The following is a 113,642-nucleotide window of genomic DNA, read 5'->3' on the forward strand; positions in this document are numbered from 1 at the left end:
CCCCGCCGGCAATGTCGAAATCTACACGCGCGAGGTCGAAGCGGGCTATCGCCAGTTCTGGCGCGACTACTGTGCTGTGGCCTCCGAAGGCGGCGAGGGCGCCTGACCGTGCCGGGTGGGGCGAGCCTCGAATTGCGCCGGCCACCTTAGTCCTCCGGAAACCATGCGGCGCTCCGCGACCGTGCCGGTTCATGGCTCCGAAAGCTATCTCTGGGCATGTGGCGCCAAAAGGGTGCGCCAATGCTCGGTTTCGTCTTCGGCTTGAACGCCCGGCTCGGGCGATTGCATTTCTTCCTCGCGACGGTCGCGCTTGCGATCGTGATGACGGCGATCTGCTTTGCAATCGCAATGGCCGTGCTGAACAACACCTCGCCCGGCGCGATCCGACCCGAAGACCTCACCAAGAGCTGGGCGATGATCGCCGCGATCGTGTTCTTCGGAGTTGCGACCCTCACGCTGCAATCGATGCGCATCCGCGACATCGGCTGGGATCCGGTCTGCGTGGTGCCTGCCTGGTTCGCGCTCATGATCGTCGACCATGTCGTCGCGGGCCGGTTTCCGGCCTGGGCGATCGGGGAGGAGCACCAGGCAACGGCGGTCGGCGCGCTCGTCAACCTCGCGCTGATGCTCGCGCTCATGTTCTGGCCGAGCGGCGACAGCGAGGGCTCCTACGGCGCTCCCCTCCCGCCGCGCACACGCGCGAACAAGCCTTCGCTATCGAACGAGCGCCTCGCGCGGGTGTCGCAGGGATCGTCTCGCTCGAACTGGAGCTAGACGGCCGGCTTCCGGAACGTTCTAGACGAACGGCAGCTTGATGTTGCTGCGCTTCTCCAGCCATTCAGGCACAGGAAGGCTCTTGGCGCGCATGAAGTCCGCATTGAACAGCTTCGACTGGTAACGGCTGCCGGAATCGCAAAGCACGGTGACGATCGTCTTGCCGGGCCCGAGCTGTTTTGCGAGACGCATCGCGCCGGCAACGTTGATGCCGGTCGAGCCGCCGAGGCACAGGCCTTCGTGCTGGAGCAGTTCGTAGATCACCGTGACTGCTTCCGCATCGGGAATGAGATAGGCGTCATCGACCTTTGCGCTCTCGACGATTGCGGTCGCCCGGTTGAGGCCGATGCCCTCGGTGATCGAGCCGCCCGGCGTCGCCTTGGCATCGCCCGTTCTGAAATATTCATACATGCCGGCGCCGTGCGGGTCGGCGCAGGCGATCCTGACGTCCTTGCTCTTCTCTTTCAGGAAGCGGCTGGTGCCGGCCAGCGTGCCGCCGCTGCCGACGGAGCAGACGAAGCCGTCGATCTTGCCGCCGGTCTGCTCCCAGATCTCGGGACCTGTGGACTCGTAATGCGCCTTCGCATTGTCGAGGTTGTTCCACTGGTCGGCGAACAGCACGCCGTTCGGCTCCGTCTTGCGCAACTCGTCGGCGAGGCGGCGGCCGACATGCTGGTAGTTGTTCGGATTGGAATAGGGCAGTGCCGGTGATTCCAGCAGCTCGGCGCCGCACAGCTTCAGAAAATCCTTCTTCTCCTGGCTCTGCGTTTCCGGGATCACGATCAGCGTGCGGTAGCCGCGGGCGCTGGCCACGACCGCAAGGCCGATGCCGGTATTGCCGGCGGTCGATTCCACGACGAGACCGCCGGGCTTGAGCTCGCCGCGCTTCTCGGCCTCGAGGATCATCCATTTGCCGGCGCGATCCTTCACCGACTGGCCGGGATTCATGAATTCGGCCTTGCCCAGGATGGTGCAGCCGGTCAGTTCGGAAGCGCGCTTGAGCTTGATCAGCGGGGTGTTGCCGATGGCTTCGACAACGTCGTTTTTGATGGTCATGTCAGGGGAAATCACTGGCAAGGGGTTGATTAGGTTGGCAAGAACCTAGTGCTTGAAATGCCAAAGGGGAAGGCTTTTGCGCTGCGGCGAAACCCGCGAAAATCCCCGTAAGCAGTGAAAATTTGGAAGGAGAGATCGCCGCTGCTGCTGCTGTGCTACGCCGCGGGATATCGGTAGGAGGATGTGGCCGGCTTCTGCCAAAACATGGAAGATAAGGGTCGTCGCCAGCGCACCCTCCATTGGATGTCAGCCGTCGCCGTCGAAGAGTGCGGATAGTACGCGGGAGGCGGTCAAGATATCGGCACGACGAACGCTTATTCGTTTTCCGATAATGGACAACCTCGCGAAAGTGGCCAGGCCCGGTTTCGCGGCCGGACTGAAGCCGCATCGCGAGCGGTGCAGGCGGATTGGAGGGGGGTGGCGTCGGTGTGGCGGCAGTATCACATGAAATCTTGGTAAGCTCGAACGCACTCAGGAACGGCCCTGAAATTCAAGAAACACCTGCAGGACAGCACCCTTTTGTATTTTCTCAGCTCTAAGATCGTCGCGCTTTGGGGGGCACATCGCAACTGCGGGACTGTCCCGCGGTTCCGCGTCCGGCTAGTATGAGGCGCACAATTTCGCTGAAAGCATCACTTGTGAACGAGTTGTCCAAAGCCCCCCGACGACCGCGCTGCGAATCGGCTAATCCGGCCGCGCGGCGGCGGTTCGATCTGCCCGGCGGGGGGTGGATGTGACACAACGTGTTCCGGCGATCGCCGTGCGGCGGTCACCAGGCGCGACGTCCCGGACGCGACGTGCGGCGCGCTGGCTTGCGGTCGCTTGCCTCGCCGCCGGTTCGGGCGCCTGCGTGCTGACGCAGGATCTTCCTGATCCCGCGCTCGACGTTCCCACGCGATACAAATCTGCCGGGAAGGCCGATGCGCCGCCGTCGCTGGATTGGTGGCGCAGCTTCCGCTCCGCGGAGCTGACACAGCTGATGGAAGAGGCGCACACCGTCAACCTCGACATCGCCGCCGCCGTTTCGCGCATCGTCGAGGCCGACGCTCAGGCGCGGCAGGCGGGTGCGGCGCTGCTGCCGAGCCTGTCCGGCACCGGGCAGGAGGCCTATTCGCGCACCTCCGGTTCCTCCGCCTCGGGGCTAACCAATGGCGGCCGTGAGGTCGTCAACTACCAGGCTTCGCTGAGCGCGAGCTACCAGCTCGATTTCTGGGGCCAAAATCGCGACGCCCTGCAAACGGCGGAAGAGACGGCAAATGCCAACCGCTTCGATCGCGACGTCGTTGCGCTGACCACGCTTGCAGGCGTCGCTAACGCCTATTTCCAGGTGCTGGCCTCGCAGGATCGCATCAGGACCTCACAGCGCAACATCGCGAGCGCGCAACGCATCCTCGATGCCGTCAGGGAACGGCGCAGGGCCGGCACCGGCACCGACCTCGACGTCGCCCAGCAGGAGAGCGTGCTCGCAAACCAGAAGGCACTGGTGCCGCCGCTGCGCCAGACGCTCGACCAGAACGTCAATGCGCTTGCAGTCCTGGTGTCGCGGCCGCCGGAGAGCGTGCGCGTGCTCGGCGGCTCGCTGAACCGGATCGCGATTCCGCGCGTGACGCCGGGACTGCCGTCGGAGCTCCTGACGCAGCGGCCCGACATTCGCCGGCAGGAGGCCCAGCTCGCCTCCGCGACAGCGAACGTCGGCAATGCCCGCGCGCAATTCTTTCCGACCATCCAGCTCACCGGCAATGGCGGCTATCAGAGCTCGGCCCTGGTCTCGCTGTTCCAGCCGCATGCGGCATTCTTCCAGCTCGTCGGCAGCGCGACGCAGCCGATCTTCGACGGCGGCAAGATCCTCGGCAATTTCGAGTTTGCCAAGGCGCGGCAGGACGAATTGCTCCAGACCTACCGCAAGACCATCATCCAGTCCTTTGCCGACGTCGACAACGCGCTGTTCTCGATCAAGCAGACCACGATCAGGCTGCAATTGCAGCGTGACGTCCTCAACGCCTCCCGCCGCGCATTCGATCTCTCCGAGCAGCAATTGCGCGCCGGTACCGCCGATATCGTCACCGTGCTCAATACGCAACTGACCCTGTTCCAGGCGGAAGACGCGCTGTCACAGGCGCAACTTGCCCGCCTTCTTGCTATCGTCAGCCTGTATCAGGCGCTCGGCGGCGGCTGGGAGCCGAGGATGGAGAAACCGGTCAATGCTCTTTAAGCCGGATACGAAGCAAGGCGCGAAGGAGGGAACGGCAAAGAAGTCGCGCGGGCGCGGCTTCGTCATGACCCTGATCACGCTGGCGATCCTCGGCGGGCTCGGCTACTACGGCTGGACCATCTGGCACCAGCAGCCGCAGCAGGCGAACGGCCGCAATCAGCGGCCGGATCTGCCGGTGCCGGTGCTCGCGGCGACGCCCCGCATCCAGGACGTTCCCGTCTACCTCGACGGCGTCGGCGCGATCCGCGCACTCAACACCGTGACCGTCCGCTCGCAGGTCGACGGCAAGCTGATCGCGGTCAATTTCACCGAGGGACAGGACGTCAAGAAAGGCGACGTGGTCGGCGAGATCGACCCGGCGCTCTACCAGGCGACGTACGATCAGGCCGTCGCCAAGAAGGCGCAGGACCAGGCCCAGCTCGCCAACCAGCGTATCGACCTTACGCGCTACGAGCAGTTAGCTGCCTCCAATGCCGGATCCAAGCAGCAGGCCGACACCCAACGCGCGCTGGTCGCGCAGACCGAGGCGTTGGTCAAGGCCGACCAGGCCGCGATCGACAATGCAGCGGCGACGCTGAGCTACACCAAGATCGTGGCGCCGATCTCGGGCCGCGCCGGCCTGCGCCAGGTCGATCAAGGCAACATCATCCATGCCTCGGACACCACGGGTCTCGTGGTGATCACGCAATTGCAGCCGATGGCGGTGTGGTTCAGCCTGCCGCAGCAGCAGATCATGCGCGTCAACGCCGCGGCATCGAAGGGCACGCTCGCGGTCGACGTGTTCGGCAATGACGGCCTCACCGTGATCGACACCGGCAAGCTCACCGGCATCGACAACCAGGTCGACCAGACCACGGGAACGCTCAGGCTCAAGGCCGAATTTCCCAACGCCAATTACCAGCTCTGGCCCGGCCAGTTCGTCAATGTCCGCCTCAAGGTCGAGACCTTGACGCAGGCGCTGGTGGTACCGACCTCTGCCGTGCAGCGCGGACCGATCGGCACCTTCAGCTATGTCATCGGCGAGGATAACATCGTCTCGGCCAAGCCGGTGACAGTGACGCAGCAGAACGAGCATGACGCCGTGATCGCCAGCGGCCTGTCGCCGACCGACAAGGTCGTCACGACGGGCTTTGCCAATCTGTCCGATGGCTCCAAGGTGGTCATCGGCCGCGACGACCAGACGCCGTCGGCCGATCTCGCCCCGCGGAAGCGCTCGCGCGGGCCGGATGGGCAGAAGAAGGATGGCACCAAAGACGGCCAGAAGGACGGACAAGGCAAGGACGACGAGTTCCGCGCCAAGCGCAAGAGCAGCGAGGGCGACCAGAAGGGCCAGACCGGACCGGCACCAGGGCCTCCGTCAAGTCCGGGTGCATCGGAAAGTGGAGCTAAGCAGCCATGATCCCGACAACAGCCGCCTGAGCGGCAGGCGCATCCCATGGGCGTCTCCGAACCCTTCATCCGCCGTCCGATCGCGACTTCGTTGCTCGGCATTGCGCTTCTGATCGGCGGGTTGCTCGGTTATTTCGCGCTGCCGGTCTCTGCGCTGCCGCAGGTCGATTTCCCGACCGTGCAGGTGACGACGCAATTGCCCGGCGCGAGCCCCGACGTGATCGCCTCGCTGATCACCGCGCCCTTGGAGCGGCAGCTCGGCCAGATCCCGTCGCTGTCGGCGATGAACTCGACGAGTTCGTTCGGCGTCAGCCAGATCTCGCTGCAGTTCGATCTCAACCGCGACATCGACGGTGCCACCCAGGACGTCCAGGCTGCGATCAACGCGGCGGCCGGCGTGCTGCCCAAGACGCTGCCTTATCCGCCGACCTACGCCAAGGTGAACCCGGCCGATGCGCCGGTGATGACGTTGGCGCTGCGCTCCGACACAATCTCGTTGCGGGCGATGAGCGACATCGCCGATACGCTTCTGGCGCAGCGGCTGAGCCAGATTTCCGGCGTCGGGCGCGTCTCGGTCCTGGGCGGTTTGAAGCCGGCCGTCCGCATCCAGGCTGATCTGGCGCGGCTAGCTGCCTATGGCATCGCCATGGAAGACCTGCGCACCGCGATCGCCAGTGCCAACGTCTCCGGGCCGAAAGGCTCGCTCGACGGCGCGCAGCAATCCTACATCATCGCCGCCAACGACCAGATCGCCGCCGCCGACGCCTACAAGCCTGTCATCATCGCCTACCGCAACGGCTCGCCGGTCACGATCGCCGACGTCGCCCAGATCGTCGATGGGCTCGAGAACGACCGCACCGGCGGCTGGTACCAGGGCTCGCCCGCCGTCATCATCGACATCCAGCGTCAGCCCGGCGCCAATGTGATCGACGTCGTCAGCCAGATCCGGGCGGAAATCCCAAAGGTCCAGCGCGCTATTCCGGCCGGCGTGAACCTCACCATCGTCTCCGACCGCACCGTCACCATCCGTGCCTCGGTGCGCGACGTGCAGTTCACGCTGATCCTCAGCGTCGTGCTGGTGACGCTGGTGGTGCTGCTGTTCCTGCGTTCGCTACGCGCCACGCTGATCGCCGGCGTGGCGCTGCCGCTGTCGCTGATCACGAGCTTCGGCATCATGTATTTTGCCGGCTTCAGCCTCGACAATCTGTCGCTGATGGCGCTCACCATCGGCACCGGTTTCGTCGTGGACGACGCCATCGTGATGATCGAGAACATCGTCCGCCACATGGAAAACGGCGACAGCGCGATGGAGGCTTCGCTGAAGGGCGCCAGCGAGATCGGCTTCACCGTGATTTCGCTGACGGTATCGCTGATTGCGGTGTTCATCCCGCTGTTGTTCATGTCGGGCCTTGTGGGCCGCATGTTCCGCGAATTCGCGCTGACCCTGACGATCGCGGTCGTGACCTCCGCCGTGGTGTCGCTGACGCTGACGCCGATGATGTGCTCGCGCCTGCTGAAGCATGCCCATGAAGAGCTGGCAGTGCCGGGTCTTGCCGCGGTCAGCCGCTTCATCGACCGCACCGTCGGGTTCTATCACCGCACGCTGCTCTGGGTGCTGGAGCGCCAGCGCGCGACACTGGTCGTGACTTTCGCCACGCTGATCGCGACCCTGGCGCTCTATGTCGTCGCGCCAAAGGGCTTCCTGCCGCTGCAGGACACCGCCTCGATCACGGCGGTGACCGAAGCCGGTCCCGACGTCTCGTTTGCGGAGATGCAGAAGCGGCAGGCCGAGGCGGCCGACGCCATCAAGGCCGACCCCGATGTGACCGGCGTGGTCTCGGTGATCGGTGCAGGCTCGGTCAATCCGACCACCAATGTCGGCCGTCTTGTCATGACGCTGAAACCTCGCGGCGAGCGGCGCGACGATGTCAGCGTCGTCATCACCCGCCTGAAGGAGCGGGTGGCCGCCATCCCCGGCATGACCGTCTATTTCCAGCCGGTGCAGGACGTGCAGATCTCGACCCAGTCGAGCCGTTCGCAATACCAGTACACGCTGACCGGCACCGACGCCGCTTTGGTGTCGGAATGGGCGCGCAAGCTGGTTGCCGAAATGCGGCGCGATCCGCTGTTCCGCGATGTCTCCTCGGAAGCGCAGGAAGGCGGTCTGCGGGCGCAGCTCACGGTCGACCGCACCCGCGCCGGCCAGCTCGGCGTCAGCCTCCAGGGCATCACCGACACGCTCAACGACGCCTTCGCGCAGCGCCAGATCTCGACCATCTACGGCCAGGCCAACCAGTACCGCGTGGTGCTGGAAGCGCTGCCGATGTACCAGCGCGATCCCTCGATCCTGTCGAAGCTTTATCTGCCGGGCGCGGCGAGCGCGACGGCCGGTGCGCCCAACGCGCAGGTGCCGCTCTCCGCCGTGGCGACGCTGACGCGCACCACCGCGCCGCTCGCGATTTCGCACCAGGCGCAATTCCCGTCGATCTCGCTCAGCTTCAACCTCGCGCCGGGCGCGGCGCTTGGCGATGCCGTCGAGTCCGTGAAGACCATCGAGACCCGGATCGAGATGCCCAACAGCATCGTCGGCGTCTATGCCGGCGACGCCGCCGAATTCGCCAAGGCGCTCGCCGGTCAACCCTGGCTGCTGCTGGCCGCGGTGATCACGATCTATATCGTGCTCGGCGTGCTCTACGAGAGCTACATCCATCCGATCACGATCCTCTCGACCCTGCCGTCGGCCGGCGTAGGCGCGATTCTGGCGCTGATCCTGTGCGGGCAGGACCTCTCGGTGATCGGGCTGATCGGCATCATCCTGTTGATGGGCATCGTCAAGAAGAACGCGATCATGATGATCGACTTCGCGCTCGAGGCCGAGCGCAGGCAGGGGATGTCGCCGAACGAGGCGATCGTACAGGCTTGTCTGCTGCGCTTCCGTCCGATCATGATGACGACGCTGGCCGCCCTGTTCGGGGCGCTGCCGCTGGCGATCGAGAGCGGCACCGGCGCCGAGCTGCGCTTCCCACTCGGCATCTCCATCATCGGCGGCCTGCTGCTCAGCCAATTGCTCACACTCTACACCACCCCGGTGATCTATCTCGCCCTCGACCGCATCAACCGCCGCCTCGAGCAGGCGCTGCCGCCGGCCGAATCCGGCGGTCCGCCCGTCGCGGGCGCGACCGAGGGGATGCAGTGATGGCATCGATCTCGGAGCCCTTCATCCGCCGCCCGGTCGCGACCACGCTGCTGTCGATCGGGTTGTTCCTGCTGGGTATCGTGGCTTACGAGTTCCTCCCCGTTGCCTCGGTTCCGAACATCGATTTCCCCGCCATCTTCGTCTCGGCCAGCCGTCCTGGCGCCGACCCGTCCGTCATGGCCGCGACGGTTGCCTCGCCGCTGGAGCGGCGGCTCGGCGAGATCGCGGGCATCAACCAGATCACCTCGACTTCGTCACTCGGCACGACCAGCATCCAGCTCCAGTTCGACATCGGCCGCAACGTCGACAAAGCCGCCCGCGACGTGCAGGCGGCAATCAATGCGTCGCTGGTCGACCTGCCGAGCGATTTGCCGACGCTGCCGCGCTTCCGCAAAGCGAACACCGCAGGCGCGCCGGTCTTCGTGCTGGCGCTGACCTCGAAGACGCTGTCCGCCAGCGCGGTCTACGACGTCGCCGACACCGTGCTGGCGCAGCGCATCTCGCAGGTGCCGGGGGTGGGCAATGTGACGATCTCGGGTGCCGACCAGCCGGCGGTCAGGATTCAGCTCAATCCCGTCGCGCTGTCCAATGCCGGCATCGCCACCGACGACGTGCGAACTGCGATTATCAACGCCAACCCGCTCGGTCCGGTCGGCATCTTCAACGGCGAGCGCCAGAGCGAGACGCTGTCGCTCAACAAGCAGATGCGGACGGCGAAAGAGTTCCGCGACATCGTCATCAAGAGCGCGACGGGCAATTTCGTCCGGCTCTCCGATGTTGCCGACATCGAGGACTCCGTCCGTAACGCCCGTTCCATCGCCTGGTTCAACAAGCAGCCGGCTGTGCTGATCCAGATCACCAAGCAGGGCGATGCCAACGTCATCGATACCGTCGACCGGGTGAAGGCGCTGATCCCCGCGCTGAAGCAGTGGATCCCGGCCGGGGTCGATATCTCCACCTTGGTCGACCGCACCAGTACGATCCGCGCCAGCGTGCTCGACATGCAGTGGACCTTGCTCGCGACTGCCATTCTCGTGATGGTCGTCGTGTTCGTATTCCTGCGACGGCTCACGCCGACGATCGCAGCCGGAATCTCGGTGCCGCTGGCGCTGGCCGGAACCTGCGCCGGCATGTGGGTCGCGGGCTTCTCGATCGACAATCTTTCGCTGATGGCGCTGGCGATCTCCGTCGGCTTCGTGGTCGACGACGCCATCGTCATGATCGAGAACATGTACCGCAATCTCGAGCACGGCATGCGGCCGCTTCAGGCGGCATTGGACGGCGCCCGGCAGATCGGCTTCACCGTCGTGTCGATCAGCCTGTCGCTGATCGCGGCCTTCACGCCGCTGATCTTCATGGATGGCGTCGTCGGCCGGCTGCTGCGCGAGTTCTCCCTGACATTGACCTTCGCCATCCTGGTCTCGACCCTGGTGTCGCTGACGGTGACGCCGATGATCTGCGCCCATTACATCCGCCAGACCACGTCCGGCACGGCGACCCTGTTCGACCGGATCATCGAGGGCTCGCTGTCGCGCATCGTCGCGTTCTACACCCGCACCTTGCGCACCGTGCTGGAATATCCGCTGCTGACGCTGCTGGTGTTCTTCGCCACCATCGGCCTAACAATTACGCTCTACATCAAGATCCCCAAGGGCTATTTCCCGACCGACGATTCCGGCTTCGTCATCGGGGCGACGCGCGCCTCGGCCGACATCTCGTTCCAGTCGATGCTGAGCCTGCAGCAGCGGCTCGCCGACATCGTGATGCAGGATCCGGCAGTGGCCGGCATCGGCTCCACCGTCGGCAGCGGCGGCGGACCGGGCGGCGCGACCTCCAATCGCGGCACCATGTTCATCAGCCTGAAGCCGCCGGAGGAGCGCGACCACGTCTCGACCCAGGTGGTGATCGACCGTCTCAGGCGGGCGTTATACCCGGTGCCCGGCATCCGCCTGTTCATGTTCGCCGCCCAGGACGTGCGCGCCGGCGGACGGCAGAGCGATTCCGACTACCAGTACACGCTGACCAGCACCGACCTCGGCCTGTTGCAAAAGTGGGCGCCGATCGTGGCCAAGCGCATGGAGAGCGTCGAAGGCATCACCGACATCTCCAGCGACCGCGATCCCGGCGGGCTTCAATTGACCTTGTCGATCGACCGCCAGAAGGCCTCGGCGCTCGGCGTTCGCGTCCAGGATATCGACAACGCGCTCAACAACGCGTTCTCGCAGCGGCAGATCGGGATCATCTACACCCAGCGCAACCAGTACATGACCGTTCTGGAGATCGACCCGAAATTCCAGGTCGACCCGTCCAACCTCGATCGCATCTATGTCGCCGGCGCGGGTGACGCGCAGGTGCCGCTGTCGGCCGTGGTGCATGCGACGCGCGGGCTCGCCGCGCTCGCGGTCTATCATTCGCAGTCGTTCCCATCGACCACGGTGTCGTTCAACCTGTTGCCGGACGTGCAGATCCAGGCCGCAACGCAGAACATCCAGCGCGCGGTCGAGGAGCTGCATATGCCGGAGGGCATTCGCGGCAGTTTTGATGGCAATGCTGGCGATTTCGCCAAGACCAGCGGCCGCCAGCCGCTCCTGATCCTCGGCGCGCTGGTGGCGATGTATATCGTGCTCGGCGTGCTCTATGAGAGCCTCGCCCATCCGCTCACGATCATCTCGACGCTACCCTCGGCGGGACTTGGCGCGCTGCTGGCCTTGCAGCTCACCAACACGCCACTGACCGTGATCGCCTTCGTTGGCATCATCCTGTTGATCGGCATCGTCAAGAAGAATGGCATCATGATGGTTGATTTCGCGCTCGATGCCGAGCGCCAGCGCGGCCTGTCGTCGGCGGAGGCGATCTTCGAGGCCTGCCAGGCGCGCTTCCGGCCGATCCTAATGACGACGATGGCGGCGCTGTTCGCCGGCATTCCGCTGGTGGTCGCGACCGGGCCCGGCACGGAACTCCGCCGTCCGCTCGGCATCACCATCATCGGCGGGCTGTTCGTCTCGCAGATCCTGACGCTCTACACCACGCCCGTGATCTACCTGCTGGTCGACCGCCTGCGCCGCCGCTCCGAACCGCGCCCGCTGGCCGCGCCGGCGGAATAGGCGGGTTGTTGAACCGCCGTGCAGAGCGTATAGCGGCGACTATGTCGAACCCCACCGCCGCCGCGCCGGCCGATCCGATCCCCGAATGCCCGCACTGCCAGAAGCCGATGCCGTTGTGCATCTGCGACAGCGTCACGCCCATCAAGAACCGGCTCTCGCTCCTGATCCTTCAGCATCCGCAGGAGCAGGACAGGGCGCTCGGCACTGCGCGGCTGCTTGCGAAGCATTTCGCCGGTGCCACGCTGCGGGTCGGCCTGTCCTGGCCGAGCCTGTCGAAAGCGCTGGGGCAACCCATCGAGAACGCCTCGCACTGGGCCGTGCTCTATCTCGGCTCGGCGCACGCCACCGATCTCGAGGCCGAGGGCGAAATCCTGGCTCTCAATCGCAAGAGCGAGGTCGCGGACAACCAGCGCGCGCGCCTCGCCAAGCTCGAAGGTGTGGTGCTGCTCGACGGCACCTGGAGCCAGGCCAAGGCCCTGTGGTGGCGCAACCCCTGGATGCTGAAATGCCAGCGCGTCATCCTGAACCCGACCACCCCATCGCGGTACGGGCGCCTGCGCAAGGAGCCTCGGAAGGACGGACTGTCGACCATCGAGGCTGCGGCGACGATCCTCTCCGCTCTGGAGAAGCGCCCGGACATCGCCGAGACGCTGAATGCCAGCTTTGAACGGATGTTAACCCGCTACCGCGAGGTCCAGACCGAGATGCCCGAATTGGCGCCAAAGCCGCCGGTGAAGGACCGCCGGCGCGGTGTCCGGCGGGTCAAGCGAGCCTGACTCCGGTCCGGATCATCCGTACGGCCGATTGTCCCGCGAGAGGCGGGCGGATAGAGACCGTCGGCCAATAGGCCGCTATCTGCTATCCTCTCGCACGATCGGAACGCCGGAAACGAAGGGGCCGTCGCATTCAGCTTGCAGCCAAGGAGATCCTTGCCCAGGCGGCGCGGTTCGATCGTTGGGGCACGCTTGCCCTGATGGACGTTTCGCTGCGCTATCGGCGTACCGTCATCGGCCCGCTCTGGATCACACTGACGCTCGCGGCGACCATTGCCAGCGTCGGCACGGTCTATGCGGCACTGTTCAGACAGGACATCACGAGCTTTCTGCCGCACTTTGCCGTCGGCCTGATCGTCTGGACGCTGATCGCGACGACGCTCCAGGAAGGTTCCCACATCTTCGTGGCATCAGGCCATTTGATCAAGGCGGTGCCGGCGCCGCTGATCGTGCACGTGCTCCAGATGATGGCGCGCAACGTCCTCATCTTCGCGCATCATCTGGTGATCGTCGTCCTGCTCTATCTCCTGATGCCGTGGCCGCTGCATGGGAGCATGCTGCTCGCGGTACCGGGCTTCGCGATCCTGCTCACTGTGCTGCTGGGTGGCTCGGTCGCGCTCGGTATCCTCTGCGCGCGGTTTCGTGACATCGGCTCGGCGATCGTCAGCGGCCTGCAATTCGTCTTCTTCCTGACGCCGATCATCTGGACCGAAGACAGCGCGCGCGGCACCGCGTTTTATTGGCTGATCCGCGCCAATCCGTTCGCGACGCTGCTCGATCTGGTGCGCAGGCCGCTACTGTCGCAGTCGACCGATGCGGAGCAATGGCTCCTCGGGGTCATCTATGCGACCGTCGTGGCCGTCATCGGCCTCGGCTGCTACGCGAAATACCGCCATCGTGTGGCGTATTGGCTGTGAGGCACGAGATATGATCCCCGCAGCTCATATCGCGCTTCGCAACGTCTCGGTGAGGTTTCCGGTGCTGTCGTTCCGCGACCGCTCGCTGCGCAGCCGGTTCGTCAACGCGATGACACTGCGGCGGACCACGGCGACCCCGCACATCGTCTCCGCGTTGAGTGACGTCAACCTCGACATCCGTGCCGGCGATCGCGTCGCCATCATCGGCGCCAATGGCGCCGGCAAGACCACGCTGCTGCGGGTGCTCGCCGGCATCTACCATCCGACGTCGGGCAGCGTGGACGTGCTGGGCCGCTGTCTGCCGCTGTTCGATCTCTCGGCCGGATTCGACGAGGAAGCGACCGGCTACGAGAACATCATGCGGCGTGGCCTCGTGATCGGCGCACGGCGCTCCGAGATCGACGCCAAGCGGGGGGAGATCGCCGCATTCACCGAACTGGGCGACCGGCTCGACCTGCCGCTGCGCACCTATTCCAGCGGCATGATGCTGCGCCTGATCTTTGCAGTCGCAACCGCCGTCGAGGGCGAGATCGTGCTGCTCGACGAATGGATCGGCGTCGGCGACCAGCAGTTCCGCAAGAAGGCGCGGCAGCGGCTCGACGAGATCGTTGTACGCGCCGGCATTCTGGTGCTCGCCTCGCACGACATCGAGTTGATCAAGAGCACCTGCAACCGCGCGATCCTGCTGGAGGAGGGGCGCATCGTGGCGGCCGGCGCGACCGATGAAATTCTCGGCCAATATCTCGGCGGCGCGAAGGCGTAGCTGGTCCGGTCGGGGTTGCCTAAACCTGTGATCCCCTATATTGCTCCGCCCTCGTTGGGGCCACGTGGCGGAGTGGTTACGCGCCGGTCTGCAAAACCGTTTACTCGGGTTCGAGTCCCGACGTGGCCTCCATCACAACCTCCTGATATTTCAGCAATATTCGATCGTATCGCGGCTGCCATCGGCCCGCGCGGGCGATGCGTGCTGGCCGCGCACACCGGGTTTGCCCGGGGTCCGGCGGAAACCCGCCATTCAGCCCGCTGGCATAGTCTTCGCATCTGCGAAGTGATTGCATCCCAACGATCGAGCGCTGGAGAGCACGTGAGCGAAACCGTCCGATTTGTCCCGAAATCCGAGCTGGAGCGGGCCCGCCTCATCCGCGAGGCCCGTGCGATCTATGACAGCATCTTTCCGCCGGCCGCACCCGACCAGGCGCCGCAGGACGGCGGAGAGCGGGTCACGACCTGATCGCGATCACGCGGGATTTTCACCGCGTAGCTGCCATAGCAAAACGCCCGCGGAGCGCGGGCGCGTCGGCTCACGGTGAAATTGGCTTCAGCAGGCCGCGTACCAGCCGTCCGGGAAAGGCACCAAGGGCCAGGCGCCCTCATTGTCATTGGCGGCCTTGGGCTTCGCGGAGGCGTTGGGCTTCGCGTAATACGTCCACGAGCGCGGCACGAAATCCTCCCCCGGCACGAACGCCAGATCTTCATGGACCATGGCGTCCTGGACGGCATCCAGCAGCAAGTTGAATTCGGCTTCGCTCATCACACCCTCCGGACCGCGGATGGCGCAATATCGCAAAGCCGGTTTGTTTCCCGGTTGAGCCGATCGATCGCATTTTAACGATCCGCCAATCGGGTCCCGATTGGTTAGCGATTGATGAAATCGCGTTGGGAAACTTAGGTTCCTGCCGGGGTGCCCGCAGTGTGAAGGATGTCACATCTTTCGCTGTTTATTTCTCCTACCCCTTTGCACACCGGCCAATACAGGCCGGTCGGGCAAAGCAGACGGGAGACTGGTCATGAAGGCGCGGTTCTTGCGATTTGCGGGCGTGAAAAGCCGGGCGCGCCGGGCCTCGACGGTCGGGCTGTTCCTGACGCTGTTTGCCTCCGCCGCCCATGCGCAGCAGGGAACACCCGAGCAGCGCCGGGCCTGTACCCCCGACGTCTACCGGCTCTGCGCCGGCGAAATCCCCAACGTCCGCGCCATCACGGCCTGCCTGCGCCGTAACAGGCCAAGCTTGAGTGAGGCTTGCCGCATCGTGTTCGATCAGGCCGGCGGCTGACATACCGGCCCTGTGGGTTTGTGCGCAGCAAGTGGCTCGCGCGGAAAGGCGAATCCGGCATAGTCGTCCTGTGGATACACCTGTGGGTATGCTGCGGACAGGCTGGGGACGGCGGGGGATGTGCTTCGGATGTCGGCCGCAGATGCGTCCTTTGATTGTCATATCTCTGTCAAATGACCTCACCGCATGATTCGCTGATCGTGCAGATCGCGGCGTCACGCAAGATCATGTGGTTTCCCCGAATTCGGAATTGCGCGTTACAGCGTCCCGCATTCACGAACAGTTTTTGAGCAGCTGCCTGCCCAAATGGCGGGCTCCCTCCATCCAATTTTTTGTACGCCCGCGGACAAGCTTTCCGGTCCGCTCTCCTCCTAGGCTCGCTTCCGCGATCTGGAACATGGCCATTGCCATGACAATTCGAAGGAGCTGGAGATGGAGAGACCCGTATTGCCCCAGGCGCGGGGGAACGCACGTGCATCGCTGTCTTGGCACAAGGCCGCGCTCGGCGCCGCGGTCACTTTCGGCGCGCTGGCAGCCGCGCCCCTGAGCGCGCAGGCTGCGGCGCCTGCGGCCTGCGCCGCGCTCCAGGACAAGTATCCGGACTGGAAGGGCAAGACCCTCGTCAACGCCATCAACCCGCACACGCCGGGCTATGAGACCATCGATCCGAAGGATCCGAGCAAGTATATCGGCTTCGACATCGATCTCGGCGAAGCCATCGGCGAATGCCTCGGCTTCAAGTTGACCTACAAGCCGGTGACGTTCGCGGCGCTCCTGACGACGCTGGCCGCGGGACAAGCCGACATCGTGATTTCCGACATCTACGCCACCAAGGAGCGCGCCAAGGCCGCCGACTTCATCACCTATTCGAAAGTGTTCGACGGCGTGCTGGTCGCCAAGGGCAATCCGAAGGGCATCAACGGCATCAACATGTCGATGTGCGGCGCGGCTGCCGCCGAAAACACCGGCTATGTCGAGGTGCCGCTGATCCAGGCGCTGATGCCCGAGTGCAAGAAGGCCGGCAAGGCCGAGCCGACCATCCAGCTCTACGACAACAACGCCAACTGCATCCAGGCGATTCTTGCCGGTCGTGCCGACACCTATGTCAACGACGTCAACACCGTCGACAGCGCGGTGAAGGCCTATCCGGACAAGCTGGAGAAGGCGACCGCGGTGACGATCCCGTATTCCGTCGGCATCGCCGTTCCGAAGGACAAGCCGAAATTCCGCGACGCCGTGCTCGCAGCCCTGATCGAGGTGCAGAAGGCCGGCACGCATATGGAGCTTCTGAAGAAGCATGGGCTCGATGTGAACAACTTCAAGGAGCCTGACATTCTGACGGCCGATTGATGTCGCTGTTCCTCCATTACCTGAGCATGCCGTATCTGCTCGAGGGCATCGAGCTCACCCTCGAGGTGACTGCCCTCGGGCTCGGCGGCGGATTGATCCTTGGATTGATCCTCGCCGGCATGCAGCTCTCCCGCTTCTGGCTGCTGGCGGCGATCGCCAGGGCCTACACCGTGATCTTCCGCGGCACGCCGCTGATCCTGCAAATGGTGTTCGCCTACGACGCGTTGCCGCATATCGGCATCAAGCTGCCGGCGGTGCTGGCCGCCGGCCTTGCGCTGGCCTGCAATGAGGCGCCGTTCATCGCCGAGATGCTGCGCGCCGGCGTGCTCGGCGTCGATCGCGGGCAGGTGACGGCCGGCCAGGCGCTCGGCATGACGCCGCGGATCCTGATGTGGCGGGTGATCGCGCCGCAGGCGATCCGGACCATGATCCCGGCCTTCGGGAACGAGGCCGTGAGTGCGCTGAAGAATTCGTCGCTCGCCTCCGTGGTCGCGGTCCAGGAGCTGACCCTGCGCTCGACCCAGCTTGCGTCCTCGACCTTTGACTTCTTCTCGATCTTCTTCGCCTCGGGCCTGCTGTACCTGGTGCTGACCTTTGCCATCAGCATCATCCAGCTTTTCGTCGAATGGTTGCTCGATCTCGATCGCACCAAAGGTCGCCAGCGCAAGCTCGCCGATTATCTACCCTGGCGCCGCGTCGATCTCGCCACCAAGCTCGAACTTGCCGCAGCGACCGTCGACGTCCAAGTGCCTGGACAGGCTGATCTCACCGACACGCCGCCGCCGGCCTTGACCCGCGAGGAACGCACCCGGCGCGCGGCGACGATTTCACGCAACAACATCGCGGTCGAGACCAAGGACCTCACCAAGAGCTACGGCGCGCAAAAGGTGCTTGGCGGCCTCGATCTTACGGTGCGCGTCGGCGAGGTCGTCGCGCTGCTCGGGCCCAGCGGCTCCGGCAAGAGCACGCTGCTCCGCTGCATCAATCATCTCGAAAGCTGGGACGGAGGCACGGTGCGTGTCGGCGGCCGCCGCCTCGGTTTTGGCGACGACGGCAAGCTGCTGCCGCCCCGCGCGATCGCCAATGAGCGGGCAAGCGTGGGCGTCGGCATGGTGTTCCAGCAATTCAATTTGTTCGCCCATCTCTCGGCCAAGGAGAACATCGCCGGGCCCTTGCGCTGGGTGCACGGCATGACCCGCATCGATGCCGATCGCCGCGCCGCCGAGCTGCTCGACCGGGTCGGGCTGTCGCACCGAGCCGACGCGCTGCCGCGGCATCTCTCCGGCGGCCAGCAGCAGCGCGTCGCGATCGCCCGAGCGCTCGCACCGAACCCCAGCGTGCTACTCTTGGACGAGCCGACCTCGGCGCTGGATCCCGAGCTCGTGAGCGAGGTGCTGGAAGTGATCCGGCGTCTCGCCGTCGATGACGGCCTCACCATGATCATCTCGACGCACCAGATCCGCTTCGCGGACGAGGTCGCCGACCGCGTCGCGTTCCTGAGCGGCGGCACGATCATCGAGGAGGGGCCGGCTCACGAGGTGCTCTCCAACCCGCGCAATCCGCTGACCGCGCGTTTCCTCAGCGTGATGGAAGCCGACAAGACTCCGGAGGTGGTGCGATGAGAGCCGCACCCACACCGTTCAAGACCGCGTTTCCAGAAGAGGCCACCTCATGAAGCATGTCACGCTGCCGGTTTCGCCGAAGACCGTCCACTGGGGCTATTTCTCCAAGAAGGTCGCGCCGGCCCTGACCCTGCGCTCGGGCGATCGCGCCACCATCGAGACGCTGACCCATCACGCCAATGATGACTACGAGCGCATGATCCAGGGTGATCCCGGCGCCGAGAGCGTGTTCCAATGGACGCGCGAGCACAAGGCCGTCGGGCGGCGCGGTTCGGGCCCGACCGAAGGCCCGTTCATCCGCGGAGCAGGCGAGGGGATCGGCGTGCATCTCCTCACCGGTCCGGTCGCGATCGAAGGCGCCGAACCCGGCGACATCCTCGAAGTGCGCATCCTCGATATCCGGCCGCGGCCGAGCTGCAGCGCCTGTCATGCCGGGCGCTGCTTCGGCTCCAACATCGCCGCCAACTGGGGCTTTCACTATCACGATCTGATCGAGGAGCCGAAGCCGCGCGAGGTCGTCACCATCTTCGAGCTCGACACGTCAGGCGAGCCCTGCGCCAAAGCGGTCTACAACTACGTCTGGACGCCCCAGACCGACCCTGACGGCATCGTGCATCCGACCATCGATTATCCCGGCGTGCGCGTCGATCACGCCACCATCAAGAAGCGCGAGAACATCCTCACAAGCGTCAGGGTGCCGGCACGGCTGCATTTTGGCACCATGGGGCTCGCGCCGTCGGAGGCCGATTTCGTCAGCTCGATCCCGCCGAGCTATACCGGCGGCAACATCGACGACTGGCGCATCGGCAAGGGGGCGCGGATGTTCTATCCGGTCGCGATCCCCGGCGCCTATTTCTCGGTCGGCGATCCCCACGCCGCGCAAGGCGACAGCGAGCTTGGCGGCACCGCGATCGAAACCTCGCTGACCGGCGATTTCGAGTTCGTCCTGCACAAGAAGGCCGATCTCGCCGGCACCAGCCTCGAAGGTCTCGATCATCCGATGCTGGAGACCGATCAGGCGTGGTCGTTCTACGGCTTCACCTATCCGAACTACCTCGCCGCGCTCGGCGCCGACGCACAGACCGAGATTGCCAACCACTCGAGTCTCGACCGTGCGATGCGCGATGCGTTCCGCAAGCTCAGGAGGTTCCTGATGACCGTGCACGGTTTGAGCGAGGACGAGGCGATTTCGCTGCTATCGGTCGGCGCCGATTTCGGCGTCACCCAGGTGGTCGATGCCAATTGGGGAGTTCACGGCACGATCCGCAAAAACATCTTTCGGTGCGACTGATGGGCCGTAGCCCGGATGGAGCGCAACGCAATCCGGGTTTGTCACGCCGGACTCAAAAGGCCCCCGGATTACGCTTCGCTCCATCCAGGCTACACATCGTGCTCGACGTTGACATCGCGCTCCAACACTTTGAAGAACAGCTCATTTCCAGGATGAGGACGTGACAAAAGACCGTCATTTGCGGCCCCTCGCTGCGACGGATGACCACGTTCGTCTGGCACAGAGGTTGCTTCGATCCACTGCAATCTGGGTCGATCCGATGAGCTTCCGTCCTTTCACGAGCGAGTCCTACGCTCAAGACGACCGCCCCGAAGCCTGGCGGGACGTGCTCGCCGCGGTCGGCCTGCAGCCGGCGGCAGGCCATTGCTTCCTGGATGGGCACGCAACGGCGTCACATCGCCACGCCGCAGGCGTTGCGCTGACGCGCATGGCGGCCGGCGCCCAGACCATCGGTCCGCGTCCGCAGGCCAACGAAGACCTGCCGATTGCGCTGATGCCGGTCGAGGACGGCATGGTGCTCAAGAGCGCCGCCGGCCATCGCATCGTTCCGGTGGGCCATCTCGTGCTGCTGCCGCGGAGCGGGGACTGGAGCATCGTATTCCAGCGCGACATGCGCGCCGTCGTGCTGTCGGTGACCTCGGAGGCGCTGCACGGCCGCCTCTCGGGCAGGCCGCGGCTCGGCGAACCCAGGGTCGTTCCGCCCAGCGGCTTTGCCGATGTCTTCGCGCGCTTGATGGACGCGACCGCGCGCACGCTCGACACGCTGAGCGATGCCGAATGGAATGCGGTCACGCAGTCGCTCGTCGATCTGCTGCTGACACTCGCCCATCAATTGGCGGCTTCGACGTCCGACGCCGGATCGAGCGCGACGCAGTCGGCACTCCTGCACCGGATCTGCCAGACCATCGAACGCCGCCTCGACGATCCCGGACTGGTGCCGGCGCGCGTCGCGCAGGCCGAAGGGATTTCCGAGCGCTATCTGCAAAAGCTGTTCGAGACGGTCGGCGACAACTTTACTCATTACGTTCGCGAGCGGCGGCTGCAGCGCGCCTGGGCCGATCTGTCCAATCCGTCCGAGGCGCATCGCTCAATCTCGGAGATCGCCTACGCCTATGGGTTTGGCGATTCCGCGCATTTCAGCCGCGCCTTCCGCCATCGCTTCGGGCTGCCGCCGCGCGAGTTTCGCCAGCAGGAAGCGGAGCGGGCGACGACCCAGCAGGGGATAGCCGGTCAGCGCGGCTGGCCGCAGGATGCGCTGGCGCAGCTTCGCGTGCACCCGGCGAGCGCCGAGGCGCGCGGCAATCTCGCCCGAACCGACATCGACGAGCCGAGAACGGCCGAACGCAAGCATCATCATCTTCCGATCGAAGCCCACCGTGTTCATTGGGGATATTTCAGTCGCGCGTTACAGCCGCAGCTCGAGATCAATTCGGGTGATACGATCACGATCGAAACGCTAACGCAGCATGCCTCCGATGATCCTGAGCTGATGATCGCGGGCGATACCGCCGCCGAAAGTGTATTCGGTTGGACCAAGGCGAGGAAGAACGTGGATCGCCGCGGCGCGGGTCCGATGGATGCCAGCATATTCGGGCGCGGCGCCGGCGAAGGCTTTGGCGTGCACATCTGCACGGGGCCCGTGTCGGTGAAGGACGCCCAGCCCGGCGACGTGCTGGAAGTCCGGATCCTCGACATCGTACCGCGCACAAGTCGTCATCCGAAACATTCAGGGCGCGTGTTCGGCTCCTCGGTCGCGGCCTGGTGGGGCTATCATTACGACGAATTTCTTTCAGGACCGAAGCCGCGCGAGGTCGTGACGATCTACGAAATCCTGGACGATACCGATGCGCCGCATGCCCGCGCGCTGTATTCCTACCGCTGGGAGCCGCAGACCGACCCGTTTGGCGTGGTGCACGCCACCTACGACTATCCCGGCGTTCCGGTCTTGCCCGGCACCGTGAAGCGCCGCCACGCCGTGCTCGACGGCATCCGCATTCCCTTGCGCCCGCATTTCGGCGTGATCGCGGTGGCGCCGCGCGAGGTCGATTTCATCGACTCCGTGCCGCCTTCCTATTTCGGCGGCAATCTCGACAACTGGCGCTTGGGGAAGGGGGCGACCGTCTATCTTCCGGTCTCCGTTCCCGGCGCATTGTTATCGGTTGGCGATCCCCATGCCACGCAAGGCGACGGCGAATTGAGCGGCACCGCGATTGAATGCTCGATGACCGGAACCTTCGAGGTGATCCTGCACAAGAAGGCCGACCTCTCCGGCCAACCCTTCGCCGATCTCTCTTATCCCCTGATCGAGACCGAATCTGATTGGGTCCTGACCGGATTCAGCCATCCCAACTACCTCGCCGAGTTCGGCGCTCAGGGCCAGAGCGAGGTTTACGCAAAGTCCTCGCTCGATCTCGCCATGAAAGATGCGTTTCGCAAGATGCGACGCTTCCTGATGAACGTGAAGGGGTTGAGCGAGGACGAGGCGATCGCGCTGATGTCGGCCGCCGTCGACTTCGGCGTCACGCAGGTGGTCGACGGCAATTGGGGCGTGCACGCGATCATCAGCAAGCGCCTGTTTCTGGACGCGCCTTAAACCGAAGGATACTCCAGTGAAATTCCACATGATCAGCGGCGGACCCAAGCCGGTCGCGCCCTTCAGCCACGCGGTGGAGACCGACGGTTTTGTCTTTGTCACCGGCCAGATGCCGGACACGCCGCAAATCCCGGGCGTGCTGCCGGAGGGCATCGTGGCGCAGACGAGGGCGGTGATGGAGAATTTGAAGGCGGTGTTGGCGGGCCTCGATCTCGGTTTCGAGCACGTCGTGATGACACGCATCTATCTCACGCGTTTCAAGGAAGACTACACCGCGATGAACGAGACTTATCGCGCGTTCTTTCCGCCCGACCGCCTGCCGGCCCGCACCTGCGTCGGTGTCACCGGGCTTGCCTACGACGCGCTGATCGAGATCGACCTGGTCTGCCGCCGGCCGTGAGGAGATGATCCGTAGCCCGGATGGAGCGAAGCGCAATCCGGGGTTCGTTTAACGGATACAGGGCCCCGGATTACGCTTCGCTTCATCCGGGCTACAAGCCCTTGCGTTGCCCGACGGGCAAAACACCCAAACGACGGTCAATCCGCTCGCGCGAAAATATTCTACTTTACCGAAATTCGACTTTGGCGTATTCAGTCGCCACCTCATCCCTGTCAGCGGGGCGTATCGCGATCGTCACGAACGCGGGGTGAGCTGCGGTGGACGCTAGTCACATCGGCGCGAAGGGCTTTGCAGGGCGGGCAACCGTGAGCGAAGGCGTCGCGCACACGACCGGTGCTATTAGCGTACGGCAAAACCGTGTCGTCCTGACGCCCGGGGTCTGTGCGTCAAGCCTTGTGGTGATGTCGCTGCCCGACCGGGCGCGCAGCATCAGCCATCCGCAAGGCGACGGGGGCAATAGTGCATCGCTCCCCGAGGAGAACTCGGCATAAGCCGTAAAACCACTGCGCAGGGAAGGCCGTGTGTTGGGCTTCACCTGTATGCCGCTGTGCAGAATCTTGTAGTTCAACCTTCGCACAGTGGACCGTGGGTGCCAGCCGGCACCCGGTCTTCCCTGCGCCCTCTGACGAGGAGGGTGTACGAAACAAAGCAAAGCTCGGGCGAGCCAAGCCGCGAGGGCGCGAAGCTGTGTCTGCGACAAGAATCATATTCGCGCGGTGCCGGGCGCCCGCGCCGGAGACAACAAACCCCGCGATCTATGAATGCCGGTTCATTGCTGCGGAGAATTCGAATCGATAAGAATTGGCTCGCTGCGCGTCTCGCGTCGTGCAGAGAGCCGGAGGCGGATCGATCGCGTCTTGCACCTTTCGATTGCGCCTCCGACGAATCCTTCGAGGCAACGCCATTGGTTGCCGCGGCGCCTGCGCCGATCGACGTCAGGCACCGAAAGCCCGTTTCGATCGGGGGAATTTCATATGAAGTATTTTCTGTCTGCACTGATCGCGGTCGGTCTATCGATTGCCGCCGCGCCGTCGTACGCGACTGACGCCCGCAACGTCACTGTCGTCAACGAGACCGGCTATGCCATCAAATTCCTGGGCTTCAACGCCCCGGACGATGGCATGGACGAATGGGACAACGAGCTGGACAAGGTTTTGCAGAACCAGGCGAGCACCTATGTCGAGTTCGACGATGACGACGAAGGATGCGTCTGGAACGTCCGCGTCGACTGGCAGAACTATGACGAGACCGTGCTCTGGAAGAACGTCAACCTCTGCAAGTTCACGGCACTCCGGCTGCGCTACGATTCCGGCACCAAGACCACTTCGTTCGTCGCCGAGTAACTTGACCTGAGGCCAGGCGGAGGAGGGGCCGCGTGCCCTTCCTCGCCGCAATGTGCCAGATAGCGAATTCGTCCTTTGCAAGCGCAAGCGGCTTTGTTATACGCAGCCGCGCGCGAACGACAGGTTCGCCCTTTTCCTCGGTAGCTCAGCGGTAGAGCATCCGACTGTTAATCGGATGGTCGCTGGTTCGAATCCAGCCCGGGGAGCCAAATTCCGCTTCATTTTCAGCAACTTGCGCCCAGACTCTGATCTGGCGTGCGATCTCGTTGCAGCAGATCCTCAACTAGATGTGTACCGCGGCGAGCCCGCATCCTCCGCGGTGACGCCAAAACGACTCAATTGAAATCGAGCTTCCAGAGGCCGGTCCTTTACGGAGCTGATTCCCATGCGAGACATCCAGGTCGACCGTTTCCCGTTGGCCCCCTCCATTCTGCCGGCGGACATCCCCGAACTCAGCGACGACGAATGCCTCGCCTGTCTGGCGCGGGCGGTCGAGACCCACGATTCGGCACGGCTGGACGAAGTCGCCGCATTGATCGGCCGCCTCGCGGTCACGATCGAATAGGCGGCTCACCCTCGACGTTGCGAGTTGCGGAAGGGCCCGGTTTGCGGGCCAAAGCCATGTTGCGTTTTCGCAGGGCCTGTTCCAAAGATGCCGCCAACTTTCGTCCGCGGCATCGTCCGCCTTGCAGGGTCCGCAAATGTCCGTTTTCTCGACGGCGCGCCTAAAAATGGTCGATGGCCAGGTGCGCACCAGTGACGTCACCGACCGTCGTGTTCTCGACGCCATGCTCACGGTTCCGCGCGAGGCTTTCGTGCCCGCCAGCCGGCAGGCGTTGGCGTATCTCGACCTCGATCTCGACGTCAGCGAGGGAGGCGCCAAGCGGTTCCTGATCAAGCCGCAGCTGACCGGCAAGCTGCTCCAGGCCGCCGAGATCGGCGAGGATGACGACGTGCTGGTCGTCGGCTGCGCCACGGGCTATCTCGCTGCGCTGACCGCCAAGCTCGCGCGCAAAGTCATCGCGACGGAATGCGATTCGGGCCTGGCGGCAAAGGCCAACGACGCCTTCGCCGCCCTCGGGTTGGCCAACGTGGCCTGCAAGGCCGCGGCCTGCACCGAGGGTGATGCCGCCGCAGGTCCCTATGATGTGATCGTCCTCAACGGCGCCACCGAGGTGACCCCGGCAGGGCTGCTCGGGCAGCTCAAGGAGGGGGGGCGCCTGGTGGGGGTCTCGGCCGAATCCAGGCCGCCGCGAGCCATGATCGTGACCCATACCCACGGCGAATTCGGCCATCGGGCGCTGTTCGATGCCGCAGCCCCGGTCCTTCCGGGGCTGGAACGGGCCGCCGCCTTCGTCTTCTGACGGCTTTGGCCCGTTAAAATCCCGTTCTGAATCAGAAGTGTGGCCGGGATGCTGCACGTGAAGAGTTTCCACCGAGAACACCCCTCAGGTAGTTCCGTCGCGCTTGACCGCGTCCTATGTTGCGGCGGGGCAACGACTCCACTCGTAGACGGTAACCCAGCTCGCGGGCACGAGCCGGGCGTTAGAATGAACGGAATTTTTGGATGCATGGGGTGAAGCTCTTCACCGGAGCAGCGGTTTCGGTCCTGCTGCTGGCGCTTGCCGCGCCGACGCCTGCCTTGGCGGATACGATCGAGGCTGCGCTGGTGCGCGCTTATCAGAACAATCCGCAGCTCAACGCGCAGCGCGCCCAGGTGCGCTCGACTGACGAGAACGTGCCGCAAGCGCTGTCGGGCTATCGCCCCAAGGTCGGGATCAACCTCAGCACCGGCTATCAATATCAGGATATTCAGCAGACGCAGAAGGCTGTGCCGATCCATAGCGACCCGCCCCTTCAGCCCAATAGCGCCAGCCTGACCATCAACCAGACGCTCTATAACGGCAATCAGACCGCCAACAGGACGCGCGTGGCGGAAAGCCAGGTCTCGGGATCCCGCGAGGCGTTGCGTGTGCTCGAGCAGACGGTCCTGCTGCAGGCTGCGACCAGCTACATGGATTATCTTCGTGACTCCGCCACACTCGAAGTTCAGCGCAGCAATGTGCGCGTCCTCGAACAGACGCTCAAGCAAACGCGCGATCGCTTCAATGTCGGCGAGGTGACGCGCACGGACGTGGCGCAATCCGAAGCGCAGCTCGCGGCAGGCAGGACCCAGGCCCTGACGGCCGAATCGAATCTCACGACGACGCGTGCCAATTTCCGCCGGATCATCGGCAACGAGCCGACGAACCTTGCGCCGGGCTCGCCGGTCGATCGTTTCCTGCCCGGGACGCTCGCCTCCGCCGTCGGTCTCAGCCTGGTGGAGAACCCCAACGTCACGGCATCGATGTTCGGCATCGACGTCAATTATCTCCAGGTCAAGATCAACGAAGGCGCGCTGCTGCCGACCCTCACGGTTCAGGCTGGCATCACCCAGTCGTACCAGCAGACCCTGACGGTCTTCCGAACGACGACCGCTTCCGCCATCGCGACCGCCTCGGTGCCGATCTATCAGGGCGGCGCTGAATATGCGCTGATCCGCCAATCGAAAGAGAACTTGGCGCAGCAGCGCCTGAATCTTGAAACCACGCGCGATCAGACCCGCGCCAACGTCGTGCAGGCCTGGGGCCAGTTGGAAGCCGGCAAGGCGCAGGTGCAGTCTGCGCAGGCGCAGGTTACGGCCTCCGAGATCGCGCTGAACGGTGTGCGCGAGGAAGCCAAGGCCGGCCAGCGCACCACGCTGGACGTGCTCAACGCGCAGCAGGCGCTGGTCAACGCGCGCGTGGCGCTCGTCACTGCCCAGCATGACCGCGTGGTGGCGTCCTATTCGGTGCTCAACGCGGTCGGTCGTCTCGCGCCGCAAGTCCTCGGCCTCAACACCACTGTCTACGATCCCAGCGTGCACTACCATCAGGTCCGCGACAGCTGGGCCGGCGTACGCACGCCAGACGGACGCTAGAGTCCCGTAATCATCCGGTCGGCCTCGCAAATAGCCGAAGCCGACCGGTGCTTTGCTTGCAATCAGCAAAATCCCTGACATAGCCTTGCCAAGAAGATGCGGGTCGATTCGCTCTGCATCCGATGCCGTGTGCGTAAAGCATGAGTGCCGAGGGCAGGGGCGCACCGCTGCACGTTGAGCTGTCATCTGGGGACAAGTCGGGCTGCCGTGACGAAAATGTCGGGCCACCCATCCGGAACCGGCCAATCCTGTCGTGCTTGGTGTAAAACAACGCATGCGAGGGCGTTGATGATGTGGAGTCGGAGATGACGCAGCCTGCAAAGGTCACAGAACCCTCGATGGAGGAGATTCTGGCCTCGATCCGGCGCATCATTGCCGACGATGAGGCCAAGCCGCCGCCGGCGGATGCCGCTAAGCCCGAGAAAGCTGCCGCCCCCGCCGCGTCACCGAAGCCGCAGGTGATCAACGATATTCCGCCATCCAAGGTAGCGCCGCCCAAACCGGCCGCCGAAAAGCCGGCACCGGCTCCGGCCGCAAAGCCGGCAGCGCCGCCGGCCGCCGCACCCGAGGTGGATGCATCCAACAATCAGGACGATATCGACGCGCTGCTGGCGGGGCTCGACGCAGCCACGCCCGCGCCGGAAATCCGTGCTCCCGAGCCGGAGCCCGAACCTGAGCCCGACGTGCTGGAATTGACCGACGATATGGCGCTGGCGATGGAGCCGACGCCGCCTCCGCCGCCGCCGAGCTTCCGCAAGGTCGAGCCGCGCGACGATCTCGAATTCGCCGAATCGCCGCCGCCGCGTCCGACGCCGGCATCCTATGCGCCCGTGGACTTCGATGCGCCGCCGCTGCCGCCCCAACAGCCGATGCTGGCGCAATCGACGGTCTCCGCGGTCGAATCCGCCTTCAATTCCCTGGCCCACACGGTGCTCAGCAGCAATGCGCGAACGCTGGAGGATCTGGTCAAGGAGATGCTGCGTCCGATGCTGAAATCCTGGCTGGACGACAATTTGCCGGGCCTGGTCGAACGCATCGTGAAGGCCGAAATCGAGCGGGTATCGCGCGGCGGCAGGTAGATCGGGCCGCAGAGCCCTCATAAAGCCCTGCTTGTGGGTCATATTCTGTCTCCCGACCGGACCGGAAAGCCCTGTTGCCGCCTGGCTTTCCTTTGACCTTTCCGTTGACTTGGACCCCGTGCGCGGCTTTCTAACAGCGCCATGATCGAGAAAAATTACCAGCCCGCCGATATCGAAGCCCGCATGTCCGTCGTGTGGGAGGACAGCCTTGCCTTCAAGGCCGGCCGCCCAGACCGCCGCGACGCTGTGCCCTTTACCATCGTGATCCCGCCGCCGAACGTGACGGGCTCGCTGCACATGGGCCACGCCCTCAACAACACGCTCCAGGACATCCTGTGCCGGTTCGAGCGCATGCGCGGTCGCGACGTGCTGTGGCAGCCCGGCACCGACCATGCCGGCATCGCCACCCAGATGGTGGTGGAGCGGCAGCTGATGGAGCGCCAGCAGCCCAGCCGTCGCGAGATGGGCCGCGAGAAGTTTCTGGAGCGGGTCTGGCAGTGGAAGGCCGAGAGCGGCGACACCATCATCAACCAACTCAAACGGCTCGGCGCCTCCTGCGACTGGTCGCGCGAACGCTTCACCATGGACGAGGGCCTGTCCAAGGCCGTGGTCAAGGTGTTCGTCGAGCTGCACCGCGACGGCCTGATCTACAAGGACAAGCGGCTGGTGAACTGGGACACCAAGCTGCTCACCGCGATCTCCGATCTCGAAGTGCAGCAGACCGAGGTCAAGGGTAGCCTCTGGTACCTGCGCTATCCGATCGAGGGCAAGATCTTCAGCCCCGAGGATCCCTCGAGCTTCATCGTCGTTGCCACCACGCGCCCGGAGACCATGCTCGGCGATACCGGGGTGGCCGTGCATCCCGACGACGAGCGCTATCAGAAGCTGGTCGGCAAGAACGTGATCCTGCCGCTGGTCGGCCGCAAGATCCAGATCGTCGCCGACGATTATTCCGATCCGGAGAAGGGCTCGGGCGCGGTCAAGGTGACGCCGGCGCACGACTTCAACGATTTCGAGGTCGGCAATCGCCACGGCCTCGCCCGAATCAGCGTCATCGACAAGGAAGGTTGCCTCGATCTCCTCGACAACGAGGATTATCTGCGCGACCTGCCGGAAGGTGCCTCGCAGTTCGCCGAGGAGTTCAACAAGCTCGATCGCTTTGCAGCGCGCAAGCGCATCGTCGAGCGACTGGAATCGTTCGGTTTCGTCGAGCGGATCGAACCTCACACCCACATGGTGCCGCATGGCGACCGCTCCGGCACGGTGATCGAGCCCTATCTGACCGACCAATGGTATGTCGACGCCAAGACGCTGGCGAAGCCCGCGATGGCCGCCGTGCGTTCGGGCGAAACCACCTTCGTGCCAAAGAACTGGGAAAAAACCTATTTCGAGTGGATGGAGAACATCCAGCCCTGGTGCATCTCGCGCCAGCTCTGGTGGGGCCACCAGATCCCGGCCTGGTACGGTCCTGATGGCAAGGTGTTCGTCGCCGAGACCGAGGAGGAGGCCGTCAGCCACGCCCTCGGCTATTACGTCGAGCAGGAAGTCATCACGGTCGAGCAGGGCCGCGAGATGGCGCTCGACCGCAACAAGCGGGACGGCTTCATCACGCGCGACGAGGACGTGCTCGACACCTGGTTCTCCTCGGCGCTGTGGCCATTCTCGACCCTCGGCTGGCCCGCAGACGCGCCGGAAGTGCAGCGCTACTACCCGACCAACGCACTGGTGACGGGCTTCGACATCATCTTCTTCTGGGTCGCCCGCATGATGATGATGGGGCTGCACTTCATGAAGGAGGTGCCGTTCTCGACGATCTACATCCACGCCCTCGTCCGCGACGAGAAGGGCGCCAAGATGTCGAAGTCGAAGGGCAACGTCATCGATCCGCTCAGCCTGATCGACCAATATGGTGCGGACGCGCTGCGCTTCACGCTGGCCGCGATGGCCGCGCAGGGGCGCGACATCAAGCTCGCCACCAGCCGCGTCGAGGGCTATCGCAATTTCGCGACCAAGCTCTGGAATGCGTCGCGCTTTGCGGAGATGAACCATTGCGCCGTGCCCGAAGGCTTCGAGCCGGCGAAGGTCAAAGAGACGCTGAACCGCTGGATCGCACATGAGAGTGCGCACACCACGCGCGAGGTGACCGAGGCGATCGAGGCCTATCGCTTCAATGACGCCGCCGGCAGCATCTACCGCTTCGTGTGGAACGTCTATTGCGACTGGTATCTCGAGCTCGCAAAACCCGTGCTACTCGGCCCCGACAGCCCTGCCAAGGCCGAGACCCGCGCCATGGTGGCATGGGCGCGCGACGAGATCCTGAAACTGCTGCACCCCTTCATGCCCTTCATCACCGAGGAGCTGTGGGAGGTGACGGCCAAGCGCGACGGTCTGCTCGCGCTGGCACCGTGGCCGCTGAAGCCGGCCGGGCCGACGCCGGAGCAGCTTGCGATGCTCGCGGCGACGACGGGGCCGACCGACGCGCTCGTCTCGCCGGTTTGGGTGCTGCCGATCTTCGACCATGCCGACTTCACCGATCCCGCGGCCGAGGCCGAGATCGGCTGGGTCATTGACCTTGTCACGCAGATCCGTTCGGTGCGCGCCGAGATGAACATCCCGCCGGCGACCCTCACGGCGCTGGTGCTCGCAGGCGCCTCGGCCGAGACGAAGGAGCGCGCGCCGCGCTGGAGCGACGTCATCAAGCGCATGGCGCGGCTGTCGGACATCTCCTTCGCCGACCGTGCGCCCGACGGCGCGGTCCAGCTCCTGGTGCGCGGCGAGGTGGCCGCGCTGCCGCTGAAGGGCGTGATTGACGTCGTCGCCGAGCGCACGCGTCTGGACAAGGAGATCGGGAAGGCCGACGCCGACATCAAGCGTGCCGAGTCCAAACTGGCCAACGAGAAATTCGTGGCCAACGCGGCCGAGGAGGTCGTCGAGGAGGAGCGCGAGAAGCGCGAGGCCGCGCTCGCCCGCAAGGCCAAGCTGCTCGAGGCGCTGGAGCGGCTCAAGCAGGCGTCGTAAGCTTATTTCGGAAACGGCTTGCTGAGGAATTTCGAGCCCCTGACACCATAGCGCCAGGGCAGCTCGACCGCCTTGGTGATGCCGATCCGGATGCCGGCCGCCACCTCGACGTCCTCCGTCCGCGCATGCAGCGCGATCGGCGGACGGTCGAGCGGCAAGGCATTGTGCGCGATGGTGATGCCGAGCGCTTCGGTCAGCTTGCCCGGGCCCGAGCACAACGTGTGCAAATCCTGGAGATGGCGGCGCCGCCGCATCGCGGCGATTCCGTGGGTCGGCTCCAGCGCGCGGATCAGCACGGCGCTGGCCGAGCCTTCTTCCTCGCAGACGAAGTTCACACACCAGTGGATGCCGTAGGAGCGGTAGACATAGGCAAAGCCGGGCGGGCCGAACATCACCTGGTTCCGCGGCGTCGGGCCATTGTAGGAGTGCGCCGCCGGCTCGGTATGATGATAGGCCTCGACCTCGACGATGATCCCGCCAACGCCGTTGACCAGCATGGTCGCACCGATCAGATCGGGCGCGACCTCGTGGACGCTGCGCGCGAAAAAGGTACGCTTCAGGGCTTTGCCGAGCCGAGGAGTAGAGGTCTTCGAGACTGGAGCCATTCGAGGGGAGAATCGCCAGAGAACAGAGCAGGATATTGCCCATATCTGCCATGTTCCCTGAAGCGGTGCGAGCCGGGTTGCGATGCCCGGCCAGACCGACTAGGTAGGACTTGGTCAGACCGGACACCCCATGGTCGTTATCGTCGATACCATCTCGAACCCGCTGCGCCCACGTCACCCCGAAAAGGTGAACCGGCCCGATTCCGCTTCGCCGCCGAAGCCGGACTGGATCCGCGTACGCGCGCCCAACACCCGCGGCTATGCCGACACGCGCAACATCGTGCGCGCCAACGGCCTGCATACGGTGTGCGAGGAGGCGGGCTGCCCGAATATCGGCGAGTGCTGGGACAAGAAGCACGCGACCTTCATGATCATGGGCGACACCTGCACCCGCGCCTGTGCCTTCTGCAACGTCAAGACCGGCATGCCGAATGCACTTGACGCGGCCGAGCCGCAGAACGTCGGCGAGGCTGTGGCCAAGCTCGGCCTTGCCCATGTCGTCATCACCTCCGTGGACCGCGACGATCTCACTGACGGCGGCGCCGAGCATTTCGCCCAGACCATCCGCGCGATCCGCGCCGCGTGCCCCTCGACCACGATCGAGATCCTGACGCCCGACTTCCTGCGCAAGGAGGGGGCGCTGGAGGTCGTCGTCGCGGCGAAGCCCGACGTGTTCAACCACAATCTCGAGACCGTGCCGTCGTGCTATCTCACGGTGCGGCCGGGCGCGCGCTATTTCCATTCGATCCGGCTGTTGCAGCGGGTCAAGGAGCTCGATCCCACCATCTTCACCAAGTCCGGCATCATGGTCGGCCTCGGCGAGGAGCGCCACGAGGTGCAGCAGGTGATGGACGATCTGCGTTCCGCCGACGTCGATTTCCTGACCATCGGGCAATATCTCCAGCCGACCCGCAAGCATCACGCCGTGATGCGCTACGTGCCGCCGGACGAGTTTTCGTCCTACGAGAAGGTCGCCTACACCAAGGGTTTCCTGATGGTGTCTGCGACCCCGCTCACCCGTTCGTCGCATCATGCCGGCGAGGATTTTGCGAAACTGAAGGCCGCGCGGGCAGCAAGCGCCCGCTGAATCGCCATGCCCAATTTTTCGAGCAAGCGTCGTGTCGATCACAGCGCGTCCGAGATGTTTGATCTGGTCGCTGACGTCGAGCGCTACCCGGAATTCGTGCCGCTGTGCAGTGCGCTGAAGGTCCGTCAGCGCATGGCGAAACCCGACGGCACCGAGGTGCTGGTCGCGGACATGACGGTGTCGTTCAAGCTGGTCAGGGAATCCTTCACCAGCCGCGTGACGCTCGACCGCGCCAATTTGAAGATCCTGGTCGAATATCTGCAAGGTCCCTTCAGCAATCTGGAAAACCGTTGGACGTTCGAGCCCAAAGGCGAGAGCGTTTGCGATGTCGGCTTCTTCCTTGCCTACGAGTTCAAGAGCCGCATGCTGGCGCTCCTGATGGGCTCGATGTTCGACGCCGCGTTCGCGCGATTTTCCATCGCCTTCGAGAAGCGGGCGGATGCGATCTACGGACGGCGGAAGCTGGTGTCGTCGTAGTGGTTGCGGACGGGCACGCTCTCTCCTCCTTCATTGCGAAGAGCCCTTGCGACGAAGCAATCCAGAATCCCTCTGCGGAGAGACTCTGGATTGCTTCGCTGCGCTCGCAATGACGATGGGGAAGGCAGGCGTGCCAAAATTTCAATCCACCGCCTTCACGACATCCGGCGGCTGCGAGGCATAATACGCAGCGGCCTGCTCGATCTCCAGCGGCGTCATCGCACGGGCAATGTTGCGCATCTCTCGCCGTTGGTCTGGCATTACAGGCCCACTCTCCAACATCGCCGCCGGCGTCATGCTGCTGCTGTTTCGACCCTTCCACATCGGCAATGACGTCGAGGTCACCTGCATGGCGGGAAAGGTCAAGTCGCTACGGGCTGGTGTGGGGCGCAGCCATCGTCAATCACAGCGCGATCAAGCAGTGCGTGCTCGATCACGTGAGTGCTTAACTCGCGGCTGCGTGAGGGATCTCACCCCCGCGGTCAGCGCGGCGGCCTGCGCTTCACCGCGTGCCGGCGCGGTGATCGTGTCACGCGCGGGCGCAGGCGGGTTACTGCGGCGGCACGTTTCGGCTTGGCCGTAACTTGCGGGCCGCGGGCGAGATCCATCAGCATGCGCAGCGCCTCGACCACGGAGCGCTGACGCACGGCGGTGCGGCCGATGCCGCCAAAGCGATGCTCGCGATGGACGATGCGTCCGTCGCGCGCGGCGGCGGCGAAGTGCACGAGGCCAACCGGCTTGCCAGGCGTTGCACCCCCGGGGCCGGCGATGCCAGTGATGGCGACCGCAAGATCGACGCCGGCACGCTCCAGCGCACCGACCGCCATAGCTGTTGCGGTCTCTTTGCTGACGGCGCCGAAATTGGTGAGCGTGCTTGCCTCGACCCCGAGCATCGCGCGCTTGGCGTCGTTGGAATAGGTGACGAAGCCGCGATCGATGACGTCGGAGGAGCCGGGGATGTCGGTCAGCGCGCCCGCGACGAGACCGCCGGTGCAGGACTCCGCGGTCGCGATCGTCAGCTTGCGCATCCGGCACAAATCGAGCAGCGAGCGGGAGAGTGCGCGTGCGTCGCTGCCGCCCATGGCCTAGACACTCCAGGGCAGGCGGATGGTGGCGCTCGCGGTGGCCGCGATGCCTTCCTCGCGGCCCGTGAAGCCGAGCCGCTCGCTGGTGGTCGCCTTGACCGCGACGCGGGAGATGTCGACGCCGGAAATCTCGGCGATGCGCGCGCGCATGGTCTCGCGCAAAGGGCCGATCTTCGGCCGCTCGCAGATCATGGTCACCTCGAGATTGGCGATGCGGCCGCCGCGCTGGGTGACGCGCTCGATGGCGTATTGCAAAAACTGGTCGGAGGAGGCGCCTTTCCACTTCGCGTCGCTGGGCGGAAAGTGCGATCCGATGTCGCCGTCAGCGAGCGCGCCCAGGATGGCGTCGACCAGCGCATGCAGGCCGACATCGCCGTCGGAATGGGCCAGGAAGCCTTTGGTGTGCGGCACGCGCACGCCGCATATCATGAGATGGTCGCCCTCGCCGAAGGCGTGGACGTCGTAGCCCGTGCCGGTCCTGATGTCGCCGAGCAGGCTTGCCAGCCGCGCTTCCTCGCGCACGAAATCCTCGGGAGTGGTGAGCTTCATATTGGCAACATCGCCTTCAAAGGTTGCAACCGTCAATCCCGCCCATTCGGCAATCGCGGCATCGTCGGTGAAATCGCTGCGCCTGTCCTTGGCCGCGCGACGATGCGCTTCGAGGATGACGTCGAAACGAAAGGATTGCGGCGTCTGCGCAATTCGCAACCGCGCCCGGTCCGGCGTGTCCTCGACATTGTCATTCTCGCCGGTGATCTTGATGGTGTCGGTGACGGGAACGACGGGGATCGCCGCGCCGGTGCGGCTGGCCGCATCGATCGCGCGGGTGATCACGCCTTCCGAAACGAAGGGTCGCGCGGCGTCGTGGATCAGGACGATGTCGGGCTTGTGCCTGGCGAGCGCTTCGAGACCGGCGAGCACCGAGGCCTGCCGGGTCGCGCCGCCATTGACCGGCGCCTCGTGGCCGAGCCCTGCGACCGCCGCCGTGAACATGGCGCTGTCGTCCGGGTTCACGACTGGCTGAACTGCGAACACGTCCGCATGACGGCTGAAGGCCTCCATGGCGCGATAGATCACCGGCACGCCGCCGATCTCGCGATATTGCTTGGGGCCACCGGCGCCTGCGCGCAGGCCGCGTCCGGCAGCGACGAGGACGACTGCGGTGCGCTGTGATTTCGCCATAGGACTCAAATACTCATTTGGTGATGAAGAGAGTCGGGGGTGGGGTGATCGCCGCATGCCTCTAGCACGGCAGGCCCGCAATAAAAGGGGGTTTCCCCGGATTGTGGGAAACAGCATTTTGCTGCACTGCACTTGAAAGATTTGCAGAACTGTCTAAACTGTAGGCATGACGCTTGACTGCACAAGAATTGTGCGCAAGATAGGTCATGGCAGGCGCGATGAGGCGCTGCCAACGCAACGAGACCCCTGTGACCGGCTCGGTAGTATCAGACTCTAAGCCATTGAAGATAGGCGATATTGATGTCGCCACCCCGGTCTTCCTGGCACCGATGTCGGGGGTGACTGACTCGCCCGTCCGCCGGCTTGCCGCGGAGTTGGGGGCCGGTCTGGTGGTGTCCGAAATGACGGCCAGCGACGAACTCGCCAATGGCCATCATATGTCCCGGTTGCGCTGCGAAGCCACGGGGATCGGTCCCCACGTGGTCCAGCTCGCCGGGTGCGAGACGCATTGGATGGCGGAGGGCGCCCGGATCGCTGAAGCCGAAGGCGCCGATATCATCGACATCAACATGGGCTGTCCGGCTCGTCACGTCACCGGCGGCCAGTCCGGTTCCGCCTTGATGCGCGACCTCGACCACGCCGTCAGCCTGATCGAAGCGACGATCGCGGCGGTGAAGGTGCCAGTGACGTTGAAGATGCGGCTCGGCTGGGACGACCGCACCCGCAACGCACCGGAACTGGCGCGGCGCGCACAGGCATCAGGCATCAAGCTCGTCACCGTGCACGGCCGCACCCGCTGCCAGTTCTACAAGGGCGAGGCCGATTGGGATGCGATCCGCGCCGTACGCGAGGCCATCTCCATTCCGCTCGTCGTCAATGGCGACATCACCACTTACGAGAAGGCCCTCGCGGCGTTAAAGGCCTCCGGCGCCGATGCCGTGATGATCGGCCGCGGCGCGCAGGGCCAGCCCTGGCTGCCCGGCCAGATCGGCCGCCGCCTCAAGGGTGGGGCGGTGGAAGCCACGCCGCCGCTCGAGACGCAGCTGCATTATGTGCGCACGCTTTATGAAGGCGTCTGCGCGCTCTACGGCCTGCGCATCGGGCTGCGGCACGCGCGAAAACATCTGGGCTGGGCGCTCGACGTCGCGGCCGATGTGAGCCGTGCGCCGGCCGAGAAGCTGAAATCCTGGCGCCAGAAAATCCTCACCTCGGAGGATCCGCACCTCGTTCACCGGTCACTGCAAGATGCCTTCGACGACTTCGCATGGAGCGCCGCTGCATGAGCTCAGTTGCTGAACATCGTCGGCCGTTTCCGTCCGACAGCGATGCCATCCTGGACGCACTTCCCAATCCCGTGCTGATGATCGGGCCGGACGGCAAAATCGTCGCCGCCAACATCGCAACCGAAGCCTTCTTCGATATCTCGACGCAGTTCTTGAAGCGGCAGTCGCTGAAAGAGCTGGTGCCGTTTGGCAGCCCCTTGCTGGCGCTGATCGACCAGGTGCGTTCGTCGAATGCACCTGTCAACGAGTACAAGGTCGATCTGGGCACGCCGCGCATGGGCGGGGACCGCCAGGTCGATCTGCACGTTGCCCCCGTCACGGAACGGCCCGGCCATATCGTGGTGATGCTCCAGGAGCGCTCCATCGCCGACAAGATGGACCGCCAGCTCACCCATCGCAGCGCCGCGCGCTCGGTGATCGCGCTCGCCGCGATGCTGGCGCACGAGATCAAGAACCCGCTCTCGGGCATCCGCGGCGCGGCGCAGCTCCTGGAGCAGCAGGCCTCCTCGGAAGACCGCATGCTGACGCGGCTGATCTGCGACGAGGCCGACCGCATCGTGACGCTGGTCGACCGCATGGAGGTGTTCGGCGACGAGCGCCCCGTGGTGCGCGGCCCCGTCAACATCCATTCGGTGCTCGATCACGTCAAACGGCTGGCGCAGTCCGGCTTTGCCCGCAACATCCGCTTCGTCGAGGATTACGATCCCTCGCTGCCCCCGGTGCTGGCGAACCAGGACCAGCTCATCCAGGTGTTCCTCAACCTGGTGAAGAACGCCGCCGAAGCGCTGATCGACGTTCCCGACGGTGAAATCCAGCTCACCACCGCGTTTCGCCCCGGCGTCCGCCTGTCAGTCCCCGGTCAAAAATCCCGTGTATCCCTGCCGCTCGAATTCTGCGTGAAGGACAACGGACCAGGCGTGCCGGACGATCTTCTGCCAAACCTGTTCGATCCCTTCGTCACCACCAAACAGACCGGCTCGGGTCTGGGCCTCGCTCTGGTCGCAAAGATTATCGGGGATCACGGGGGCATCATCGAATGCGAATCTCAGCCGCGCAAGACAACCTTCCGCGTGCTGATGCCGATGTATTCCACATCGGTGAAACATGCCGATCAAAGCAGTCACGACGGCTCTGCCGGAAAGTCGTCGTCTGCGTCACAGGGGGCGAAATGAGGATTAACGATGCCCGCAGGTAGCATTCTCGTTGCTGATGACGACACCGCCATCCGCACGGTTCTCAATCAGGCACTATCGCGCGCCGGCTACGAAGTGCGGCTGACCGGCAATGCCGCAACGCTGTGGCGCTGGGTCAGCCAGGGGGAGGGCGATCTCGTCATCACCGACGTGGTGATGCCCGACGAGAACGCGTTCGACCTGTTGCCGCGGATCAAGAAGATGCGGCCGAATTTGCCTGTTATCGTCATGAGCGCGCAAAACACCTTCATGACGGCGATCCGGGCCTCCGAGCGCGGCGCCTATGAATATCTGCCGAAGCCCTTCGATCTGAAGGAGCTGATCGCCATCGTCGGCCGCGCGCTGGCCGAGCCGAAGGAGCGGGTCTCGACGCCGAACGAGGACGCCGAGATGGAGGCGATCCCGCTGGTCGGCCGCTCGCCGGCGATGCAGGAAATCTATCGCGTGCTGGCGCGCCTGATGCAGACCGACCTCACCGTGATGATCACGGGCGAGTCCGGTACCGGCAAGGAGCTGGTGGCGCGCGCGTTGCACGACTACGGCAAGCGCCGCAATGGCCCGTTCGTCGCGGTCAACATGGCGGCGATCCCGCGCGACCTGATCGAGTCGGAGCTGTTCGGCCATGAGCGCGGCGCCTTCACCGGCGCCAACACCCGCGCCTCCGGCCGGTTCGAGCAGGCCGAGGGCGGCACGCTGTTCCTGGACGAGATCGGCGACATGCCGATGGAGGCGCAGACCCGTCTGCTGCGCGTGCTTCAGCAGGGCGAATACACCACGGTCGGCGGTCGCACCCCGATCAAGACCGACGTGCGCATCGTCGCGGCCTCCAACAAGGATCTGCGCGTCCTGATCCAGCAAGGCCTGTTCCGCGAGGATCTGTTCTTCCGCCTCAACGTCGTGCCGTTGCGCCTGCCGCCGTTGCGCGAGCGCATCGAGGATCTGCCCGATCTCATCCGTCATTTCTTCGCGCTGGCGGAGAAGGACGGCCTGCCGCCGAAGAAGCTCGACACGCTGGCGCTGGAGCGGATGAAGCAGCACCGCTGGCCGGGCAATGTGCGCGAGCTCGAGAACCTCGCCCGTCGCCTCGCCGCGCTCTATCCGCAGGACGTGATCACCGGCTCCGTCATCGACGGCGAACTGGCGCCACCCACGGTCAGCCCGGGTGCCGCCGTCCAGCATGGCGTCGACAATCTCGGCGGCGCCGTGGAGGCGTATCTCTCTTCGCACTTCCAGGGCTTCCCGAACGGCGTGCCGCCGCCGGGCCTCTATCACCGCATCCTGAAGGAGATCGAGGTGCCACTGCTCACGGCCGCGCTCGCGGCCACCCGCGGCAACCAGATCCGCGCCGCCGATCTGCTCGGCCTCAACCGCAACACGCTGCGGAAGAAGATCCGGGATCTCGATATCCAGGTGTATCGGAGCGGCGGCTAGCCCCCCGCAACGGCCGGTGGCTCAGCTCCCCCTACCAAGCGGAGCTGAGCCTGTCCGATCGCGTTGGCCGTCGTGGCTGACGCGGTGAGCAGAAGTCCCGATCGGACTGAAATGTTCCGCAGGAACATTCAAAAGGTCATTTCAGCCGCGGGACGCGGCCTCACACCTATCTGACAAACCGGCCTGAGACCTGTATTGCGCTGGCGACGTTCGCATTGGGCTCCTGCACCCCGAGACCATTGACCAGCAGGTCCGCCGCCACGATCAGCAGCAGCACGGCCGATACCATCATTGCGAGAAAGAACCTGTGCATGCTGGTCAAGCCGCCGGGGCTGGAATCCGTTCCCGCCCTCCGGCATGTCGCTGTGGATGCGCGGGTCGGTCGCGGCGGTGACGCCGCGGAATTGTCGCAATTCGGCAACAATGTGGTACGAATACATCAGTAGCCGCCCGCCGCGGCCCCCCCGTTTTCAGCACCCATTGCCGGAATGACCAGCGCAGACACCTCGGCCGGATCCTTTGACACGGCCCCAGCAGAAGAGCCCCGGCGTTGGTCGGCGCGACGCTGGCTGGCGCCGTTCGCCGTGGCGCTGGCGCTGCTGTCGGCCTTGCTCACCTTCCTGGTCCTGACCGGCCTCACCAGCATCGAACTGACGCCGCAAGTTGTCCGTTCGTTCTATCTGAGCAACGCAGCCACCATCCTGCTGCTGGTCGGCATCATCATCCGCGAGCTCTGGCAGCTGATCCTGGCGCGACGGCGGGGCAGGGCGGCGGCGCGCCTCCATGTCCAGATCGTCAGCCTGTTCTCGATCGTGGCGGTGCTGCCGGCGGTGCTGGTCGCCGTCGTCGCCAACGTCACCATCGAGCGCGGCCTCGACCGCCTGTTCTCCGGCCCGACCAAGGAGGTGATCCAGAATTCACTGACGATCGCGCGGGCTTACATGCAGGACCATGCGCAGCTGATCCGGGGCGACATTCTCGGCATGGCCAACGACATCGCCCACGCGCGGCCGCTCTACGACCAGGATCGCCGCTCGTTTCGCGAATTGCTGACGTCCAGCGCCGCCTCGCGCAATTTGCCGGGCGCGATGATCATCGACAAGAACACCAACATTCTCGAATCCGCCGACACCGGCATGCGGCTGGCCTATTCGCCGCCGGCACCGGACTTCCTCAGCAACGTCAACGAATCCGAACCCGAGATCGCGGTGCTGCCCGATGCGAGCTTCGTCGCCGCGGTGGTCCGCTTGCGCGCCTTCAGTGACACATTCCTCTACGTCGCACGGCCGCTCGATCCGAATGTCGTCAACCAGCTCAAGCAGACCGAGGTCAGCGTCGCCGAATACGCCCAGATCGAGTCGCGCCGGCTCGGCATCCAGGTCGCGTTCGCGCTGATGTTCGCTGTGATCGCGCTGACCATCCTGATGGCCTCGGTGCTGATCGGCCTCAACTTCGCCAACTCGCTGGTCTCGCCGATCCGGCGGCTGATGAACGCGGCCCAGACGGTCTCGACGGGCGATCTCCATGTGAAAGTGCCGGTGCACCAGTCGGAAGGCGACCTCGCCCAGCTGGGTGAGACCTTCAACAAGATGACGGAGGAGTTGCGTAGCCAGCGCGACGAGCTCGTCAACGCCAGCGAGCTCATCGACAGCCGCCGCCGCTTCATCGAGGCGGTGCTGTCGTCCGCCAGCGCCGGCATCATCGGCGTGGATACCTCAGGCAGCGTCGGCATTCTCAACCGTTCCGCCGAAAAGCTGATCGGTCACTCCGAAGCCGAGACGCTCGGCCATCCGCTCTCCGACGTGCTGCCCGAGCTCGAAGAGATGATGAAGACGGCGCGGGAAGGGACCCAGCGCCTGGTGCAGGGGCAGATCACGATCACGCGCGACGGGCAGGAACGCAATCTGTCGGTCCGCGTCAGCGCCGAGAAGACCAGCCAGCCGCACGACAGCTACATCATCACGCTCGACGACATCACCGAACTGGTCTCGGCGCAACGCACCTCGGCCTGGGGCGACGTCGCGCGCCGCATCGCGCATGAGATCAAGAATCCGCTGACCCCGATCCAGCTCTCCGCCGAACGCATTCGCCGCAAATTCGGCAAGGACATCACCGAGGGCAAGGACAAGCAGATCTTCGAACAGTGCACCGACACCATCGTGCGTCAGGTCGACGACATCCGCCGCATGGTCGACGAGTTCTCGCGCTTTGCGCGGATGCCTAAGCCGGTCATGGAGGGTGAGGACGTCGCCGACACAGTGCGGCAGGCGGTGTTCCTGATGAAGGTCGCCCACCCCGAGATCGATATCGAGGCCGAGTTCAAGGAAGACCCGCTGCGCGCCCAGTTCGACCGGCGGCTGATCTCGCAGGCCGTCACCAACATCGTCAAGAACGCCACCGAGGCGATCGAGCAGGTCCCCCTGGAGGAGCTCGGCAAAGGCCGGATCGACGTCGTGGTCTCGCGCGAGGGCGAGGACGTGCTGATCGACGTCGTCGACAACGGCATCGGCCTGCCCAAGGTGGCGCGCTCGCGCCTGCTCGAGCCCTATGTGACGACACGCGCCAAAGGCACCGGCCTTGGGCTCGCGATCGTCGGTCGCGTGCTGGAAGACCATGGCGGGCGCATCGAGCTGAAGGATGCCTCGGACTTCCGCGAGGGCCAGCGCGGCGCCTGGATGCGGATGCGTTTTGCGATCGCCGGCGCTCCCGCGAAAAGCGAGGGGGCCGAACCGGCAGCCGCGGCAACGACCAAGCCGGAAAGCGGCGAAACGGCCACGCAATCCCTCAAGGATCCGGAAACAAAAGAGGCGGCCGTCGAAACCAAAGAGCCGGCTGAAAAGACCAATGATTCAACGAAGATCAAAGCCTAAACAGGCAGCTGAGAAAACAGGCGATCCATGGCAAGTGAAATTCTGATTGTCGATGATGAGGCCGATATTCGGGATCTCGTTGCGGGCATCCTCGAAGACGAGGGCTTCGTGACCCGGACCGCGCGCGACAGCGATACGGCGCTCGCCGAGATCGCCAACCGCAGGCCGCATCTGGTGTTCCTCGACATCTGGCTGCAGGGCTCCAAGCTCGACGGCTTGCAGCTCTTGGAGCAGGTCAAGAAGGACAACCCCGATCTGCCGGTCGTGATGATCTCCGGCCACGGCAACATCGAGACCGCGGTCGCCGCGATCAAGCGTGGCGCCTACGACTTCATCGAGAAGCCGTTCAAGACCGACCGGCTGATCCTGGTCGCCAACCGTGCACTGGAGAACTCGCGGCTCAAGCGCGAGGTCAAGGAGCTGAAGCAGCTCGCGCCGAGCGCAAGCTCGCTGGTCGGCCGCTCGCCCAGCATGAACCAGCTGCGCCAGACCATCGAGCGTGCGGCCAAGGCCAACAGCCGCATCCTGATCGTCGGCCCCGCGGGCGCCGGCAAGGAACTGACCGCCCGCACGTTGCACACGGCCTCGGGCCGCGCCGACGGCCCCTTCGTCGTCATCAACGCCGCTGCGATCACGCCCGAGCGGATGGAGCACGAGCTGTTCGGCATCGAGCAGTCCAACGGCGAGCACGCGCGCAAGCCCGGCGCACTCGAAGAAGCTCATGGCGGCACGCTGTTCATCGACGAGATCGCGGACATGCCGCGCGAGACCCAGAACAAGATCTTGCGCGTGCTGGTCGAGCAGTCGTTCCAGCGCGTCGGCGGCAACGGCAAGGTGCAGGTCGACGTCCGCATCATCTCCTCCACCGCGCGCAACCTCGAAGAGGAAATCGCGGCCGGTCATTTCCGCGAGGACCTCTATCACCGGCTCTCGGTGGTGCCGATCCGCGTGCCCGCATTGTCGGAGCGGCGTGAAGACATTCCGGAATTGATCGACTATTTCATGGAGCAGATCTCCGCGGGCAGCGGCCTGCCCAAGCGGCAGATCGGCCAGGACGCGATGGCGGTACTGCAGTCGCATGTCTGGCCGGGCAATGTGCGCCAGCTCCGCAACAACGTTGAGAGAGTCATGATTCTCGCCGCTGGCGGGCCGGAAGTCATCATCACTGCCGACATGCTGCCGCAGGATGTCGGCTCCATGGTGCCCGCGATGCCGACCAGCAACAATGGCGAGCACATCATGGGCCTGCCGCTGCGCGAAGCCCGCGAAGTGTTCGAGCGCGACTATTTGATTGCACAGATCAGCCGTTTTTCAGGAAATATTTCTCGCACGGCCGAGTTTGTTGGCATGGAACGCTCGGCGCTGCACCGGAAGTTGAAGGCGCTCGGCGTCGGCTAACGCTGCGACGTCGTTGGAATAGGCGAGGAAAATCATCGATTTCCGTAGTTTTTCGGGGCAATACGGCATGGGCTGCCGCGTGAAGCGGCTTGCCTAATAAGCCTACCTGTCCTCTAATTGAACCGCTGTCCCCCCGAGGGGGATCTCATGAGGGACGGCAACCGGACGAGGACCCCGAGTTTCAAAAGAGGGCCGCAACCGGCGCAATAAAAAGAAACTCAAAGCGAGAAAAAAACAATGGCGGCAGACCGCGCACAAAACCTGCAGGACACCTTCCTTAATCACGTTCGCAAAACCAAAACGCCACTGACGATCTTTCTGGTCAACGGAGTGAAGCTCCAGGGCATCGTGACCTGGTTCGACAATTTCTGTTTGCTGCTTCGGCGCGACGGTCACTCGCAGCTCGTCTACAAGCATGCGATCTCGACCATCATGCCGGGCGCTCCGATCCAGCTGTTCGAAGGCGGTGAGGATCAGCCGGCTTGAGAGTGATCTGATTGGAACCCCGGAATTTCGACGGGGATGCCGACCGTCCGCGGTCGGCAGGGGGTACGCAGACGGGGCGGGTGCTTGTCATCGGTCCCTATTTGCGGGTGCGCGCAGGCAGTGCCGACGCGCAATCGGAAGCTCATGTCGTGCGTGACGCGGAAGCCCGGCTCGACGAAGCCGCCGGGCTCGCGCGCGCGATCGATCTCGTCGTTGCCGACGCCATCATCGCGCCGATCAGCCAGATCCGCCCTGCGACCTATATCGGCAAGGGTAAGGTCGAGGAGATCGCCGCGCTCGCCAAGAGCCTCGACGTCGAACTCGTGGTGATGGATTGCGCGCTTGCGCCGATCCAGCAGCGCAACCTCGAGAAGGAGTTGCAGGCAAAGGTGCTCGACCGCACCGGTCTCATCCTGGAAATCTTCGGCCGCCGCGCCAAGACCAAGGAAGGCTCGCTCCAGGTCGAGCTCGCGCATCTCAACTATCAACGTTCGCGCCTGGTGCGCTCATGGACCCATCTCGAGCGCCAGCGCGGCGGCTTTGGATTCATGGGCGGTCCCGGCGAGACGCAGATCGAAGCCGACCGCCGCCTGATCCAGGAGCGCATCTCCAAGCTCGAGGGCGAACTGAAGAAGGTGCAGGCCACACGCCGCCTGCATCGCGCAGGCCGCCAGCGGGTGCCGTACCGCGTCGTGGCGCTGGTCGGCTACACCAATGCCGGCAAATCGACGCTGTTCAACCGCCTGACCCGCGCCGACGTGCAGGCCGCCGACATGCTGTTCGCCACGCTGGATCCGACCCTGCGCGCGCTCACCCTGCCGCATGGCGGCAAGGCGATGCTGTCGGACACCGTCGGTTTCATCTCCAATCTGCCGACGCAGCTCGTCGCCGCCTTCCGCGCCACGCTGGAGGAGGTGCTGGAGGCCGACGTCATCCTGCATGTGCGCGACATCTCGCACGACGATGCCGAGGCGCAGCAGAGCGACGTCGACGCGGTGCTGCGCCAGCTCGGCATCAATCCCGATGATTCAGGCCGCATCATTGAGGTCTGGAACAAGATCGACCGTTATGGTCCCGAACAGCGCGAAGAACTCTTGAATATCGCCGCGCGCAGGCCGGAGGACCATCCCGCGATGCTGGTGTCGGCCGTGTCGGGCGAAGGGGTCGACGCGCTGCTCGCCGCGATCGAGGAGCGCTTGGCCGCCAAGCGCATCACGCTCGACCTCTCCATCGATGCCTCCGACGGCGCCGGCATCAGCTGGCTGCATCGGAATTCCGAAGTGCTGGCGAAAGAGCTGCACGACGGCCGCTTCGACATGACGGTGCGGGTGGACGAGACCAAGCGGGATATCGTGGTGAACCGGTTCGATGCCGTGCCGCGACTGTCCGTGTAGTTAGTGTCGTCCCGGCCGAGTTAGCGGCCGGCTTGCTTGCGCTCCTCTGGTGACGACTGCTTCGCACTCTTCGCCTCATTCCACAACGCGTCCATCTCCGCCAGCGACGCCTGCTCGAGGGTCCGCCCCTGCGCCTCCAGCGCCCGTTCGATATAGGCAAACCGCCGCTCGAACTTCGTGTTGGTCGCCCGCAGCGCGGCTTCCGGATCGGCATCGACATGGCGGGCGAGGTTGACCAGCGCGAACATCAGGTCGCCGGTCTCTTCCGCCAACCCCTCGCTGTCGTTGCGATCGAGTGCGGCCTCGATCTCGTCGGCTTCCTCGCGGATTTTTGCCAGCACCGCGCGCGGATCGTTCCAGTCGAAGCCGACAGTGGAGGCCTTGCGCTGCAGCTCCATGGCGCGCGTCAGGGCGGGCTGGCCGGCCTTCACGCCTGACAGCAGCGACTTGTGGGACGGCGCTTCCTGGGGTGGCCGGCGCGCGGCGCGCTCGGCTTTCTCCTCGGCCTTGATGCGGTCCCAGACTTCCTTGACGTGGGAGGAGGCGAGATTGCCCTCCTTGTCGGCGAAGACGTGCGGATGGCGCCGGATCATCTTGCGGGTGATGGCCTCGACGACATCGCCGAAGGCAAAGGCGTTCTGCTCCTCGGCCATCTGAGCATGGAACACCACCTGCAGCAGGAGGTCGCCGAGCTCCTCGCAGAGATCGTCGAGATCGCCGCGGCTGATGGCCTCGACCACCTCATAGGCTTCCTCGATCGTATAGGGGGCGATGGTCGCAAAATTCTGCTCGAGGTCCCAGGGGCAGCCAGTCACCGGCGTGCGCAGCGCCGCCATGATCTCGATCAGGCGGGAAATGTCGCGGGAAGGGGTCATTGCGGGCATTCTCCTGGCTCTCAAGCCTTATGCCAAAAGCGCCCCCGTTCCCAGCGTAGCGCGGCGGAACAGGGTGATTTCCACCGGTTGGCGCGCCAGATTGGCGAGCCGCGTGCGCAGTGCTAAAGCGCGGGCCATGACTGACGCATCTTCATCCGAAACCGCGCTGGTGCTGTTTTCCGGCGGCCAGGATTCCACCACCTGCCTTGCCTGGGCGCTGAATCGTTTTGCGCACGTGGAGACGCTTGGGTTCGATTACGGGCAGCGCCACGCCATCGAGCTTGCCTGCCGCGACCGGCTGTTCGACGGCATCAAGGGCCTGCGCACGGATTGGGCTTCCAGGCTCGGGGAGAGCCACACGCTAGCGATCCCGACGCTGGCGGCCGTGTCCGAGACGGCGCTGACGCGCGACGTCGCGATTGCGATGGGCGCCGACGGCCTGCCGAACACGTTCGTGCCCGGCCGCAATCTGGTGTTTTTGACTTTCGCCGCGGCGCTGGCCTATCGGCGCGGCATCAGTTACATCGTCGGCGGCATGTGCGAGACCGACTATTCCGGTTATCCCGATTGCCGCGACGACGCCATCCGCGCGATGCAGGCCGCGCTGTCGCTCGGCATGGCCCGCAAGTTCGAGCTGCATACCCCGCTGATGTGGATCGACAAGGCCGCGACGTGGAAGCTCGCCCATGACCTCGGCGGCGACGGGCTGGTCGACCTCATCCGCGAGCAGTCGCACACCTGCTACCTCGGCGAACGCGGCGCGCAGCATGATTGGGGATACGGCTGCGGAGAATGCCCGGCGTGCAGCCTGCGGGCGAAGGGGTGGCGGGAGTACGTGGCGGGACGGTGATACCATAGACTCGGTGTCATCACCCGCGAAAGCGGGTGATCCAGTACTCCGAGAAGGTAGCGATAATCGACAGGCCGCGGCGTACTGGATTCCCCGCCTTCGCGGGGAATGACAGTGTTGGTTGGGATTAGAGTGTACCCAAGCAACGCGCAAAGGGACTACGGCGCAAAATCCTCCGCCTTCAGCTCGATCGGCTTGCCGTGCGGGGTGCGATCGGCCGCGTGGTCCCAGGCGTCGCGGTAGCGATGCAAGGTCTCCGCAGACGCAACGCCCTTGCGCGCGACCAGCCCCTCAAGCGTGGCGAGCCAATGGAGATAGTAGGTCTCGCCCGTATCGGGATCGCCGGCCGCCTGCGCGCGCTTGATCTCGGAGGCCAGGGCTGCCGCCCATTCGGGCCAGGTGAACACGCCGCGCTCGTGCAGCGTCAGCGCCATCGCGAAGGCGTGCGCCTCCCAGGGCGCGCGGAACACCGGGCCGTCATCATCGCGCGGAATGCTCGGGATCGCTGCCGTCGCGGCAGCAGCAGCCGTGCTGCTCATCACGCCGGGTCCAGATACGGCTCGAACGCATCGATCGAGACTTTCGAGGTCGGATCGCCGTCCGCACCCCAGAGATCGCGGCCCTCGAACACGACGGTGTAGAGCCATTGCGGATTTTCGCCAAGCTCCATCGCCGCCGAGTCCGGAAACACGTGGCAGCCATGGTTCAGCTCGACGATTCCGACATGACCGCGCACGTAGCGCGGCAGGCGGGTGTGGGTCGCCGGGTGAATGTTCTTCGCGCGGACCTTGTCACCGATCTTGAATTTCGCCGGCGCCGGGGCGGGGCGGGCGAACTTGCCGCGCACCATGATGCGCTCGACCTGGCCGAGATCGAACCTGCCGTGCTTGAGCGCCTTGGCCGGCTGCATCGCGTGGCCGGCGGCGACTTCCTCCCGGGTGAGATAGCCTTTCTCGATCAGCATCTCCTCGAGCCCGAGAAACCATTTCTTGTAATAGGAGCTCGAGAGATAGACATGCGGCGGAATCGTCTCGCGATAGAAGCGCGAGGTGTCGATGTTGAAGGCGCCGGCGGCGCCCATCGCGCGCACCATGGCGAGAACACGCGATTCCCATTCCTCGTGGAACACCGGCTCGTTCAGCTCCGGCTCGACCTTGCCGAAGCCGTCCATGCCGCCCATGTCGTGCACGCCGTTCATGACGGCGCCCCCGGCGCCTTGGGAAAGCCGGTGCCGATCATGGAATCGCGCGTGACCAGCTCGGCGAGCTGCTCCTCGCTCCAGCCTTCGGTCCCCGCGGGGCGCATCGGCAGCACCAGAAAGCGCGTTTCGGCGGTCGAATCCCATACCCGGATTTCAACGTCCTTGGCGACTTGCACGCCGAAATCGGCGAGCACGCCGCGCGGGTCCTTCACCGCGCGGGAGCGATAGGGCGCGGCCTTGTACCAGACCGGCGGCAGCCCCAGCATTTCCCAGGGGTAGCAGGAGCACAGGGTGCACACGACCATGTTGTGACGTTGCGGCGTGTTCTCGACCACGACGAGGTGGTCGCCGACGCGGCTGACATGGCCGAGCGTGCCGATCGCCTTCGAGCCGTCCTCCAGCAGCGCCGTCTTGAACGCCGGATCGCTCCAGGCCTTGGCGACAACGCGCGCGCCGTTATGGGGGCCGATCCGGGTCTCATAGGCCTGGATGATGGCGTCGAGCGCGGCCGGCTCGACATAGCCTTTTTCGGTCAGGATCGTCTCGAGCGCGCGCACGCGCAGCTCGGTCTCCGACAGCTCGGAATGGTCGTGATCGTGGTGATGATGGTCGCTCATGGGGCGAAGATAGTCCCAGAATCCGGGCGTTGTCGAGGCGAAGACTCTGCTAACATCGCACCATGGGCTGGGCTGCAAGAACCGGAATAACCGTCGCAATCGCGGCTCTTGGCGCATTCGCGGCGCAGGATGCGCGCGCCGCGAATGGCGCCTATGCGGTCGATGCCGCCGACATTTCCGATGTGGGCTCCTGCAAGGTGGAAAGTTGGCTGTCGGCGGCTTCCAACACGGATTTTTCGGCGGTCGCCAATCCCTCGTGTGTCGTCGATCTCTTCAGGCCGATCGAGCTGAGCCTGCAGACCATCCGGGCCCGGAGCGGCGGCGACTGGAGCACGACAATCGCGCCAAAAGCCAAGACGAATTTCGTCCCGACCGGAATCGGCCGGTGGGGATTGTCGGCCTATGGCGGAGGATCGTTCGACGCGGCGACCGGCGAGGCGCTATCCGCCTTTGCCGTCATCCCCGCGACCTTCCGCCTGTCGGAGACCATGCGCATCAACGTCAACGGCGGCTGGCTCTGGGATCGGACGGTGGATCGCCATTACCTGACCTACGGCATCGGCTTCGATTGGAAATTCACCGACACGCTGCAATGGACGATCGAGGCGTACGGGCAGGCCGGCGCCGCCGAGGTCGCAAGCATCGTGCAGCCGCGTTTCCAGACCGGTGTCCGCTACCGACCGAACGAGATATTCTCCGTCGATCTGATCTACGGCCGCAACATCACCGGCGAAAATGCCAACTGGATCACCATCGGGACCACGATCCGGTTTCCGGTCCATGGAAGCGAACCCGAACATCGGCGCACCGGGCATCTGTGAGCGCCAGGAAGACCAAGACCAGGGGAGTTTGCGTTGCCTGACTATGTCAAGATCGAGAAGGGCCTCGGGCCGGAGGGACGGATTGCGGTGGTGCGGTTCGACCGCGGCGACGGCATCAATGCGCTATCGCCAGAGGCTTTACGCCAGCTCACCGCGGCCGCGCGCAGTTTTGAGGATGACGCCGCAACCTCTGCCGTGGTGCTGACAGGCAGCGCGGCTGCGTTCAGCGCCGGCTTCGACCTCAAGGATGCCGAAGGCCGCGCGCGCAAGGACATGGACCTCGGCACGCTGCGGCGGCATCTCAAGCTCGGACCGCGCCTGACCCACGCCTGGCAGGAGATGGAGCAGATCACGATCGCCGCCATCGAGGGGTTTTGCGTCGGCGGCGGCGTGGCGCTGGCCGTCGCGCTCGACTTCCGCGTCATGGGACGCGATGCCCATCTGCGCGTGCCCGAGATCGGCCTCGGCATGAACATGAGCTGGCAGAGCATTCCGCGCATGCTGCATCTGATCGGCCCGGCGCGCACCAAGCAGGCGGTGGTCCTGGCCGATCAGCGCATCAGCGCGGATGAGGCCTATGAGTGGGGCCTGGTCGAGCAGGTGGTCGATCCCGGCCATGCGTTCGATGCCGCGATGGAGCTTGCGCGCAAGGTGGCAGCGCAGCCGCCGCTCTCCGTTGCCATGACGAAACTCACGGTCAACCGGCTGGCGCATGCGCTGGATAATCTCGCCAGCCACATGGACGTCGACCAGTTCGCCCTGGCAAGCCTTAGCGAGGACCATAAGGAGGGCGTCGAGGCGTTCCTGACGCGACGCAAACCGAAGTTCAGAGGGCGGTAGAAGCCGGCCCGGCCATTGATTGCGCCGCGGACAATCCGTATACGCCGCGTGGGACAAAAACAATACGTCCGATCAACGGGCCGGCAGACGACAATGACGATCGAGGGGGAGGGCCCATGACCACTGGCACGCAGGCACCCGAGGCGAAAGGGTTTCGCTGGAAGCTGATCGCGCCGCTCGCGGTATGGCTGCTGATCTATCTGTGGCCGGTGCCCGCAGGGCTCAACGCCAATCAGTGGCACTATTTTGCGATCTTCGCGGCCGTCATCACCGGGCTCATCCTGGAATCGATGCCGGTGGGCGCGGTCGGCCTGATCGGGCTGACGGTTGCCGGCGTCGGCGGTTATATCGATCCCGATCCGACCAAGTCGCTGCGCTGGATGCTGGCGGGCTTTGCCGAGAGCACGGTGTGGCTGATCGTCGGCGCCTTCGTGTTCTCGATCGGGTACCGCAAGAGCCAGCTGGGCCGGCGTATTGCGCTCGTGCTGGTGCAAAAGCTCGGCACCAACACGCTCGGTCTCGGCTATGCCGTGGCGATGTCGGACTTCTTGCTGGCGCCGGCGACACCGTCCAACACCGCGCGCAGCGGCGGCATCGTCTATCCCATCATCAGCAACATCCCGCGCATCTACGGCTCCGAGCCAGGACCGACCGCCGGCAAGATCGGCACCTACGTGATGTGGACCGCGTTCGCGTCGACCGCCGTCACCAGCTCATTGTTCTTCACCGCGCTGGCGCCCAATGCGGCGGCGCTGGCCATCGCCAAGAAGACCGTCGGAATCGACGTCAGCTGGGCGCAGTGGTTCATCGGCTTTGCGCCGCTCGGCCTGCTCCTGATGGTGCTGGTCCCGCTGCTCAGCTACGCGGTCTGCCGCCCCGAGGTGAAGAGCAGCCCGGAAATTTCCGAATGGGCATCGAGGGAGCTCGCGGAGATGGGCCCGATGTCGCGCAATGAATGGATCATGCTGGCGCTGATCTTGCTCGCGATGTTCCTGTGGATCGCGGGCTCGAGCCCGGACATCCGCGTGCCGCTTCTGGGCTCGAATTTCGTCAACGCCACCACCGTCGTGTTCATCGTGATCTCGCTGATGCTGGTGACGGGCGTGATCGAGTTTGCCGACATCGTCGCCGAGAAGGGCGCCTGGGAGGTGTTCTTCTATTTCACCTCGCTGCTGACGCTGGCCTCGGGCCTCAACGAGATCGGCTTCATCAAATGGTTCGCCACCGAATACGCAAAGCCGCTCGCCGGGCTGTCGCCGTCCACCGCGATGCTCCTGCTGGTCGCGCTGTTCTTCTGGATTCACTATTTCTTCTCCAGCATCACCTCGCATGCCGCCGCCGTGCTGCCCGTGGTGCTCGCGGTCGGATCCGGCATTCCCGACCTGCCAGTCACGACGCTCGCCATGCTCTGCATGTATTCGCTCGGTCTGATGGGCGTGATCTCGCCTTATGCGACGGGGCCGGCGCCGATGTATTTCGGCAGCGGCTATATCGGCAAGGGTCAGTTCTGGGGTTTTGGGCTGATTTTCGGGGTGCTCTATTTCGCGGGGCTGCTGCTGATCGTATGGCCCTGGTTGCGGGTCCACTGAGCCGGCGGAGGCCCATACGGCGGCAGATGAATTTTCTTCAGCGGGGAGACATTTGGAAAACTTCGTCCAACTCCCCGCAAATATCTGACATTGCCAGAGCGACCCGAAAGGGCGATTGTGCGTGCTGCGGTGCAGCGCGCTCCAGCCGAGTCCTCATCGCGGTTTCACTCTCCGTCGCTTGATGCGACCGTTCCCGGATGCCCAGGGGCAAGGGAACTATTGTGCATGAAGGCCGCCTCCATGAACGTCCACCCGTCGCTCGCGATCGGACAGCCGATCGAAAAGTTTGACGCGATCTCAGCTCACGCGATCTCACCTGCCGCGACTGCGCCCGACGCGATGGTCCGCTTCGAAGGCATCTCGAAAACCTATCCGGCCTATCGCGGCAAGCCCGGCGTCAATGCCCTGCAAAACATCGACTTCGCCATCCCGCGCGGTTCGATCACCGGAATCATCGGCCGCTCCGGCGCCGGCAAATCGAGCCTGGTCCGGCTCATCAACGGCCTGGAGAGGCCGACCACGGGCCGCGTCGTCGTCGATAACAGAGATATCTCAGCACTCTCGGGCTGCGACTTGCGGCTGGCGCAGCGCTCGATCGGTATGATCTTCCAGCACTTCAATCTACTGTCCTCCCGCACCGCTGCCGCCAACATCGCGCTGCCGCTGGAGATCGCCGGCTGGGCCAAGGCCGATATCCGCGCGCGCGTGGCCGAGCTGCTTGCGCTGGTGGGCATCGCAGACAAGCACGATCGCTATCCGTCAGAACTCTCCGGCGGCCAGAAGCAGCGCGTCGGCATTGCCCGTGCGCTCGCGACGCGGCCGAGCGTGCTGCTGTCGGATGAGGCGACCTCGGCGCTCGATCCGCAGACCACGCGGGCGATCCTCGATCTGCTCGCGAACATCAACCGCGAGCTGGGCGTGACCATCGTACTGATCACCCATGAGATGTCCGTGGTGCGCCAGCTCGCGAGAGACGTCGTGGTGCTCGATGCCGGCCACGTCGTCGAGAGCGGCCATGTCGCCGACATCTTCACCCACCCAAAGCATCCGATCACGCAATCCTTTCTGGCCGAAGTGATCGGAGACAGCCTGCCGGTGTCGCTGGCGAGCCGTATCGTTTCGGAGCTGCCTGCGGATGGACAGGCCGTGATCCGCGTCCAGGTGCGCGGGGCAGGGGCCGGCGACACGATGGTGGCGCGGCTGGCGCGCGAGCTCGGCCTCGACGTGTCGCTGCTGTCGGCCCGCATCGACGAGATCGGCGGCCAGCATGTGGGCTCGCTGACGCTTGGTATCCCTCTCGGCATGTCCGGCGGCGAGGACGCGCCGGCGCGCACGCTGGCCTGGCTTTCACAACATCAATTCCCCGCGGAGGGTCTCGGCTATGTCGCCTGAACTCATCAACCTGATCGTCCAGGCGACTGGCGAGAGCCTGTACATGGTCGGGCTCGCGGCGCTGATCGGCACCGTCTTCGGCCTGCCGCTCGGCGTCTTTCTCGCGACCAGCCGGAAAGGCGAGCTGTTCGCGGCGCCCGTCGTCAACCGCGTGCTCGGCATCGTCGTCAACGCGACGCGGTCCACGCCTTTCATCATCCTGGTCGTCGCCATTATCCCGTTCACGCGGTTGGTGGCCGGCACCTCGATCGGATCGACGGCCGCGATCGTACCGTTGACGATCGCATCGGCGCCGTTCATCGCGCGCCTGGTCGAGGCCGCGATCCGCGAGGTCGATGGCGGCCTGATCGAGACGGCGTCCTCGTTCGGGGCCTCGCCGATGCAGATCGTGCTCAAGGTGCTGATCCCCGAAGCGCTGCCGGGTCTTCTGCTGGCGCTGACGCTCGCGGTTGTCAGCCTGCTCGGCTATTCCGCCATGGTCGGCGCCGTCGGAGGCGGAGGCCTGGGCGATCTCGGCATCCGCTACGGCTATCAGCGCTTCATGCCGGAGATGATGCTGGCCGTCGTCGTGGTGCTGATCGCGCTGGTGCAGCTCGTGCAGAGCGCCGGCGATTATCTAGCGCGCCGGGTCAATCGCCGGCTGCGACATCGCTGACGCCGTTTTAGACATTTCGAACAAGCAGGTTCTTGTCGGTCTGGAAGCGTTCCAAACTTCGAGACACGACTGAGTGCATTCGTCGCACGCGTTGCGCACGCGTCTGGAGAAATTCTAACGCAGTTCCTATCGCACTCCGAAATCGCCTGCGTTAGGGCGAGGCATCAAAAACGATACCGGCGAAGCCGGCAGTGCGTGGGGCCTCGACAAACGTGACCGATTTCCAACTTGCTTCGCGTGCCGACACGCGTCGTCGGCAGATACAGACTCTCTTCCTCGGAGCGGCCAGCACATTTGCTCTCGTCGTTCCCTTCGGTGCGGTGGAGGCGCAGACGCAGATCCCCGCCGTCACCGTCGAAGCCCCGGCTCAGCGCGCCCGGCCTGCAGCGGTCGCCTCAACGCGACAGTCAGCGGCGACACGCACCGCGCGCGCCAATCGTCGCTCTCCATCGCAGCAAGCTGCGCCAACCCAGTCGCCATCATCGAACGACGCCACCGGTGAACGCTCCAATGGTCCGGTGCGCGGTTTCGTTGCGACGCGCAGCGGCACCGCGACCAAGACGGATACGCCGCTGATCGAAACCCCGCAGTCCGTCTCCGTCGTCACGACCGACCAGGTCAGGAACCAGGGCGCGGTCTCGATCGGCGAGGCGTTGCGCTACACCGCCGGCGTCAGCGGCGACGTCAACGGCGGCTCGGACACGCGCTTCGGCGCCCTCCAGATCCGCGGCTTCGACACCACCATGTCGGGCCTCTATGTCGACGGTTTGCGGATTCCCTCCAGCAATTACGTGCACTTCAACGGCCTCGATCCCTACGGCGCCGAGCGTCTCGAGGTTCTCAAGGGCCCATCCTCGGCGATGTATGGCGGCAGCGGCACCGGCGGCATCCTCAACTACGTGACCAAGCTGCCGACGGCCCAGCAGTTCGGCGAGGTCTCGATCTCGGGCGGCAGCTTCAACCGCTATCAGGGCCAGTTCGACATGGGCGGTCCCGCCAACAAGGAGGGCACCGTGCTGTGGCGCCTGACCGGCGTGGTGCGCGACGGCGAAACCCAGGTCGACTTCACCAAGGACAACCGCGTCTTCATCGCGCCCGCCGTCACGTTCAAGCCGAACGATGACACCACCATCACGATCCTCGCCAACTACCAGCGCGACCGGGCAGGGTGGGGCCTCCAGTTCTTGCCGGCCTCGGGCACGGTGTGGCCAAACAACGGCCGCACCATCCCGGTCTCGTTCTTCGCGGGCGTGCCGAGCTTCAACGCGTTCAACACCGAGATCGCGACCGCCGGCTACCAGCTCTCGCACAATTTCACCGACAACATCACATTCCGGCAGAATTTGCGCTACGCCTACCAGCACAACGAGGAGAAGGTGTTTTTCGGCGGAGGCTATACCGACGAGGCCGCGGGACAGCTCGCCCGTTTCGGCAGCTACAGCAACTCCTACATCGACTCCTTCGCCGTGGACAACCAGCTCCAGGGCAAATTCACCACCGGCTTCCTCAGCCACACCACGCTGGTCGGGATCGACTATCGCAACACCAGATTCCGCGACACCGCCTTTGGCGTCACGACGTCGGCACCCGAGATCAACGTCTTCAATCCGGTCTACAATTACGACTGGACCATGGGCGCCATGAGCGACGACACCGGGGTCAAGCAGTCGCAAGTCGGCCTCTACGCGCAGGACCAGATCAAGCTCGGCCGGCTCTCGTTCCAGCTCGGTGGCCGCCAGGATTTTGTAACGACGCAGGTCGACAGCGGCATCTTCAATACGTCGGTCGCGAAGGATGCGTCGGCCTTCACCGGCCGCGCCGCAATGATGTACAATTTCGACAACGGCATCGCGCCCTATTTCAGCTACTCGGAATCGTTCCTGCCGGTGCTCGCGACCGGCCCGAGCGGAAAGCTGCTCAATCCCGAGACCGGCGTGCAGTACGAGGTGGGCGTCAAGTACCAGCCGCTCGGATGGAACGCGCTGTTCACCTTCGCCGCCTTCGACCTGACGCGCGACAACGTCGTCACCTTTGCGCCTCCGCTCAACATTGCCGAGCAGACCGGTCAAGTGAAATCGCGCGGCCTCGAGCTCGAAGGCACGATGTCGCTCGCCGGCGGCTGGAACTTGCGCGCGGCCTATGCCTATGTCGACGCAACAGTCACGCAGGATCCGGTGAATGTCGGCAAGGCGCCGGTCACCGTGCCGCTCAACCGCGCCTCGCTGTGGAACGACTACACGCTTCAGACCGGGCCGCTCGCGGGCCTGCAGTTCGGCGGCGGCGTCCGCTATGTCGGCGCGACCTGGGGCGATGACGCCAATACATTCAAGGTCGGATCCGCGACCGTGCTGGACGCGCTGCTCGCCTACACCAGGGACAATTGGCGCCTGTCGCTGAACGTCACCAATCTCGCCGACACCCGCTATGTCGCCGCCTGCTACAGCCTGTCGGGCTGCTTCTACGCGGAGGGACGCAAGGCTATCGGCAAGCTGACGTATCGGTGGTGAGGTCTAGAACGGTCCGGCAATGGCGGCCGGGCCCGCTTGATGAGAGAAGACGATGAGAGCGATATTCGGCAAGCTGCATCGCTGGGCGGGACTGCTCACGGCCGGATTCCTGTTCTTCTCCGGCATCACCGGGGCGATCATCTCCTGGGATCACGAGATCGACGAGGTCCTGAACAGCCATCTGTTCGACGTCAGCAGCAAGGGCCCGGCGATTCCCTCGATCGATCTCGCGAAGATGATCGAGCAGCGTGATCCCCGTGCGCGCGTTGTCTACCTCTTCATGACGCCGGAGAAGGGCCACTCGCTGTGGTTCTTCGTCATGCCGCGGATTGATCCCGCGACCGGCAAGCGCTCCGCGCTCGACTACAATCAGATCTTTCTCGACCCCAATACTGGCGCCGAGCTCGGCCGGCGCTATTGGGGCGCGGTGTGGCCGGTGACGCGCGAAAACTTCGTCTCGTTCCTGTACAAGCTGCACTACACCATGCACATCCCGGAATTCTGGGGCAGCGACCGCTGGGGCATGCGCCTGCTCGGCGTGATCGCCATCATCTGGACCATCGATTGCTTCGTCGGCTTCTACCTGACGCTGCCCTCGCGCCGGCGCGCCCGGGCGGCGCGGGCACCCCAGGTGACGCGCCAGCTCGAACGCGGCTTCTGGGCGCGCTGGGCGCCGGCGTGGACCATCAAGACGTCGGGCAGCGCCTACCGGATCAATTTCGATATCCACCGCGCTTTCAGCCTGTGGACCTGGGGCGTGCTCTTCATCATCGCCTTCACGGCGTTCTCGCTGAACCTCTATTTCGAGGTGTTCTCGCCGCTGATGAAAATGGTGTCGAACTACACGCCGACGCCCTATGAGCAGCGGCCGTATCGCGATCTCGACGACCCCATCGAGCCCAAGGTCAGCTTCGCCGACATCGCCGCGCGCGCGGCGGTCGACGGCAAGGGGCGAGGGTGGACCATCCCGGTCGGCTCGGTCAATCACGGCCCGGCCCACGGCGTCTATGCCGCGGCCTTCTTCCACCCCGGCGACGATCACGGCGCCGGCGGCGTCGGCCCGGCGCAGCTCTATTACGACAGCGAGGACGGTCGTCCGATCGGCGAACGGCTGCCCTGGGTCGGCACCGCCGCCGACATCTTCGTACAGGCGCAATTCCCGCTGCATTCGGGCCGCATCGTCGGGCTGTTCGGCCGCATTCTGATCTCGGTCATGGGGCTGGTGGTGGCGGCGCTCTCGGTCACCGGAATCGTGATCTGGTGGCGCAAGCGCCGCGCCCGCGTGCGCGTGCGGGCGACGGCGGCGATGCGCCCGAGCCGGCAGCAGCTGACACCGGCGGAGTAGGGCGTTCGTCCGGCGCGGATGAACCTTCCCGCCCGGCACCGGCACAAAGACTGGAGATCCCCCCGTCTTGCCGGAAATCGCATGAGATCGCTTGCCTTGCTCTGCCTGCTCGTCTTCGCTACGCCCGCCGATGCGGCCACGCCCGAGCAGCATTATCTCGACCTGCGCGATCGCTACATCGCAAAGTTCTCGAAAGCTGCGGAAAACGACGAGACCTATAAGCAGCACGATGCGGCGCTCAACGAGTTGACGGGCGTCCTGCGCAGCCTGGTGGGTCCCGTCGCAATCAAGGGACTGCCGGCCGACGGCAAGACGAATGCGGACACGCTCTTCAAGGGCGACTCCGGCTTTGGCCATCTCGACGGGCTCGGCTTCGCCTCCGAAGGCGACAAGATGCAAGCGGTGGCGACCACGACCGGCTTGCTCAGGCACTGGCTTCGCGAGCACCGCGAGGACGGCATGCCGCAGGAGATCGGCGCGGCGTTCAAATCGGACCGCTTCTACTATCAGGCGATCCAGGACTCCGCCTTCGCCAAATATGCCGAGCTGCCGATCACGAAGCCCGCGGCAGCGAGCGCTGCGGTCGCCGTACTGGGCGTGCGCGGCAATGGCGATTTGAAGGGACCGCCGCATGAAATCGACGTCGTCGCGATCCAGGGCGACAAGGTCTTCTTTCTCGCCGCAAGCGACGCGGTGAAGACGGCTGAGATCCCGGCCTGCGAAAAGGTCTGGAAGCAGATGATGGCCAAACCCATCGACAAGAAAGACCCGCGCGGCGACATCACCCGCGAAGACAACGCGATGACCGCGTACACGGCGTGCTTCGCCAAGGAGGCACCAAGCCAGAGCTGGTATGCGACGGCGGTCAAGAAAGCGCAGAGCCAGCTGGAGTTGCTGCTCGTGCGCTAGAGCGATCATCCAGTTACCTTCGGGGCTACAACGTTGCGCGCCGCCCTGGCTCAAGAATGCGCAATCGGAAATTGCAGCTTGTCCTGCAGGCGCAACCAAGGCCAAGCAGCGCGAAATCGCCCAAGCCCGCTCGACGAGGTCGTCGGCCACACTCCGCCCGGATTCGGCGACGTCCGTGGAACTCGGTCGCGACGAGGGGGTTGCACTGCGGTTGGAACCGAACGGGTAGCACAGTTGAATCGCCGGCAATTCCTGGAAGCCTCGGCATTGACGCCATTGGCGACATTACTACCTGGCGCAGTCTCTGCGGCATCGGCGGCGGAGTTGCCGTTTGGTCCCTCTTATGTCCGCGACCTTGCCCGCAATTTGGCGAGTAAGCCCTTTGCGCCACCAGAGGAAAAGGTCCCGGACGCGCTCAAGGATCTCACCTACGATCAGTACCGGTCAATTCGCTTTCTGCCGGAGCGCGCGGCTTGGCGGAGCGAGAAGCTGCCCTTCGAGGTCCAGTTTTTCCACCGCGGCTTTTTCTATAAGAACAGGGTCGACATTTACGAGGTCGCCGGCGGACGAGCCGTACCGATCAGGTACCGGCGCGACGATTTTGCATTCGGCGACAATATCGGCCAGGTACCGGACGCCGATCTCGGGTTTGCCGGGTTTCGCATTCACGCCCCGATCAATCGCCCCGACTATTACGACGAGGTTTGCGCGTTTCTCGGCGCCAGCTACTTCCGTGCCGTTGCCAAAGGCGAGACCTATGGCCTGTCCGCGCGCGGTCTGTCGATCGATACCGGCGAGAGCAAGGGGGAGGAATTTCCCTTCTTCAAGGCGTTCTGGCTGGAGAAGCCCGCGCCGGGTGCCACATCTGTCGTGGTCCATGCGCTGCTTGACAGCAAGAGCGCTACGGCAAGCTATCGCTTCACGATCAGGCCGGGCGCTCCGACGGTCTTCGACGTGGAGATGTCGCTCTATCCGCGGATCGAGCTGCAGCATGCCGGCCTGGCGCCCATGACAAGCATGTTCTTTTTCGGTCCGAACGACCGACACGATGTCGACGATTTCCGCCCTGCCGTGCACGACTCCGATGGGCTCGCCGTGTTCAACGGAAAGGGCGAGCAACTCTGGCGTCCTCTCAACAATCCGCGCGATCTGCAAGCCAGCACATTCAATGATCTCAATCCTCGCGGCTTCGGCCTGATGCAGCGGGAACGAAACTTCTTTGCCTACGAGGACATCGAATCGCGCTTTGAGCGTCGCCCAAGCCTCTGGGTCGAACCGATCGGAGATTGGGGAGAGGGCAGTGTGGTCCTCTTTGAGATCCCGACCAAGGAGGAAGTTCACGACAACATCGCCGCCTTCTGGCGCCCGAAAACAGCTCTCCAGGCCAAGAGCGAAAACAACTACACCTACCGTCTGCACTGGGGTCCGGACGCGCCGAAGCCCAATTCGCTGGCTCGGTTCACCCGCACAGGCGTTGGCGCGCGGGGCGACGACAGCAAATTGTTCGTGCTCGAAATCGTCGGGGACGGACTGAAGGCGGTCGATCCCAACAAGGTAAGGGGTGCCGTCAGCGCCGACAAATCCGAGATCAAGAACGTCGTCACACAGCCAAACCCGGAAACCGGTGGCTGGCGCCTGAGTTTCCAGTGCGCCGTGAAGGACGCGCCGATCGAGTTGAGGGCGATCTTGATGCAGGGCGAACAGCCGATCTCTGAAGTCTGGGTTTACCGATGGGCGCCCTGACGACCTCGCCCGCGCTCTCGCTTGAGCTTGGCACTCGGTATCTTCCCGACGAAACGCCTCTCCCCATGCAGCCTTGCCGATTGGACCGGACTAACCGTGCCGATCCGGGGCGACTGCGGACCGCCCCTGCCGTTGCAGCGCGACGCCTGTTCATTCTTGGCGGAACGGTCGCGATTACCGCTGCGGGCGCTGTTGAGATGTACGATGTTCTCAAGGTTGGTGGCGTCACGGTCCTCGAAGGCATGGTGTTCGGGCTGTTTCTCGTGCTGCTCGCCTGGATCGCGTTTTCGTTCGTGTCTTCAGTCGCCGGTTTTTTTGTGCTCCTGCGGGGGCGACCGGATGTGCTGCCAATGGACAGCCAGGGTCCGCTGCCCACGATCACCGGCCGAACGGCGATGCTGTTGCCGACCTATAACGAGGATCAGCACCATCTCATGGCGCGACTCCGCGCCATGTACGAGTCGGTCGGCGAAACCGGACAGGACCCGTTGTTCGATTGGTTTCTGCTCAGTGACACGACAGATCCGGACATCTGGATTGCCGAGGAGCTTGCGTTTCTGGAACTGCAGCGCAACTGCGGTTCGGGCCATCTCTACTACCGTCACCGATCCGACAACACCGCCCGAAAGTCCGGCAACATCGCCGAATGGGTGAGGCGGTTCGGTGGCGCCTACGACTACATGATCATTCTCGACGCGGACAGTCTGATGAGCGGAGAGACCATCGTGCGGCTGGCGGGCGCGATGGAATCGAACTCGCAAGCCGCGCTGATTCAAACGCTTCCGATCGTCGTCAATGCGCGAACCCTGATTAGCCGGCTTCAGCAGTTCTCGGGTCGTTTGTACGGCCCGCTGATCGCGGCCGGGAACACCTGGTGGCACGCCTCAGAGGGCAACTACTGGGGACATAACGCCATCATCCGGGTGCAGGCTTTTGCGCAAGAGGCGGGCCTGCCCGAGTTGCGCGGGAGGAAGCCTTTCGGCGGCCATATCCTCAGCCACGATTTTGTCGAAGCCGCACTAATGCGACGAGCGGGATGGGGAATTTTCATGGCTCCAGGTCTCGGCGGGAGTTTCGAGGAGGTGCCCCCGTCGCTTCTGGATTTCGCGGCGCGCGACCGCCGCTGGTGTCAGGGCAATCTCCAGCATCTTGCCGTTCTACCGGCTCGAGGCCTGCACTGGGTCTCCAGGCTTCACCTGTTGACCGGGATCGGATCCTACCTCACCGCGCCGCTGTGGCTGCTGTTTCTATTGCTCGGAATCCTGACCTCCTTGCAGGCCTATTTCGTCAAGCCGGAGTACTTTCCCAAGGGCTTCTCGTTGTTTCCAACGTGGCCCGCACAGGATCCCGTGCTCGCCGCCTGGGTCTTTGCCGCGACAATGGGGCTGCTCATCGTGCCCAAATTGCTGGCCTACCTCGTTTTGCTCACCAAGCGTGCGGAACGGCAGGCATTCGGCGGCGGATTTCGCGTGCTGCTGGCGGTGGTCGCCGAGAGCCTGCTTGCCGCCTTGATCGCCCCCTCCATGATGATCTTTCAATCCACCGCCGTGGCGGAGATCCTGCTGGGCCGTGACGCGGGCTGGCAAGTGCAACGGCGAAGCGATGGCAGGATCACGCGCGACGAAGTCTATCGCAAGTTCACGGTGCCGACCCTATGCGGTCTGGCCATGGCGGCAAGCGCCTACGCCGTGTCGCTCCCGCTGCTGCTCTGGATGTCACCGGTGATCATCGGCCTGGTTTGCGCCATTCCGATCGGTCTCGTCACCTCGACGGCACCGCGAATGGCGCGCCTGTTTGCAACCCCGGAGGACAATCGCGTGCCGGCGCTGCTGCAGAGGGCGAGAGAGCTTGCCAGCCTGGATCGAATCGAGCCACACGGGGCCCTGATCGAACTTAGACAGAATCCCGCGTTGCTGGGACCGCACATGCAGTCCCTCGAAACGCCGCCGCGCAAATCGGGCCAAATCGACATAGATCTCGCGATCGGCCGGGCCAAGATTGAGCAGAGCGACGATTTCGAGGAAGTCGTCAGCAGCCTCAGCGCACGCGAGACGCTTGCCGTGCTGAAGCACCCACACGCCCTCGAGCAGGTCATGCGCATGCCGCGAGCTACCGCTTCCGCGGAAGTCTAGGTCATGGCGGTGTAGGACAGGGGTTGACGACCCGGCTGGGCTTGGGCCGAGAGCGAGATGTCTGCTGTGCGCGCGGTCCCAGCCTACAGCGAACTGCCACCCAAATTCCAGCCGCGACCACCCTCGCCAAAGATCTCGTAACCCGTCGCCGTCACCGCAACCGTGTCCTCGAGCTTGATGAACCCGCGCTTCGGATGCTTCATCGTGGTCTCGATCGACACCACCATGCCAGTTTCGAGCGGCAGCCGCGCATCCGTGTCGTCGTAGGGGATCGGACCTTTGGCCGTCAGGCGAGGGGCCTCGTGGCTGACGAGGCCCATGCCGTGGGCCAAAAACTCCGTGCAGTCGCGCTGGGTGATCTTCGCGAGCTGCCGCTCGGCCGCGACGTAGATGTCGCCGCCCATGGCGCCCGGCCTGACCGCCGCGAAGGCGGCGCGCTGGACCGCCTCGATCTCGGCCAGACAGTCCTTCAGCTCGACATCGGGATCGCCGAGCACGGCCATGCGCGCGAGGTCGCCGATATAGCCGTGATAATTGCCGCCGGAATCGAGCGACAGCACGTCACCTTGCTCCCAGCGCTGCGCCGAGGGCGCCCGGTTGTGGCTGTTGCCGCAGGCGAGCAAGCAGTATTCGAAGGTCAGCCCGCGATTGGCTTCGGCGAGCCGCAAGGCGTCCGACAATTGCTGCTTGGTCGTGCCCGGCCCGTGCCCGGCGATCACCGCCAGCATCGAGGCGATCACCAGTTCGGACGCCGTCTTGAGCTTCGCAAGCTCGTCCGCCGACTTCACCGCCCGCAGCCGCTCCAGCACCAGCAGCGCGTCCTTGAGCTCGGCGCCGGGCAGGGCGTCACTGAGCGCCCGGCCCGCATCCATCGGCAGGAACGCCATCTCGACCCCGACCCGCTTCAGGGGCACGCCGGCATCGCGGATCAGGCTTACGGCCCGCGTAATCGCATCGACCGAGCCGTTGGACTCGGTCCGCACCTGCGCCACCCATGGCGGCGCCACGGCGCGCTGATGGGTTTCCAGACGGTGGCCGACATAAACCGCCTTGTCGGGTGCGCCCTTGGGATAGACCAGCACCGGCAGATAGCGGCTGACGCCGAGCGCATCCATGTAGTCGAAGAAGATCGCGCGCTCGGCACCCAGCAGGTACTGCACATTGTGCTTGGAGGTCGCGACCAGGACGTCGAGCCCGGCAGCCTCCATCAGGCGGTCGAGCTTGGCGGCGTCGAATGGAATGGCGCGCGAGCGGTCTGCGCGGGCGACGTTCTCCTGCATGACGAACCTCCCAATGCTGCCGTGGCGACAACCGCTGCGTCGGTTTGCCCGGGGATTTGTTGGCACAAGTTTGATCCGAAAGAGGGGTTCTGGGTAGCTGCGGAATGATCTGGCCTGACCTGCACAGCCATATCCACGATTCGCATAAGGTATATTATGGAATATCATTATATCAAATCAGATCAGTTATTTAGCTAGAATTCCTCTCATCGCACCTTCGTTCCCGGTCCTTTTCCAGGCTGGCCGTCGGACCTGGTCCCGACTTTGACGGCTACTGTGCATGGGGTTGTTTTTCGGTTTTTGAATCGGGCCGATGCCGCCGAAAGCCGATATTGCCGTGAGGATGTCCGGCTGCAATAAGCGAGGCTTCGCGAGATCGCAGATGACCTTCTGACCTTCCGTCCGTATAGGTTTGCATCTCAGAACAACAACAAACTTTCCGAGGAAGCAGACCCATGAGCTTTTCCCGCCGCACGCTTCTCAAGGCCTCCGCCGCGACCGCGGTCCTGGGCGGCCTCAGTGCGCCCCATGTGGCCCGCGCCCAGAGCGCCGAGTTCACCTACAAATACGCCAATAACCTGCCGGACACGCATCCGCTGAACGTGCGCGCCAAGGAGATGGCCGCGGCGATCAAGGCCGAGACAGGCGGCAAGTTCGACCTCCAGATCTTCCCGAACAACCAGCTCGGGTCTGACACCGACATGCTGAGCCAGATCCGGTCCGGCGGCGTCGAGTTCTTCACGCTGTCGGGGCTGATCCTGTCGACCCTGGTACCGGCGGCGTCTATCAACGGCATCGGCTTCGCGTTCCCGGACTACGGCACGGTCTGGAAGGCGATGGACGGCGATCTCGGCGCCTTTGTCCGCGGCGAGATCAAGAAGGCCGGGCTCGAAGTCATGGACAAGATTTGGGACAACGGCTTCCGCCAGACCACGTCGTCGAGCAAGCCGATCACCCATCCGGACGATCTCAAGGGCTTCAAGATCCGCGTGCCGGTGTCGCCGCTATGGACCTCAATGTTCAAGGCATTCGATGCGGCGCCCGCCTCGATCAATTTCGCCGAGGTCTATTCCGCGCTGCAGACCAGGATCGTCGAGGGCCAGGAGAACCCGCTGGCGATCATCTCGACCGCCAAGCTCTACGAGGTGCAGAAATACTGCTCGCTAACCAACCACATGTGGGACGGCTTCTGGTTCCTGGCCAATCGCAAGGCGTGGAGCAGCCTGCCCGAGGATGTGCGCACCATCGTCGCCAAGAACATCAATGCCGCAGCGCTCAAGGAGCGTGAGGATACCGCCAAGCTCAATGCCAATCTGCAGCAGGAGCTCGCGGGCAAGGGCCTGACCTTCAATCAGCCCGCGGTCGCGCCGTTCCGCGACAAGCTGCGCTCCGCCGGCTTCTATGCCGAGTGGAAAGGCAAATATGGCGACCAGGCCTGGGACCTGCTGGAAAAAGCCGTCGGCAAGCTGTCGTAACGCGTTGGAGCCGTCATGGCTCATCTTGAGGTCGAAGTGAGCGGAGTGGCGGGCGAGGCGGCTGTTCGGTCCCCTCGCCGGCCTTCCTTGCTGGCCTCGACGGAGCGCGCACTCGGTCTCCTCGTCGAAATTCCGGCGGCCATTTTGGTGGTCGCCGAGATTGCGATCCTGTTTGCCGGCGTGGTCGCGCGCTACGGCCTGCACCGGCCGCTGATCTGGTCGGACGAGCTGGCCTCGATCCTGTTCCTGTGGCTCGCCATGCTGGGCGCGGCGGTGGCGTTCCGCCGTTCCGAGCACATGCGCATGACCGCGGTCGTCGCCAGCGCCAGGCCGGCCACGCGGGCCTGGCTCGATCTGGTCGCGACCTGCGCGGCGCTGGCCTTCCTGGCGCTGATCGTCTGGCCGTCCTGGGACTACGCCTACGAGGAAAGCTTCATCACCACGCCGGCGCTGCAGATCTCCAATATGTGGCGCGCCGCGGCATTGCCGGCCGGCATCTGCCTGATGGCGGCGTTCGCGCTGTTGCGGCTGCTGCGCGCAGTCGATTACCGCATGGTGCTGACGGCCGCGGTCGCCGTTGCCGTCGTCGTCGGCTTGTTCTGGCTGGCGCAGCCATATCTGCGGCCGCTCGGCAATCTCAACCTCGTCATCTTCTTCGTCGGCGTCGCCGGCTTCTGCGTCTTTGCCGGCGTTCCCATCGCGTTCGGCTTCGGGCTCGCGATCTTCGGCTATCTGGCACTGACCACGCGCACGCCGGTCATCGTACTGATCGGGCGGATGGACGAGGGCATGAGCCACCTCATTTTGCTCTCGGTGCCGCTGTTCGTATTTTTGGGGCTCCTGATTGAAATGACCGGCATGGCACGGGCCATGGTGGCGTTCCTGGCCAGCCTGCTCGGCCATGTCCGCGGTGGGCTGCATTACGTGCTTGTCGGCGCGATGTACCTGGTCTCCGGCATCTCAGGTGCCAAGGCCGCGGACATGGCCGCGGTCGCGCCCGTGCTGTTCCCGGAGATGAAGCAGCGCGGCGCCAAGCCCGGCGATCTCGTCGCGCTTCTTGCGGCCACCGGCGCGCAGACCGAAACCATTCCGCCGAGTCTCGTGCTGATCACGATCGGATCGGTCACGGGCGTCTCGATCGCCGCTTTGTTCACCGGCGGCCTGCTGCCCGGGGTGGTGCTGGCGATCACGCTGTGCATGCTGGTGTGGTGGCGCTACCGCCACGAGGACATGAGCCATGTCCGTCGCGCCACAGGCGGCGAGATCGGCAAGACCTTCGTCATCGCCCTGCCCGCGCTCGCGCTGCCCTTCGTGATCCGCTACGCCGTGGTCGAAGGCATCGCGACCGCCACCGAAGTCTCCACCATCGGCATCGTCTATGGCGCCCTGGTCGGCCTCCTGGTCTACCGCCGCTTCGACTGGCGGCGGCTGTTTCCGATGCTGGTCGAAACCGCGGCGCTGTCGGGCGCGATCTTGCTGATCATCGGCACGGCGACCGGCATGGCCTGGGGCCTGACGCAATCAGGGTTCTCGCGCTCGCTGGCGTCGGCCATGACCGGACTGCCGGGCGGCGCGGCGACCTTCATCGCCGTCTCGATCCTGGCCTTCACCATCCTCGGCAGCGTGCTCGAGGGCATCCCGGCGATCGTGCTGTTCGGGCCGCTGTTGTTTCCGATTGCGCGTGCGGTCGGCGTGCACGAGGTGCACTATGCCATGGTGATCATTCTCGCCATGGGTATCGGGCTATTCGCCCCGCCCTTCGGGGTCGGTTATTATGCCGCCTGCGCCATCGGACGCGTCGATCCGGCCGAAGGCATCAGGCCGATCTGGGGCTATCTGCTGGCGCTGCTGGTAGGATTGATCGTGGTCGCCGTCTTTCCGTGGATCTCCATCGGATTCCTGTAGGCCGGCGCGTAAGGGAGGTGTCGATGAGCGAGCGGCAGAACCAGTACAATATCGGCCTCGACAAGACGCCCGCCAACTACGTGCCGCTGAGCCCGTTGAGCTTTCTCACACGCAGCGCCGCGGTCTATCCCGATCACGTCAGCACGGTCTACGAGGGGCGCAGCTTCACCTGGCGCGAGACGCATGAGCGTTGCAAGCGCTTTGCTTCGTACCTTGCCGGCAAGGGCATCGGCGTCGGCGACACCGTCGCGGCGATGCTGCCGAACATTCCGGCGATGAACGAGGTGCATTTCGCCGTCCCCATGACGGGTGCGGTGCTCAATGCGCTGAACATCCGGCTGGATGCACCTTCGATCGCATTTCAGCTCGACCATGGCGGCGCCAGGATCATTCTGGTCGACCCCGAATTTTCCGGCGTGATCACCGATGCGCTGTCACAGATGAGTGGCCCAAAACCGTTCGTGATCGACGTCGACGACGCCGCCTTCAAAGGCGGCGGGCGCATCGGCGAGATCGAGTACGAGGCCGCGCTCGCGCAAGGCGATCCTGACTTCGCGGCGATCCTGCCGGGCGATGAATGGGATGCGATCGCGCTGAGCTACACCTCGGGCACCACGGGAAATCCCAAGGGGGTCGTCACCCATCACCGCGGCGCCTATCTGAACGCCGTCAGCAATATTCTCGCGGGCCAACTCGGCCAGCATCCGGTGTACCTCTGGACGCTGCCGATGTTCCACTGCAACGGCTGGTGCTTCCCCTGGACCATCGCAGCCGCCGCCGGCATCAACGTCTGCCTGCGCAAGGTCGAGCCGACGAAAATCTTCGAGCTGATCAAGCAGCACGGCGTCACCCATATGTGCGGCGCGCCGATCGTCTACAACACGCTGATCAACGCGCCCGATGCACCGAAGGGCGATGCCGCGCGCCGCGTCGTCGGCCTGATCGCCGGTGCCGCGCCGCCGGTCGCGGTGCTCGAGGGCGCCGAGAGCATCGGCATCAAGCTGACGCACGTCTATGGCCTGACCGAGGTCTACGGCCCCGCTTCCGTCTGCGCCGAGCAGCCTGGCTGGGATGATCTGCCCGCAGCCGAGCGCGCCAGCCTGAAGCGGCGGCAGGGCGTGCCCTACCCGCTCGAGGAAGCCGTCACCGTCATCGATCCGCAGACCATGAGGCAAGTACCGCGCGACGGCGAGACCATCGGCGAGGTCATGTTCCGCGGCAACATCGTGATGAAGGGCTACCTCAAGAACGACAAGGCGACGCAGGAAGCCTTCGAGGGCGGCTGGTTTCACACCGGCGATCTCGGCGTGCTCGACGCGCACGGCTACGTCATCATCAAGGATCGCTCGAAGGACATCATCATCTCCGGCGGCGAGAACATTTCCTCGGTCGAGGTCGAGGACATTCTCTACAAGCACCCGGCCGTGCTGTTCGCCGCCGTGGTCGCAAAGCCCGATCCGAAATGGGGCGAAGTGCCCTGCGCCTTCGTCGAGCTGAAGGACGGCGCAAGCGCGAGCGAAGCCGATATCATCGCCTTCTGCCGCTCGCATATGAGCGGCTTCAAGACGCCGAAGGCCGTGGTGTTCGGGCCTATCCCGAAAACGTCGACGGGAAAGATCCAGAAATTCCTGCTGCGCAACGAAGCGGGATCGGCGAAGGCAATCTCGAACTGAGCTTGTCTCGACCTCCGCGGCGGTTGGGTGTCGCCGCGAAATCATTGCGTAGTTTCGACTAGTCGGCTTCGCCGAGGCCCCGTCGTCCTCACATCTTCTTGTAGGCGTCAACCAGCGCCTGGCCGTCGGCTCCCGCCTTCTTGAGCCAGTCGGCAGTGAGCTGCTCGCCAATCTTCTGGAAGCCGGCCTTCAGGGCCGGGCTCGGCGGCTCGACCGTCATGCCCTTTGCCTTGAGCTGATCGATGTACCAGGTGCTCTTGTCCTGCCAGGCCTTCCAGCCGCGGGTTTCCGCGATCGCGGCGGCCTTGAGGATGGCCTCCTGGGTCGGCTTGTCGAGCGCCTCGAACGCAGCCTTGTTGACGAAGGTGTAGTCCTTCGGGATCCAGGCTTGCACGTCATAGAAGTACTTCAGCGACTCCCATGCCTTCGCATCGTAGCCCGTGCCGCCTGACGACATGAAGGAGTTCACGACGCCGGTCGCAAGTGCCTGCGGCAGCTCGGCGGCTTGAATGGTGACCGACTGCGCGCCAACCAGCTCGCCGATGCGCGCGGTCCCAACGTTGTAGGCCCGCCATTTCAGGCCCTTCATGTCTTCGATGGTCGCAAGCGGCTTGCTGACATAGACGCCCTGCGGCGCCCACGGCACGACGAACAGGAGCTTCAGACCCTGCGCATCGAGCTTCTTGGTAATCAGCGGCTTCGACGCCTGGTACAGCTTCATGGCATCCGGGAAGCTGGTCGCCAGAAACGGCACGACGTCGACGCCGAATACCGGATCCTCGTTCTCGTGGATCGACAGCAAGACTTCGCCCATCTGCGCCTGCCCGGTCATCACCGCGCGCTTGATGTCGGGCGCCTTGAACAGTGAGGCGCCCGGATGAACCGTGATCTGGAGCTTGCCGGACGTGCCGGCTTCGACGTCCTTGGCGAACGCGACGAGATTCTCGGAGTGCGGATTGTCGGCCGGATATGCCGCCGGCAGATTCCATTTGGTCTGAGCCAAAGCGGGTGTCGCAGCCAGCACGGCGCTGGCGATCAAGGATGCGCGGAATAAACGAGACATCATCGGGCTTCTCCTCACAGTCAATTTCAAAACCGGTACGCTCAGTCTGGGAAAGCAAGCTTGGGCAGGAACATCACGATCTGCGGATATTCCGTGATGATGAACACGGCGGCGAGCAACAGGACGAAGAACGGGAACGCCGCCCGCGCGACGGTCAAGGTATCACGCCCGCTCATGTTCTGGAGCACGAACAGATTGAAACCGACCGGCGGCGTGATCTGCGCCATCTCCACGTGGATGATGAGATAGACGCCGAACCAGACCAGGTCGAGACCGGCCTGCTTGACCATCGGCAGCACGATCACGGCGGTCAGAACGATCATCGAGATGCCGTCGATCAGGCATCCCAGGATGATGTACATGATGCTCAGATACAGCGCGAGCATGCCCGGCGTCAGCTGCTGGCCCTGGACCCAGGTGGCGAGCGCCGCCGGAATGCCCGTATAGGCCATCGCTGCGGTCGTGTAGGCAGCGCCTGCCAGGATCAGCATGATCATGCAGGTCAGGCGCGTCGCGCTCATGATGCTCTCGAGGAAGTTCTTGCGCGTGAGCGTGCGGCTCCACCACGCCAGCAGCAAAGCGCCGCTGACACCCCAGGCCGCACACTCGGTCGCGGTCGCAAACCCCAGCACGAGCGAGAGGAAGACGGCCAGGATCAGCAGCAGGCACGGAACGAGCTTGGCCGACTCCTGGAGCTTCCGCCGAAACGACATCGGAGGGTCACGCGGCGGAATCTTGCTGGGGTTCAGCAGCGACCAGACGATGATGTAGCCGGAATAGAGCACCATCACGAGCACGCCGGGCAGGAAGCCGCCGAGGAACACCTGAAGCACGGAGACATTCGCCGTGACCGCATAGACCACCATCGGGATCGACGGCGGGATCAGCAGGCCGAGCGTGCCGGAGCCCGCGAGCGAGCCTAGACTCAAGCCCTTATCGTAACCACGCTTGTCCAGTTCGGGCAGCGCGATCTTGCCGATGGTCGCACAGGTCGCCGCCGACGAACCCGACACTGCCGCGAAGATGCCGCAGCCGATCACGTTGACATGGGTCAGACGCCCCGGCAGCCACTGCACCCAGGGCGACAGGCCCCGGAACATTTCCTCGGATAATTTGGTGCGGAAGAGGATCTCGCCCATCCAGATGAACAACGGCAGCGCAGCCAGCGTCCATGACGAGCTTGCGCTCCATGTCGTGGTCGCAAGCACGGAGCCGAGCGGCAGGCTCGTGGTCAGCGCCATGGCCACGAAGCCGACGAGCCCCAGCGAAACCGCGATCCAGATGCCACTTCCCAGCAGCACGATCATGACGCCGAGCAGAATGAACGATAGTTCGAGCATGCCGAGATGGGCCATCGTCAACCTCCGCCGCCCTGCGATATCCGCTCGATGAATTCGTCCGGAGTCTCGTCCGGCGAGCCCTTCTCGTAGCTCGGCCGGTTGCCGCTGATGACACTGACCATTTCATCAATGAGCGCGATCGAGAGGATCACGAGTCCGCCGGAAAACCCGAGCTGCGGAATCCAGAGCGGAAGCGCGACGACGCCCTGCGCCACGTCGTTGAAGCGCCAGGAATCGTAGGTCATCTGCACGGCATGCCGGGTGAAATAGAGGATGAAAGCGGCGGCAATACCAAGGGCCACGACCTCCGCCACCTGTTTGGAGCGCCCATCCAGACGCTCCAGCAACAGGCCGACCCGGATCATCTCTCCGCGCTTGAAGGTGTGAGCGAGGCCGAGGAATGCCATCGCGGCCATGCACCATGAGGCGAAATCATCGCCGGCGGGAATGTTGACCGCAAACTGGCGCCCGATCGACATGATCATCATGATTGCAAAGATCGCAACCATGAAGGCGCCGGCGGCGTAGCCCGCACCGAGATAAAGGAGATCTAGCGCGCGTCGCACCGGCCCCCGGCTCGTGACATCGTCCCCTGCCAACGCGATCCCCATCCTCATACGAAGCGATTCAGAAGGTCCCGGCGATCGCACGTCGCGCGCCGGTCCTGCATGAATATCGCCCCTGCCCAGCGCCTGTCTTTCAGGACGTTAGATCAACATGATGGGGCTAGCGCAAGCAAGGAGTATGCCGGCTCTCGCCGGAATTTCCCCCGCAGGTTCAGCGGGTCTCCAGCCGCAGCCCGTCATACGCGGGCACCACTCCCGCCGGCAGCGACTGCCGGATCACCTCATAATCGACGTCGGCCGTCATGTTGGTGATGACGGCGCGCTTCGGCTTGAAGCGCTCGATCCAGGACAACGCGTCGTTGATGCTGAAATGGCTGACATGGCTGGTGTAGCGCAGGCCATCGACGATCCAGAGATCCAGATTTTCCAGCGCGCTCCAGCTCTCGCGTGGGATGTCGTTGAGATCGGGCGTGTAGGCGGCATCGCCGATGCGATAGCCCAGCGCGGGAATGTTGCCGTGCTGCACCAGGAAGGCCGTCATCGTCACCGGGCCGCCCTTCCCCTGGATGGTCTGGCTGTCACCGGCCTCGATCGACTGCGCCGTCAGGATCGGCGGATAGTCGCTGCCCGCCGGTGAGACGAAGCAATAGGAGAACCGCGACATGATGTCGTTCGCAGTCGTCTGATTGAGATAGGTCGGAATCCGCCGGCGCATGTGCATCACGACCGAACGCAGGTCGTCCATGCCGTGGGTCTGATCGGCGTGCTCGTGGGTCAGGAACACGGCATCGATGTGGTCGACATTGGTCGAGAGCAATTGCTCGCGCAGGTCAGGCGAGGTGTCGATCACGATACGCGTGGTGCCCTCGCCCGATGTCTGCTCGACCAGCAGCGAACAGCGGCGACGGCGGTTCTTGGGATTGTTGGGATCGCAGGCACCCCAGCCGAGTGCCGGACGCGGCACGCCGGCGGAGGAGCCGCAGCCCAGGATCGTCAGCGTCAGCGTCATGCGGCTCCCAGTTCTAAGGTTTCACCCTGGAGAACAGGCGAAAGAAGTTTTCGCTTGTCTGGCGCGAGATCTCGTCAAACGACACGCCGCGTGTTTCGGCGAGCACTTTTGCGACCTCGACCACATAGGCCGGTTCGTTGCGCTTGCCCCGGAACTTGCCCGGCGCAAGGTAGGGCGAGTCTGTTTCAACCAGAATACGGTCGGACGGCAGTTCGGCCGCAAGCGCGCGCAAGGCCTCGGACTTCTTGAAGGTCAGGATGCCCGTGAAGCCGATATAGAGCCCGAGCGAGACCGCCTTCAGCGCCAGCTCGCGCCCGCCGGTGTAACAATGCAACACCGCGCGAAACGATCCCTTTGCCGTCTCCTCTTCAAGGATACGGCCGCAATCCTGGTCAGCCTCGCGGGTGTGGATCACCAGCGGCAGGCCGGTGGCGCGGGCGGCGGCGATGTGGGCACGAAAGCCCCTCGCCTGCGCCTCCGGCGAGCCGTTGTCGTAGAAATAGTCGAGCCCGGCTTCGCCGAGCGCGACGACCTTGGGATGCTGCGTCAAAGCGATCAGCTCGTCCGGCGCGATGCCGTCTTCTTCATCAGCGTTATGCGGATGGGTGCCGACCGAGCAATAGACGTCGTCATAGCGCTCGGAGATGGCCAAAAGCTGGTTCAGTTTCCTCACCCGCGTCGAGATCGTGACCATGCGGCCGATGCCGGCCGCTCGCGCCCGCGACACGATCCCGTCGAGATCCTCCGCAAAATCCGGAAAATCCAAATGGCAGTGGCTGTCGACCAGCATGGTGCGAACGCCTTTAGGCTGCCGGCTCGATATAGCGGGGGAAGGCCGGCGTCGGCGCGGGCAGCGTCGTACCGGGCGCGATGCGCGTTGCGCCACCAAGCGCGGCGAAGTTGCGCTCCGCTTCGGGGATACCGAGGCTGTTCAGCAGCAATCCCGAGGCCGTCGGCATCGCCGGCTGGGCCAGGATTGCGATCTGGCGCACGACTTCGGCGGTGACGTAGAGCACCGTCCTCTGCCTGACAGGATCGGTCTTGGCGAGCGCCCACGGCGCTTCGCCCGCGAAATAGCGGTTGGCTTCCGCGACCACGGCCCACACGGCATTGAGCCAGTGATGGATTTGCTGCGTCGCCATCGCTTCGCGGGACGCCGCGAGCATGTCGTCAGCCTGTGACAGGATCGCCTTGTCGTTATCGCTGAATTCGCCGGGCTCCGGGAGCACGCCGCCGAGCTGCTTCGCGATCATCGACAGCGAGCGCTGCGCGAGATTGCCGAGATCGTTGGCGAGATCGGCATTGATGCGCGCGACGATGGCCTCGTGATTGTAGTTGCCGTCCTGGCCGAACGGCACCTCGCGCAGAAAGAAATAGCGCATCTGGTCGACGCCGTACTGGTCGGCGAGGTTAAAGGGATCGACCACGTTGCCGACCGACTTCGACATCTTCTCGCCCCTGCTGAACAGGAAGCCATGGGCATAGACCCGCTTCGGGAGGGGGATCCCGGCCGACAGCAGGAAAGCCGGCCAGTACACCGCATGGAAGCGGATGATGTCCTTGCCGATGATGTGCACGTCGGCAGGCCAATAACGCCAGTTGTTGTCGCTCTCGTCGGGGAAGCCGACGCCGGTGATGTAGTTGGTGAGCGCGTCGACCCAGACATACATCACGTGATCCTCGTCGCCGGGCACCTTGACACCCCAGTCGAACGTCGTGCGCGAGATCGAGAGGTCGCGCAGGCCACCCTTGACGAAGCTCACCACCTCGTTCTTGCGAGAGTCGGGCCCAATGAAATTGGGCTGCGTCTCGTACAGCTTGAGCAGCTTGTCCTGATAGGCCGACAGGCGGAAGAAGTAGCTCTTCTCCTCGACCCATTCGACCGGCGTGCCCTGCGGCCCTAGCCTCACGCCGTCCTCGTTCAGGCGCGTCTCGTCCTCCGCGTAATAGGCTTCGTCGCGCACGGAATACCAGCCGGCATAGATGTCGGCATAGATATCCCCGTTCGCTTCCATGCGCCGCCAGATCTCCTGGCTGGAGCGGTGATGCTGCTCCTCGGTGGTGCGGATGAAGCGGTCGAACGACACGTTCAGGCGCTCGTCCATTTGCTTGAAACGGCCGGCATTGCGGGCGGCGAGCTCCGAGACGGACATTTTTTCGCCGGCCGCGGTCTGAACCATCTTCTGGCCGTGCTCGTCGGTGCCGGTCAGGAAGAACACATCCTTGCCGTCGAGTCGCGCGAAGCGCGCCAACGTATCGGTCGCGATCGCCTCATAGGCGTGGCCGATATGCGGGCTGCCATTGGGATAGGCGATCGCAGTCGTGATGTAGAAGACGTTGTCGCGCGCGGGGACGGCCACGGGCGTGTTGGCGTGCGGCGCTGCGATGGACTTCGGCGCGCGCGGGGCCTTGGGTTTCGATACATCGGGCTTCGCAGTCTTCGGCGGCGTCGCGACAGGAGCTGGTGCGGCGGTCACTGCGGGCGCAGCCACCCTCGCCGTCTTGGCTATCTTCTTCGCCGGGGCCTTGTTTTTCGCCGAGGCCTTGTTCTTCGCCGAAGCCTTGGCTGGCTTTTTGGTTCCTGTCTTCACCGTCTTCTTGGCGACGACCTGCTTCTTCGCTGCCTTCTTTGCCGTCTTCGCGGCGCTCTTCTTCCCGGTTTTTTTGGCGGCCGTCTTTTTGGTCTTCGTGGCTTTCTTGACGTTCTTAGCAGCTTTGCGCGCGCGCGCGTTCACGGCCTTCTTCGCGCCTTTCTTGACGACCTTGGTGGCAGCCTTCTTCTTGCTGCTCTTGCCCTTAGCGATTTTCTTAGCTCGCGCTGCCACGACGAATTCCTTTACCGGCTTCTCGAAATTGGGAAACGAACCTGCGTTAGTTTATTGTCTTGAGCACGATCCTATCGGAAAAACCGCTGCACACTTTTCCGGATCATGCTCTAGCGCGTTGCGTCCGCCAGCCAGCCGAACACCGAGAAGACCAAGGGCTTTCGCTCCAGATTATAGGTTTCGGTGTCGCGCGCGGCGCGGACGATCTTTTCCCATACCTCAGCTAGGCGCGCAAGGCGCGGCAGGTTCTGGTTGGCATTGGCCTCGTCGGCGTGCAGGCGTTCCGCGATCCAGCGATCGATGCCGTCGATGAAGGCGGCAAGCGCAACGCGGTCGCTGGTGCCCAGCGAATCGCCGAGCGTATGCAATTCGCGCGGATCGACCTGCGGCAGTCGCGCCAGCAGCGCGGCCGTGCGCTGCTGAAGCTTCAGGGCGTCACCGCCGAGCAGCGTCAGCGCCCGCGCGACGCTGCCCTCGGACGCCTCCGCCGCCTCGCGCAACGCCGGATCGTTCGGGTCGAGATCGGCAGCGGTTGCGGCTGCAGCAATCACGTCGTCGGTTGCGAGCGCGCGGAGACGCAGCTTGCGGCAGCGCGATTGGATCGTGGCGAGCACGCGCGCCGGCGCGTGGCTCACCAGCAGGAACAGCGATTGCTGCGGCGGCTCCTCGAGAATTTTCAGCAGCGCGTTGGCGGCATTCGGATTGAGCTCGTCGACGGTGTCGACGATGCAGACGCGCCAGCCTTCGGCTGTCGCGGTCGAGCCGAAGAAACCGATCGTCTCGCGCGTTTCGTCCACGGTGATCACGGTGCGCATTACGCCGCGGTCGTTGGCGGTGCGCTCCAGCGTCAGCAGGCCACCGTGCGAACTCGCAGCAACCTGCCGTGCCACGGCGTGATCGGGATTGATGGCGAGGTCTTCGGCGCGCTGCACGGAAGGCGCCAGCGGCTGGCCGTGAGCGAGCACGAAGCGCGCCATCCGATACGCCAGCGTCGCCTTGCCGATGCCTTGCGGCCCGCCGATCAGCCAGGCGTGCGGGATGCGCCCGCTGCCATAGGCGGCGAGCAGCGCGGTCTCGGCCTCGCGATGGCCGAACAGAACGCTCGTCTCGCGCGGATGAGACATGGCAGTTTCGCGCTCGGTCTGACGCGGGCTCATATGGACACCACCGTTGCCGGCGTCGGGAGCAGGCGATCACGCATCGCGATCCAGATGCGTCCGGCAACCGTGTCGGGATCGGAATTGGCGTCGATCAGCACGCAGCGCGCGGGATCGTCCGACGCGATCTTGCGATAGGCTTCGCGCAGGCCCTGATGGAAACCGAGCTTCTCGGCCTCGAACCTGTCCGGCGTGCCGCTGCCGCGGCGCGCGGCCGCGCGCTGCAGGCCGATCTCGACCGGCAGGTCGAGGATGATGGTGAGGTCCGGCTTGAGATCGCCGATCGTGACCCGCTCCATCGCGTTGATCAGCGCGGCCGGCACGCGGCCGAGGCTGCCCTGATAGGCCCGCGTCGAGTCGGCGAAGCGGTCGCACAGCACCCACGTGCCCTGGTTGAGCGCTGGCTGGATCACGGTGTGGACATGATCGTCGCGGGCGGCCGCGAACAGCAGCGTCTCGGCTTCGGGTCCGAGCAGCTTGCCCATGCCTGACAGCACCAGATGGCGCATGATCTCGGCGCCCGGCGAGCCGCCCGGCTCGCGCGTGACGAGGATACGCATCCTGGCGGCCTTGAGACGGTCGGCGAGCTTCTTGATCTGGGTCGACTTGCCCGTCCCCTCGCCGCCTTCAAAGGTGACGAAACGCCCGCGTCCGGACGGCCACTTTACCGCGCTTTCACTCATGATCAGAGCTTCTCGGCGCCCGCACGGAACATGCCGATCACCAGCTCGCTGGCGCCGTCGATCGCGCGGCGCACGGTCGAGCCGGTGCCGATCGCGTCAGCGGCATAGACCGGCGTCTCCACTGCGATGTTGCCGCTGCGCCAGACCCTGACCAGCCCGACCTTCTGCCCGGCCTCGACCGGCGCGCGCACCGGGCCGTTATAGACGACGCGCGCGATCAGCTTGTCGCTGCCGTTCTTGTGCACCATCACCTTCACGGGCGTCTTGGCGACCAGTTTGACCGAGCGGCTCTCGCCGCCGAACACCTTGGCGTAGCCGACCGGCTGATCGGCCGCGATCAGGGTGCGGGTCTCGAAATTGCGAAAACCCCATTCAAGCATCTTCTTGGCTTCGGTCGCGCGATCGTCGGGGTCTTCCAGCCCGTTAATGACGACGATCAGCCGCGTGCCGTTCTGCACCGCCGAGCCGACCATGCCGTAGCCGCCTTCCTTGGTGTAGCCGGTCTTCAGACCGTCGGCGCCTTCCATCGAATTGAGCAGCGGATTGCGGTTGGGCTGGCGGATCTTGTTCCAGGTGTATTCCTTCTCGCCGAACAGTTTGTAGAATTCGGGGAAGTCGAGAATGATGTGCCGGGCGAGAATGCCGAGCTCGCGCACCGTCATCTTGTTGGCGGGGTCCGGCAGGCCGTTGGAATTGCCGAAGGTCGATTTCGTGAGGCCAAGCTCGCGAGCTCGCTTGGTCATGAAGTCGGCGGCGAAAATCCGCTCGCTGCCCGCCATGGCCTCGGCCAGCGCAATGCAGGCGTCGTTGCCGCTCTGGATGATCGCCCCGTGCAGGAGATCGTCGACCGTGACCTTGCTGTTGATGGCGGCGAACATGGTCGAGCCGCCGGAGGGTGCGCCGCCCTTGCGCCAGGCGTTCTCGCTGATCCGGTATTCGTCGGTCAGCTTGATGTCGCCCTTCTTGATGGCGTTGAAGACGACCTCGGCGGTCATCAGCTTCATCATGCTCGAGGGCGCGCGGAGCTCGTCGGCGTTCTTCTCGAACAGCACACTGCCGCTGGAGGCCTCGATCAGGATCGCGGTCGGGGCGTCGCCGTCGAAGCCGGAATCATCTGTTTTCTTGGCGCCCTGGACGCTCTGGTTGGCGGCGTAGAGCGCCCCGCTCCAGCCAATGGCCGCCACCAGAGCCGTCGCGATCAGCCCGCGCGCCAGCGCTCCGGCGGTAAACCGGGTGCGCCTAAACGAGGAAAGATGAAATTCCATGGCCAAGCCCTGAGAGCGGCGTTCTAACAGTTGGAGCCGGTGCAAACAACACGGGGTGGCCGCTTGTCCCGAGATTGCACGATTCTCGTCCCGCCCCTATCGTGGCACCTCAGATTTTCTGACCAAACCCCTGAAACAAGGCGGAAAAGCGATGTCATCCACCCGCGTGATCAAGGCCAACGGGATCGACCTGTTCATCCGCGAAGCCGGTCAGGGGCCGCTGGTGGTGCTGTGCCACGGCTGGCCGGAACTCTCCTACTCCTGGCGCCACCAGATCCCGGCGCTGGCGCAGGCCGGGTTTCGCGTCGTCGCCCCCGACATGCGCGGCTATGGCCAGAGCTCAGCGCCGCCCGAGGCGACGGCCTATTCGATCTTCGACACGGTCGGCGATATCGTCGGCCTCGTGCAGGCGCTTGGCGAGAGCAAGGCCATGGTGGTCGGCCACGACTGGGGTGCACCGGTGGCTTGGCACGCGGCGCTGTTCCGGCCCGACATCTTCACGGCGGTCGCCGGGCTAAGCGTGCCGCCGCCGTTCCGCGGCCGCGGCAAGCCGCTCGATCTCCTGCGCCAGGGCGGCATCACCAATTTCTATTGGCAGTACTTCCAGGCGCCGGGCGTTGCCGAAGCCGAATTCCAGCGTGACGTCGCGCGCACCATGCGCATCGTGCTCGGCGGGCGCGGCCTTGCCGATCCCTCCGCGGCCATGTTCGTGCTGGAGGGCAAGGGATTCCTCGGCCACGGCAACCCGGAGGAGCCTCTGCCGGCCTGGCTCACCGAGACTGACCTTGCCTATTTCACCGAAACCTTCCGCAAGTCCGGCTTCCGCGGCGGGCTGAACTGGTATCGCAACCTCGATCGCAATTGGGAGCTGACGGCGCCCTGGCAGGACGCGCAAATCCATCAGCCGTCGCTCTTCATTGCCGGTTCGAAAGACGCCGTCATCACCGGCCTGATCGGAGCCAAGCGCGTCAACGAACTCGAGCGCGTGCTGCCCAATCTGAAGCGAAAGCTGATCATCGAGGGCGCCGGCCATTGGGTCCAGCAGGAGCGGCCCGACGAGGTGAATGCGGCGCTGATGAGTTTCCTGAAGGAAAGCGCGGCTCAGTAGAGGCCGCGGCCGCTCAGGATGCCGCGGGCCTCGGCAGCGCCGTCCGAGGCGTAGGCGCCGGACGGAGCGCTCTCGGTCGCATAGCGGCCGTCCCCGTCATAGGACACGGCGCGCGCGTTCTGGAGCGCCCGGCCCCGGTTGCGGCTCGAGGCCGACATTTCCGAGGTCGCACTGAGTGAAGCCATGTCGGCGGAGGTGTTGCCGAGATTGTAGGGCCGTCCCTCCGGCGTCGGAACTTCGCCGCGCATGGCGCCGCGGTTCGACGATGGCAGCTCCGGCACGAAGGGTCTCGCGGAGGCGACCCGGACCATCGACGGCGATGGCGCCGGGGTCCCGGTGCGCAAGGTGGCCATCAGCTGGCGGTCGTCGGAGCCTTCCAGCGGCGCCCGGCCAACATACTCGACACGGACCTTGGCGATCCCATTGCCTTTGAATTCAAGCAGTTCGGCGGCCTTGTTCGAGACGTCGATGAGCCGGTTGCCGTGATAGGGCCCGCGGTCATTGACGCGGACGATCAGCGACTTGCCGTTCGAGACGTTGGTGACCCGCGCATAGGACGGCATCGGCAGGGTCGGATGCGCCGCGGTCAGCGAGCCCATGTCGAACACCTCGCCATTGGCGGTCAGGCGGCCGTGGAAATCGTCGCCGTACCAGGACGCCATGCCCTCGGCGCGGTAGTTGACGTCCTCTTCGGGCACATAGGTCCGGCCACCCACCACATAGGGCTTGCCGACGCGATAGGCGCCGCCGCCCTTCGGGACCGGATCGCCCAAAGCCACGACCCGGGGGCTCGAGGACACGCCGTATTTCGGATCGACCCGGCTGGCGAATTTGTTGGAGGAGGCGCAATTGGCGAGCGCAAGGCAGGTCGCGGCCATCGCAGCAGCGCGCGCGGCCCGCAAAACCGAATCTGACCGTCGGATCCCCATTCGCCCCAAATACCACTTTGCCGGAGGCGTACCTAACCCGCTTTGGCTACGGATAGCGCTGTCCGGTCCTTTGCTCCGAGGCGGCCCACCACCGCGTCGGAAGTGGTAACGATAACGCAACCCGAACACGGCGGAAATGGGGAGCGCACGGCGTTCACGCCGGGATGGTAAACAGGGGGTATGCGCTCGCCCCGTTGAACTACGGGGCGCCGGTGCCCTGCTCTGTGCCACGCCTGGACATTCTGTTGCGCCAAATCCTCACTCCACCCCCATTGTCGCGCCGCTCACTGGAATTCTTTTGACTGTGCAAGGCCGCCCGCGTTTTCTCGCGTGCAGGGCGGAATGGAATGAGACGATGATCGAGACGGTTTCGGCACTGATGGGTTTGGTAAGCGCGGGGATCTTCCTGGCCCATGCGTTTGAAGGTTACCGCACGAGGGCCTGAGGCACTCGCGCGGACGGCAAGCATCACCCTTTCAAGACGGCGCGTTCGGACATTTTTAATCGATCCGATCGAGCATCGCAGACGAGAGCGGCAGGTGTCCCATGCGCAACCATGACCTCGTATCCGATGGCTTCCTGGCATTGACCGCCGGTGGTCTGGTCCTGCTGTGCTCCAGCCTCGTGGCATTGGCCTTCGCCTGAGCACCCAGCACTTCCCGAACAATACGCTTACCGCAGTCCAAGCAGCGAACGCCGATAGAGACTGTCACGGGCTTCGCTCAGGCAGACGAAGCTGCCGTCAAAACCCTGGCCGTACCGCTTCTGGCCTTTGCCGTAATAGACACCTTTGCTGAAATCGAGCCAGACAACCCGGTCGTGCGGGCAGTGACGCTGCGCCTGCGCCTCGTAGCGAAATGGCGTCAGCGGCGTGGCCGATACCTCAGCGCCGCAGCAGCCGACCAGGATCGTAGCAGCGAGTGCGATCGCGCTGGCCCATTTGCGGAAGCTGCTCCAAGATACTCCGCAAGATATTCCGCAAGACACCACCCGCCTCCCGATCCCAGCCGTCGAGGGCCGGCCTGCTTTCACTTGTCCGCTTCGAGTTGCTGCAACGCCTGGTGCATGCATTCCTGAAGCCTGGCTGCGACCTGTTCGCGCGCGACGCCTTTGGCGGCAAGATCGCCTGCCACCTTGTCGAGGATCTCGTCCATCGAGTGGTTCTCCAGATGGTCCGTCACCAACGCCGTCGCATAGCCGGCCGCGGCATCGCCGCTGAGGCCGAGCTGGGTTGCGGCCCAGAGCCCGAGCAGCTTGTTGGACCGCGCCGTGGCCTTGAACATGAGCTCCTCGTCGTGGACGAATTTGGCCTCAAAGCCCTGCTCGCGCTTGTCGAACGTGGTCATGGTCAGCTCCATTTCGTTTTTCGCTGATCGGGATCGGACTGGCTGGAAGCGAACGTCTCCGTGGTTCAAATCAGGGTCGTTGGAAGCTTCCGGCGGAAGCCAAACGCCGTCAAGCCCGCTGGGCGTGCCCAAGGCACCCACCAGCTCTACGCCAGCCAACCTGGCTAGGCAGAGATGTTTACTGTTCATTAAGCAGACTCAGCGCCGCATGGCCGGGGACATCGAGAGCTGACGCATGAACAAAGAACTGCGGGAGTTTCGACGGCTTGAACGGGTCTGCCTGGAGCAGGCAGCCCTCTCCACCATGGACCTCGCGCGAAGCGGGTTGCTCAAGGTCGCTGACGATTGTCGCGTCGCAGCGGAAGCGATCGAGGCGCAATCGCCTCGCAGACCTTTCGCAAGTGCCGTTCAGGCGCTGAAGCAGGCGTTGAGCGTGACCCGCATCCCTCACCGGCACTGAGACCGGCGCTCGCGGGCAAGGACATCCTTGACGGGGCGACCGCGTACGGTCAGCCCTTCGCCTCCGTCTGTTCACGTGCCAACCGTTCGGCCCTCAGCCGTTCCTTGTTGGCATAAAACGCCTTCTGCGCAGCTTCATGATCGCGCATGGCTTTTTCGGCTTCGACACGGCGTGTCGCATCGCGCGCCTGCCGCTGCTCGGGAGTCAAGGGCTTGCGCCGGTAGGAAATGTCTTCCGTCATGGCCAGATAATGCTGAGGTGAGGAAAGAGTTCCTCGTGGTCCCGCTGAGCGGCACTGCGGGCCGACTGCATAATGTGCGAAAACAACCCCATGCACAGTAGCCAAGTCCTTCTGCAGACAGCACTTTTTTTATCGCACTTTCGATGCGTTTGACCCCGCAGGGATCTCGATATCTGCAATAACAGGCAAATGGTCTGAATAGGCCCTCGCGCCTTCGTCGGTCCAAACCTTCCCGATCGGGCTGTCGGACGTCGCATAGATCCGGTCAAGCCGCAGCAGGGGCAAATGCGACGGGAAAGTTCGCAGCCGCGTACGGTTTGGGCAGACCTGCGCGAGCACGCGCCGCACCGATTTGATCCAGAACCAGTCGTTGAAATCCCCGAGGACGACGGTCCTTCCAGGTTTCACCAGGCTCACCAGCGCCTGAGCCTGCGCGTGGCGCTCGTGGATGCTCAGGCCGAGATGCGTGGCCACCACGCGAACATCGCCAACCGGTGTCAGCAGTCCCGCGGCGATCGCTCGGCGCGGCTCCCGCTCACGATACGACACGTCGACGATCTCGGGCGGGCCGGAGAATGGAAAGCGGCTCAGGAGCGTCTGGCCGTAGTCGCCATCGGCCGTGACGATCGACTTGGCGTGAACACCGTGATCGCCGACGACGCTCGCCAGCTTCGCAAACGGATCGTCCGATCGCGATCGCGAATCCACCTCCTGAAGCGCGACGACATCGGGAGCCCATTTGCGAATGATGGAACAGATCCCTTCCAGATCGAACTTCGGATTGAGATTGAAGGTGCCATGCACATTCCACGTCATGAAGCGCATCAGCGCCTCCCGGCGAGCCACGTCGCGACGAATTGCGCGCCGGCGCAGATCGCGAGCCAGCCCAGGAACGCCAGTGCGAGCAGCAACATGTTGACCCAGGACGCGTTCCTGGCGAGATCAGCGATCTGAGCCCCCAAAACTGCCATGGCGAGAATGCCGGGCGTCATGCCGAGCAGCGTTCCGACCAGGAAGTCACGCAGAGGCAGCGTGCTCGCGCCAGCCACGACATTCACCACTGAGAACGGCGCGATCGGGATCATCCGGATGACGACGACAGCCAGAATCCCCTTGCCGACAACACGTTCCTGGATGCGCGCGGTACGTCGTCCGAGCAAACGCTGGAGGCGTTCGCGCCCGAGTGCCCGTCCGATCGCAAACAGGATAAAGGCGCTGAGCACGACCCCCGTCATGGCGGTGACGAAGCCTAGCCATGGTCCCAGTGCGGCAGCAGTCGCCGCAATGAGCACGAGAACCGGAAACACGACCAACCCGCCGACGACGAAAGCTGCAATCGCGAATGGCGGACCCCAAACGGACTGCGAATAGGCAGACAGAAGCGTCGACATCCGGCCCGCGTCGGCGAAATCGCTCAACGACGTGTAGGACCAGGCCATCGCCAGTCCAAAAAGCGCCACGGCGATCGAGACCATCCCGATGATCGTCTTCGTGCTCCACATCCGCGATGCCGCCCGCTCCAGATGAAGAGGCGCCTCAGGGTCCGCCACCGGCTGAACCATCGTGGCCAGAGCGCTGGTCAGGACCGAGGATTCAACGTCCCGCAGCGCCTTCGTCCCGCTTGCGACGTCGTCCAGGAGCGCAAAAAGACGATCTTCGTTTTGCGCGACGGTCTGTTCATCGAGACCGCAGAAATGGGCGATCAGGCGACGGCGGACCGAGGCGATGAACTCCCGATGCTCGTCTGATGCGGCTTCGAAGATCAGGTCACATTCGCTATCGGCACCCATCGATCGATTGTTCAAATTGGCCGAACCGATCCTCAAGATCCGATCGTCGACGATCATGAGCTTGCTGTGCACCATCACGGCCGCTTCCGTATCCCCGTTCCCCGAGACCGGGTAGACGAAGCGGATGCGATCGGCGACGCCGGCCGAACTGAAGCAATCGATGAAAGCGCCCCGGCCGTTCTGCATCGCTTGGGATTCCAGCCATGAGGAGTGCAGTTTTGGGGTGACGATCAGAACCCGAAGCGAAGGCACGCGCAGCATCTGCTCCGCCAATTCGCGCGCGATCTTGGTGGCGCTGGTGAACTGGTTCTCGATGTACACGAATTTCGTCGCGGACCGCATCGCTGCAATCAGCGAGCGTTCGACCTCCCGGAGCGTCGAACCTGCCGGACAAACCACCTCGGTCCTGGCGATACCCACCGGAATATGTTCAGCCTCGACCGGCACAATCGCCGGCCAGCGCAAGCTTTTCAGCGGGCGCCGATCATCAATTTGTTGGCCCGCCGCGCGCCAGCGTTGCTCCACGAGGTCGAACAACTGCGCCGCCGCATCCCCATCGACCACGCATTGAACATCATGAAACGGCAGGTATGGCTTGCCCTGGGGATCACAGCGCGATGCGTGATCGGCGCGATGATCACTGGTGTCCCAACGCCTGATCGTCAGATCGAGCCCGCCGACGAACGCCAGTGAACCATCGACACAGACGATCTTCTGGTGTTGGGCCGACCCAAAGGGAAGCGTGGCATCCAGGTGAAACCGGACGCGGCCATCTGTGTCGGCGGTAAATTTGGCCGCGGAATTCCATTCCCTCTCGGAGGCGTAGAACGAGACGAAGTCCCAGACGAGAATGTTGATGTGCAAGCTGGGACGGCGGTGGACCAGCGCGCGCAAGAATGGGCCGAGTTGCTCCGGCAAGCCATCATCCGCTCGCCCGGACTCGCCGACCAGCCTGGTCTCACTATGGATATCCCACCCGACGATATAGACGAGGTCCTGCGCCTGCAGCAGGGTCTGCCGCAGGGCCGCGAAATAAGCGGCAGCATCGTTCAGAACCGCCACACGCCGCGCCTCGCACCGCCGCCAGACGGTGTCGCCGGGGATCAGGGTCGATGAGCTCTGAAGCAGGGAGACCTCGCAATCTGCGTTCGCGTTGAAACGCACTGACCGCGCAAGGGGTTCCCCGACTCAGAACCAGAGTGGCCGTTCCAGCGTGCGCGGATTCCGGCGCCACAGTCGCCCATTGCCGCTACTTGGTTCGGACAGTCTTCGCACCTGCGCCTTTCAAGGCGTCCGCGATCTTCTCAGGCGCATCGCCGTGAAAATCCACGGAGACCTCGATCCGGCCTTCCAGCTTCTGGTGTCCCTCCGGCGCAGGCGCGGCCTTGGCGTCAGGACCGGCCGGGCGTGTCCCCGACGTGTTCGCGCCACCGACGGGCTGGACGAAGACGTCGCTTCGCGGCACGCCGCATTCCTGCACGACATGCTCAACCGCAAGCTCGGCGCCGCGGCGCGTGTCGAATTCTCCGATGATCGTACTTTCCAAGGGCGCCCTCCATGGCTGGACGAGAGTGCCAACAACGGGTCAGCGAGGGCCAGGTTCCTGAACCCGCGGGCGGTTAGAACCGAACGATCCCGAACAGAACAAGCAGCGCGAGAGTGATCAACCCGGAGACCAGCAGCGAGCCGAGACATCCCAGCCGGTTCGAGAAAAAGAAGAACATACCTCGCCCATCCCATAGCTTCGTGACGAGCTAAATTCTCCCATTCGACAGCGTTCCTGGAGGCGCTTTGGGGCGCGCGAACGAGGACCAATCCAAGAACCAATCGTTTCGCGGGACGTTGAGTCCGCGATGTCAGACGCTTTTGATTATTTCCGAGCGCACGCGGTCCGAGCCCTTTGCAAGGCCCGGGCGATGCCGCGCGGACGAATGAAACATCTGCAAATCGTCGTGGCCCGGATCTACCACCTGCTGACCAAGGAGGCTGCGTATGGGCCCAACCTGCAGCACATGGACGACTTCCGGGCAGCCCAGAAGCTCGAGAAGTCGATCGACTGAACTGCAATGACGGTGACGCTGCACGCCCTCCCCCGACGCGCTCAGCTCCCTTTGGGAGCGGTCCTTGACTGCGACCCTGCAAGCCCGGGATTGATGGCCAGCGACGCGCCGGCGGCGCCGCCGGCTTCATAGGCCGTCATCGACACCATCCGGCTGCTGCTGCGCTGGGTCCGCATCTTCAGGTCGAGCTTGTCGAACTCCGCATCGACCACCGACGTCTTGAGAACCACCAGCCCGCGGCCGGTGCTTTCGTTGATCTGATCGCGACTGGCCTTGATCGCCACCAGCCTGTCCGCGATGGACCCCACCATCCCGAGCGCGAAGGAGGCATTGGCCAGATGCCGCTCCTGGTGCCGGAACCTGCTGTAGTCGACCGAGGTCTTGAAGCGGCCGAGCTCGGCGCGGACGGCGCCGTCGATCAATTCGGCCAGATAATGCGCGACCTCGATGTCCGCGCCGAGGCCGAAGAACACATAGCTGCTCTCGCCGGCCGTGTTCTTCTCGCGCCAGACCCGACAATCGCAGAAACGAGCGATCGCCCCGATGCAGTCGTCCAGGGGAATTCGCTTCTTGCGAAAAGTCTCGTAGACCTTCCGCTCGCACGGCGACGCCCGCAGTTCGACGTCGGACAGCGACAAATCGTGGCGATCCAGCAGTTCGGCGACCTTGGCGGCCGCAGACAGCGCCTCGTCCTCAGTGCAGCCATTGGCGATGGTCTTGGAACGCAACGCCTGAATGCGGAGCTTCAGCTTGTCGAGTGCAGCTGGATTGGATGTCTGATTCACCGATCACCTGTCCGGGTAAACCCGACGGATAGAACCCGGTCGGATAGACCGGCGGAAGGGGTCTCTTGTCAACTGTATTGATCTTCGACTTTTTTCGAACGGACCTCACTCCTTCTACGTGCGGTGCACGACCTCGCGGCACTGACCATAGAATGCAGAGACGAGGCTTCACTACAATCGCGCACTCGCTCGATTTCCACCGCAACTGACAAATCACTGTCGGGAGCAGACCACCACAAGCCGAACGGGGTTGCGTGAGCGCCTTGGCTTTGGCGGCGGCGTCGTGTTCACAGTATTTCGAGCTTGCAGCCAGCCGGCTTTGATCCCTGCGCTTGTTGAGGTTAGCCGCAGCAGAGTGGTGGATTGAAGGACGCACTGATCAAGGCCGTCGATCGGTTTTGTGCCGCGACACATAGGGACTGGACCCGCTGTTAAGGTTTAGCGGTCAGGTTAACCCCAGCGAACGTTTGGCTGAGAGCGTCGAACTCGATATGACCTCGAATAGAGGAATACTCGAATGTCCAATAGAACCGCATTTCAAACTGCAGATGCAGACGAGCCCCACAACTTTTTTGATCTCGTCATTCCCCTCACCTTCAGCGCTGTAGCCCTCCTGGCCACAGCTGTTTCGCTGGAGGCGATTGGGTTCATCGCTTGGCAGCCATCCACCTTTCTGGTTGCCTATATCTTTGACTGCCGCGATTGGCTGGCATGAGCGAATTCGAAGGCCTCTCTGACCACTTCATTCTGCGGATGCACGAGTTCATTCGCCAAGAGGTGCAAGCAGATAGGCTAGCCGGCGCGCGTTTTGTCGGATTGCCAGCGAGGCTGCGCGCGGAAGCTCTTGCACGGGAAATCGAGCGACGCGGCTTGTTCTGCACGGCAATTGACTGGCCTCAGCATCTTGAGCCTGGAGCGGACAAATACGCACTGACCATTGGACACCGGAAGACGATCTAAAGCTCATCGTGCTCACGGCGCGACGCGTCCCGATGACCGGATTGCTCGCCTGCCAGACCGCAATCGCAAATGTCGATCCGCGATCGACTGCGACTCCTGCGGACCTGCATCGTGAACAAGAGAATGCCAAAGCTCCCGCGTAGCGGCCTCGGTCTAACCAGTCCCCGGCCCCTCCAACCCGGGGCCGTCTCTCCATCAGCCTACCGCCGCGTTGCGCCTCGCGCAGCTAACTCCCGATCCAGATCTTTCAAGCGCTCAAGCAGGTTCTCGACGATCTCTATGCAATCGGAAGGTCCCAACGATTGCACGCCGCGCGCCGCTAGCTCGCGCTCCAACATGGCGGCTATAATGATTTGAATGCTCACGAATTCTCCGCCGACTTCGCCTCCGAGACGGTACGGCTCAACTTAGAAATGGGTTTCGCTAAAGCGAAAGGCCGCAGGGTGGTTCCAGCCCCCACTGCGGCCATCCCGGTCAAATTACAAACTGGTACTTAAATCTCGCCGGTGTTCTCACAGTAGAACACCGTGTTCCGAAAAAGGATTCCGTAAGACTACCGGAATTCGAGGTGGCCGGATGGTTCACTCGGGTGTGGAAATGGCACCGCTTCCTTACCAGCCCCCATGCTCATTGCGGATCAGAGCGCCGGGAGCGACGCTGGGCTGGTACGTAGACTTCCCAGATTCCGGAGGTCGCTACCGCCACAGCCGGCGCGTGACGTTGAACAACGCCGCAAGCGGGACGCCCACCAACACACCCAGCATGCCGTACGATGTGACCAGCAGCGCAGCGCTAAGCGGCCCTGCGCTTTTCGCAAATCCGTAAGCTGCGCCTAAGCCTCCCAGCGTCACGGCAAAGACGACCATGTTGCGGTCGTTGCGCGCCTCGATGTTATAGATCGGGGGCCTTTTGCGGTGAAGAATGGGAGGACCGAACGGCACCTTCGAGCCGCAATTTGGACAGGCCGACGCACTCGGTGAAACCGGGTGGTCACAGTCGTGGCAATCGATCAGCTTTTTGGTCTGTCCCATGCCGCAAATCGTAGCGGCGGAGCGGCCAGTCCACAAGTTCGGCAGCTACTCCCAGCACACCGTCCTGCATGACCACAGCAGGGCCGCTCTGATCCTCCAGCATTCTCCGCGCTTGACGGCTTGAAAACCTGCGCGCCGCGCGGAAGGTTGACCAGCTCGGGACCTTTCTCGCCCACCATGGCGAGTACACCCGGGGCCGAACTGGTGCCGCTTGCGAACATGGGAATGGAGAGGCCGCCCGCTCCGGCGCCGAGAGCGGCACCAGACCACGTGGGCACGCTGCTGGAGCCCGCGCTGCCACCAAGCCCAAGCAACGAACCCAACCGTTTTAGATCAAGCGCTTCTTCGAAACAGAAAGACGGATTGGGCACTATTGGACTAGGAGGTGGCGGAAGGGGTGCCCGCTCAACCTCGCTGAATCGCTCGTCTTTTCCACCTGCGCCGAGAACAATCTACGGTCCTATCCCCGGTTAGTCTCGCAACCTCACGGCCGAAGTTTTCGGCCATCTTAAGCAGCGCGCCGGCCTCGCCTGTCACCCTGCTCTCCTCCACCAGGTCGCGGCACAGTCGCTCCATTGCCGGGAGTTCGTCGGTGTCGTGCTGATCTCGCCCCATGCGGGCGATCAATCATGAACGTATTCGTCGGCGCAGCAGCAGCCTCCGTAGCCAGCATGCCTCTAGAAGCGCTGGCCTCGCCGCTTCCAGCCAGCGTGCCAAAGCTTGCCTTCGATGGCTCCCAATGCGGCGACGCAATGCGCGAGGCCTATTACAAGCTCGATGAAGCGAACGAGGCCTTGAAGCTGACGGCTGCGGACTTCCAAAGGGTATGGAAGGCTTGCGGCGAATGGCAAAAAGCCAATCCGCAGCCGGGCGCCCACCGCGCTCACAAGAAGTATTGCCGGCGCTACGATAAGCACATGGACGAGATCAACTATGATGCGGTCTTCGATGCGCATCAGAAGGCGCGCGACGCCTTCAAGGCCGCACAACTTGCCTTGGCGAACGTCAAGGTCCGCGACCTTGCCGAATTGTGCCTCAAAGCTTGCATGATCTATGTCTTTGAGGACGTCAGGCAGCCGCACCTACGCCATGTCGATCCGGTGATTTCAGTTTCCGTCGCGATGGATCTGGCCGCAATGGCTGCCCCGACGAAGGGCGAAGCCTGAGCCTCCAGGCCCGCCGGTTCACGGCGGGCCCGTTGTTCTCCGGGCGAGAACAGATTGCGCTAATAATAAATCTTCGTTTGTTCCTTGCGCGTGTATTTATAAGCGGAACACGTAGAAGTACGTTGCCTTAGTTGGCGGCCGTATGCGCCGGTTCACGCTGGCGGGCCTTTGCGAACCCATCGTTACGTTGGCTTTCGCAAGCTCGTGGAGCTCAGCCATTGCTGAATATGCAGCGCGTTCTCACTGAGCTGCGCGGCCTTCAAAAGAGCTTCCCGCTTTGGCCCCGGAGGCGTTGCTTCGGCCCGGGTTCGAGCGGCGCTCGCCATTTGAGTTAGGCGTTCAGTGAGAGAAGGGATGAGCTTGACCATAGATGGCTCCGCGTATTTGGCGGGAGCACGTGGCTCTCAGTCACCGATATATGCCGTGATGGGCCGGTGATGGAATTACTAAGCGCCGGTTCCGCAAGAATAGATAGTCAATTCGCCGTAGGGTCTCGGCCCTTCAGAGGACCCCTGTTGCCTCACCTGGCGGCCCTTCGCGCCGCCTCAACATGGCGGGGCTTTCCTGTAGTTGCCGGCGATCTCCAGCAGCGCCGCGCGCTCTACCGGATCGTCAGTCTGGGCCGCCAACGTGCGGCAGATTGACTCAATGTCGGGCTCGCGATAGCGCGCGCTGATTGTACGTTCGATTGTGCGCTGGAGCCAATCTACAAGTCTTTGCTGGTGTTTTGGCGGAAGGGGTGGGATTCGAACCCACGGTACCCTTGCGGGCACGCCGGTTTTCAAGACCGGTGCCTTAAACCACTCGGCCACCCTTCCAAGTTCGGAATTGCTGTCGCTTAACGCAGTCGACGGCGCATGGCAACGCGAAGTTGGCGCCCGCCCCTTCCCCGACGTCGGATCTGTCAGGCGAGCGTCAGCCTGTTCCCTTACCCTATGCCCTCTCGGCGATCCCGGACACTGGCGACATCTCCCAGGGCGTCGCCGGTTGCGAGGCCCGGTTTGGAGTCGCCTCCGTTTCCGGGCCTCGTTTGCTGGCTGCAAAGAAAAGCGGCGCCCCCGTTGGGAGCGCCGCTTGAATTCTTCGTAAGCTAGCTTGGCTCAGTACCCGCAGGAGGCACAGTTCATCTGCACCGGGGCGTAATAGGAATAGCCCGGCTGGACCATCTCGACGCGCTGGCGCGTGGCGTATTGCGGCGGGATGCGCTCGTACTGGACGCTCGGCGGCGCCACCATCACGGTCTGCGGCACCATCACGGTGCGGTACTGCGCCGGTGCGCGGTGCGCCACGACGGAGCCGGGCGACACCATCACGGTCTCGTCGACGGTGCGGTATTGCGGCTGCACGTATTGCTGCTGGTAGCAGGTCGTGCACGGCGGCGGCGTGTAGCAATTGTAGCAGCCGGCGGAAGCCGCGCCGGTCATTGAAATCGCAGCGACGACTGTTGAGAAAACGACAGCGAGAGTGCGAGACATTATTGTGGTGCCCCAATTGCCCGAAACGGATTTGCGAAGATCGATGGCAGTATACGCCGCAAAATTCTGAGCTGCCGAAGTTCATCGGGGCATCCTTAATGCAAACGGCCGGCTCGCGCCCGCCGTTCAGAACTTGTTGACCATGCGCGATGCGTGATGCTTGCGATCACACCCGCACGTGACGCACTTACTTCGGGCGCCGCTTCACCTCGCGCACCGCGCCGCGCGCGGCGCTGGTGGTGAGCGCGGCGTAGGCCTGAAGCGCGGTCGAGACGTTGCGCTTGCGGCCGATCGCCTGCCATGCGGCATCGCCCTTCGCCTCTTCCACGGCGCGGCGCCTGGCGAGCTCCTCGTCGGAGACCTCCAGCGTGATGCTGCGGTTCGGGATGTCGATGGCGATGCGATCGCCGGTCCTGACCAGACCGATGTTGCCGCCTTCGGCCGCTTCCGGCGACAGATGGCCGATCGACAGGCCCGACGAGCCGCCCGAGAAGCGTCCGTCGGTGACGAGCGCGCAGGCTTTGCCGAGGCCCATCGATTTCAGATAGCTGGTCGGATACAGCATCTCCTGCATGCCGGGACCGCCGCGCGGGCCTTCATAGATGATCACCACGACCTCGCCGGCAACGACCTTGCCGCCCAGAATGCCTTCCACGGCGGCGTCCTGGCTTTCGAATACGCGGGCGGGGCCGGAGAATTTCAGGATCGAGGCGTCGACGCCGGCGGTCTTCACAATGCAGCCGTCCTGCGCGAGATTGCCGTAGAGCACGGCGAGGCCGCCGTCCTTGCTGAAGGCGTGCTCGAGGTTGCGGACCACGCCCTTCTCGCGGTCGGTATCGAGCTCGTCGTAGCGGCGCTCCTGGCTGAAGGCGACCTGGGTCGGGATGCCGCCGGGCGACGCCCGGAAGAAGGTGCGGACAGACTCGCTCCTGGAGCGCTTGATGTCCCAGCGCTCCAGCGCGTCGCTCATGGTCGGCGCGTGCACGGTCGAGACCGACGTGTCGATCAGGCCGGCGCGGTCGAGCTCGCCCAGGATGCCCATGATGCCGCCGGCACGATGCACGTCCTCGACATGCACGTCGGCAACCGACGGCGCGACCTTGCAAAGGACAGGCACGCGGCGCGACAGCCGGTCGATATCCTGCATGGTGAACTTGACCTCGCCTTCATGGGCGGCGGCGAGAAGATGCAGCACCGTGTTGGTCGAACCGCCCATCGCGATGTCGAGCGTCATCGCGTTCTCGAACGCCTTGAAGTTCGCGACATTGCGCGGCAGCACGCTAGCGTCGTCCTGCTCGTACTGGCGGCGCACGATATCGACGATGGTGTGGCCGGCCTCGACGAACAGGCGTTTGCGATCGGCGTGGGTCGCGACCACCGTGCCGTTGCCGGGGAGCGCAAGGCCAAGGGCTTCCGTGAGGCAGTTCATCGAATTGGCCGTGAACATGCCCGAGCACGAGCCGCAGGTCGGGCACGCCGAGCGCTCGATCACCTTGACGTCCTCGTCGCTGACCTTGGAATCGGCGGCTGCGACCATGGCATCGATCAGGTCGACCGCCTTGGTCTTGCCCTGCAGGGTGACCTTGCCGGCCTCCATCGGTCCGCCCGAGACGAACACGGCAGGGATGTTGAGCCGCAGCGCCGCCATCAGCATGCCGGGGGTGATCTTGTCGCAGTTGGAGATGCAGACCATGCCGTCGGCGCAATGGGCATTGACCATGTACTCGACGCTGTCGGCGATCAGCTCGCGCGACGGCAGGCTGTAGAGCATGCCGTCATGGCCCATGGCGATGCCGTCGTCGACCGCGATGGTGTTGAACTCTTTCGCCACGCCGCCGGCCTGCTCGATCTCGCGGGCGACGAGCTGGCCGAGGTCCTTGAGATGGACGTGGCCGGGCACGAACTGGGTGAAGGAGTTGACGACCGCGATGATCGGCTTGCCGAAATCGCCGTCCTTCATGCCGGTCGCGCGCCAGAGGCCGCGGGCGCCCGCCATGTTGCGGCCGTGGGTGGTGGTGCGGGAGCGATAGGCTGGCATGGCGGTTTCCGTCCTCGGTTTGGCTGGCAGGGCGGGGCAAATTTTCGAAGCCGCCTCAGGCCTTTCCGGCCGGATAGCGCACGGGGGGAACGCGCGCAACGGGAACTTGGGCCGGACAGGGCTCCCCTGCTCCCGGCGCGTGGGCACCGGCGGTCTCAGCCGTCATGCCCGGGCTTGTCCCGGGCATCCACGTTCTTGATGCGGAAAGGTCGTGGATGGCCGGGACAAGCCCGGCCATGACGGAATTATTGCAGTTCGGGATCGAGCCAGTCGCCGATCACGGAGACCGGCAGCGTGGTCACGACGATGGTGGTCGCCGGTGCCGGCATGATCAGGGCCACATGCGCTCGCGCGCTTGCATTGGTTTCGGGCAATCGCGCGTGCAGGCGCATGCGCCGCGAAAATTCAAGCGCGATGAAATCCGTAGTGATCCGGAATGGAATCCTATTCCGATGTCGCGTACATCGCGGGACATCGATCGGCGGCCTTCCAAGGGCATCACCCTCTGATCGCGCACCACGGGGTTGGGGGACCACATGGGGCGGGGGATCAAAGGCTGGGGCAAGGTTACGAGGTCCGGACTCCTAGGCACTCCGGACCTCGGGACTTTCTAGTTTGAACGTGATTTCGCGCCGCCGGCTTGATCAGCCGTGCGGCGCGAAGTCGTTTTGGCGTCGTTATGCCGACACGGCGCTAGCGTGTCTGCGGCTCGATCGTCACCGTGCAGTCGCCCTGCCCTTGCGTCGCGACCACGATGTTGCCCGCGGGAGCGCCGAGGGCGATCGGCGCGGATGAGCCGCCGCCGGGCATCTGGACAGTCACGCTCAGGGAGTCCGCTCGCGCGGTCGAGCCTACGGTCGAGGGTTCTGCCTGGGCCACATTACCCGAGGCGTCACGCCGCATGATCTGGCAGTTCAGATTGCCGCCCCCGGCGGCCGCCATGCTCGATGAGGTGCCGCCACTCATCTGGGCGCGGGCTCGTGAGGGATCGCGGGGCAGCTGGCTGACGATGCGATGCGTCCGCGGCTCCACGATGACGACGTCGTCGCCGGTCGCGAAATATTCGTAATCTCGATACTCGGGCTCGATCGCGACGATCTCGGGCGGAAGCCTGTGGAGGCGCACGCGCGAGGGAATGGTTTCACCGACCCGGATCGAGATGTTCAGATTACGCTCCGGCTCCGCCAGGCGTGCGCGGCTCACCGTTTCGGAGATCCGCACCTGCTTCTCGGACGTCACCTGGGTCTGCTGATTGGCCTGCGTGTTGGTCTGGGGCGTCTGATTGGCTTGATTGGTCTGCGTGCCTGAAGTGGCAGGCGCGGTCTGCGCATTGTTGGTCGGGGCCGTCCGGTTCGTGTCGGTCGCTGTGGCCGGTCGGTTGTTCTGTTGCGCCGGCTGCTGCTGCTCGGCCGCGTTGCGCGGCGGCTGGGTCTGGTTGCGCTCGTTCTGGTTGGCCGCAGCTCCCGTGCGCTCGTTCTGCTGGCCAGACGTGCCGGACTTGGACTTCTCGGACTCGGCCGTTGATTTCTGCGGCGCGGACTTGTCCTGCTTCGTCTCGGCGCTGTTCTTGCCGTCGCGTCCCGGTTTCGGGCTCTCCGCCTCACGGTTGCGATCGCGCGAAGGCTCACGAGATTCCTGGGCCTGATCCTTCGACTTCGGCTGGTTGCGCTCGGCAGAACTGGCCGGCTGGCGCTTGTCGTCACTCGCGTCCTGCTTGGCAGCGCCGCCCTTCTCCTCGCGGCCCGCACCCTGCAATCGCTCCTGGGCGCCCAGCGCGCGCTCTTGAACCCGTTCTTGGGCGCCGCCGCGTTGCGGCCCGGCACCTTTCGCCGGCTCCTCGGTCCGTCTCGGCTCGTCCCTTCGCTCACCGGGCGCCTGGGCGTAGGCGAAGCCGGAAGCAAGCATCAGTCCGATAGCCGCGGTCGATAACATCAAGTGCTTGCGCATGGTCCCTCTCCTGGAAAATTCGCAACAACAGACGCGAACGTTCTGTTGGTGCGAAGGTTCCTGATCAGGAACGAGGGCTGATCACGCGGGTCTCACATCGGGTCCTTCAGCGTGAGCCGCGCCGTGAATGTCACGCTGGTCTTGCCAACCAGCGCCATGCCTTCGACTTCGGCGCCGTCGGCGGAATAGTCGCCGGAAAAGCCGCAGGTCACTTCCCTGCCGCCGAACGCGAGCGGCTTGCCGACGGCCTCGGTGTGCTGATTGACGGTCATGTCGCCACGCCATTTCCCGTTCCGGAAGGTGTAGCTGCCGGTGTAGTAGAAATAGCTGTCGCCGCCCATGATGCGGCCATCGCAGAGCACGACGACGCCTTTGGCCTGGCCGCGCTTGCCGTCGCGCATCTCGATCTCAAAGATGTAGAGGCCGTTGAGGACCTTCTGTGGGTTGCCGCCCTGCTCGAGCCCATCGCCGGCCGACATCGCTCATCTCCCGTTCAAACCGGCACATTCCGCTCGAGATCTTCAAGCCACGCCGCAGCGCTCGAATCCGACGGCGCACGCCAGTCGCCGCGCGGCGACAACGAGCCGCCGGCCGAAACCTTGGGTCCGTTCGGCATCGCCGAGCGCTTGAACTGGCTGAAAGCGAAGAAGCGGCGCAAGAACACCTCCAGCCAGCGGCGTATTTCCTTGAGATCGTAGGCCTTGCGCTTGTCGGTCGGAAATGCCGGCGGCCACTCGCCCTGGGCAACGTCTTTCCAGGCCTGCAGCGCCATAAAGGCGATCTTGGACGGCCGCATGCCGAACCGCAGCGTGTAGAACAGGTTGAAATCCTGGAGCTCGTAGGGGCCGACCGAAGCTTCCGTGCTCTGCGGCTTCTCGCCGGGCTCAGCCGGAACCAGCTCCGGCGAGATTTCGGCCGACAGGATCGATCCAAGCGTTTGGTTGACGTCGTCGGTGAACTGCTTGGAGGCAATCACCCAGCGGATCAGATGCTGGATCAGCGTCTTCGGCACCCCGGCGTTGACGTTATAGTGCGCCATCTGATCGCCGACGCCATAGGTGCACCAGCCCAGCGCGAGTTCGGAGAGATCGCCGGTGCCAATCACGAGGCCGCCATGATGGTTGGCGAGCCGGAACAGATAGTCCGTGCGCAGACCCGCCTGCACATTCTCGAATGTGACGTCATAGACCTTCTCGCCCTTGCCGAAGGGATGGCCGATGTCCTTCAACATCTGCGTCGCCGTGGTGCGAATGTCGAGCTCCTGCCAACTCGTCTGCAACGCCTTCATCAGCGCCAGCGCATTGGTCTTGCTGTCGCTGCCGGTGGCAAAGCCCGGCATGGTGTAGGCGAGAATGTTCTCTCGCGGCAGGCCAAGAAGGTCGACGGCCTTGGCGGCGACGATCAAAGCATGGGTGGAATCGAGTCCGCCCGAGACGCCGATAACGACGCGCTTGGTACCGGTCGCACGCATGCGCTGGACGAGGCCCGCGACCTGAATGTTGTAGGCCTCATAGCAGTCCTGCTCGAGCAGGCTCTCGTCGCTCGGCACGAACGGAAAGCGCTCGACCTTGCGCAGGAAGCCGATATCGGCGGCCGGCGCCTTCAGGGCGAAGCCGACTTTTCGGAAGAAGGCTTCGCGCTGCCGGCGATTGTCGTCGAACGTACCCATCAGCGCGCGTTCCTGCCTGAGCAGGTCGAGATCGACGTCGGCCAGCGTGATCTGGCCGCCCTGGCGGAACCGCTCGCCCTCGGCCAGCAGCACGCCGTTCTCGTAGATCGAGGTCTGGCCGTCCCAGGCCAAATCCGTGGTCGATTCTCCTGCCCCGGCCGCGGAATAGACGTAAGCCGCGAGGCAGCGGGCCGACGTCGATTGGCACAAGAGCGCGCGCGAGCGGGCGCGGCCGATCGTGATCGGGCTGCCCGAGAGATTGATCAGCACGCTCGTGCCCGCAAGCGCGAGCTCGGAGGCCGGCGTTACCGGGATCCACATGTCCTCGCAGATCTCGACGCCGATGGTCAGGCCCGGAACGTCCTCGGCTGCGAACAGGAGGTCGACGCCGAACGGGGCATGCAGCCCGCCAAAGGCGACCATCTCTCCGACGATGCCGGCGCCGGAGGCGAAATGCCGCCCCTCGTAGAATTCGCGATAGGTCGGCAGGTAGCTCTTGGGCACCACGCCGAGGATCTTGCCGCGATGGATGACGACCGCGCAATTGTAGATCCGATTGCCAAAGCGCAGCGGCGCGCCAACGATCAGGACGGTCATCAGGGACGAGGATGCCTCGACGATGGCCACAAGCCCGCGCTCGACCGCATCGAGCAGCGGATCCTGCTTCACGAGATCTTCGATTGCATAGCCGGACAGGCAGAGCTCGGGGAACACGGCAACCGCCACCGACTGCGCGTGGCAGTCCTTCGCCGCCGCCAGAACCGCAGCTGCGTTGGCCGTGGGATCAGCCACATGAGAGGTGGTGACGCAGGCCGCCACGCGCGCAAATCCGTGGGCATAGATCGAGTGGAAACTCATCGAGCACAGTCCCTTTGTCTCGTCGCGACCGGCCTCCGCCGGCTCTGGACTCCATTTAACCCATCGACATGGCCCCGTGCAGGCCATTCAACGGCATGCATAACGGATTTGCAGCTTCGCTGCCCGGCCGTGCCCTTGAGGCAGTCTCAGGCTCTGCGCGCCAGCATGCCGGGCAGATCGTCGCGCAGCCACTCGGCGATCCGGGGCCAGGCATGGGCGTGGGTCCGCGCGCCCATGAACAGGCCAAGATGGTTGCTGGGCTGGGAGGCCGCCGCAATGAACGCCGGCGGTGTGCCGAGCAAGCCGGCGGTGGCGAGCGCCTGCGCAGCCGGCACGACGTCGTCATCGAGTCCGGCCAAAAGGAAGACCGGCGCCTTGACGTCCTTCAGATCAATCCCGCGGCCGAGTGCCGTGAACTGGCCGCGCGCGATCCGGTTCTCCCGGAAAATCCAGTTGACGATCTCGAGATAATAGGTGCCGGGCAGATTGAGGGGCTCGGCATTCCAGCGCTCGAAGCGTGCCAGCAGCGCCGCACCGTCCTCGCCGGAGAGGTCGCTCTGCAGCGCCGTCGCGATGTCGTCGCGGCCCGGTGCCTTCGACCAGAGCCGCAGCATCTCTTCGCCGCTGACATTGCCGCCGCCGCGGGCGACGAGCTGGTCGTAGACCATCTCCGGCGCGTTGCGGGCGAGCTGCGACAGCCTGGAGTCAATGGAGAGGTCGACGGGCGCGCCAGCCAGTACCAGCCGCCGCACCTTGGCGGGAAAGCGCGCCGCATAGAGCAGCGAGAGCCAGCCACCCTGGCACAGGCCGACGAGATCGACCGGCGCGCCGATTTCGTCGATGGCGACGTTGAGATCACCGAGATAGCTGTCGATCGAGAGATAGCGCATGTCGGGTGCGGCCGAGCGCCAGTCGGTGAGATAGACCCGGTCGATGCCGCCATTTTGCAGGGACTGCACAACGCTGTGGCCGGGCGCGAAGTCGGCGATCAGGGCCCGGTGCAGCGCATAGGGCGCGCAGACCAGTGCCGGCTGGCCGGCCCCCGTCCGCGCGCAATTACGCAGGCGCATGGTCGCAAGCTCCAGCGCGACGGAGTTGGGCGTGGTCCAAGGCAGGCTGCTGTCGGCCAGCTCCGACGGGCCGCGCTCGAGCCATCCAAAGCAGGCGTCCATGGCAATCCGCGCCGCAGCGAACGGCCACAGCAGCGGGTCATCCGGGACCGGCTCCGGTGCGCGCAGCTGTTTGCCGGTCTTCTCCGCCATGGCTATCCCACGGTCCTCACAGGAAGGCCTCGAAGCTGACGAGCGAAATACCGCGCTCGCGAAAACTCTGATGGGTCGCGGCCACCGAGCCGTCGAGATCGATGCCGCGGCAGGCGTCCTCGATGACGGCGACCTCGAACCCGGCCTTGCGGGCATCGTCCGCCGAGAAGCGAACGCAGAAGTCGAACGCGAGGCCGGCGACGAAGACGGTGTTCAACTCGCGTTCGCGCAAATATCCGAGCAGGCCGGTCGGCGTTGTCCTGTCGTTCTCGAACAGCGCCGAATAGGAATCGATGCCGCGCCGAAATCCCTTCCGCACCACCAGATTTGCGCGGGTGACGTCGAGATCGCGATGAAATTCGGCGCCTGCGGTGCCCTGCACGCAATGGCTCGGCCACAGCACCTGGACGCCGTAGTCGAGCACGATGGTCTGGAACGGCTGTTTGCCCGCATGGTTCGGCGCAAAGGAGACATGATCGCGGGGATGCCAGTCCTGGGTCAGCACCACATTGGCGAATTTTTGGGCGATCCGATTGATGGCGGGGACGACCTTCTCGCCGCCGGGCACGGCGAGCGCCCCGCCCGTGCAAAAATCGTTCTGCACGTCGATGACCAGCAGCACGTCGCGGTCGGAAATCTTCATCGCAAGGTCCATTCCAGGCCATCCGCGCGAGCGGCGCCGAAGGCACGTCTGCAGTGTCGATCTTCCCGGGCTGCTTCGCAACCAACGAGAAGGTGCGGCGATCTGCGCGAATGCGCCCCGTCGGTCCCGGGATGCAACGGTTTGGGCTGATGCGTGTTGACTAGATCCACCCGGGGACGGATTCTGACAGCCGTTCGCGTCTTGCGATCGGATAGAGCGGAGGAAGCGGTTCCCGCAGCCGGAAAGGCTGCGGCAGCCATACGCACATGACCATCGGCAAGACAGGACAGATTCTTCTCGCCGATATCGGCGGCACCAATGCGCGCTTCGCGCTCAGTCAGGGCGATCAGACCGGACCGATCGACTACGTCAAAGTGGCAGACTTCCCGACCGTCCGGGAAGCCATTGCCGATGTTCTCGCGCGTCGCTGCCACGGCCAACCGCCCCCAAGGGCCGTGCTGGCCGTCGCAGGACCGGTGACCAACAACCGCTGCGTCATGACCAACAGCCCATGGGTCATCGACGGCAACGAGCTTCAGCCGGCCCTCGGCTTCGACAGCGTCCATGTTCTTAACGATTTCGAGGTGGTGGCCTGGTCCCTGCCCGCCCTGCAGCCCGCCGACCTGATCCCGCTCGGCGGACAGGATGGCCTTCCCGGAGAGCCGTTGCTGGTGGTTGGACCCGGAACCGGCTTTGGCGTGTCCTCCCTGGTCGAGCGCCACGGCTCACGGCTGGCCGTCGTCACCGAGGCAGGCCACGCGACCCTGCCGGCGGAGGACGAGCGCGAGGAACGCGTGATCGCGTGCATGCGCCGACGCCTCGGCCATGTCTCCATCGAGCGTGGCGCGTTGTCCGGTTCGGGCCTGCAAAGCCTGTACGAGGCGCTGGCCGAGGTGGAAGGCGCTCAGGTGCCGCATCGCGATGCTGCCGCCATCACGAAGGCCGCCCTGGAAGGCAGTTGCGAGCTCAGCCGCAAGACGCTGGAGATGTTTTGCGCCATCCTCGGCTCGGTCGCGGGCAATCTCGCGGTGACCTTCGGCGCACGCGGCGGCGTTTATATCGCCGGCGGAATCGTGCCGCGCTTTCCTGACTTCCTCGCAGCCTCCGCATTCCGGGCGCGCTTCGAAGCCAAGGGACGCTTCCAGGACTATCTGCGCGACATCCCGACCAGACTGGTCACGAAACCTGATGCGAGTTTCCTCGGCCTGACGATGTTCGCGGAGCACAACCAGCCTTAAACGGCGCGCGCCTCCGTCCGCGGGTTCCAGTCATGCACAGCTGATTGCGCGGCACGCGCGCGCGACGCGGGATCGTGCTTGCGCGCACGTCCCGGATGAGAAACAATCCTAGCTTGTGCGTGGCGTAGTTGCGGGGGCGTGACATGCGTAAGCAGGATCTGGGTTTCGACTATCACCGCTATCACCGCCTGCTGCTCGAGGCGGACGACGAGGGCAAGCGGCTGGCCCTGATCGAGCTCTTGATCGAGGAAAAGGCGCGTGACCGCCTCGCAGCCCAGCGCGCTTCGGACCGCGCCGCCATGACGGCCCACACCATCGCCACGGTGCTGAAGAACGGGCGCCACTGAAACGCGTGATCGCACTCCAGTGCCCGAAAATGCGGTATCGATTGCGATTTCGTTAACGATCCCTCGAAAGCTCGCGTCAAACTTTTTGCTCTAGGAGTTCCCCACCTGATCCAATTCAGGGGCAACAAAGGGGGGAATGAACATGAGCATGATTTCGATCGCCGCGATGCCGGCCACCAGCGAAACGCGTTTGGCCGATTCTTCGTTTTCTTCGTTCAAGACCATCTTGCTGTTTTGCTGCACGGGCCTGGTCGCCTCGTTCGGCCTGATGGCGCGCGGCATCGATCTCGGCGCCGGCCTGATGTGAAGCCGCGACGAATTCCGTCGCGAAATGGCCGCCCCTGATGGGCGGCCATTTTCATTTTGGTCTCAGTTCGGCGTCTTCGCTGCCGCTTCCGGAAACATCGAATCGATCATCGCCTTGAGCTGATCGATCGAAATCGGCTTGCGCAGGATCGGCCGGCGCCTGAGCAAGGACGGCAGCAGCTCCGGACCGTAGCCCGTGGCGAACAAAAACGGCTTCCCGCGACGCTCGATCAGATCGGCGACCGGATCGACGTAGAGGCCCTTGAGATTGATGTCGAGGATCGCAAGATCGTACTGCGCGGTCATGGCGAAAGCGCTGGCGTCCCGAACATTATCCGCTTCCGCGATGACGTGGTGGCCGAGTTCCTCCACCATGTCCGTCATCATCATCCGGATCAACGTCTCGTCTTCGACCAGGAAAACGGAGAGTCCGTCCGCCATATCAACCCCGCCCATCAGCTTCCCAAGCTAATCATAACCGAATCGCGAAGAGGATTCACGAATTCGTGGCGGGGTCCGTTAATTCGACCCGCCCGATCCGATTCCACTTGATCAATCCAATCCTCGTTCGTGGCTGAGCCGCACCATCTCCTCCACGAACACCTGCTTTTGTTTGTCATCGAGGCTCGAATAGAGGGGCTCGGCGGCGTCGGCGACATTGCGCTGGTCGGCAGCGCGGTCGATCAGGAATTGGGCCTCGTTGCGCATCTGCTCGACGATGTCGTCGGGAGGATCCCGCTTGGCGCGCGCAACCCGCAGGTTGAGCCGCTCGGCACCGTTATGCCCGAGGTAGTGCATGGCGCTCGAGAAACCGTACCAGTGCTTCTCCTGCTCGGGCGTGAGGTTCAGCTCGGTCTTGATCCGCTCGATATAGGAGTCGCTGTTGGTGACGATCTGGTCGGCGGTCAATTGCGGCGCGCCGGTCTGGGTGAGGACCGTGACATCCTTGTCCTGCGGCGCGTTCTTCGCCTCCTTGCTCGCCTTGGCGCCCTTGCCCGCCTTGGCGCTCTTGGCATCTTTGTCCTTGCCGGCGCCCTGCTTGGCGTCCTTGGCCGCATCCTTGCTTGCATCCTTGCTCGGATCTCTGGCGGCAGGCGCCTGATTGCCATTATTGCCAACGCCGAGCACGCCGGTGAAAACACCGACCACGCCGCCGATCGCGCCGCCAAGCACGCCGCCGACCGGACCCGCCGCCTTGTTCCCGGCCGCCGCTCCTTCCTGAACCCCTTTGACCAGGCCTTGAGCGTTCGCCACCGCGGCTGCGCCGAGCAGCAACACGAAAACGGACCCCAGCGCGAACCATCGTCGCAGGTAAAGCCGCGCGGGCGGCGCCGGGTTGATCATTCTGGTCTCCATCTCGATCTGATTAGGCTCTTGGGGATGAGAACCACCCGCCAGCTGCAACTCTATCGTTTTCACCGCTTCGAGGTCTAGGCGCCGACAAATGCTATCCACGCCCGAAAAGTGTTTGCCGCGAGGTGCTTACGCAGGCTCCTTGGAAACTGCGGCGTAATTGCGCACATGTCGGTCGGGCGCGCCAGCGCCAAGTGTGCGTCGCAAAACAACCGGCCGTGGTTCATGGTCCGCGCATGAGGTCGAGGGCGCTGCCGCGTTCCCGGACACAACGTTAGTTCTAGGCGCAAGCCGTTCGGTTTTCTCGACAGACGCAATCAATCATGATCTGATCGCGCTACCAATTTGCCTTCGAAGCCGACGGCATCAACAAGAAACGTCGAACAAGAAACTTTCGAAAAGAAAATCAAAAGCAGAACTCGGAAGAGTTCAGAGGAACGCCAGAACAATAAAACACCCAAGCGAGGAAACGAGATGTCACGCAAGACACTGACGCGACGTCAATTTGTGGCTGCCACTGCAATGTCCTCCGCGGCGCTGATCACGGCGCCCTATGTCCGAGGCGCTTACGCCGCCGGCAAGCTCTCGATCGGCTTCTGGGACCACTGGGTGCCCGGCGCCAACGATGCCTCCACCGCGCTCGTCAAGGAATGGGGCGAGAAGGAGAAGGTCGAAGTCTCGATCGACTACATCACCAGCAACAACAAGAAGATCGAGCTGACGGCAGCGGCCGAAGCCCAGGCCAAGTCCGGTCACGACATTCTCCAGATGCCGAGCTGGTGGCCGCACGCCTATTCCGAGAATCTCGAACCGCTCAACGACGTCATGGAGCCGCTCATCAAGCAGAACGGCGAGGTGAACGACACCGTCAAATATCTCGGGCGGTCGGGCGGCAAATGGCTCGCAGTGCCCGCGACGCCGGGAAGCCAGATCAAGGGCCCCTGCTCCCGCATAGATCTCATGAAGAAACACGCCGGCATCGACGTGCAGGAGATGTATCCAGTCGGCGCTCCGCCGAAAGCAGACAACTGGACCATGGAGACGTTCCTGAAGGCGGCCGAGGCCTGCCACAAGGCCGGCTTCCCCTTCGGCATCGGTCTCGGCGAGACCACCGACAGCGTCGACACCGCCGGCGCGATCTTCCAGTCGTTCGGCGCCGAGCTCGTCAACGCCAAGGGCGATATCACCGTCAAGACCGATGCAGTGCGGCAGGCGCTCGAATTCTACAAGAAGCTGATCGCCGTCCTGCCCACCGACGCGCCGTCCTGGGACGATGCCTCCAACAACAAATGGCTGATCTCGGGCCGCGGGGCGATGATCCTGAATCCGCCGAGTGCCTGGGCGGTCGCCAAGCGCGACGCACCGCAAGTCGCCGAACAGTGCTGGACGCACGGCTTCCCGTCCGGTCCGAAGGGACGTTTTGCGCCCTTCCTGCCGTACTTCTGGGGCGTCTGGGCCTTTGGCAAAAACAAGGAAGCGGCCAAGAGCTTGCTTGTTCACCTGTCCTCGCCGGCGGCGATCGAGAAGTTCGTCGCGGCGAGCGGCGGGTACGATCTGCCGGCCTACGCGAACATGACGAAGTTCAAGACCTGGGCCGAGGAAGGGCCGCCGAAGGGCACGCTCTTCCACTATCCGGATCCCTACAAGCAGCAGACGATGTCGATCGCCGCGTCTCCGGCGCCGCCGAAGATCGCCCAGCAGATCTACTTCCAGGCGACGCTGACCAAGATGGCGCTGCGCTTTGCGCAAGGAGAGAAGTTGGAAACCGCGCTCGCCTGGGCCGAAGGCGAGTGCGAAGGCTTCATGCGAACCTGAGCCGGGTATGTGCCATGGCGGTTCACGCTTCGCGCGTGAGCCGCCGAGGCACACTCGCTCGATCCGCTTGCCGAATGAAGCCGACGGCTGCGCCGGCTTCGCCGTCCTACATGTCCTGCTACGTGTCCTGCAAAAGAGGCTAACGTCATGGCCGATGTCGTCGTTGAGCAAGGCCGTCCCGCTCGAGCTGCGAGCCCGCGCAAACGGGCGAGCCTGCGCAATGCAATGGGACGGAAATCGACCGTCGCGTTCTTCCTGACGCTGCCGCTGATCCTCCTGATCGCCCTGCTCGTGCTCTATCCCGCCTTCTATTCGGTCTACCTGGCGACGCTGAACAAGGCGATGACGAAGTTCGTCGGTCTCAGCAACTTCACCTTCCTGTTCAAGCGCGAAACGTTCTGGATGGTGGTGAGACAGTCCTGCATTTTTGCGATTACCGCCGTGGTCTTCAAGGCGCTGATCGGCTTCATCGTCGCGCATTTCGTCCACAATATTCCCGGCAAGAAGCAACGTAAATGGCGCGGCATGCTGCTGGTGCCTTGGGTGATCCCACCGGCGATGAGCACGCTGGCATGGCTGTGGCTGTTCGATCCCTCCTACAGCGCCTTCAACTATACGCTGTCGTTCTTCGGCATCGGTCCGATCCCGTGGCTCGGTGACACCTTCTGGGCGCGTTTCTCCGTCATCCTCGTCAACGTCTGGTACGGCGCGCCGTTCTTCCTGATCATGTACCTGGCCGCCTTGAAATCCGTACCCGACCAGCTCTACGAAGCCGCAGCGATCGACGGCGCCAATTGGTGGCAGAAGATCTGGCACATCACCCTGCCGATGATGCGCAACATCATCGCCATCACCACGCTGTTCTCGCTGATCGTCACTTTCGCTAATTTCGACATCGTGCGCATCCTCACCTCCGGCGGTCCGCTGGACCGGACGCATTTGTTCGCCACCTGGGCGTTCCAGGTCGGCATCCAGAGCAGCGACATTCCGCTCGGCGCCTGCGTCTCGCTGTTCATGGTGCCGATCCTCGCCGTCGCAGCGGTCTTCATCCTGCGCGATGTCAACAAACGTGGGAACGAAGCCTGATGAGCACGCTCGCAATCGACAAGGCCGGACCGACACGCAAGGTCAAGCTTCGAAGCATGAGCCGCGACCGCACCTGGGCGCTGCGCTGGTCCTACTTTTTCCTGGTGCTGTTTGCGATCTTCTTCCTGATCCCGCCGATCTACATGCTGATCACCTCGCTCAAGAGCAGCGCGGAGATCTCGGCCGCCACCAATCCGTGGTGGGTATTTCATCCGACGCTGTCGAACTATGTGGAGCTATTGACCTCGAACCAGTTCCTGCGATTCTTCTGGAATTCGTCGATGATCTCGATCGTGGTCGTGATCGTGACGATGCTGATCAGCATTCCGGCGGCGTTTGCATTGGCGCGGATGAAGTTCTGGGGCTCGGCGACGCTCGCGACCGGGGTCTTTCTCACCTATCTGATCCCGGACAGCCTCCTGTTCATTCCGTTGTTCAAGATGCTCGCGGTGGTCCAGGACGTCACCGGCATCACCCTTCTCAACCGCTGGTACGTGCTGGTGTTCATCTATCCGACGCTGACCGTGCCGTTCTGCACCTGGATCATGATCGGTTATTTCGCCTCGATCCCGAAGGAGCTGGACGAGGCGGCTCTCATCGACGGCGCCTCCTGGCTCCAGACCCTGACGCGGATTTTCATTCCGGTTGCCCTCCCTGGCCTGATCGCAGCGACCATCTTCGCCTTCACCGTGTCCTGGGCGCAGTTCCTCTATCCGCTGGTGTTCACGACATCCATCGACCAGCTCGTGCTGCCGGTCGGCATCACCACCACGCTGATCAAGGGCGACGTCTTCAACTGGGGGCAGATCATGACCGGCGCGCTGCTTGGCGCTGCCCCGCCGCTGGTCATCTACGCCTTCCTGATGGACTATTACATTGCCGGCCTGACCGCCGGCGCCACAAAGGGTTGATGTCTTATGGCTGAGGTTGCGTTGCGGAAGGTGGTCAAGCGTTACGACGACGTCGAGGCGGTGCGCGGCATCGATCTCGACATCTCTGACCATGAGTTCATCGTGCTCGTCGGCCCCTCCGGCTGCGGCAAGTCGACGACCTTGCGGATGATCGCGGGACTCGAGGACATCACCGACGGCGACATCATGATCGGCGGGGACGTCGTCAACGACGTGCCGCCGAAGGACCGCGACATCGCGATGGTGTTTCAGAACTACGCGCTCTACCCGCACATGACGGTCGCGGAGAACATGTCGTTCGGGCTGCGGCTCAAGCACTATCCCAAGGCCGAGATCAAGGCGCGGGTGACGGAAGCCGCCCGCCTCCTCGACATCACCGACCTGATCGACCGCAAGCCGAAGCAGCTCTCCGGCGGCCAGCGCCAGCGCGTCGCCATGGGGCGGGCCATCGTGCGCAACCCAAAGGTCTTCCTGTTCGACGAACCGCTGTCCAATCTCGACGCCAAGCTGCGCGTGCAGATGCGGATCGAGATCAAGAAGGTGCACCAGAAAGTGCGCACCACGACGGTCTACGTCACCCACGACCAGGTCGAGGCGATGACGCTGGCTGATCGCGTCGTGGTGATGAACAAGGGTCGGATCGAGCAGATCGGCACCCCGAACGAGCTCTACCACAAGCCGGCGACGCGCTTCGTCGCGGGCTTCATTGGCTCGCCGGCGATGAACTTCATTCCGTGCCGTCTCGAGGACGTCGGCGGCAAGCTCAACGTCCGCCTGACGGATCGCATCTCATTCCCGTTGCCGCCGGCCCGCGCCGCCCGTTACAGCGCGCTGCCCCGATCTGAAAACCTGTTGCTCGGCATCCGTCCCGAACATCTCACGGAATCGCATGCGCATCTCGAGCCGGGTGTCGAGACCTTCGACACCGTGCTTGATGTCACCGAGCCGATGGGAATGGAGACGCTGGTCTATTTCGGACTGGAAGGCACGCCCGTCTGCGGCCGTGTCGATCCCAATGCGGGCGCCAAGGACGGAGCACCCATACGTTTGGCGATGGACCTCAACAATATGCACCTGCTAAACGAGGCGACCGGCGCCGTCTTGTGACGGCCGGCCAAGAAACTCGCGCAGGTAGGGACGATGTCGACCAACAAGAAGAAAATCTTTGTCACGCAAACTTTGTCGCAAGGGGCGCGCGCCCTCCTCACCCAGCGAGATGATATCGAGCTCATCGAGTTTCCGAACCTGATCTCCGCCAGGGATTTCGAGGCCTTGCTGAAGAGCCACGCGCCGGTCCATGGCGTGGCGCTCGGCGCCACCGCTTTCGGCGAGACCGAGCTCGAAGCCTCGAAGGACATGAAGGTGGTGACCCGGATCGGCGTCGGTTACGACGCCGTCGACGTCCCCGCCCTCTCCCGCCGCAAGGTGCCGCTGATGGTCGCCGGCAGCGCGAACTCGCCCTCGGTCGCCGAACAGGCGCTGTTCATGATGCTGACACTGGCAAAACGCGCGCAGGAGATGCACGCCTGCGTGAAAGACGGCAAATGGGCGGACCGTCTCGGCATGCTGCCGTTCGATCTCTACGGCAAGACCGTCCTCATCATCGGCTTCGGCCGCATCGGCACCCGCACCGCCAAGCGCTGCCTGGCGATGGACATGAATGTGCAGGTCTATGATCCCTACAAGGCAGCCGCAGAGATCAAGGCAGCAGGCTGCGAGCCGGTCGCCGACCTCGATGCCGCGCTGCCTCACGCCGATTTCGTCACCATCCACTGCCCGAAGACGCCGGAGACCGTCGGTCTGTTCGACGCGGCGCGGATCGGCCGGATGAAGCCGAAATCCTACCTCATCAACACCGCACGCGGCGGCATCGTGAAGGAGGCGGCGCTGTACGACGCGCTGGTCTCGGGCAAGCTCGCCGGTGCCGGCATCGACGTGTTCGAGGCGGAGCCGCCACCGGTCAGCAACGCGCTGTTCGCGCTGCCCAACGTCATCATGGCGCCGCACGTCGCCGGCGTGACGGTCGAGGCGGTGAGCCGGATGAGCGAGCAGACCGCGCGCAACATCCTGAGTGTGCTGGACGGCGATCCTATCCGGCAGAACATCATCAATCAGGATGTCCTGGGCTGAGCGCATCTCCGGGCTAGGCGGTTCTCTTGGGCGGGCGATCAACCCGCCGCCTTCGGAACGCCAGAATGAGTCCCATTTTGGTGCAGATCGAGCCCTCACTCAGCCTTAATCAAACCCGCGTAATAGGTCCGGCCGCGGCGGCAGTGGGACAGACTTGCCGGCCGCGTCGAGCTGGAGGATGGACCCTTGTCAGAGATCGACCCGACCGACCACGCGTTGGCGACCATCGCCAGCATCCTGGAGCATCCTGAACCCGTCCTCGTCCTGCGCGAGACCGAGACTGCGCGCGAGACCGAGACTGTCACCGTGACTGAAATGGTGGTTGCTGGTGAGCATGGGGTCGCGGACGAGCACCCGATGGTCGACGAGCATCCGGTGGTCGAGGAGCAGCCGCTGGTGCCGGAGCACGCCGACGCCGACGGCTACAGCAAGGTCGGCCCCGGGCCGATGGTGGCGATCCGTCTGAAATGGACGGTCCATCGCGGCGATGACGGCCAGTTCTACGTCCACGAGACCATCGGCGAGCAGTCCGTGCCCGTGGTCAGCGGCCCGATGACCGGCGAAGCCGCGGTGCATTTCGTCGACGCGCATGAGGACGAGGCGCATCGGCGCTTCGAAGAGCTGCGCAGCGAGATCGCCGGCCGCAGCTCGCTCGCCGATTACGAGCGCAAGGGCGAAGCCTAGCGCGCTCTCGCGCGAAGTGGATGCCGGTTCGGCTTATCGTCGTCCGAGATAATCCTTCTTCACGAGCTCGACGCCTGCGTGCCGCAACAGGTCGTAGGCGGTCGTGACGTGAAAGAAGAACTGCGGAACGCTGAAGGTCAGCAGCAGCGTCCGCCCGGTGAAGGGCAACTCGGTCCCGTTCTTCAGCCTGAAGAAGACATTCCGCTCCGCCGCAGCATTGATCTCTGCGCGCGGCAGGCTTTCGATGAACTCGATTGACGTCGCGATGCGGGCCTGGAGCCCGGCCATGTCGTGCTCCAGCACCGGCAGCGCCACCGGCTCGCGGTCGGCGAGCAAGGCCGCGGCGACCGTGGCGTGGCGACAGGCCTCGCCGATCTGTTGCGCCAGATCGTACATGTCGGGCGCCATGCGCATGCCGAGCAGGACGGCCGGGTTGAACTTCCGGGCCTCGGCATAGGCAACGCCCTTGTCGAGCAATGCGGAGAGGTTGCGCAGATACGGCACGAAGAGTCCGACCGAGGCGTCATACATTGAGATCGTCACTTCAAAATTCCCTTCAATTCCGCCTCGCCAGAGACGGGCATCTGGTCTAAATCCAGGCCTCAAGACAGGCCTTGAGAGCTGCACAATGACAGCTTGGACATGGGTGGAAAAGAGATGATCGTTCGAATGACCATTCGAATTCTGGCGACTTTGGCCGTGGTCCTGCTGGCAAACCTTTCGGCCCACGCACAGCAGACGGCGCCGTCCCGCCTCGACGAGATAGTCAAGCGCGGCACTTTGCGCGTCGGCATGACCGGCGACTACAAGCCCTTCACCTATCTCGACAAGACGACGCAGCAATTCAGTGGCTTCGATGTCGACATGGCGGAGGCACTCGGCAAGGCGCTCGGCGTCAAGGTCGAATTCGTGCCGACGGCCTGGCCGAAGCTGATGAAGGATTTCGAGGCCGATCAGTTCGACATCGCCATGGGCGGCGTCTCGGTCACGCTCGACCGGCAGAAGAAGGGCTTCTTCTCCACGCCGATCATGCGCGAGGGCAAGACGCCGATCGCGCGCTGTGCCGATGTCGGCAAATACCAGAGCATCACCGACATCGACAAGAAGGGCACCCGCGTGATCGTCAATCCCGGCGGCACCAACGAGCGCTTCGCGCGTGCCAACATCAAGGACGCCGACATCACCGTCTTCCCGGACAATACCGTGATCTTCGACGAGATCGCCAAGGGCAATGCCGACCTGATGATGACCGACGCCTCGGAGACGCGCTACCAGCAGAAGCAGCATCAAGGCGTGCTCTGCGCGGTGCATCCCGACAAGCCGTTCGATTTTTCCGAGAAGGCCTATTGGCTCCAGCGCGACATGGCGCTGAAGGCCTTCGTCGATCAATGGCTGCATATTTCGATGCAGGACGGCAGCTACAAGAAGATCTACGCCGCCTGGTTCGATTAGGGCCGCGTCCTCCTGTCGCTTGTGCCGGCCAAACTTTGGACCGGCTCCGGTGTTATTGAACCCGAAACGCAGAAGCCACGACTCATACGGTGACAGTGATCTAGATCACTTTTTGCGATCGAACCGGGGCGTAAGCGTCGGTGCGGGGACCACCTGTTTCAGGAGATGCGAAATGAGGAAGCTGTTGGCCACGGCCGCATTCCTTTTGGCGAGCACCGCTGCGCAGGCGCAGTACACCTTCGACTATGGCGGGCGCACCATCCGCATTGATCCCGACCGCGGCACGGTGCAAATCCCCGGCGTCTACGACAACACCGGCCAGGGCAAGGCGAAGAAAGCCAAGAACGATGCCAAGGGGGCTCCCAAAGCGGACCCGCAGGCACCGCAACAGGCCAAGGCTGATCCGCAGCCGCCTGCCAATCCGGCGCCGGCCCCAACACCTGTCACGGCGCCGCCGGCGGCCGAGCAGGCCCCTGTCCAAGCTCCCGTCCAAGCCCCCGTGGCCGTGGCGCCTCCTGCCCCGCCAGCGCCTCCGGCCACCACGGCTAACAAGGCTCCGGCCGAAGAGGCGCTTGTGCCGCCGCCTCAGCCGGCCCCAAGTGCTGCCCCGACCGTGGCCGCAGTACCGCCCGCCCCGCCTCCACCGCCCGCCCCGATGGTCGCAGTCGCGCCGCCGGCTCCATCTCCGCCTCCCGTCCCGGCGCCTGCTCCCGTTCAGTCGGCCGCCGTCGCGCCGCCGGCTCCCGCAACCGCGGCCACGCGCGACCTCAATTCACCGCTCGGCGTCTGGCTCACCGAGGAGAAGGAAGGCAAGGTCCGCATCGAGCAATGCGGCAGCAATCTCTGCGGCTACTCGGTCGATTCGAAATCGAACCAGAATGGCGAGCAGGTTCTGATCAATATGAAGCCCGGCAAGGACCAGAACAAGGACCCAAAATGGTCCGGCCGGATCCTCGATCCGAACTCCGGCTCGACCTACGATTCAACCATCGCGCTGAAGGGCACCGATCGCCTGCGCGTGCAGGGCTGCGCCTTCGGCGGCATGTTCTGCGGCGGCCAGACCTGGACGCGGGTGAACTGACTTCCCGCGACACTCTGACCGAGACAAAGGGCCCGCAATGCGGGCCCTTTTGCTTTTGCCCCTCGATTTCCGGGATGTGCGCGACATCACAGAGCCCGTCGCGCGCGTGACAGCCCTCACATCGCCGGTTCCGCGT

101 protein-coding genes, 3 tRNA genes and 2 pseudogenes are annotated in these 113,642 nt (G+C 64.2%); 64 read left to right on the plus strand and 42 right to left on the minus strand.

What is annotated here, in order from left to right:
- The first annotated feature begins 240 nt into the window (after positions 1-240).
- Entirely contained in the window at positions 241-774 is a 534-nt protein-coding gene (locus ACFQX9_RS23850) for a DUF805 domain-containing protein (protein WP_018457795.1), read from the plus strand.
- Between the two features lie 21 nt (positions 775-795).
- On the opposite strand, the gene ACFQX9_RS23855 is transcribed toward ACFQX9_RS23850, so the two are convergent.
- Positions 796-1,830 carry a cysteine synthase A gene (locus ACFQX9_RS23855; protein WP_085349833.1) on the minus strand — a complete coding sequence of 345 codons (1,035 nt, stop codon included), beginning with the start codon at positions 1,828-1,830 and terminating at the stop codon, positions 796-798.
- Positions 1,831-2,557: 727 nt separating this feature from the next.
- On the opposite strand from ACFQX9_RS23855, the gene ACFQX9_RS23860 reads away from it, so the two are divergent.
- The 9 genes from ACFQX9_RS23860 (at position 2,558) to ACFQX9_RS23900 (ending at position 14,652) form a co-directional block, all read left to right on the plus strand.
- Positions 2,558-4,042 carry an efflux transporter outer membrane subunit gene (locus ACFQX9_RS23860; RefSeq protein ID WP_377790814.1) on the plus strand — a complete coding sequence of 495 codons (1,485 nt, stop codon included), beginning with the start codon at positions 2,558-2,560 and terminating at the stop codon, positions 4,040-4,042.
- Positions 4,032-5,441 carry an efflux RND transporter periplasmic adaptor subunit gene (locus ACFQX9_RS23865; protein ID WP_377790816.1) on the plus strand — a complete coding sequence of 470 codons (1,410 nt, stop codon included), beginning with the start codon at positions 4,032-4,034 and terminating at the stop codon, positions 5,439-5,441. The genes ACFQX9_RS23860 and ACFQX9_RS23865 overlap by 11 nt, the downstream gene beginning before the upstream one ends.
- 36 nt (positions 5,442-5,477) lie before the next feature.
- A complete protein-coding gene (locus tag ACFQX9_RS23870) occupies positions 5,478-8,627 on the plus strand; it encodes an efflux RND transporter permease subunit (protein WP_377790817.1) in 3,150 nt (1,049 codons plus the stop codon).
- The gene (locus ACFQX9_RS23875) at positions 8,627-11,731 is read left to right on the plus strand and encodes an efflux RND transporter permease subunit (RefSeq protein WP_377790819.1); all 3,105 of its coding nucleotides are present in this window, start codon (positions 8,627-8,629) and stop codon (positions 11,729-11,731) included. Before ACFQX9_RS23870 ends, ACFQX9_RS23875 begins: the two co-directional genes overlap by 1 nt.
- Before the next feature lie 41 nt (positions 11,732-11,772).
- Positions 11,773-12,507, plus strand: a complete 735-nt coding sequence (locus tag ACFQX9_RS23880; RefSeq protein ID WP_204511172.1) for a tRNA-uridine aminocarboxypropyltransferase — start codon at positions 11,773-11,775, stop codon at positions 12,505-12,507.
- 197 nt (positions 12,508-12,704) lie between these two features.
- Complete coding sequence (locus ACFQX9_RS23885; protein WP_377790822.1) at positions 12,705-13,421, plus strand: ABC transporter permease; 717 nt, start codon at positions 12,705-12,707, stop codon at positions 13,419-13,421.
- A gap of 10 nt (positions 13,422-13,431) precedes the next feature.
- On the plus strand, positions 13,432-14,184 hold the full coding sequence (locus tag ACFQX9_RS23890) for an ABC transporter ATP-binding protein (RefSeq protein WP_377790824.1): 753 nt from the start codon (positions 13,432-13,434) through the stop codon (positions 14,182-14,184).
- Positions 14,185-14,242: 58 nt separating this feature from the next.
- Positions 14,243-14,316: transfer RNA gene (locus ACFQX9_RS23895), tRNA-Cys, on the plus strand.
- A gap of 189 nt (positions 14,317-14,505) precedes the next feature.
- Complete coding sequence (locus ACFQX9_RS23900) at positions 14,506-14,652, plus strand: hypothetical protein (RefSeq protein WP_377790826.1); 147 nt, start codon at positions 14,506-14,508, stop codon at positions 14,650-14,652.
- A gap of 87 nt (positions 14,653-14,739) precedes the next feature.
- On the opposite strand, the gene ACFQX9_RS23905 is transcribed toward ACFQX9_RS23900, so the two are convergent.
- Complete coding sequence (locus ACFQX9_RS23905) at positions 14,740-14,952, minus strand: hypothetical protein (RefSeq protein ID WP_085349828.1); 213 nt, start codon at positions 14,950-14,952, stop codon at positions 14,740-14,742.
- 256 nt (positions 14,953-15,208) lie between these two features.
- Between ACFQX9_RS23905 and ACFQX9_RS23910 the strand changes: the two genes are divergently transcribed.
- The 13 genes from ACFQX9_RS23910 (at position 15,209) to ACFQX9_RS23970 (ending at position 31,127) form a co-directional block, all read left to right on the plus strand.
- Complete coding sequence (locus tag ACFQX9_RS23910; protein ID WP_018457806.1) at positions 15,209-15,472, plus strand: hypothetical protein; 264 nt, start codon at positions 15,209-15,211, stop codon at positions 15,470-15,472.
- 432 nt (positions 15,473-15,904) lie between these two features.
- A complete protein-coding gene (locus tag ACFQX9_RS23915; RefSeq protein WP_377790828.1) occupies positions 15,905-16,822 on the plus strand; it encodes an ABC transporter substrate-binding protein in 918 nt (305 codons plus the stop codon).
- Positions 16,822-18,444, plus strand: a complete 1,623-nt coding sequence (locus ACFQX9_RS23920) for an amino acid ABC transporter permease/ATP-binding protein (RefSeq protein ID WP_247395663.1) — start codon at positions 16,822-16,824, stop codon at positions 18,442-18,444. The genes ACFQX9_RS23915 and ACFQX9_RS23920 overlap by 1 nt, the downstream gene beginning before the upstream one ends.
- 49 nt (positions 18,445-18,493) lie before the next feature.
- Entirely contained in the window at positions 18,494-19,735 is a 1,242-nt protein-coding gene (locus ACFQX9_RS23925; protein WP_018457809.1) for an acetamidase/formamidase family protein, read from the plus strand.
- 259 nt (positions 19,736-19,994) lie between these two features.
- On the plus strand, positions 19,995-22,328 hold the full coding sequence (locus ACFQX9_RS23930) for an acetamidase/formamidase family protein (RefSeq protein ID WP_018457810.1): 2,334 nt from the start codon (positions 19,995-19,997) through the stop codon (positions 22,326-22,328).
- Between the two features lie 16 nt (positions 22,329-22,344).
- Positions 22,345-22,728 carry a RidA family protein gene (locus ACFQX9_RS23935; RefSeq protein ID WP_377790831.1) on the plus strand — a complete coding sequence of 128 codons (384 nt, stop codon included), beginning with the start codon at positions 22,345-22,347 and terminating at the stop codon, positions 22,726-22,728.
- Between the two features lie 974 nt (positions 22,729-23,702).
- Complete coding sequence (locus ACFQX9_RS23940; protein WP_018457812.1) at positions 23,703-24,071, plus strand: hypothetical protein; 369 nt, start codon at positions 23,703-23,705, stop codon at positions 24,069-24,071.
- Positions 24,072-24,205: 134 nt separating this feature from the next.
- Positions 24,206-24,280: transfer RNA gene (locus ACFQX9_RS23945), tRNA-Asn, on the plus strand.
- Between the two features lie 176 nt (positions 24,281-24,456).
- Positions 24,457-24,636: a hypothetical protein gene (locus tag ACFQX9_RS23950; protein ID WP_026233446.1), complete on the plus strand. Its 180-nt coding sequence runs from the start codon at positions 24,457-24,459 to the stop codon at positions 24,634-24,636.
- Between the two features lie 136 nt (positions 24,637-24,772).
- Complete coding sequence (locus ACFQX9_RS23955) at positions 24,773-25,435, plus strand: protein-L-isoaspartate O-methyltransferase (RefSeq protein WP_018457814.1); 663 nt, start codon at positions 24,773-24,775, stop codon at positions 25,433-25,435.
- A gap of 203 nt (positions 25,436-25,638) precedes the next feature.
- A complete protein-coding gene (locus ACFQX9_RS23960; RefSeq protein ID WP_018457815.1) occupies positions 25,639-27,030 on the plus strand; it encodes a TolC family outer membrane protein in 1,392 nt (463 codons plus the stop codon).
- Between the two features lie 305 nt (positions 27,031-27,335).
- Positions 27,336-28,109, plus strand: a complete 774-nt coding sequence (locus ACFQX9_RS23965; protein WP_247395659.1) for a PopZ family protein — start codon at positions 27,336-27,338, stop codon at positions 28,107-28,109.
- 141 nt (positions 28,110-28,250) lie between these two features.
- Entirely contained in the window at positions 28,251-31,127 is a 2,877-nt protein-coding gene (locus tag ACFQX9_RS23970; protein WP_085349819.1) for a valine--tRNA ligase, read from the plus strand.
- 2 nt (positions 31,128-31,129) lie between these two features.
- Here the strand turns inward: ACFQX9_RS23970 and ACFQX9_RS23975 are convergent, their stop codons facing one another.
- Complete coding sequence (locus tag ACFQX9_RS23975) at positions 31,130-31,732, minus strand: DNA-3-methyladenine glycosylase (protein ID WP_085349818.1); 603 nt, start codon at positions 31,730-31,732, stop codon at positions 31,130-31,132.
- Between the two features lie 130 nt (positions 31,733-31,862).
- On the opposite strand from ACFQX9_RS23975, the gene lipA reads away from it, so the two are divergent.
- From lipA to ACFQX9_RS23990, 3 genes and pseudogenes are all read left to right on the plus strand, one after another.
- Positions 31,863-32,819, plus strand: a complete 957-nt coding sequence (gene lipA / locus ACFQX9_RS23980; RefSeq protein WP_018457819.1) for a lipoyl synthase — start codon at positions 31,863-31,865, stop codon at positions 32,817-32,819.
- A gap of 6 nt (positions 32,820-32,825) precedes the next feature.
- The gene (locus ACFQX9_RS23985) at positions 32,826-33,296 is read left to right on the plus strand and encodes a type II toxin-antitoxin system RatA family toxin (protein ID WP_018457820.1); all 471 of its coding nucleotides are present in this window, start codon (positions 32,826-32,828) and stop codon (positions 33,294-33,296) included.
- 236 nt (positions 33,297-33,532) lie between these two features.
- Positions 33,533-33,625: pseudogene (locus ACFQX9_RS23990) on the plus strand (small-conductance mechanosensitive channel); the annotation flags it as partial.
- Positions 33,626-33,778: 153 nt separating this feature from the next.
- Here ACFQX9_RS23990 and ACFQX9_RS23995 read toward each other — a convergent pair.
- Positions 33,779-34,378 carry a CinA family protein gene (locus tag ACFQX9_RS23995; protein WP_368508044.1) on the minus strand — a complete coding sequence of 200 codons (600 nt, stop codon included), beginning with the start codon at positions 34,376-34,378 and terminating at the stop codon, positions 33,779-33,781.
- Between the two features lie 3 nt (positions 34,379-34,381).
- Positions 34,382-35,563, minus strand: a complete 1,182-nt coding sequence (locus ACFQX9_RS24000) for a bifunctional 2-C-methyl-D-erythritol 4-phosphate cytidylyltransferase/2-C-methyl-D-erythritol 2,4-cyclodiphosphate synthase (protein WP_018457823.1) — start codon at positions 35,561-35,563, stop codon at positions 34,382-34,384.
- A gap of 281 nt (positions 35,564-35,844) precedes the next feature.
- On the opposite strand from ACFQX9_RS24000, the gene dusB reads away from it, so the two are divergent.
- Genes dusB through ntrC form a run of 3 tightly spaced genes read left to right on the plus strand, consistent with a single transcriptional unit; the run spans position 35,845 to position 39,470 of the window.
- Positions 35,845-36,846, plus strand: a complete 1,002-nt coding sequence (dusB, locus tag ACFQX9_RS24005; RefSeq protein ID WP_018457824.1) for a tRNA dihydrouridine synthase DusB — start codon at positions 35,845-35,847, stop codon at positions 36,844-36,846.
- Positions 36,843-38,018, plus strand: coding sequence for a nitrogen regulation protein NR(II) (locus ACFQX9_RS24010; RefSeq protein WP_026233448.1), 1,176 nt, complete (start codon positions 36,843-36,845; stop codon positions 38,016-38,018). Before dusB ends, ACFQX9_RS24010 begins: the two co-directional genes overlap by 4 nt.
- A gap of 9 nt (positions 38,019-38,027) precedes the next feature.
- Positions 38,028-39,470, plus strand: a complete 1,443-nt coding sequence (gene ntrC, locus ACFQX9_RS24015) for a nitrogen regulation protein NR(I) (protein ID WP_007610301.1) — start codon at positions 38,028-38,030, stop codon at positions 39,468-39,470.
- Positions 39,471-39,636: 166 nt separating this feature from the next.
- On the opposite strand, the gene ACFQX9_RS24020 is transcribed toward ntrC, so the two are convergent.
- Positions 39,637-39,783, minus strand: a complete 147-nt coding sequence (locus tag ACFQX9_RS24020; RefSeq protein WP_018457826.1) for a hypothetical protein — start codon at positions 39,781-39,783, stop codon at positions 39,637-39,639.
- A gap of 175 nt (positions 39,784-39,958) precedes the next feature.
- Between ACFQX9_RS24020 and ACFQX9_RS24025 the strand changes: the two genes are divergently transcribed.
- The 4 genes from ACFQX9_RS24025 to hflX all read left to right on the plus strand — a co-directional run bounded on the left by ACFQX9_RS24025 (position 39,959) and on the right by hflX (position 45,618).
- Positions 39,959-42,340, plus strand: a complete 2,382-nt coding sequence (locus tag ACFQX9_RS24025; RefSeq protein WP_377790839.1) for an ATP-binding protein — start codon at positions 39,959-39,961, stop codon at positions 42,338-42,340.
- 27 nt (positions 42,341-42,367) lie between these two features.
- The gene (locus tag ACFQX9_RS24030) at positions 42,368-43,738 is read left to right on the plus strand and encodes a sigma-54 dependent transcriptional regulator (protein WP_007591127.1); all 1,371 of its coding nucleotides are present in this window, start codon (positions 42,368-42,370) and stop codon (positions 43,736-43,738) included.
- A 237-nt stretch (positions 43,739-43,975) separates the two neighbouring features.
- On the plus strand, positions 43,976-44,224 hold the full coding sequence (gene hfq, locus ACFQX9_RS24035; RefSeq protein WP_007591126.1) for an RNA chaperone Hfq: 249 nt from the start codon (positions 43,976-43,978) through the stop codon (positions 44,222-44,224).
- A gap of 11 nt (positions 44,225-44,235) precedes the next feature.
- Positions 44,236-45,618 (plus strand): GTPase HflX, encoded by a 1,383-nt coding sequence (gene hflX / locus ACFQX9_RS24040; RefSeq protein ID WP_026233449.1) that lies wholly within the window; start codon positions 44,236-44,238, stop codon positions 45,616-45,618.
- A 20-nt stretch (positions 45,619-45,638) separates the two neighbouring features.
- Here the strand turns inward: hflX and mazG are convergent, their stop codons facing one another.
- Complete coding sequence (mazG, locus tag ACFQX9_RS24045; protein WP_018457830.1) at positions 45,639-46,493, minus strand: nucleoside triphosphate pyrophosphohydrolase; 855 nt, start codon at positions 46,491-46,493, stop codon at positions 45,639-45,641.
- A 136-nt stretch (positions 46,494-46,629) separates the two neighbouring features.
- On the opposite strand from mazG, the gene queC reads away from it, so the two are divergent.
- Positions 46,630-47,343 (plus strand): 7-cyano-7-deazaguanine synthase QueC, encoded by a 714-nt coding sequence (gene queC, locus ACFQX9_RS24050; protein ID WP_018457831.1) that lies wholly within the window; start codon positions 46,630-46,632, stop codon positions 47,341-47,343.
- Positions 47,344-47,501: 158 nt separating this feature from the next.
- Here the strand turns inward: queC and ACFQX9_RS24055 are convergent, their stop codons facing one another.
- The 3 genes from ACFQX9_RS24055 to nthA are packed head-to-tail and all read right to left on the minus strand — an operon-like array spanning position 47,502 to position 49,161.
- Entirely contained in the window at positions 47,502-47,882 is a 381-nt protein-coding gene (locus ACFQX9_RS24055) for a nitrile hydratase accessory protein (RefSeq protein WP_018457832.1), read from the minus strand.
- Positions 47,882-48,541: a nitrile hydratase subunit beta gene (gene nthB / locus ACFQX9_RS24060; protein WP_377790848.1), complete on the minus strand. Its 660-nt coding sequence runs from the start codon at positions 48,539-48,541 to the stop codon at positions 47,882-47,884. The genes ACFQX9_RS24055 and nthB overlap by 1 nt, the downstream gene beginning before the upstream one ends.
- Positions 48,538-49,161: a nitrile hydratase subunit alpha gene (gene nthA, locus ACFQX9_RS24065; RefSeq protein WP_247368369.1), complete on the minus strand. Its 624-nt coding sequence runs from the start codon at positions 49,159-49,161 to the stop codon at positions 48,538-48,540. The genes nthB and nthA overlap by 4 nt, the downstream gene beginning before the upstream one ends.
- Before the next feature lie 62 nt (positions 49,162-49,223).
- On the opposite strand from nthA, the gene ACFQX9_RS24070 reads away from it, so the two are divergent.
- The 10 genes from ACFQX9_RS24070 (at position 49,224) to mdoH (ending at position 63,094) form a co-directional block, all read left to right on the plus strand.
- Complete coding sequence (locus ACFQX9_RS24070; RefSeq protein ID WP_377790850.1) at positions 49,224-49,982, plus strand: hypothetical protein; 759 nt, start codon at positions 49,224-49,226, stop codon at positions 49,980-49,982.
- A 33-nt stretch (positions 49,983-50,015) separates the two neighbouring features.
- Positions 50,016-50,822, plus strand: a complete 807-nt coding sequence (locus ACFQX9_RS24075; RefSeq protein ID WP_085349814.1) for an enoyl-CoA hydratase/isomerase family protein — start codon at positions 50,016-50,018, stop codon at positions 50,820-50,822.
- 116 nt (positions 50,823-50,938) lie between these two features.
- Positions 50,939-52,411, plus strand: coding sequence for a DASS family sodium-coupled anion symporter (locus tag ACFQX9_RS24080; protein WP_377790852.1), 1,473 nt, complete (start codon positions 50,939-50,941; stop codon positions 52,409-52,411).
- A 225-nt stretch (positions 52,412-52,636) separates the two neighbouring features.
- Positions 52,637-53,803, plus strand: a complete 1,167-nt coding sequence (locus ACFQX9_RS24085; RefSeq protein WP_377790854.1) for a methionine ABC transporter ATP-binding protein — start codon at positions 52,637-52,639, stop codon at positions 53,801-53,803.
- Entirely contained in the window at positions 53,793-54,458 is a 666-nt protein-coding gene (locus ACFQX9_RS24090) for a methionine ABC transporter permease (protein WP_247390653.1), read from the plus strand. The genes ACFQX9_RS24085 and ACFQX9_RS24090 overlap by 11 nt, the downstream gene beginning before the upstream one ends.
- 518 nt (positions 54,459-54,976) lie before the next feature.
- Complete coding sequence (locus ACFQX9_RS24095; RefSeq protein ID WP_377790857.1) at positions 54,977-56,965, plus strand: TonB-dependent siderophore receptor; 1,989 nt, start codon at positions 54,977-54,979, stop codon at positions 56,963-56,965.
- A gap of 52 nt (positions 56,966-57,017) precedes the next feature.
- Positions 57,018-58,310: a siderophore utilization protein FsrB gene (gene fsrB, locus ACFQX9_RS24100; RefSeq protein ID WP_377790859.1), complete on the plus strand. Its 1,293-nt coding sequence runs from the start codon at positions 57,018-57,020 to the stop codon at positions 58,308-58,310.
- Positions 58,311-58,391: 81 nt separating this feature from the next.
- Positions 58,392-59,219 carry a hypothetical protein gene (locus ACFQX9_RS24105; RefSeq protein WP_368508030.1) on the plus strand — a complete coding sequence of 276 codons (828 nt, stop codon included), beginning with the start codon at positions 58,392-58,394 and terminating at the stop codon, positions 59,217-59,219.
- A gap of 276 nt (positions 59,220-59,495) precedes the next feature.
- Positions 59,496-60,962 (plus strand): glucan biosynthesis protein G, encoded by a 1,467-nt coding sequence (locus tag ACFQX9_RS24110; protein ID WP_377791057.1) that lies wholly within the window; start codon positions 59,496-59,498, stop codon positions 60,960-60,962.
- Entirely contained in the window at positions 60,950-63,094 is a 2,145-nt protein-coding gene (gene mdoH, locus ACFQX9_RS24115; RefSeq protein WP_204511184.1) for a glucans biosynthesis glucosyltransferase MdoH, read from the plus strand. The genes ACFQX9_RS24110 and mdoH overlap by 13 nt, the downstream gene beginning before the upstream one ends.
- A gap of 83 nt (positions 63,095-63,177) precedes the next feature.
- Here mdoH and ACFQX9_RS24120 read toward each other — a convergent pair whose 3' ends face one another.
- Complete coding sequence (locus ACFQX9_RS24120) at positions 63,178-64,374, minus strand: Xaa-Pro peptidase family protein (protein WP_204511185.1); 1,197 nt, start codon at positions 64,372-64,374, stop codon at positions 63,178-63,180.
- A gap of 455 nt (positions 64,375-64,829) precedes the next feature.
- Here ACFQX9_RS24120 and ACFQX9_RS24125 point away from each other — a divergent pair, with 455 nt between their 5' ends.
- From ACFQX9_RS24125 to ACFQX9_RS24135, 3 genes are read left to right on the plus strand one after another with little or no spacing between them, the layout of a single operon-like run.
- Positions 64,830-65,849 carry a TRAP transporter substrate-binding protein gene (locus ACFQX9_RS24125; RefSeq protein WP_018457847.1) on the plus strand — a complete coding sequence of 340 codons (1,020 nt, stop codon included), beginning with the start codon at positions 64,830-64,832 and terminating at the stop codon, positions 65,847-65,849.
- Positions 65,850-65,864: 15 nt separating this feature from the next.
- Positions 65,865-67,754, plus strand: a complete 1,890-nt coding sequence (locus ACFQX9_RS24130; protein WP_204511186.1) for a TRAP transporter large permease subunit — start codon at positions 65,865-65,867, stop codon at positions 67,752-67,754.
- Between the two features lie 23 nt (positions 67,755-67,777).
- Positions 67,778-69,427, plus strand: coding sequence for an acyl-CoA synthetase (locus tag ACFQX9_RS24135; protein WP_377790863.1), 1,650 nt, complete (start codon positions 67,778-67,780; stop codon positions 69,425-69,427).
- An 88-nt stretch (positions 69,428-69,515) separates the two neighbouring features.
- Here the strand turns inward: ACFQX9_RS24135 and ACFQX9_RS24140 are convergent, their stop codons facing one another.
- The 9 genes from ACFQX9_RS24140 to ACFQX9_RS24180 form a co-directional block, all read right to left on the minus strand.
- On the minus strand, positions 69,516-70,493 hold the full coding sequence (locus ACFQX9_RS24140) for a TRAP transporter substrate-binding protein (RefSeq protein ID WP_204511188.1): 978 nt from the start codon (positions 70,491-70,493) through the stop codon (positions 69,516-69,518).
- 38 nt (positions 70,494-70,531) lie between these two features.
- Positions 70,532-71,845 (minus strand): TRAP transporter large permease, encoded by a 1,314-nt coding sequence (locus tag ACFQX9_RS24145; RefSeq protein WP_377790865.1) that lies wholly within the window; start codon positions 71,843-71,845, stop codon positions 70,532-70,534.
- 2 nt (positions 71,846-71,847) lie between these two features.
- Positions 71,848-72,441 carry a TRAP transporter small permease gene (locus ACFQX9_RS24150; protein WP_377791058.1) on the minus strand — a complete coding sequence of 198 codons (594 nt, stop codon included), beginning with the start codon at positions 72,439-72,441 and terminating at the stop codon, positions 71,848-71,850.
- Between the two features lie 166 nt (positions 72,442-72,607).
- Complete coding sequence (locus tag ACFQX9_RS24155) at positions 72,608-73,405, minus strand: MBL fold metallo-hydrolase (protein ID WP_247296751.1); 798 nt, start codon at positions 73,403-73,405, stop codon at positions 72,608-72,610.
- Between the two features lie 13 nt (positions 73,406-73,418).
- Positions 73,419-74,195, minus strand: coding sequence for a TatD family hydrolase (locus ACFQX9_RS24160; protein ID WP_204511191.1), 777 nt, complete (start codon positions 74,193-74,195; stop codon positions 73,419-73,421).
- Between the two features lie 13 nt (positions 74,196-74,208).
- A complete protein-coding gene (gene metG, locus ACFQX9_RS24165; RefSeq protein ID WP_377790868.1) occupies positions 74,209-76,230 on the minus strand; it encodes a methionine--tRNA ligase in 2,022 nt (673 codons plus the stop codon).
- A 110-nt stretch (positions 76,231-76,340) separates the two neighbouring features.
- On the minus strand, positions 76,341-77,387 hold the full coding sequence (locus ACFQX9_RS24170) for a DNA polymerase III subunit delta' (protein ID WP_377790870.1): 1,047 nt from the start codon (positions 77,385-77,387) through the stop codon (positions 76,341-76,343).
- Complete coding sequence (gene tmk / locus ACFQX9_RS24175; RefSeq protein WP_247390674.1) at positions 77,384-78,070, minus strand: dTMP kinase; 687 nt, start codon at positions 78,068-78,070, stop codon at positions 77,384-77,386. The genes ACFQX9_RS24170 and tmk overlap by 4 nt, the downstream gene beginning before the upstream one ends.
- A gap of 2 nt (positions 78,071-78,072) precedes the next feature.
- Complete coding sequence (locus ACFQX9_RS24180) at positions 78,073-79,335, minus strand: D-alanyl-D-alanine carboxypeptidase family protein (protein ID WP_204511195.1); 1,263 nt, start codon at positions 79,333-79,335, stop codon at positions 78,073-78,075.
- A gap of 151 nt (positions 79,336-79,486) precedes the next feature.
- Between ACFQX9_RS24180 and ACFQX9_RS24185 the strand changes: the two genes are divergently transcribed.
- Positions 79,487-80,443: an alpha/beta fold hydrolase gene (locus ACFQX9_RS24185; protein ID WP_377790873.1), complete on the plus strand. Its 957-nt coding sequence runs from the start codon at positions 79,487-79,489 to the stop codon at positions 80,441-80,443.
- Here the strand turns inward: ACFQX9_RS24185 and ACFQX9_RS24190 are convergent.
- The 3 genes from ACFQX9_RS24190 to ACFQX9_RS24200 all read right to left on the minus strand — a co-directional run bounded on the left by ACFQX9_RS24190 (position 80,437) and on the right by ACFQX9_RS24200 (position 82,718).
- Positions 80,437-81,372: a septal ring lytic transglycosylase RlpA family protein gene (locus tag ACFQX9_RS24190; protein WP_083926497.1), complete on the minus strand. Its 936-nt coding sequence runs from the start codon at positions 81,370-81,372 to the stop codon at positions 80,437-80,439. The genes ACFQX9_RS24185 and ACFQX9_RS24190 overlap by 7 nt on opposite strands.
- Positions 81,373-82,044: 672 nt before the next feature.
- Positions 82,045-82,359 carry a hypothetical protein gene (locus ACFQX9_RS24195; protein ID WP_204511198.1) on the minus strand — a complete coding sequence of 105 codons (315 nt, stop codon included), beginning with the start codon at positions 82,357-82,359 and terminating at the stop codon, positions 82,045-82,047.
- Positions 82,360-82,400: 41 nt separating this feature from the next.
- Positions 82,401-82,718: a DUF1476 domain-containing protein gene (locus ACFQX9_RS24200; RefSeq protein ID WP_162847233.1), complete on the minus strand. Its 318-nt coding sequence runs from the start codon at positions 82,716-82,718 to the stop codon at positions 82,401-82,403.
- A gap of 235 nt (positions 82,719-82,953) precedes the next feature.
- On the opposite strand from ACFQX9_RS24200, the gene ACFQX9_RS24205 reads away from it, so the two are divergent.
- On the plus strand, positions 82,954-83,178 hold the full coding sequence (locus ACFQX9_RS24205) for a hypothetical protein (protein ID WP_007610373.1): 225 nt from the start codon (positions 82,954-82,956) through the stop codon (positions 83,176-83,178).
- Positions 83,179-83,227: 49 nt separating this feature from the next.
- On the opposite strand, the gene ACFQX9_RS24210 is transcribed toward ACFQX9_RS24205, so the two are convergent.
- The 4 genes from ACFQX9_RS24210 to ACFQX9_RS24225 all read right to left on the minus strand — a co-directional run bounded on the left by ACFQX9_RS24210 (position 83,228) and on the right by ACFQX9_RS24225 (position 86,755).
- Positions 83,228-83,419 carry a hypothetical protein gene (locus tag ACFQX9_RS24210; protein WP_018457865.1) on the minus strand — a complete coding sequence of 64 codons (192 nt, stop codon included), beginning with the start codon at positions 83,417-83,419 and terminating at the stop codon, positions 83,228-83,230.
- Positions 83,420-83,548: 129 nt separating this feature from the next.
- Complete coding sequence (locus ACFQX9_RS24215) at positions 83,549-84,244, minus strand: endonuclease/exonuclease/phosphatase family protein (RefSeq protein ID WP_039800285.1); 696 nt, start codon at positions 84,242-84,244, stop codon at positions 83,549-83,551.
- Positions 84,244-86,271: a VTT domain-containing protein gene (locus ACFQX9_RS24220; RefSeq protein ID WP_377790877.1), complete on the minus strand. Its 2,028-nt coding sequence runs from the start codon at positions 86,269-86,271 to the stop codon at positions 84,244-84,246. The genes ACFQX9_RS24215 and ACFQX9_RS24220 overlap by 1 nt, the downstream gene beginning before the upstream one ends.
- Positions 86,272-86,458: 187 nt before the next feature.
- Positions 86,459-86,755, minus strand: coding sequence for a hypothetical protein (locus ACFQX9_RS24225; protein WP_018457868.1), 297 nt, complete (start codon positions 86,753-86,755; stop codon positions 86,459-86,461).
- Positions 86,756-87,062: 307 nt separating this feature from the next.
- Between ACFQX9_RS24225 and ACFQX9_RS24230 the strand changes: the two genes are divergently transcribed.
- Positions 87,063-87,269, plus strand: coding sequence for a hypothetical protein (locus tag ACFQX9_RS24230; RefSeq protein ID WP_377790880.1), 207 nt, complete (start codon positions 87,063-87,065; stop codon positions 87,267-87,269).
- A 41-nt stretch (positions 87,270-87,310) separates the two neighbouring features.
- Here ACFQX9_RS24230 and ACFQX9_RS24235 read toward each other — a convergent pair whose 3' ends face one another.
- Positions 87,311-88,054 carry a DUF2786 domain-containing protein gene (locus ACFQX9_RS24235; protein WP_018457870.1) on the minus strand — a complete coding sequence of 248 codons (744 nt, stop codon included), beginning with the start codon at positions 88,052-88,054 and terminating at the stop codon, positions 87,311-87,313.
- Between the two features lie 517 nt (positions 88,055-88,571).
- Here ACFQX9_RS24235 and ACFQX9_RS24240 point away from each other — a divergent pair.
- Both ACFQX9_RS24240 and ACFQX9_RS24245 read left to right on the plus strand, forming a co-directional pair.
- Positions 88,572-88,769, plus strand: coding sequence for a hypothetical protein (locus tag ACFQX9_RS24240; protein ID WP_377790882.1), 198 nt, complete (start codon positions 88,572-88,574; stop codon positions 88,767-88,769).
- Complete coding sequence (locus ACFQX9_RS24245; RefSeq protein WP_018457872.1) at positions 88,766-89,014, plus strand: hypothetical protein; 249 nt, start codon at positions 88,766-88,768, stop codon at positions 89,012-89,014. Before ACFQX9_RS24240 ends, ACFQX9_RS24245 begins: the two co-directional genes overlap by 4 nt.
- 200 nt (positions 89,015-89,214) lie before the next feature.
- Here the strand turns inward: ACFQX9_RS24245 and ACFQX9_RS24250 are convergent, their stop codons facing one another.
- Positions 89,215-89,379 carry a hypothetical protein gene (locus tag ACFQX9_RS24250; protein ID WP_018457873.1) on the minus strand — a complete coding sequence of 55 codons (165 nt, stop codon included), beginning with the start codon at positions 89,377-89,379 and terminating at the stop codon, positions 89,215-89,217.
- A gap of 330 nt (positions 89,380-89,709) precedes the next feature.
- Positions 89,710-90,045 carry a hypothetical protein gene (locus tag ACFQX9_RS24255; RefSeq protein ID WP_377790885.1) on the minus strand — a complete coding sequence of 112 codons (336 nt, stop codon included), beginning with the start codon at positions 90,043-90,045 and terminating at the stop codon, positions 89,710-89,712.
- A 629-nt stretch (positions 90,046-90,674) separates the two neighbouring features.
- Here ACFQX9_RS24255 and ACFQX9_RS24260 point away from each other — a divergent pair.
- Positions 90,675-91,211 (plus strand): hypothetical protein, encoded by a 537-nt coding sequence (locus ACFQX9_RS24260; RefSeq protein WP_085358631.1) that lies wholly within the window; start codon positions 90,675-90,677, stop codon positions 91,209-91,211.
- Between the two features lie 728 nt (positions 91,212-91,939).
- Here ACFQX9_RS24260 and ACFQX9_RS24265 read toward each other — a convergent pair.
- From ACFQX9_RS24265 to pncA, 9 genes and pseudogenes are all read right to left on the minus strand, one after another.
- Positions 91,940-92,029: transfer RNA gene (locus ACFQX9_RS24265), tRNA-Ser, on the minus strand.
- A 282-nt stretch (positions 92,030-92,311) separates the two neighbouring features.
- The gene (locus tag ACFQX9_RS24270) at positions 92,312-92,635 is read right to left on the minus strand and encodes a hypothetical protein (RefSeq protein WP_085385228.1); all 324 of its coding nucleotides are present in this window, start codon (positions 92,633-92,635) and stop codon (positions 92,312-92,314) included.
- 238 nt (positions 92,636-92,873) lie between these two features.
- The gene (ilvD, locus tag ACFQX9_RS24275) at positions 92,874-94,724 is read right to left on the minus strand and encodes a dihydroxy-acid dehydratase (RefSeq protein ID WP_377790887.1); all 1,851 of its coding nucleotides are present in this window, start codon (positions 94,722-94,724) and stop codon (positions 92,874-92,876) included.
- Positions 94,725-94,969: 245 nt separating this feature from the next.
- Positions 94,970-95,056 (minus strand): annotated as a pseudogene (locus ACFQX9_RS24280) (ABC transporter permease); the annotation flags it as partial.
- A 361-nt stretch (positions 95,057-95,417) separates the two neighbouring features.
- Entirely contained in the window at positions 95,418-96,671 is a 1,254-nt protein-coding gene (locus tag ACFQX9_RS24285) for a DUF1236 domain-containing protein (protein WP_377790889.1), read from the minus strand.
- 92 nt (positions 96,672-96,763) lie between these two features.
- Positions 96,764-97,150, minus strand: a complete 387-nt coding sequence (locus tag ACFQX9_RS24290; RefSeq protein WP_018457891.1) for a GrlR family regulatory protein — start codon at positions 97,148-97,150, stop codon at positions 96,764-96,766.
- 14 nt (positions 97,151-97,164) lie between these two features.
- Complete coding sequence (locus ACFQX9_RS24295) at positions 97,165-99,198, minus strand: NAD(+) synthase (protein WP_377790891.1); 2,034 nt, start codon at positions 99,196-99,198, stop codon at positions 97,165-97,167.
- A 146-nt stretch (positions 99,199-99,344) separates the two neighbouring features.
- Entirely contained in the window at positions 99,345-100,460 is a 1,116-nt protein-coding gene (locus ACFQX9_RS24300) for an alpha/beta fold hydrolase (RefSeq protein ID WP_377790893.1), read from the minus strand.
- A 16-nt stretch (positions 100,461-100,476) separates the two neighbouring features.
- Positions 100,477-101,115 (minus strand): bifunctional nicotinamidase/pyrazinamidase, encoded by a 639-nt coding sequence (gene pncA / locus ACFQX9_RS24305; protein WP_018457894.1) that lies wholly within the window; start codon positions 101,113-101,115, stop codon positions 100,477-100,479.
- 254 nt (positions 101,116-101,369) lie between these two features.
- Here pncA and glk point away from each other — a divergent pair, with 254 nt between their 5' ends.
- From glk to ACFQX9_RS24320, 3 genes are all read left to right on the plus strand, one after another.
- Complete coding sequence (gene glk / locus ACFQX9_RS24310) at positions 101,370-102,341, plus strand: glucokinase (protein WP_377790895.1); 972 nt, start codon at positions 101,370-101,372, stop codon at positions 102,339-102,341.
- Between the two features lie 143 nt (positions 102,342-102,484).
- Complete coding sequence (locus ACFQX9_RS24315; RefSeq protein ID WP_018457896.1) at positions 102,485-102,688, plus strand: hypothetical protein; 204 nt, start codon at positions 102,485-102,487, stop codon at positions 102,686-102,688.
- Positions 102,689-102,830: 142 nt separating this feature from the next.
- Positions 102,831-102,995 (plus strand): hypothetical protein, encoded by a 165-nt coding sequence (locus tag ACFQX9_RS24320; protein WP_162847220.1) that lies wholly within the window; start codon positions 102,831-102,833, stop codon positions 102,993-102,995.
- A gap of 62 nt (positions 102,996-103,057) precedes the next feature.
- Here the strand turns inward: ACFQX9_RS24320 and ACFQX9_RS24325 are convergent, their stop codons facing one another.
- Positions 103,058-103,435: a response regulator gene (locus ACFQX9_RS24325; RefSeq protein ID WP_026233459.1), complete on the minus strand. Its 378-nt coding sequence runs from the start codon at positions 103,433-103,435 to the stop codon at positions 103,058-103,060.
- Positions 103,436-103,546: 111 nt separating this feature from the next.
- Positions 103,547-104,338, minus strand: coding sequence for a Spy/CpxP family protein refolding chaperone (locus tag ACFQX9_RS24330; RefSeq protein ID WP_377790898.1), 792 nt, complete (start codon positions 104,336-104,338; stop codon positions 103,547-103,549).
- Between the two features lie 483 nt (positions 104,339-104,821).
- On the opposite strand from ACFQX9_RS24330, the gene ACFQX9_RS24335 reads away from it, so the two are divergent.
- The 6 genes from ACFQX9_RS24335 (at position 104,822) to ACFQX9_RS24360 (ending at position 110,973) form a co-directional block, all read left to right on the plus strand.
- Positions 104,822-106,162: an ABC transporter substrate-binding protein gene (locus ACFQX9_RS24335; RefSeq protein ID WP_026233460.1), complete on the plus strand. Its 1,341-nt coding sequence runs from the start codon at positions 104,822-104,824 to the stop codon at positions 106,160-106,162.
- Positions 106,163-106,309: 147 nt separating this feature from the next.
- Entirely contained in the window at positions 106,310-107,248 is a 939-nt protein-coding gene (locus tag ACFQX9_RS24340) for a carbohydrate ABC transporter permease (RefSeq protein ID WP_007590928.1), read from the plus strand.
- The gene (locus ACFQX9_RS24345) at positions 107,248-108,159 is read left to right on the plus strand and encodes a carbohydrate ABC transporter permease (RefSeq protein ID WP_018457902.1); all 912 of its coding nucleotides are present in this window, start codon (positions 107,248-107,250) and stop codon (positions 108,157-108,159) included. Before ACFQX9_RS24340 ends, ACFQX9_RS24345 begins: the two co-directional genes overlap by 1 nt.
- Before the next feature lie 6 nt (positions 108,160-108,165).
- Positions 108,166-109,266 carry an ABC transporter ATP-binding protein gene (locus ACFQX9_RS24350; RefSeq protein WP_018457903.1) on the plus strand — a complete coding sequence of 367 codons (1,101 nt, stop codon included), beginning with the start codon at positions 108,166-108,168 and terminating at the stop codon, positions 109,264-109,266.
- A gap of 33 nt (positions 109,267-109,299) precedes the next feature.
- Positions 109,300-110,289 carry a hydroxyacid dehydrogenase gene (locus ACFQX9_RS24355; RefSeq protein ID WP_085353081.1) on the plus strand — a complete coding sequence of 330 codons (990 nt, stop codon included), beginning with the start codon at positions 109,300-109,302 and terminating at the stop codon, positions 110,287-110,289.
- 186 nt (positions 110,290-110,475) lie between these two features.
- Positions 110,476-110,973: a hypothetical protein gene (locus tag ACFQX9_RS24360; RefSeq protein WP_162496253.1), complete on the plus strand. Its 498-nt coding sequence runs from the start codon at positions 110,476-110,478 to the stop codon at positions 110,971-110,973.
- A gap of 33 nt (positions 110,974-111,006) precedes the next feature.
- Here ACFQX9_RS24360 and ACFQX9_RS24365 read toward each other — a convergent pair whose 3' ends face one another.
- Positions 111,007-111,504, minus strand: a complete 498-nt coding sequence (locus ACFQX9_RS24365) for a DUF1993 family protein (protein WP_018457906.1) — start codon at positions 111,502-111,504, stop codon at positions 111,007-111,009.
- Positions 111,505-111,642: 138 nt separating this feature from the next.
- Here ACFQX9_RS24365 and ACFQX9_RS24370 point away from each other — a divergent pair, with 138 nt between their 5' ends.
- Together ACFQX9_RS24370 and ACFQX9_RS24375 are read left to right on the plus strand one after the other, a co-directional pair.
- Positions 111,643-112,425: a transporter substrate-binding domain-containing protein gene (locus ACFQX9_RS24370; RefSeq protein ID WP_018457907.1), complete on the plus strand. Its 783-nt coding sequence runs from the start codon at positions 111,643-111,645 to the stop codon at positions 112,423-112,425.
- A 172-nt stretch (positions 112,426-112,597) separates the two neighbouring features.
- Entirely contained in the window at positions 112,598-113,506 is a 909-nt protein-coding gene (locus ACFQX9_RS24375; protein WP_085353083.1) for a DUF2147 domain-containing protein, read from the plus strand.
- The last annotated feature ends 136 nt before the right edge of the window (positions 113,507-113,642 follow it).

Source organism: Bradyrhizobium sp. GCM10028915 (assembly GCF_042666195.1).
Classification (GTDB): domain Bacteria; phylum Pseudomonadota; class Alphaproteobacteria; order Rhizobiales; family Xanthobacteraceae; genus Bradyrhizobium; species Bradyrhizobium canariense_D.

Excerpts from the sequence above, each read along its gene's own strand:
- ACFQX9_RS23940 (WP_018457812.1), top strand. The coding sequence starts at position 23,703 with ATGAAGTATTTTCTGTCTGCACTGATCGCGGTCGGTCTATCGATTGCC.
- ACFQX9_RS24170 (WP_377790870.1), bottom strand. The coding sequence starts at position 77,387 with ATGAGCCCGCGTCAGACCGAGCGCGAAACTGCCATGTCTCATCCGCGC.
- ACFQX9_RS23920 (WP_247395663.1), top strand. The coding sequence starts at position 16,822 with ATGTCGCTGTTCCTCCATTACCTGAGCATGCCGTATCTGCTCGAGGGC.
- ACFQX9_RS24350 (WP_018457903.1), top strand. The coding sequence starts at position 108,166 with ATGGCTGAGGTTGCGTTGCGGAAGGTGGTCAAGCGTTACGACGACGTC.
- ACFQX9_RS23905 (WP_085349828.1), bottom strand. The coding sequence starts at position 14,952 with ATGAGCGAAGCCGAATTCAACTTGCTGCTGGATGCCGTCCAGGACGCC.
- ACFQX9_RS24025 (WP_377790839.1), top strand. The coding sequence starts at position 39,959 with ATGACCAGCGCAGACACCTCGGCCGGATCCTTTGACACGGCCCCAGCA.
- ACFQX9_RS24300 (WP_377790893.1), bottom strand. The coding sequence starts at position 100,460 with ATGGCGGAGAAGACCGGCAAACAGCTGCGCGCACCGGAGCCGGTCCCG.
- ACFQX9_RS24010 (WP_026233448.1), top strand. The coding sequence starts at position 36,843 with ATGAGCTCAGTTGCTGAACATCGTCGGCCGTTTCCGTCCGACAGCGAT.
- ACFQX9_RS24190 (WP_083926497.1), bottom strand. The coding sequence starts at position 81,372 with ATGGGGATCCGACGGTCAGATTCGGTTTTGCGGGCCGCGCGCGCTGCT.
- queC (WP_018457831.1), top strand. The coding sequence starts at position 46,630 with ATGACTGACGCATCTTCATCCGAAACCGCGCTGGTGCTGTTTTCCGGC.
- ACFQX9_RS24370 (WP_018457907.1), top strand. The coding sequence starts at position 111,643 with ATGACCATTCGAATTCTGGCGACTTTGGCCGTGGTCCTGCTGGCAAAC.
- ACFQX9_RS23975 (WP_085349818.1), bottom strand. The coding sequence starts at position 31,732 with ATGGCTCCAGTCTCGAAGACCTCTACTCCTCGGCTCGGCAAAGCCCTG.
- ACFQX9_RS24125 (WP_018457847.1), top strand. The coding sequence starts at position 64,830 with ATGAGCTTTTCCCGCCGCACGCTTCTCAAGGCCTCCGCCGCGACCGCG.
- ACFQX9_RS24180 (WP_204511195.1), bottom strand. The coding sequence starts at position 79,335 with ATGGAATTTCATCTTTCCTCGTTTAGGCGCACCCGGTTTACCGCCGGA.
- mdoH (WP_204511184.1), top strand. The coding sequence starts at position 60,950 with ATGGGCGCCCTGACGACCTCGCCCGCGCTCTCGCTTGAGCTTGGCACT.
- ACFQX9_RS24295 (WP_377790891.1), bottom strand. The coding sequence starts at position 99,198 with ATGAGTTTCCACTCGATCTATGCCCACGGATTTGCGCGCGTGGCGGCC.
- ntrC (WP_007610301.1), top strand. The coding sequence starts at position 38,028 with ATGCCCGCAGGTAGCATTCTCGTTGCTGATGACGACACCGCCATCCGC.
- ACFQX9_RS23910 (WP_018457806.1), top strand. The coding sequence starts at position 15,209 with ATGAAGGCGCGGTTCTTGCGATTTGCGGGCGTGAAAAGCCGGGCGCGC.
- ACFQX9_RS24230 (WP_377790880.1), top strand. The coding sequence starts at position 87,063 with ATGTCAGACGCTTTTGATTATTTCCGAGCGCACGCGGTCCGAGCCCTT.
- ACFQX9_RS24150 (WP_377791058.1), bottom strand. The coding sequence starts at position 72,441 with ATGGGGATCGCGTTGGCAGGGGACGATGTCACGAGCCGGGGGCCGGTG.
- ACFQX9_RS24155 (WP_247296751.1), bottom strand. The coding sequence starts at position 73,405 with ATGACGCTGACGCTGACGATCCTGGGCTGCGGCTCCTCCGCCGGCGTG.
- ACFQX9_RS24140 (WP_204511188.1), bottom strand. The coding sequence starts at position 70,493 with ATGATGTCTCGTTTATTCCGCGCATCCTTGATCGCCAGCGCCGTGCTG.
- glk (WP_377790895.1), top strand. The coding sequence starts at position 101,370 with ATGACCATCGGCAAGACAGGACAGATTCTTCTCGCCGATATCGGCGGC.
- ACFQX9_RS24000 (WP_018457823.1), bottom strand. The coding sequence starts at position 35,563 with ATGGCGAAATCACAGCGCACCGCAGTCGTCCTCGTCGCTGCCGGACGC.
- mazG (WP_018457830.1), bottom strand. The coding sequence starts at position 46,493 with ATGACCCCTTCCCGCGACATTTCCCGCCTGATCGAGATCATGGCGGCG.
- ACFQX9_RS24285 (WP_377790889.1), bottom strand. The coding sequence starts at position 96,671 with ATGCGCAAGCACTTGATGTTATCGACCGCGGCTATCGGACTGATGCTT.
- ACFQX9_RS23985 (WP_018457820.1), top strand. The coding sequence starts at position 32,826 with ATGCCCAATTTTTCGAGCAAGCGTCGTGTCGATCACAGCGCGTCCGAG.
- ACFQX9_RS24205 (WP_007610373.1), top strand. The coding sequence starts at position 82,954 with ATGAACAAAGAACTGCGGGAGTTTCGACGGCTTGAACGGGTCTGCCTG.
- ACFQX9_RS24120 (WP_204511185.1), bottom strand. The coding sequence starts at position 64,374 with ATGCAGGAGAACGTCGCCCGCGCAGACCGCTCGCGCGCCATTCCATTC.
- ACFQX9_RS23925 (WP_018457809.1), top strand. The coding sequence starts at position 18,494 with ATGAAGCATGTCACGCTGCCGGTTTCGCCGAAGACCGTCCACTGGGGC.
- ACFQX9_RS23870 (WP_377790817.1), top strand. The coding sequence starts at position 5,478 with ATGGGCGTCTCCGAACCCTTCATCCGCCGTCCGATCGCGACTTCGTTG.
- ACFQX9_RS23970 (WP_085349819.1), top strand. The coding sequence starts at position 28,251 with ATGATCGAGAAAAATTACCAGCCCGCCGATATCGAAGCCCGCATGTCC.
- ACFQX9_RS24030 (WP_007591127.1), top strand. The coding sequence starts at position 42,368 with ATGGCAAGTGAAATTCTGATTGTCGATGATGAGGCCGATATTCGGGAT.
- ACFQX9_RS23955 (WP_018457814.1), top strand. The coding sequence starts at position 24,773 with ATGTCCGTTTTCTCGACGGCGCGCCTAAAAATGGTCGATGGCCAGGTG.
- ACFQX9_RS24255 (WP_377790885.1), bottom strand. The coding sequence starts at position 90,045 with ATGGGACAGACCAAAAAGCTGATCGATTGCCACGACTGTGACCACCCG.
- ACFQX9_RS24135 (WP_377790863.1), top strand. The coding sequence starts at position 67,778 with ATGAGCGAGCGGCAGAACCAGTACAATATCGGCCTCGACAAGACGCCC.
- ACFQX9_RS24355 (WP_085353081.1), top strand. The coding sequence starts at position 109,300 with ATGTCGACCAACAAGAAGAAAATCTTTGTCACGCAAACTTTGTCGCAA.
- ACFQX9_RS24245 (WP_018457872.1), top strand. The coding sequence starts at position 88,766 with ATGAGCGAATTCGAAGGCCTCTCTGACCACTTCATTCTGCGGATGCAC.
- ACFQX9_RS24055 (WP_018457832.1), bottom strand. The coding sequence starts at position 47,882 with ATGAGCAGCACGGCTGCTGCTGCCGCGACGGCAGCGATCCCGAGCATT.
- ACFQX9_RS24130 (WP_204511186.1), top strand. The coding sequence starts at position 65,865 with ATGGCTCATCTTGAGGTCGAAGTGAGCGGAGTGGCGGGCGAGGCGGCT.
- hfq (WP_007591126.1), top strand. The coding sequence starts at position 43,976 with ATGGCGGCAGACCGCGCACAAAACCTGCAGGACACCTTCCTTAATCAC.
- ACFQX9_RS23995 (WP_368508044.1), bottom strand. The coding sequence starts at position 34,378 with ATGGGCGGCAGCGACGCACGCGCACTCTCCCGCTCGCTGCTCGATTTG.
- ACFQX9_RS24090 (WP_247390653.1), top strand. The coding sequence starts at position 53,793 with ATGTCGCCTGAACTCATCAACCTGATCGTCCAGGCGACTGGCGAGAGC.
- ACFQX9_RS23875 (WP_377790819.1), top strand. The coding sequence starts at position 8,627 with ATGGCATCGATCTCGGAGCCCTTCATCCGCCGCCCGGTCGCGACCACG.
- ACFQX9_RS23930 (WP_018457810.1), top strand. The coding sequence starts at position 19,995 with ATGAGCTTCCGTCCTTTCACGAGCGAGTCCTACGCTCAAGACGACCGC.
- ACFQX9_RS24145 (WP_377790865.1), bottom strand. The coding sequence starts at position 71,845 with ATGGCCCATCTCGGCATGCTCGAACTATCGTTCATTCTGCTCGGCGTC.
- pncA (WP_018457894.1), bottom strand. The coding sequence starts at position 101,115 with ATGGACCTTGCGATGAAGATTTCCGACCGCGACGTGCTGCTGGTCATC.
- ACFQX9_RS24085 (WP_377790854.1), top strand. The coding sequence starts at position 52,637 with ATGAAGGCCGCCTCCATGAACGTCCACCCGTCGCTCGCGATCGGACAG.
- nthA (WP_247368369.1), bottom strand. The coding sequence starts at position 49,161 with ATGAGCGACCATCATCACCACGATCACGACCATTCCGAGCTGTCGGAG.
- ACFQX9_RS24330 (WP_377790898.1), bottom strand. The coding sequence starts at position 104,338 with ATGATCAACCCGGCGCCGCCCGCGCGGCTTTACCTGCGACGATGGTTC.
- nthB (WP_377790848.1), bottom strand. The coding sequence starts at position 48,541 with ATGAACGGCGTGCACGACATGGGCGGCATGGACGGCTTCGGCAAGGTC.
- ACFQX9_RS23880 (WP_204511172.1), top strand. The coding sequence starts at position 11,773 with ATGTCGAACCCCACCGCCGCCGCGCCGGCCGATCCGATCCCCGAATGC.
- ACFQX9_RS24260 (WP_085358631.1), top strand. The coding sequence starts at position 90,675 with ATGAACGTATTCGTCGGCGCAGCAGCAGCCTCCGTAGCCAGCATGCCT.
- ACFQX9_RS24335 (WP_026233460.1), top strand. The coding sequence starts at position 104,822 with ATGTCACGCAAGACACTGACGCGACGTCAATTTGTGGCTGCCACTGCA.
- lipA (WP_018457819.1), top strand. The coding sequence starts at position 31,863 with ATGGTCGTTATCGTCGATACCATCTCGAACCCGCTGCGCCCACGTCAC.
- ACFQX9_RS24080 (WP_377790852.1), top strand. The coding sequence starts at position 50,939 with ATGACCACTGGCACGCAGGCACCCGAGGCGAAAGGGTTTCGCTGGAAG.
- ACFQX9_RS24185 (WP_377790873.1), top strand. The coding sequence starts at position 79,487 with ATGTCATCCACCCGCGTGATCAAGGCCAACGGGATCGACCTGTTCATC.
- ACFQX9_RS24375 (WP_085353083.1), top strand. The coding sequence starts at position 112,598 with ATGAGGAAGCTGTTGGCCACGGCCGCATTCCTTTTGGCGAGCACCGCT.
- ACFQX9_RS23890 (WP_377790824.1), top strand. The coding sequence starts at position 13,432 with ATGATCCCCGCAGCTCATATCGCGCTTCGCAACGTCTCGGTGAGGTTT.
- ACFQX9_RS23915 (WP_377790828.1), top strand. The coding sequence starts at position 15,905 with ATGGAGAGACCCGTATTGCCCCAGGCGCGGGGGAACGCACGTGCATCG.
- ACFQX9_RS23950 (WP_026233446.1), top strand. The coding sequence starts at position 24,457 with ATGCGAGACATCCAGGTCGACCGTTTCCCGTTGGCCCCCTCCATTCTG.
- ACFQX9_RS24215 (WP_039800285.1), bottom strand. The coding sequence starts at position 84,244 with ATGCGCTTCATGACGTGGAATGTGCATGGCACCTTCAATCTCAATCCG.
- tmk (WP_247390674.1), bottom strand. The coding sequence starts at position 78,070 with ATGAGTGAAAGCGCGGTAAAGTGGCCGTCCGGACGCGGGCGTTTCGTC.
- ACFQX9_RS24345 (WP_018457902.1), top strand. The coding sequence starts at position 107,248 with ATGAGCACGCTCGCAATCGACAAGGCCGGACCGACACGCAAGGTCAAG.
- ACFQX9_RS24020 (WP_018457826.1), bottom strand. The coding sequence starts at position 39,783 with ATGCACAGGTTCTTTCTCGCAATGATGGTATCGGCCGTGCTGCTGCTG.
- fsrB (WP_377790859.1), top strand. The coding sequence starts at position 57,018 with ATGAGAGCGATATTCGGCAAGCTGCATCGCTGGGCGGGACTGCTCACG.
- ACFQX9_RS23850 (WP_018457795.1), top strand. The coding sequence starts at position 241 with ATGCTCGGTTTCGTCTTCGGCTTGAACGCCCGGCTCGGGCGATTGCAT.
- ACFQX9_RS23865 (WP_377790816.1), top strand. The coding sequence starts at position 4,032 with ATGCTCTTTAAGCCGGATACGAAGCAAGGCGCGAAGGAGGGAACGGCA.
- ACFQX9_RS24320 (WP_162847220.1), top strand. The coding sequence starts at position 102,831 with ATGAGCATGATTTCGATCGCCGCGATGCCGGCCACCAGCGAAACGCGT.
- ACFQX9_RS24210 (WP_018457865.1), bottom strand. The coding sequence starts at position 83,419 with ATGACGGAAGACATTTCCTACCGGCGCAAGCCCTTGACTCCCGAGCAG.
- ilvD (WP_377790887.1), bottom strand. The coding sequence starts at position 94,724 with ATGCCAGCCTATCGCTCCCGCACCACCACCCACGGCCGCAACATGGCG.
- ACFQX9_RS24160 (WP_204511191.1), bottom strand. The coding sequence starts at position 74,195 with ATGCTGGTCGACAGCCACTGCCATTTGGATTTTCCGGATTTTGCGGAG.
- ACFQX9_RS24315 (WP_018457896.1), top strand. The coding sequence starts at position 102,485 with ATGCGTAAGCAGGATCTGGGTTTCGACTATCACCGCTATCACCGCCTG.
- ACFQX9_RS24105 (WP_368508030.1), top strand. The coding sequence starts at position 58,392 with ATGAGATCGCTTGCCTTGCTCTGCCTGCTCGTCTTCGCTACGCCCGCC.
- ACFQX9_RS23965 (WP_247395659.1), top strand. The coding sequence starts at position 27,336 with ATGACGCAGCCTGCAAAGGTCACAGAACCCTCGATGGAGGAGATTCTG.
- ACFQX9_RS23960 (WP_018457815.1), top strand. The coding sequence starts at position 25,639 with ATGCATGGGGTGAAGCTCTTCACCGGAGCAGCGGTTTCGGTCCTGCTG.
- ACFQX9_RS23855 (WP_085349833.1), bottom strand. The coding sequence starts at position 1,830 with ATGACCATCAAAAACGACGTTGTCGAAGCCATCGGCAACACCCCGCTG.
- ACFQX9_RS24325 (WP_026233459.1), bottom strand. The coding sequence starts at position 103,435 with ATGGCGGACGGACTCTCCGTTTTCCTGGTCGAAGACGAGACGTTGATC.
- ACFQX9_RS24200 (WP_162847233.1), bottom strand. The coding sequence starts at position 82,718 with ATGACCACGTTCGACAAGCGCGAGCAGGGCTTTGAGGCCAAATTCGTC.
- ACFQX9_RS24270 (WP_085385228.1), bottom strand. The coding sequence starts at position 92,635 with ATGACCGGCGCGGCTTCCGCCGGCTGCTACAATTGCTACACGCCGCCG.
- ACFQX9_RS24240 (WP_377790882.1), top strand. The coding sequence starts at position 88,572 with ATGTCCAATAGAACCGCATTTCAAACTGCAGATGCAGACGAGCCCCAC.
- ACFQX9_RS24340 (WP_007590928.1), top strand. The coding sequence starts at position 106,310 with ATGGCCGATGTCGTCGTTGAGCAAGGCCGTCCCGCTCGAGCTGCGAGC.
- ACFQX9_RS23885 (WP_377790822.1), top strand. The coding sequence starts at position 12,705 with ATGGACGTTTCGCTGCGCTATCGGCGTACCGTCATCGGCCCGCTCTGG.
- ACFQX9_RS24365 (WP_018457906.1), bottom strand. The coding sequence starts at position 111,504 with ATGTATGACGCCTCGGTCGGACTCTTCGTGCCGTATCTGCGCAACCTC.
- ACFQX9_RS24070 (WP_377790850.1), top strand. The coding sequence starts at position 49,224 with ATGGGCTGGGCTGCAAGAACCGGAATAACCGTCGCAATCGCGGCTCTT.
- ACFQX9_RS24290 (WP_018457891.1), bottom strand. The coding sequence starts at position 97,150 with ATGTCGGCCGGCGATGGGCTCGAGCAGGGCGGCAACCCACAGAAGGTC.